Raw genomic sequence first — 98549 nt, 5'->3', positions numbered from 1 at the left:
CGAGCTCGCCTGGCTACTCGCTGCCCATCTGAGGCTCTTAACTCGCCGCTTGGCCAGACCTTGAAGACGTCTACGCTTTTTGAGTCAGGCTCTGAGGAGCCCGCGGAGCGGTGTCTCGAAGGATGGGCCGCAGGAACGCTATTCAACGCGACAGACCTGCCGCCTCAGGCGCGCGCCGTCACGAGATCGCGATAGAGTGCGGCATAGTCACCGGCGCGGTTGCGCCAGGACACGTCGGTCGCAAGGCCGCTCAGTTGTAGCCGGCGCCAGGTCAGCTTGTCGTGGAAGGCGATGTTGGCCTTGCGCAGCGTGCCGGCGAGCGCATCCGCGGTGACGGGTGCGAACTTGAAGCCGGTGGCATCGTGGCCGGACACGTCGGCCTCGCCGATATCGACGATGGTATCCTCGAGGCCGCCGACGCGCGAAACGATGGGCACGGCGCCGTAGCGGAGCGCGCAGAGCTGGGTCAGGCCGCACGGCTCGAATCGTGATGGCAGGATGAGCGCGTCCGAGCCGGCCTGGATCAGATGCGCCATGATCTCGTCATAGCCGATCACGACCCCGATCCGGCCGGGGTTCGCGCGCGCAACGGCCTGATAGCGATCCTGCAGATCGCGGTCGCCGCTGCCGAGCAGCGCGAGCTGCATGCCTTCGCGCAAGATGGTCGGAATGGCCTCGAGCAGGAGATCGAGCCCCTTCTGCCAGGACAGGCGGCTGATGACGCCGAGCAATGGCGCTTCGTCCGAGGAATCCAGATTGAACTGTTGCTGAAGCACCGCCTTGTTCGCGGCCCGGAAGGTGAGGTCCCCCGCGCCGAAGCGGTAGGCGATGTGCGGATCGGTTTCGGGATTCCAAACGGATACATCGATGCCATTGAGGATTCCGCTCAGCACGTTCGCGCGGGCGCGAAGCAAGCCGCCAAACCCCATGCCGCCCTCGTCGCTCTGGATCTCCTGCGCATAGGTCGGCGAGACCGTGGTGATGCGATCGGCGAATTGCAGGCCCGCCTTCAAAAAACTGACGCCGCCGAAATATTCGAGGTCGTTGACGCCGTAGGCGCGCCACGGCAGGCCAATCGAACCGATCAGCTCGGGCGCGAACTTGCCCTGATAGGCCATGTTGTGGATGGTCATCACGGTGGCCGGCCGCGGGCGGTTGTCGTAGTGCAGATAGGCTGGCGCGAGCCCGGCCTGCCAATCATGGGCATGCACCACGTCGGGCACGAAGGCAGGAACGAGGCCGTGGCCGATATCGGCCGCGATGCGCGACAGCGCGGCGAACCGCACGCCGTTGTCCGGCCAATCGACGCCTTCGGGCGTCACGTAGGGGTTGCCAGGCCGTGCGTAGAGATGCGGCACGTCGAGCACGAACAGATCGAGGCCGTCATGCGAGGCGGCGAGCAAACGCCCGGGTCCGCCGAAATAATCCGGCCAGCGCCGGATTTCGTCGGCTCCCGCCAGCACCCGCATCACGTCGGGATAGCCCGGCATCAGCGTGCGCATCTCGACGCCATGCGCCTTCAGCGCGATCGGCAGCGCGCCCGCGACATCGGCGAGGCCGCCGGTCTTGACGATGGGATAGACTTCGGAGGCGACCGCGAGGACGCGAACAGGCGTCATGTATTGAGCCTGTCGAGCATCGGCTGGGTAATGAGCGAGATGCCCTGCTCGGTGGTGCGGAAGCGCCTGGCGTCCAACTCGGGATCCTCGCCGACGACGAGCCCTTCCGGGATCTCGACGCCGCGATCGATCACGACGTTCTTCAGGCGCGCGCCGCGGCCGACATTGACGTAGGGCATGATCACGGCGTTCTCGACATTGGCGTAGGAGTTGACGCGGACGCCGGTGAACAGCAGCGAGCGCCGCAGCGAGGCGCCGGAAATAATGCAGCCGCCCGAGACCAGCGAGCTCACGGCCTGGCCGCGCCGGCTCTCCTCGTCGTGGACGAATTTTGCCGGTGGCGTGATCTCCGAATAGGACCAGATCGGCCAGGCGCTGTCGAACAAATCGAGCTCGGGGACCACGTCGGTGAGGTCGATATTGGCGGCCCAATAGGCGTCGACCGTGCCGACGTCGCGCCAATAGGCACGGGGGTCGCTGCCGGAGCGGACGCAGGAGGTCGAGTACTGGTGCGCCATGGCGCGGCCGTTCTTGACGAGGTAGGGGATGATGTCCTTGCCGAAATCGTGGTTGGAATTCGGATCCTCGGCGTCGCGCTTGAGCTCCTCGAACAGGAATTTCGCGTCGAACACGTAGATGCCCATGCTGGCGAGCGAGACGTCCGGCTTGCCCGGCATCGGCGGCGGATCTTTCGGCTTTTCGAGGAACTCCTTGATCCAGCCGTTCTCGTCGATATGCATGATGCCAAAGCCGGAGGATTCCAGGCGCGGCATCTCCAGGCAGCCGACGGTGACGTCGGCGCCGCTCTCGACATGCTGGCGCAGCATCACCTCGTAATCCATTTTATAGATATGGTCGCCGGCGAGAACCACGATGAAGCGGCAGGCGTGGGATTCGATGATGTCGATGTTCTGGTAGACCGCATCGGCCGTGCCGACATACCACATGTTTTCGGAGACGCGCTGGCTCGCCGGGAGGATGTCGAAGCTCTCGTTGCGCTCGGGACGGAAGAAATTCCAGCCCATCTGAAGGTGCCGGATCAGGCTGTGCGCCTTGTACTGGGTGGCGACCGCGATGCGACGGATGCCCGAGTTCACCGCGTTCGACAGCGCGAAATCGATGATGCGGGATTTTCCGCCGAAATAGACCGCGGGCTTGGCGCGCCGGTCGGTCAGCTCCAGGAGCCGGCTGCCGCGTCCGCCGGCCAGGACGAACGCCAGCGCCTGACGGGCAAGCGGCTCGGGTCTCGCGGCACTCATGTCATTCTCCCACAACTCTGGCGCTCGCGAGAAGCCTCCCGGCCGCGCACATTGGAACCGATAGTAACGGCACGAATAGTAAATCGGGAAGGCGGTTGTTGGTTGCGAATGCGCCGGAAGCTTAATGCTTTGCCGCGGCGATCGGGCCCCCAGCCGCCGTCTTGCCGGTGTCGCACGGCGCGAGGTTGTCGAGCCCGTCGGGGACCGGTTGATCATAATGGAGGCATGCGTCTTGTGCGGTGCACGCAAATTCGAGGCCGAATTTCTGGCTTTGACCTTGCGCCAGGATGCCCGATCATGGGCTGCGTCCATGTCCAAGGGAAACGTCAGACAGGGAGTAAGACGATGACGATCTGGAAAACGGCAATTGCCTGTTCGCTGGCCGGCGCGGTCATGGCCGGACAGGTCGAGCGGGCCGCCGCGGGCCCGATGCCGACCCATGTCGCGACCATGAAGGCCACGGCCGGCGATGATGTCACGCAGGTGTACTGGCGCGGCCGAGGTTTTGGATGGGGCATCGGGGGCCTCGCGGCCGGTGCGATCATCGGTAGCGCCATCGCAAGCAGCTCGCCTTATGGCTATGGCTACTATGGCGGCGGGCCCTATTATGGCGGCTACGGATACCCGGGGCCGGCGTACGGCTATGCGCCTGCCTATTATGGCGGCTATGGACCGGGTTACGGTTATGGCGGCTACTACGCGCGTCCGCGCTATTACGGCTATCGCGCCTATCGTCCATATTACGGTCCGCGCTACGGCTACTACCGGCCGTACCGGGCCTACCACCGCGGATATTGGTGATCGATCAAACGGGCGGAGCGCCTCGCCGCAGCGCCACGATGCTGAAGAGGTTTGAGGGCCGCTGTACGCAAGCGGCCCGATCGGCTTGCGCGCTCTGAACCCGGTGATGCGGCACGACGAGCCGGCCATGCCCGCCCGCGACAATCCCGATGCAGATCGCGACGATGATCGCGATCTCGATGCACCATTCGAGCGGTCCCGAGCTCATGGCAGCGCGATGGCGTTGGCGAGGTCGGGCGCGGACAGGCCCGGGCCGCCGCACGCAAGATAGATGGCGAGGAGGAAGATGCGGCTGAGGACAGTGACGCTCAATATGACCCTGACGTCGTAATGGCGAATGGCGAATGCGAGAGGCGAGATCGCCAAATGTTTTAAAATGCTCATGGCCAACTCCTTGCCAAAATTCAGGCATCGACTGCCTGTCGACTGAAATGACAGCGTGATGAAAAGGCCGTCCGACGCCTTGCCGGCGTCTCTGAAATGGACAGGCCAATGCTAGTGCCGGCGCAGGGCGCAGGTCTTTATCGTGTCCTTACATTTGGCTGAGCTTTCCCTTAAGATGGGGGAGCATCCGGGGGTCGAAGCCGTGCGTAGAGACGCGCTTGCCTTTGGTGAATTCCGCCTCGACCGTGCCAACGCGCTATTGTGGCGAGGCGGGGAGCGGATCGCGCTGGCGCCGAAGCCGTTCGAGGTTCTTTGCCATCTTGTCGGTCGGCCCGGTCAGCTCGTCACCAAGGAAGAGTTGCTCGACGCGGTCTGGTCCGATCTGCACGTCAGCGAGTCGAGCCTCGCCGTTGCCGTGAACACGCTACGCTCGGTGCTCGGCGACGACAGGCAGTCCCCCAACTACATCGAGACGGTCACGCGGCGCGGCTATCGCTTCATTGCGCCGGTCGCGACCGCCGAATTGCCTGCGATCGAGCCGGCGGCCGAAGAGGAGGCGGCTTCCGCCGCGGAGCAGGTCGTCGATCGACGCCGGCACTGGAGGGTCGGACGTACCGGGGCACTCGAAACGCTGGACAAGGCGTTGCAACTCGCACGTACCGGACAGCGTCAGGTCGTCTTCATCACCGGCGAGGCCGGGATCGGCAAGACCACCCTCTTGCAAATGACGCTCGACAGGATGAACCAGCAGGGACTGGGCGTGCTGCACTGTAGCTGCAACGAGTTGTTCGGCACCCATGAGGCCTTTCTCCCGCTGATCGGAGCGCTGAACGAGTGCTGCCGCCGCACCGATGGAGCATCGCTGCTGACGTCCATTCGCGAGCACGCCCCGACCTGGCTCGCGCAAATGCCCGGATTCCTCGGCGAAGCAGACCGGGCCGCATTCCAGCATGAGGTCTTTGGCGCAACCCGGGAGCGCATGCTGCGCGAATTTGCCGATCTCATGGAGCATCTCGCCGTGAGGCGACCATGGGTGATCATCCTGGAAGATCTGCATTGGAGCGACTTTGCCACCGTGGATGTGCTCTCCCGGCTTGCGCGCCGGGATCGGAGGGCGGCTATCCTCGTGCTGGCCACCTATCGGCCGATGGAAGTCGCCGTCGGCGGACATCCTATCCGTGCCGTTCACCAGGACTTGCGGATTCACGGACACGCCACCGAGCTCGCGCTCGATCGACTGACCGGCACCGACGTCGAGCGCTATCTGTCCCTGCGCTTCAGCTCGGCCGATTTTGCCAGAGAGCTGGTCGAGCGCATCTTCGCGCGAACCGGCGGGCATCCTCTGTTCGTGTCGTCTCTGCTCGATCATCTCGTGGCGCAAGGCGCGCTGGTCGAGCATGAATTGGGCTGGCGGTTGGTCAGCGAAGACGCGGCCTCGCATGACAGCATGCCGCGCGATCTGGAAGGAATGATCAAGCAGCAGATCGATCACCTCACCGTGGACGAGCGCTGCCTGCTCGAGGTCGCCAGTGCGGCTGGAGCGGAGTTTTCCGCGCTCCATGTCGCCGGTGTGCTGGACCGTCCCGTGCTGGATGTTGAGCAGATGTGCGAAGACCTGGCACGGACCGAACGCATTATCGTTGTTGCCGGCATGACCGAGTGGCCGAGCGGAGGTGTCTCCGGTCGCTATGCGTTCCAGCACGCGCTTTACCAGGAGATCCTCTACCAGCGGCTCGCGCCGGCGCGCCGCACGAAAACCCATGCGCTGCTTGGGGCGGGGCTCGAGCAGGGATATGGGCGGCAGGCCGCGGAGATCGCCGCCGTTGTCGCGCGCCACTTCGAACTGGGCCGCGATTTCCCGAAAGCGATACATTATCTGGGCGCGGCAGCCGAGGGCTCGGCGCGAAGGTTCAGCACACGCGAGGCGGCCAATTACCTGTCCCGCGCTTTGGAACTGGTGCCGCATCTGCCGCCGGAGTTTCGGGTCACGACACGTCTGAAGTTGCTGCTTCAGCGCGCCTGGGCCTGGCGGGCCAGTGGAGATTTCCTGAATTCCCTGAAGGATCTCAGCGCTGTCGTCGCGCATGCGGCGGAGAATGGGCACGTGCGCGAAGAGGTGAACGCACTGGTCGATCTCAGCAGATTCTGTCTTTACGTCGATCGACGCCAGAGCCTGCCTGTTGCCGAACAGGCCCTTGTCAAGAGCAGGGCGATCGACGACGCCGCGTTCAGCGCTCTGGTCCAGGGGAACGTTGCCAATCTGAAGCTGATGCTCTGCGGCTGGGATCGCGAGAATGCGGACCTTGCCGAGCATGCGTCAGCACTGATCACCGGAGAGCAGGATCTGAGCATGCGGCTGCGACGCTGCTCGATGGAGATGGTGCTGGAGTTCCTGCGCGCGAATTATCCGGCCTGCTGTGATGCGACGACCAGGGGAAAGGAGCTCGCCCGCCTGGTCGGTGACGTCTATCTGTTCGTCCTCTATGAGTCGGTCGAGGCGTTTGCCCAGATTTATCTCGGTGAGTGGGGGCGGGCGCAAAGAAACCTCGTCTCCGCGTTGGCCATCTCGGAGCGGAATGCAAATCCGCAGGCCGTCGCGCTGTGTCATCTCGCGATCGGATGGCTGTATTCGGAGGCGGAGGAATATGGCGGCGCGTCACGCCGTGCGGAGGATGCGCTCGGGCCGATGATCGAGGCCAATCCGTTCACCTTCTTCGTTGGCAGAAACCTCCTGGCGCGAGCTTATGTCAGGATGGGCGACCTCACTCGGGCACGGCAGCATCTCGATGCGATGGAACGGCGAATGGAGGTCGATCGGGTGCCGATGGAGTCGCTGGTCATCCCCCACTATTGGTTCACTTGCTGCGACTATTGGATTGCTATCGGCGATCTGAACCGTGCCCAGAGTTCGGCCAGCCAGTTTCATGAGGTGACGAGCGCGGCGCCCGACCGGCCGTTTCTCGCGCTCGCCTACGAGGCCATGGCGAGAATTGCGATCCTGAAGCAGGATGCGCAACTCGCCGGCGACCATTTGTCGACGGCCATATCGATCCTCCGCCATGCCCGGTTGCCGCATGCCACCTGGCGGGTTTATCGCACAACCGCGGCGCTCTATGGGAGCCTCGGACAAGCGCAAAGGGCTGCCAAGTGGCGGCACCGCTCCTGCCAGGTGATCGCATCGCTGGCAGAGACGCTTGATCCCGGCGATCCGCTGCGCTCGGCGTCCTTTTTCGACGCGGGCCGGCACGCAGGGGCCTGATATTGCGGGACGGTGATCGTCGTCTCAATCCGGCAGGTCCGCGATCTCTCGCGGTTCTCTGGGCGGTTGCTTGACCGTGCCTTGATTTTGCTGCTGCCTCAGCGTGCGGGAGGCACGGTAGGCATCCCTGCGCAATCGCATGATGGATCCGAGCGGCTGATGCGCGGCGAGACATCGCCATGGATCGAACGAAAGCACCTCGTCGGAATAGACGCGACGCGCGGGGCTGTCGGCGGTCTGGCGCGGAAGCGTGATCTTGCCGAGTGGTTGCGGCGGCGCGACGTCTTCGGGCCAGTCGATCGAGGCATCTTCGATCGGCGTTCGCTCCAGGTCGGTGCAGAGCTGGGCAAATAGTTCGTACTCGGCCGCATTGTCCTTGAAGAAGGCCACGACAGCGTTCAGCACGGCATGATCGGCATCGTGGCAGGGCTGGCCGGTCAGCCGGCGAACCGAGGCCGAGATCGGCACCAGGCGAAGCCTTGCGATATAATCGCCAAACCGCAGTGCTCCCTCCGTGTGAAAGGTTTCTCCGAGAATGTTGCTGCCGGCATCACCCAGCGCTTTCAAGACGATCGGGATCGGAATGCCTGTTCGGTCCGATGCGGCGACCAGGACGCGCGCGATAAAGCCTATGGGTCCGTACGCCAGATCCGGCAGGAACAGGCTATGCTCGACCTTGTGCTGTGCGCGCATATAGGCCTTCGCATCCGCGAAATAGCTGGGGTGATTGACGAGCAGGAGATCCTGGTTCGTCGAGTCGTCGTCGCTGAGCGCCTTAGGCCCAGTCGCGCCCAGGACCTTGATGGCAAACCCCCGCGGCGAACGTACGCGATCGCTCCTGTTGAATGCGGTAGAGAGGCGGACGATGATCGGGAAGTGGCCGGCCTGCTTGAACAGGCCCTGGCGCAAATGTTCCGGCAAATCGTCGTAGACGATCAGCTCGCCCCGGAGATAGCCGGCGCCCTTGGCGTGCTGCTGCCGGGTCCCATGCTTGTCGTTGTGAAAAGTGCGGGCGCTGGTCCGCGAGATCGAGGCAACGATCGCCGCGACGGCCGCCGCTTCCTCCGGCCGGATTTGTTCGACGGACGGATCGTAACGAAGATACTGAGCGGCTGACATGGCGCTGATCTCCAGCCCGAAGGTCGCCTTCCCATTGCAAGCATCGACGGTCGCAGGGTGGATGCCACTGTAAGCCCGTCCGCTCGGGATCGGCAATCCGAGAGCGGGCTGCACTCGCCGGACAAGCCGTGGGATGAGGCATCCTGTTACCGACGAGATCACGAGGTCGATGCTAGGCCGGCGGCGGCTCGTAAGTCCTTATGAGCTCCTTATGTTGTCCTGATCTTTTCCTTAAGGCCGGGTCGGCGAGCGGCGGCTCTGGCTGGCGTCTAAAGCGACAGCCAAACGATCAGGCTCATGCAGGCAAAATGCGCGAGCACGATCGCGGCGAGATGCAGCGGGCCAGCCTTGAGACGAAGCCCGCGCATCCCGCCGCCTGCTGGAGCTTCGGTTCTGATTGGAATCAGAACCGAAGCTCCAGATTTCTTTTGACGCGTTTTCTTCACGCGAACCGGTATCCACTTCGCTTGAAAACGCTCTAGTTCGATCCCGCGGCCGCGGCGGTGAAGCTGCGGTCGACGGCTTTGCTGACGTCGAGCTTCTTGGGCAGGATGCCGTAGCGCGTCGAGCGGTCGGAGGCTTCCTGCACCTCCTTCACGACGTTCTCGTCGATCACGATTGGGCTGGTGCGCTGCGCTGTGTAGGCCGAGAGCAGCACGTCTTCCGGTAGCTTGGTCAGCTCGGCGGTGCTCTTGGCATATTCGCCGAGGTGATCCAGCGACCACAGCCGCGCCTTGTTCAGCCGCTGCACGAGGTCCTGCACCGCTGCGCGCTTGGTGGCGATGGCGTTGTCGGAGGCGACGATGAAGGTGATGGTCGGCGTCAGGCCCTCGCCGTTGGCGATCACGCGGGCCTTGTCCTTCAGCGTCGCGAACGAGACGTAGGGCTCCCACACCGCCCAGGCGTCGATCGAGCCCGCGACCAGCGCGATCTTGGCGTCGACCGGGCCGAGCGGCGCGAAGGTCGCGTCCTCCAGCTTGATCTGCGCCTTCTCCAGCGTGGCGTCGATCAGGAACTGACCCCAGCCGCCGCGCGTGCCGGCAAGACGTTTTCCCTTGAGGTCGGCGGCCGATTTAATCGGCGAATCCTGGCGCACGAGAATGGCTTGCGTCTTCGCATCCGACTTGGTGCCGCCGATCGCCCTGATCGGCGCGCCGGCCGCGTAGACCGAAAGAAACGAGAGGTCGCCGGTGTATCCGACGTCCAGCGCGCCGGCGTTGAGCGCCTCCAGGATTGGAGCTGCCGCGGGGAATTCCGACCACTCGATCTTGTAAGACAGATCCTTCGCGTAGCCCGAGATCTCGAGCAGCGAACGGTTGCCGCCCTTCTGATCGCCAACGCGCAGCACGATTGCGTCGGCCGCGAACGATGCGGCGGTCGTCGACAGCGTGATGGCGGCGGCAAGCAGCGATGCCGCGAGCCGGCGGGTGATGGAATGATCGGGGGAGTTGATGCTCATGTGACCTGTCTTGTTGCTTTGCCCACGACGCGTGAGCGAACGATGCAGCGAGACGATCAAGTCTATGGTCGCGCGATGCGCGGTCAATGAAATGGCCAACCGTATTGCGCGCGCTATGGGCAAGGACGTTTCAGCGAGGCGATGATTTCGAGAACGCGCGGTATGCGTGACTGATGCTGCACAAGAATGAAGCAGGAGAGAGAGTAGCCTCGTACTCTGTCAACCGATGCATCGGCGGAAATCCTTTCATCGTCCTCGCACGCAGCGATGGAGAGAATGACTTCGCTTCGCGCCACATTCGAAATTCCATTTCATTGACGATACGGCGAACGCGCCGCATGATTTGCGCATCGCATCAAGGCGGCGCAGCAGGCGCCAGCGAAAAGATTTTCTCTCGACGCAGCTCCGCACGGAACGGGCGCAACGCAAGCCGTTGTGCCGATGGCGGAGCCGTGCCAACGCAGGAGTGGGGACGGATGAACGACGACGACAAGCAGGGCGGATCGAGGCTCGACCGGCGCCATTTGCTCCAGGCGGGGTTAGCTGCGGCATTCGCCGCGCCGCTCGGTGCCTTCGGTGCGGCGCAGGCCTTTGCGCCGCGGGCAATCGCGCCCGGTGTCGATCTCTCGGAGTTTCCGCTGTGCCGGACCGCGTCGGATACGCCCGCGCTCACCGGTGCGCCGCGCAAGCTCAAGCTGTCCTGGAACGCCGGCGCGGTCTGTCTCGCCCCGGTGCCGGTCGCCATCGAGCACGGCTTCTTCCAGAAGCATAATCTCGACGTCGAGCTCATCAATTATTCCGGTTCCACCGACCAGCTGCTCGAGGCCATCGCGACCGGCAAGAGCGATGCCGGGCTCGGCATGGCCCTGCGCTGGCTGAAGCCGCTGGAGCAGGGCTTTGACGTCAAGATTGCCGCCGGCACCCACGGCGGCTGCATGCGCGTGCTGACGCGCGCCGATTCCAGCGTGAGCAAGCTCGCCGATCTCAAGGGCAAGATCGTCGCGGTCGGCGATCTCGGCGGTCCCGACAAGAATTTCTTCTCCATTCAGCTCGCCAAGCTCGGTATCGATCCGAACAAGGATGTCGACTGGCGCGCCTATCCCGGCAACCTTCTCAACGTCGCGGTCGAGAAGGGCGAGGTGCAGGCCTTCCTGTCGTCCGACCCGCTGGGTTATCTCTGGCTCAAGGACAGCCAGTACAAGGAGGTCGCCTCCAATCTCGATGGCGAATATCGCGACAAGAGCTGCTGCATCCTCGGCCTGCGCGGCAGCCTGGTGCGCGAGGAGCCGCAGGTCGCGCGCGCCCTGACGCAGGCGCTGCTCGACGCCGCGATGTTCACCGCTCAGAATCCGTCCGTGACGGCGAAGTCATTCCAGCCTTACGCGCCGAAGACAGCATCGCTCGCGGATATCGAGGGCATGGTGCGCTACCACACCCATCATCATCATCCCGTCGGTGAAGTGTTGAAGCGCGAGCTCAAGGCCTATGCCGACGATCTCAAGAGCGTGCAGGTGTTCAAGCAGAGCACCGACACGGCCCGATTTGTGGAGCGCATCTATGTCGACGTATTCGCTGTCTGACGGCCTTGCTTCCGGCGCGCCGCATCTCTCGCGCGCGCCGTGGCGTGCGAGCTGGGTCCGGGATTCCGGTGCCGGCGTTCTCGCCAGCGTGGCGTGGATTGCCTTCGGCCTGTCCTGCCTGTGGTGGGAGGACGTCGGCGACTGGTCGCGCACCCATTCGCTCGGCATCACCGCGTTTGTCATCGCGGCCGTCGCGCTGTTCGGGACGGTCGGTGCCGATTACCTCGGTTCGACGGGCCGTGCCTTGCGCCAGCGCGCGCCGTGGCTCGTCGTGCTCGGCGTCTTTCTGACACTGTGGGAGGTCGCGACGGCGAAATTCGCCTGGCTGCCATTGCCGTTCTTCCCGCCGCCGCAGTCGATCATCGAGGTCTACACCGACGATCTGCCAAAATTGCTCGACAGCGTGTTCGCCTCGGTCAAGCTCCAGCTCGGCGGCTATCTGATCGGCGCGACGGTCGGCTTCCTGACCGGCGTCTCGATCGGCTGGTCGCGCGCGGTCGGCTATTGGGTGCATCCGGTGCTGCGCTTCATCGGCCCGCTGCCGGCGACCGCTTGGCTGCCGATCGCCTTCTTCACCTTTCCGTCGAGCTGGAGCGCCTCGACCTTTCTGATCGCGCTGGCAACCGGCTTCCCGGTCACCGTGCTGACCTGGTCGGGTGTCGCGAGTGTGAGCAACGCCTATTACGACGTCGCGCGGACGCTCGGGGCAAAGCCGTCCTTCCTGGTGCTGAAGGTGGCGATCCCCGCGGCATTGCCGCACGTGTTCGTCGGCCTCTTCATGGGACTCGGCTCGTCCTTTGCCGTGCTCGTTGTCGCCGAGATGATCGGCGTCAAGGCCGGCCTCGGCTGGTACCTGCAATGGGCGCAGGGCTGGGCCGCCTACGCCAACATGTATGCGGCGCTGATCGTGATGTCGTTGCTCTGCTCCGGCGCGATCACGCTGCTGTTTTCGATCCGCGATCGTCTGCTGGTCTGGCAGAAGGGGACCGTCAAATGGTAGCCGCGACTGCACTGGCTGAAATCGACGCTCACCCGGCCGCCGGTGCGGCGCTCGACATCGAGCAGGTCAGCCACGCCTTCGACATCGACGGCGCCGAGCTGCCGGTGCTCAGCGACGTCAGCATCTCCGTCGAGCCGGGCGAGTTCGTTGCGCTGCTCGGGCCCTCCGGTTGCGGCAAGTCGACCTTGCTGCGCCTCGTCGCAGGCCTCGACAAGCCCAGGTCCGGAACGCTGCGCGAGGACGAGGCGCGCATCACGCGACCGCACCCGTCGCGCGTCGTCGTGTTCCAGGATCCGACCTTGTTTCCCTGGCGGACGGTCTGGGACAATGTCGCGCTGGGGCTGGAGGCGCAGGGCATCTTGAAGAGCCAGCGTCACCGCGTCGATGCCGCGCTCGATCTTGTCGGCCTCGCGTCCTTCCGCAATGCCTATCCGCACCAGCTCTCGGGCGGCATGGCGCAGCGCGTCGCGCTGGCCCGCGCGCTGGTCAACGATCCCAAAATCCTCATTCTCGACGAGCCGCTGGGCAAGCTCGACTCGCTGACCCGCATCACCATGCAGGCCGAGCTGGTCTCGCTGTGGCAGCGCAAGGGTTTTACCACGCTGCTGGTGACGCATGACGCCGAGGAGGCGCTGGTGCTCGCCAATCGCGTCATCGTGTTCAGCGACCGCCCGGCGCGCGTGAAGGCCGACATCCGTGTCGACCGGCCCTATCCGCGCCATCGCGGCGATCCGTATCTGGCCGATTTGCGCCGCCAGATTCTTGGCCTGCTCGGACTGGACGCCACATGGTGAGCTCGATCGCCAAGGGGCGCGCGGCCCATCACGAGCCCGACTACATCGCACGGGCCGAGGCGCTGGCCGAGGTCTTCGCCGGGCGTGCGGCCGAGCACGACCGCACCGGCAGCTTCCCGTTCGAGAATTTTCGTGAGCTGTCCGAGGCAGGTCTGCTCTCGCTGACGGTGCCTGCCGCCCATGGCGGGGCCGGAGCGGGCGCACGATACGCCGCCGGCGTCCTTGGCATTATCGGCAAGGCCGATCCGTCGACCGCGCTGGTGCTGTCGATGCACTACATCAACCATCTGGTGATGGCACGGAGTCCGACGTGGCCGGCGCGGCTGTCGCGCAAGCTTGCGCGCGAGAGTGTTGACGGCCTTGCGCTCGTCAACGCGCTCCGCGTCGAGCCCGAACTGGGTTCGCCCGCGCGCGGCGGCCTGCCTGCGACCATTGCACGCCGGACCGAGACCGGCTGGCGGCTCTCGGGCCACAAGATCTATTCGACGGGATCGCCGATCCTGAAATGGTATCTGGTCTGGGCGCGGACGGACGAAGCCGAGCCGCGCGTCGGACAGTTCCTGGTGCCGGCGGGCCTGCCCGGCACGCGCATCGTCGAGACCTGGGATCATCACGGCCTGCGGGCCAGCGGCAGCCACGACGTCATCTTCGACGACGTCGTGGTTCCTCTCGATGCCGAGATCGATGTGCGCAAGCCGGTCGACTGGCGCGTACCCGATGTCGCGCAGGCGACCGTCCACACGATCTTCGTCGCCGCGATCTATGACGGCGTTGCGCGGGCTGCACGCGACTGGCTGGTCGCGTTCCTGAAGCAGCGCGTGCCGGCCAGCCTGGGCGCGCCGCTTGCGACCTTGCCGCGCGCGCAGGAGATCCTCGGGGCGATCGAGGCACGGCTCGCCGTCAATGCGCGGCTGATCGCATCCTTCGCCGGTGATTTCGATGACGGTGTCGCGCTTTCCGCGGCCGAGTCCAACGTCATCAAGCTGACCGTGACCAACAACGCCGTCGCCGCGGTCGAGGATGCCTTGTCGCTGACCGGAAATCACGGCCTGTCTCGCGCCAATCCGCTGGAGCGGCACTATCGCGACGTCCTGTGCGGTCGCGTGCACACGCCGCAGGACGATTCCACGCGCACCGGTCTCGGCCGTGCCGCATTGGGACTTTAGCCTTCCGCCAAACATTCAGGGAGAACATCATGTCGGTCGAGTTCATCGGCTTTATCGCCAACAGCAACGCTTCCGAGACCATCGTGCGCCAGGGTCCGGTGCTGGATCCGGCCTATATCGAGACGGTCGCGAAGGCGCATGAGCTCGCGGGTTTCGACCGCGCGCTGCTGGCGTTCCATTCGACTACCCCGGATGCGCTCCAGGTCGCGCAGCATGTGCTGACCATCACCAAATCGTTGAAAGTGATGATCGCGCAGCGACCGGGCTTCACCGCGCCGACGCTGCTCGCGCGGCAGCTGGCGACGCTTGACCAACTCTATGCTGGCCGCGTCTCGCTGCACGTCATTACCGGCGGCAATGGCGCCGAGCTCAGGCAAGACGGCAACACGCTCGACGACAAGGACGAGCGTTACGCCCGCACCAGCGAGTTTCTCGATGTGGTGAGGCTGGAATGGACCAGCGAGAAGCCGTTCAACTACAGCGGCAAGTATTATAACGTCGAGAACGGATTTTCGCAGGTGAAGCCGCTGCAGAAGGCCGGCATCTACACCTTCGTCGGTGGCGGCTCCGACGCCGCAATCGACGTCGCGGGCAGGCATGCCGACACCTTTGCGCTGTGGGGCGAATCCTATGCGCAGGTCCGCGACGTCACCTCGCGCGTTCACAACGCGGCCGTCAGGCACGGCCGTCCGACGCCCCGCTTCAGCCTCTCGGTGCGGCCGATCATCGCTCCGACCGAGAAGCAGGCCTGGGAAAAGGCGGATGAGATTCTTGCCCGTGCCGCCGCGCTTCAGGACAAGACCGGCTATCGCAAGCCCGCCGACGGCCATGCCACCGCCGGCGCGCGGCGTCTGCTCTCGCTCGCCGACCAGGGCAGCCGCATCGACAAGCGGCTGTGGACCGAGATCGCAAAGCTCACCGGCGCCAACAGCAACACCACCGCGCTGGTCGGCACGCCCGAGCAGGTCGCCGAGGTCTTCGGTGACTATTACGATCTCGGCATCAGCCATTTCCTGATCCGCGGCTTCGATCCGCTTCCCGATGCCATCGAGTATGGCCGCGAGCTGATCCCGCTGACGCGCGAGCTGATCGCCAAGCGCCAGTCCGTTCGCGGCGAGGCGGCGGAATGATCCGCCTCATGCTGGCCGGCGCGCTGCTGTTCGGCTCGATCGAGCTGGCGGCGTCGCAAACCACCTTGCGCGTCGGCGACCAGAAGGGCAATTCGCAGGCGGTGATGGAAGCCGCCGGCGTGCTGAAAGACGTTCCCTACAAGATTGAGTGGAAGGAGTTTCCGGCGGCTGCGCCGCTGCTGGAAGCGCTGAGCGCCGGGGCGATCGAGACCGGGCTCGTTGGTGACGCGCCCTTCACCTTCGCCGCCGCCTCCGGCGCGCCGGTCAAGGCGATTGCCGCGATCCGGCAGACCCGCGAGGGCCTCGCGATCCTTGTGCCCGAGAACTCGCCAATCAAGAGCTTTGCCGATCTGCGTGGCAAGAAGATCGCAACCGGCCGAGGCTCGATCGGGCATCAGCTGATCCTCGCTGCGCTGGAAAAGAACGGCTGGACTGCGGCTGACGTGCAGATCGCCTTCCTGGCGCCCTCCGATGCCAAGATCGCCTACACGCAAGGCTCCGTCGACGCGTGGTCGACGTGGGAGCCTTATGTCAGCCAGGAGGAGGTGCTGTTCAAGTCGCGCCGCGTGATCACCTCCGAGGGCCTGACGCCGGGGCTGAGTTTTCAGGTCGCGCGGCCCGATGCGATCCGCGACAAGCGCGCGGAGCTGACCGACTTCGTCCGGCGCCTCACCGCGGCGCGGACGTGGTCGCTGAACAATCTCGACAGCTATGCCGCGACCTGGGGCAGGCTGATGAACATCCCGACCGCCGTGCCGCAGAACTGGCTGTCGCGCGCGAAAATCCGGATCGCGCCGATCGATGACGGGGTGGTTGCGGATGAGCAAAGCACGATCGATCTTTATTTTCGCTGGGGCCTGATCAAGCAGAAGCTCGATGCGGCCGAGATCGTGGATCGGTCGTTTGCTGATGCGATCGCCAAGGCGGGGTTGTAACCGCCAAGCACACCGCTGTGTCCCGGACGCGCTGCAGCGTGCAACGCTGCTGCGCAGAGCCGGGACCCATGCCGCAGAGATGCTGCCGGTGAGATGGGCCCCGGCTCTGCGGCGCACCACTGCGTGATGCGCCGCGTCCGGAGCACGAGACCTCACAAGCACTCAAGCGTTCGTGAAGCGGAAAGACCGCGTTCCAATCCAAGCCGCTTCTTCGATGCGTTCCTTCTGCATTTTCCGCTCGCGACAATACCCTCATTGCTATTTGTACCTCCCCCTTGCACGACGCTCGATCCCGTCAAAAATCATTCAGACGACCACATCGGGAGACCGGCCATGGGCCTGCAAGAAACAAAAATCGAATCGCTTCCCTTCGTCACCGCTGAACTCAACTATCTGGCACCGGTTGCGGGCAAACCGCGCACCTACGCCTTCGATCCACCGCCGGGTGAGCCCAAGAGCACGTCGTTGCCGGAGCCGCATCAGGTTCCGATCTTCGATGCGCGCCTGATCGCGCAGAATTTCTCGCTCGACCGCGAAGGCTTTGCGCTGGTGCGGCATCCGACCCAGGTCAAGGACTTCAGCAACGACGAAGAGGTGAGGGCGGTCTACTATCCCGCCGTGGAGGCCTTCCTGCGCGCGACGCTGAAGGCCGATCGGGTATTCATCTTCGACCATACCGTGCGCAGGCGCGTCGAGGGCGCCGCGGACATCCGCGACGGCGGCCCGCGTCAGCCGGCAACGCGCGTCCATGTCGACCAGACCGCCGTCTCAGGCGCCAACCGCGTGCGCGAACATCTGCCCGATGAGGCCGAAGAGTTGCTGAAGGGGCGTGTGCAGGTGATCAATTTGTGGCGGCCGATCCGCGGTCCGTTACGAGATTCGCCGCTTGCGATGGCCGACGGCACGACCGTGGCACCCGATGATCTCGTCGCCTCCGATCTGATCTATCCCAACCGTCGCGGCGAGACCTATTCGGTGAAATACAATCCGAACCATCGCTGGTTCTATTTTCCCGAGATGACGACCGAGGAAGCGCTGCTGCTCAAGTGCTACGATTCCGCAACCGATGGGCGCACGCGCTTCGGGCCCCATACGGCGTTCGTCGATCCGTCCACGCCGGCGGATGCGGCGCCGCGCGAAAGCATCGAGGTCCGGACGCTCGTGTTCCACAAACAGTAACAATGTGTGATGGCACCGCCGGGCGTGGCCCGGCGGTGGCTCGGGAACCCACGGGAACAACAAACGTTGCTGCGCGGGGCAGGGCCAACCGGGAGCGGTGCCGTGCGAGCGCAGACCACTTTATTTTCTTGCCTTGCTACTTTTTCGCTTTCTGCAGTTTCCTTTGCCCAGGCCGAAAGCGGGCTTGCCTCCTATTACGGATACGGAAAAGCCGGAAAAGGCGAGCTGACCTGCGCGCACCGGACGCGCCCTTTCGGAAGCGTGCTGAGGGTGTCCTACGGCAGCCGCTCGATTCAATGCCGCGTCAACGATCGCGGCCCCTTCATCCGCGGCCGGATCGTCGATCTCTCGGTGCCGGCCGCCAAAGCGCTGGGCATGATGAGTGCCGGTGTGGTGCGGGTCTCGGTGGAATAGACCTGCCAGCGCGCTATAGTGCTGCCCAAAGCATGGGTCAGGGGGCGCTATGGCCAGGATCAGGGTGGGACTCGTCGGCTGCGGCTTCGTGTCGGAGCTGCATATGTATGCGTTCCGGCGCGTCTACGGCGTGGATGTCGAGGTCGCGGCCGTCGCCGCCCGCGGCGACCACGTCGTCGAATTCGCCGCCCGCCACCAGATCCCACGGGTCTATCGCAGCTTCGCGGAAGCGATCGCAGATCGCGAGCTCGATGTCATCGACATCTGCACGCCGCCCAATCTTCATGCGGGGATGATCGTCGCCGCCATGCAGGCCGGCAAGCACGTGATCTGCGAAAAGCCGTTCGCCGGGTATTTCGGCCGCGACGGTGACCGGCAGCCGATCGGCAAGCATGTGCCGAAGGCGCTGATGTATGAGCGCGTGCTGGAGGAGATGGACGCCACGCGTGCCGCGATCGAGCGCACCGGAAAGCTCTTCATGTATGCCGAGGACTGGATCTACGCGCCGGCGGTGACCAAGACCGCGGAGATTCTCAGAGCGACCAAGGACAAGATCCTGTTCATGAAGGGCGAGGAGAGCCATTCCGGCTCGCATGCGGCACATGCCGCACAATGGGCGATGACCGGCGGCGGCTCGCTGATCCGGATGGGCTGCCATCCGCTTTCCGCCGTGCTGTATCTCAAGCAGGTCGAGGCCAAGGCGCGCGGCGAGACCATCCGCGTCGCCAGCGTCAGCGGCGATGTCGGCAACGTCACGGCCGTCCTGAAGCCGGAGGAGCGCACCTACATCAAGGCCAATCCTGTCGACGTCGAGGACTGGGGCACGCTGACCGCCACCTTCTCGGACGGCACCAAGGCCACCGTGTTCTCCGGCGACATGATCATGGGCGGCGTGCGCAATCTGATCGAGACCTACACGTCAGGCGGCTCGCTGTTCGCCAACATCACGCCGAACAATCATCTGATGAGCTACCAGACTTCCGAGGAGAAGCTCGCCTCCGTCTACATCACCGAGAAGGTCGACCGCAAAACCGGCTGGCAATATGTTTGCCTCGAAGAGGAGTGGACGCGCGGCTATCTCCAGGAGATCCAGGACTTCATGGAATGCGCCGCGACGGGACGCCAGCCGCTGTCGGATCTCGCGCTGGCGTATGAGACGATCAAGGTGAACTACGCGGGCTATTGGGCGGCGGAGGAGGGGCGGCGGGTGGTGTTGTAGGGGGCGCGACAACGCCGATCTAGCTGAACCTGGTGCGTACGTTTTCAGCGCCTCTCCGAGTGTCGTCAATGAGAAGCGCTGTTATCCGACACTGATTGCGGGGCCTGATAGCCGCCGCCGATGTCGCTGAAGCCGCCGCGTTGTGCCAAGGACCCGCCCCAGCCCATCGTAGCGCTTGACGAGGGGGCATGACTGGCAAATCTTTGTCGCGTTATTGGCACGGTCTGTTTGGATATGGGATTAAATCATTGTGGAAAGTTCAGCTCAAGCTACGCTTGGAAATACACTCATCTCCCTTCTGATCTGGGCCTGCATGGCGAGCGCTGCGTTGGCTCAATCTGGCAGCGCAGGCGGGAGTATCGCGAATGATGAGAAATCCCTTTCCGGCTTGCGGCAGGCACCGCGCTCGGTGGAGCCTGAAAAGCCCGCACGACGCAGCAAGCCCGAACCCGCCCGGAAAAGCGGTGGTGGTAGTGGTAGCGTTAGCAAATTCGACGGCGTGTGGCTCGTTACTGCAGTGGGCTGCGGTACCACCACCACGTCGACAGTCGTCGTCTCCGGCGGAAGGGTCAGTGGCGGGGGTGCCACCGGAACGATCAACGCCAACGGGGTCGGCCACTCCGTCGGCATCTACGATGGGGTCACCGTCACCGGTACCAGCTTCACTTCGGGCAATCGAGGCACCGGAACGTTCAGAGCATCGAGTGGCTGTACAGGCACAGTCACCTCAATCAAACAGTAGAACGATTGCCTATTTGCGGGGTGCGACCTACCCTAGAGCGTTCGTTATGGTGCTGTGGACATCCCGTTGTGCCCGGCCCGAGAGGTTTTCTCGCGGAGACAAACCCCTCACCCGTCTCTCCGCTTCGCGGTGAGCCACCCTCTCCCGCAAGGGGAGAGGGTGCACCGTCTGCGCGGCTTGAATCCTACGTCCCGTAGGTCGATCCCTTCGGCAGCGGAAACACCGGGTCTTGCGTCCTGATGTTCGTCGGCCACACCACGGAGATGTGCTCGCCGGCATTCTGCATCACGACCGGGGTCGAGCGCTCGTTCTGGCCGGAGAGCGGCGTGCCCGGCGGGAAGAATTTCACGCCATAGCCCTGGATGGTGCCGCCGGCCGGAATGTCGACGTCGAGCGCGGCCTTGCGAATGGCCTCGGGTTCGAAGCTACCGTACTTCTCCTTGGCGACCGGCAGCACGTTGTTGAGCAGGATCCAGGTCTGGTTGAATCCCATCGAGCAATGCGGCGGCACGTCGGTGGCGCTGGTCTTGGCCTGGTAGCGCGAGACCATGGTCTTGGTCAGATCGCCGATTCCGGGCGCAAGCTTGGAGGCATCGAGCAGTTGCGCCGGCACCGGATCGATGTTGCAGAAATTGTCGATGTCAGGGCCGAAGGTCGCCCGCAGCTTGTCGAGCTGGCTGTAGCCGGCGCCCGCGCCGAACAGCATCTTGAAGCGCAGTCCGCTCTCGCGGGCCTGGCGCAGGAACAGGGTGATATCGGGGTTGTAGCCGGCATGCGAGATCACATCGACCTTGGCACGCTTGAGCTTGGTCACAAGCACCGAGAGATCGGGCGCGGAAGCCGAATAGCCTTCGCGCATCACCACCTGGATGCCCGCCTGCTTGGCATAGGCTTCGTCGGCCGCCGCGACGCCGACGCCATAAGGGCCGTCCTCGTGGATCAGCGCAACCTTGACGTCCTTCGGGTCCATGCCGAGCTTGCCTTGCGCGTGCTCGGCGACGAAGCCCGCGAAGGCCTGGCCGTACTGATCGGAATGGATCTGCGCGCGAAACACATATTGCAGGTTCTTGTCCTTGAACACGGCGGTCGAGACCGCGGTCGTGATCCAGAGAATCTTCTTCTGCTGCTCGACCTTCGCCGCCATCGGCACTGCATGCGCGCTGGAATAGACGCCGTTGATGATGTCGATCTTTTCCTGGCTGATCAGCCGCTCGGCCTCGTTGATCGCAACGTCCGCCTTGCTCTGCGAGTCCGCCGCGACCGGCACGATCTTGGTCTTGCCGCCGATGCCGCCCTTTTCGTTGACGAGGTCGATGGCGATCTGCGCGCCGACCGAGGAGGCGACCGAGCCGCCGGCGGCAAACGGACCGGTGAGGTCGTAGATCAGGCCGATGCGCAAATTCTCGGCTTGCGCCTGGGCCCGTGTCCAATCGAGGCTGAGTGCGGCGGCGGCAGCCGCCGAGCTCTTCAGCAGCTGCCTGCGTGAAGTCGGCATCCTATCCTCCCTCAAAAACCGTTTTTATGATTTGGTCTTGTTATCTTTTTTCGAAGTATGGGGAGCGGGACGGCGGAAAGTCAACATGGCGAAAGTCGGGGTCCGACCTCCGCGACGCAGAACGCAATTGCGAAATGAGTGACGAGACCCGAACTATTGCTTCAAGCGACGGGCAAGATAGCCCGCGGTTTTCCCGCCGGCCTTGGCGACCTCTCGCGGTGTCCCCGACGCCACGATACGGCCGCCTTCGTCGCCGGCGCCGGGACCGAGGTCGATGATCCAGTCGCTGTGAGAGACAACATCCATATCATGCTCGACTACGACCACGCTGTTGCCGGCGTCCACGATGCGCTCGAGCTGGGCGATCAGCCGCTCGACATCCCTGGGATGAAGACCGGTGGTCGGCTCGTCCAGGACATAGAGCGTGTGACCGCGTTGTGGACGCATGAGCTCGGTCGCGAGCTTGATGCGTTGGGCCTCGCCACCCGACAGTTCGGTGGCGGACTGACCGAGGCGGATATAGCCGAGGCCGACCTCGCGGACGACCGATAGCGAACGATTCAGTGTTGCATCTTCGCGGAAGAATTCGAAGGCCTCGTCGACGCGCATCGCCAGCACATCGGCGATGGATTTTCCGCGGATCTTCACCTCCAGCGTCTTGTCGTTGTAACGCGCGCCCTTGCAGGTCGGGCAGGGGGCGTAGACGCTGGGCAGGAACAGGAGCTCAACGCAGACAAATCCCTCACCATCGCAGGTGCTGCATCGGCCTTTCGCGACATTGAAGGAAAAGCGCCCGGCATCGTAGCGGCGGGATTTTGCCTGCGGCGTCGCGGCGAACAACCGCCGGACGTGGTCGAAGAGGCCGGTATAGGTCGCAAGGTTGGATCGTGGCGTGCGGCCGATCGGCTTCTGATCCACCACGACGAGGCGGTCGATCTGGTCGAGGCCGGCGGCAATCCTGCCGCCCAATGTCTCGACCGTGGGTGCTGCCAGGCTGTCCTCGTCCGCGTCCGCGGTCCGTGCATGGCCGAGATGCTCCGCCACGGCATCGACGAGGAACTGGCTGATCAGGCTCGATTTGCCGGAGCCCGACACGCCGGTCACGCTGGCGAGAACGCCGAGCGGGATATCGACGTCGAAGCCGTGAAGATTGTTCCGGGTCACACCCCGGATTTTCAGATGCCCCTTTGGCTCGCGATGGACCGTGGGCAGCGGCTTTCGTGGATGCGCGAGATAGTGGGCGGTTCGCGATTGCTCGATTTGGCCAAGCCCACCGGGTGGCCCACTATAGAGGATGTTCCCGCCGCTTTCGCCGGCGTCAGGACCGACATCCACCAGCCAGTCGGCATGCCTGATCACCTCGATCTCGTGTTCGACCACGAAGATCGAATTGCCCGCGTGTTTCAGCCGGTCCAGCGCCCGCAGCAGCGCCTCGGTGTCAGCGGGATGCAAGCCTGCGGAGGGTTCGTCGAGCACGTAGACGACGCCGAACAGGTTGGAGCGGACCTGTGTCGCAAGTCGCAGCCGCTGCAACTCGCCCGGCGACAGCGTCGGCGTGCTGCGTTCGCAGGCGAGATAGCCGAGCCCGAGGTCGAGCAGGACCGCCAGTCGCGCCGACAGATCCTCGCAGATGCGCCTGGCGACGATGGTCTTCTCCGATGCCCCATCCGTCGAAGCCTTCGCGAATGGCTTCATCACCTCCTGCAGCTTCTTGAGCGGCAGATGAGACATCTCGGCGATGTTGAGACCGGCGAATTTGACCTTGAGCGCCTCGGGCTTCAATCGCGTGCCATGGCAGGTCGGGCAGTCCTGGGTGATCATGAATTGCGCGACGCGGCGCTTCATCATCGCACTCTCGGACTTGGCATAGGTCTGCATCACGTAGCGCTTGGCGCCGGTGAACGTGCCCTGATAGCTCGGCTCCTCCTTGCGGCGCAGGGCCCGTTTGACTTCGGCCAAGTCGTAACCGGCATAGACCGGAACGGTCGGCTGCTCCTCCGTGAACAGGATCCATTCGCGGTCCTTCCTGGGCAGCTCACGCCAGGGCTTGTCCACGTCGTAGCCCAGCGTTGTCAGGATGTCCCGGAGGTTCTGTCCTTGCCAGGCACTTGGCCAGGCTGCGACGGCACGCTCGCGAATGGTGAGGGTGTCGTCGGGCACCATGGACTTTTCGGTGACGTCGAGCATCCTGCCGATACCGTGGCAGGTCGGGCAGGCGCCCTCCGGCGTGTTCGGCGAGAACGATTCCGCATAAAGCATCTTTTGTCCGCGCGGGTAATCGCCGGCACGGGAATAGAGCATCCTGAGCAGGTTCGAGATGGTGGTCACGCTGCCGACAGACGACCGCGTCGTCGGCGAGCCGCGCTGCTGCTGGAGCGCGACGGCGGGCGGCAGGCCTTCGATATCGTCAACCTCCGGGATCTGCATCTGGTGGAACAGCCGCCGCGCGTAAGGCGACACCGATTCCAGATATCGCCGTTGCGCCTCGGCGTAGATCGTCCCAAACGCGAGCGAGGATTTTCCGGAGCCCGACACGCCCGTGAACACGACGAGGGCGTTGCGCGGAATGCTGACATCGACGTTCTTGAGGTTGTGCTCACGCGCGCCCCGCACGCGAACGAAGCCGTCGTCCTGCATCAGGCCATCGGGTTGTCTTGATCGGTCGTCCATCTGGCTGCTCCGGCCCACGCCTGGGAGGTTAACGGCAGGATCGCAGGATGGGTCCACCGACGCCAGCGTATCCGTTGCGTTCCGCACAAAGCGAAGGCCCGTCGCGGTCGAAGCGACGGGCCTTGCAGGGGTGATGGGGTGCTCGGTAACCGAGCCGGTGTCCAGTCCGGCGTGTTACTGCGACAGCTTGACGAAGCTCGGAAACTTCAGCTTGCCCTCCGCGATCTTCTCGGGCCAGACCACGACCTGCTTGGAGTCCTGCCACTGGAACACCAGACCGGATACGGTCGTGGGACCGGACTTGATGCCGTGGGTAAACTCGTCGTCCTTGCCGTAGAACTGGATGCGGCCGATCGTGCCCTCGTAGTCGGTCTTTTCGAGTTCAGTGACCATCTTGTCGGGATCGGTCGAGCCCGCACGCTTGATCGCCTCCGTGATGAAGTAGACCTCGTCATAGGCGGTGTAGCCTGTATAGGCCGGCGGCGAGCCGAACTTGGCCTTGAAGGCGGCCGCGAACGGTTTCGTCTTGGAGGTCACGGCGACGTCGGGCGTTGCCACCGCCAGCGAGGGGACACCGTCGGCCGCGCCATTGGTGTCCTTCCAGAAGGTCGGGCTCAGCGCCTGCGCGCTGATGCCGAACATCGGGATCGGAACCTGCTGGTTCTTCCACTGCACGGTCGGCTGCACCCCGACATGAGAGATGCCGGTGACGATCACGTCCGGCTTCTTGCCCTCGATATTGTTGAAGATCGGCGTGAAGTCGGTGGTGTCAGGCGAGAAGCGGACGTGCTCCACGACCTTGAGACCCGCTTTCGGAAGACAGGCCTCGTAGCCGACGTCGAGCGGCTTGGTCCAGGCGGCGTCCTCGCTCATGATCGCGACCGTCTTGAACTTGAGCTTGTCGACCAGGAGATCCTTGGCGGCGTCGCAGACGAGCTGGGCTTGCGCCGCCGAGGTCAGATAGCCGTGGAAGGTGTACTTGTTCTTCTCGTAGTCGTTGTGGATTGCCTTGGTGATCTCGTTCGAGGCGGCACCGGGGGTGATCAGCGGCATCTTCAGCCGCGCCGCCCAGGGCTCGAGCGCCAGCACGACCTCGCTGATATAGCTCGCGATCACGGCGGAGACCTTGTCCTCGCTCACCGCGCGCTGGAACGCACGCACCGAGTCGGCCGATGAGCTCTTGTTGTCGTAGGTCACGATCTCGATCTTGCGGCCGAGAATGCCACCCTTGGCGTTGATCTCGTCGGCGGCGATCTGCGCGCCGCCGGGCGTCGCGGCCCCCGCGATCGACTGCACTTCGGCGATGACGCCGATTTTGATCGGGTCGTTCGACTGCGCGTAGGCGGGAGCAGCGAGGCACAGCGCCAGCGCGGAGGCGAGGAGGAAGCTGCCGCTCAAATTCGTCGATGGTCGCATGGTCGTTTCCCTTTGCTTGTTTTGTTATTGATATGCGCGAACTAGAGAAAATCGGCGCCGGCTTCCGCGGCGAAGCGACCGGGATCGCCCTCCCAGACGATCCTTGCGTGCTCGAGCACATAGACGCGGTCGGCATGTGGAAGGGCGAAGGTCACGTTCTGCTCGCCGAGCAGCACCGTGATCGACGTCGTCTGCCGCAGCCTCGTCAATGCCTTGGAGAGGAGTTCGAGGATGACGGGGGCGAGGCCCAGCGTTGGCTCGTCCAGGATCAGGATCTGCGGCTGCATCATCAGCGCGCGGCCGATCGCAAGCATCTGCTGCTCGCCGCCGGAGAGCGTTTGCGCCATCTGGCCCTGGCGCTCTTTCAGGATCGGGAACAGCTCGAACAGCCAGGCGAGCTGTGCGGCGCGCTTGTCGTCGGCCAGATGTTGCCCGCCGAGGTCGAGGTTCTCCCGCACGCTCATCTCGCCGAACAGCTCGCGCGATTCCGGGCATTGCACCAGACCGCTGCGGGCGATCTTCGCCGGCGTCGTGCCGCGCAGCTTCTCGCCGTTGCGCACGATTTCGCCGGTATAAGGCAGGAAGCCGGAGATGGTGTTGAACAGCGTGGTCTTGCCGGCGCCGTTGAGGCCGACGATCGAGACGAACTCGCCCTCGTGGACGTGGATCGAGACGTTCTCCAGCGCCTGCGCCTTGCCGTAGAACACGCTGACATTCTCGACCTGGAGCAGCGGCACCTTGTCCTTGAAGCTGGTCTCGGGCCGGGCGTGGGTCTCGATGGCGCCGCCGAGATAGACCCGCCGCACCGTCTCGTTCTTCATGACGTCCTCGGCCTTGCCGGTGACGATCTCCTCGCCGAGATACATCGCGAGCACGCGGTCGACCAGCGCCGCGACGCTCTTGACGTTGTGGTCGACCAGCATCACCGCACGGCCCTCGTCGCGAAAGCTGCGGATAAGGTCGGAGAAGATTTCGACCTCGGCCCGCGTCAGCCCGGCAAAGGGCTCGTCCACCAGCACGACCTTGGGGTCGCGCGCGATCGCCTTGGCGAGCTCGAGCCGGCGCAGGTCGGCGAAGGGCAGCGTCGGCGGGCGGCGGTTCATCACGGAGCCTAAGCCCACGCGGTCGGCGATCCATTTGGCGCGCTCGAGCAGCGCCTTGTCCGGAAACAGCATGAACAGGCTGTCCGGCAGCAGCGCGACCATGATGTTCTCCAGCACGGTCTGCCGGTTCAGCGGCCGCGAATGCTGGAACACCATGCCAAAGCCCTTGCGCGCGATCTTGTGCGCGGGAAGGCCGGCGACGTTCTCGCCTTCGAAGATCACCTCGCCGGCGGTCGGGCGCTCAATGCCCATCACGCTCTTCATCGCGGTCGACTTGCCCGATCCATTCGGCCCGATCAGGCCAAAAATCTCGCCGCTATTGACCTCGAAGCCGAGGTTCTTCACTGCCGTCAATCCGCCGAAGCGCTTGGTCAGGCCGCGGACTTCGAGAACGGCCCTGTTTGAAGTTCGCATATCCATCACGAACGCGCCTCGCGCGAGAGGGCCGCTCCGAGGAAGCCGCCGGGGAAGAACAGCACGACGAGCAGCGCGACGGCCGAAACGATGAAGGTCGCGAGCTCTCCGGTGGGCCTGAGGAACTCGCCGGCGACGATCAGGAAGATCGCGCCGAGCGCCGCGCCAAGCACGGTGCGCCGGCCGCCGAGCACGGCCGAGACGATCACGTTGACGCCGACCGCGACGTCGACGACGGTGCCGACCGAGGCAGTGCCGAAATAGAACACCAGCAGCGCGCCTGACAGCCCCGAGAAGAACGCGCTGACGATGAAGGCGGCGAGCTTGTGCTTGACGATGTTGAAGCCGAGCGCACCGGCCTGCACCGGATCCTGGCCGCTGGCTTGCAGCACCAGTCCGATCGGCGATTGCGACAGGCCATAAAGAATGGCCGCCGAGATCGTCATGAAGCCGAGCGCGATCCAGTAATTGGCGCCGGCGTTGATGGTGATGACGTCGGGGATGGTCAGGCCGATCTCGCCGCCGGTGAGGTCGGCAAACACCACGATGAAATTCTGCAGCATCAGCACTGCGACCAGCGTGGTCAGGCCGAAATACGGTCCGCGCACCCGGAGCGCGGGTAGCGCCAGCACGAGACCGGCGATGACGGAGGCGAGCGCGCCGAGCACGATGCAAGCGTAAACCGACCAGCCGAACTGGGCATTCAGGATGCCGGCGGTATAGGCGCCGACGCCGATCAGGAATGTCGGCCCGAAATTGACCTCGCCGGCGAAGCCGAACAGCAGGTCCCACGCCATCGCGAACACGCCGAAATAGAAGGCGACGGTGAGGAGCCCGAGCACGTAGCCGGAGACGTAGAGCGGCAGCGTCGCCGCGATGATGACGAGCGCGAGCGAGATGAAGAACAGGCGGGTCGTAAAGAAGCTGGCCATCTCAGCGCCTCCCCAGAAGGCCCTGGGGCCGGATGTACATCACGAACACGAGCAGCAGCAGCGCCGGAATGGTGCGGTAGGCCGGCGAGATCAGATAGGCCGTGAGCGTTTCGAGATAGCCGACAACGAAGGCCGCGATCAGCGAGCCGGAGACGCTGCCGAGGCCACCGAGCACGACGATCGAGAACGCGCTCGCGGTCAGCGGTCCGACGCTGTAGGAGCTGACGCCGAGGAACATTCCGAGCAGCACGCCGGCGATGCCTGCGAGAATGCCGTAGATCGCCCACACCACGACGTAGATGTTGGTCAGCTCGAGGCCGAGCAGGGTGACGCCGCGCGGGTTCATCGAGGCCGCCAGCACGGCCTTGCCGGTGCGGGTGCGGTTCACCAGCAGCCACAGCAGCGCGATGACGAAGCAGCACACGATCGCGGTAAAGATCTCGTTCCTGGGCGTGCGGACGCCGAGGATCTCGACCACGCCCTCGACGATCGGAAGCACGGTCTTGGCGTTGTTGGTGAAAAAATAGGCGATCACCTCCTGGATCATGATCCCCCACAGCAGTGTGCCGGTGAGGACGAATATCTCCTTCTCTTCATTCGGGATGCGCCGGGAGTCCTGGATCGGCTTCACCACCGCGAAATAGGTGGCGAAGGATGTGAGGAGGGCGACCCCGACGCCGAACAGTGCGCCGGCATAGGTGCCGACATTCAGGATGCTGGCGGCGGCCCAGGCCGCCACCGCTGCCGCCACCATGATGGCCCCGTGGGAGAGGTTGAGGACGCCGGAGACGCCGAAGATCAGCGTGAAGCCGGTGGCACCGAGAGCATAGAGAGCGCTGATGGCAAAGCCATCGATCAGAATCTGGAAAGCACGCATCTAGGGTTGGCAATCTGATTTATGAGAGACGATGTTGCTGGAGCAACGTGCTGCGGGAGCCGCATGGGGAAGCTCCCGGGCGCTGGTCCCGGGAGCGTGTCCTTCTAGTTCGAGAGCTTGATGAAGCTCGGGAACTTGATGTCGACCTTGGCCACGTCCTTGGGCCAGACCGCGCTCTGCTTGCCGCCCTGCCATTGCAGCATCAGCCCGGTGATCAAACCCTTGCCGTATTTGATCGAGTGCGTAAACGGATCGTCCTTGCCATAGAACTGGACGCGGCCGATCGTGCCTTCCCAGTCGGTCGTCTCGAGCGCGGCGACCAGCTTGTCGGCGTCGGTCGAGCCGGCGCGCTTCACCGCGTCGGCGATGTAGTAGACCTCGTCATAGGCGGTGTAGCCGGCATAGGAGGGATAGTTGCCGAACTTCTTCTTGAAGGCTTCGGCGAACGGCACCGATTTCGGCGTCACCGCGACGCCTGGGCCGGAGACGCCCTGGTAGAGCACGCCTTCCGCCGCCTGATTGGTGTCCTTGCCAAAGGTCTCGTTGGTGGCCTGCGAGGCGATGCCGAACATCGGGATCGGCACCTGCTGGTTCTTCCACTGCACTGTCGGCTGCACGCCGACATGGGAGATGCCGGTGATGATCACGTCGGGCTTGGAGCCCTCGATCTTGTTGAAGATCGGCGTGAAGTCGGTGGTATCGGGCGAGAAGCGGATGTGGTCGAGCACCTTCAGCCCGATCTTGGGCAGGCATTCCTCGTAGCCGATGTCGAGCGGCTTGGTCCAGGCGGCGTCCTCGCTCATGATGACGGCGGTCTTCATGTGCATCTTGTCGACGAGCAGGTCCTTGGCGCCGTCGCAGACTGAGAGCGCCAGCGCGGCGGAGGTCAGATAGCCGTGAAAGGTGTATTTGTTCTTCTCGTAATCGGCATGCACGCTCTTGCTGATCTCGTTGGAAGCGGCACCGGGCGTGACGAACGGCGTCTTCAGCCGCGAGGCCCATGGCTCCAGTGCGAGCACGACTTCGCTGATGTAGCTGGCGATGACCGCGTTGACCTTGTCCTCGTTCACCGCGCGCTGGAACGCGCGCACCGAATCTGCCGAGGACGAGTGATTATCGTAAGAGACGATCTCGATCTTGCGGCCGTCGACGCCGCCATTGGCGTTGATCTCGTCGGCGGCGAGCTGTGCCGCCTGGGGGATGGAGGCGCCGGCAATCGCCTGCGCTTCCGCAATTACGCCGATCCTGATCGGGTCAGCCGCAAGTGCCGCGCCTGACGTCATCAACACAGCGGCCGCGGCGGTACCGAGTGCTATTCGCAACGCAACAGAGAGCGGTTTCTTCATCTTGTTCTCTCCCTTCGACAGGCCTCTTATGAGCCATTATGTCGCGACTATACCGGCGGAGACATTCTCGGCAAGTGAAACCGCGTTCAGGATTGTGAGGCACGGACTAAAGTCTAGCGCTGCGCAAATAGCGGGCAGGAAAGCTGTCAGACCCGTTTCACGCGCAGGCATGCAGATTTCGCCGGTGGGCATGCGCCGCTGTCGCAGGCGCGCACAACGACGGTCGATAAGCAGCTATGGTTCAGCGCGCTTGCAGCAGCGAAGGATCAAGCGGCTGGAGCCGAGCGGGATCAAATGGTGAGATATCCACCTCGCGCGTCGCGCCCTCCGCGATCAGTTGCGCCATGGCCTCGCCGGTGGCGGGCGCATTCAGGATGCCCCACACATTGTGGCCTGTCGCAACATAAAGACCTTCACTTTTCGGCACCTTGCCGATCAGCGGCAGGCCGTCCTGTGTCACGGGACGAAAGCAGGCCTGCCGCGCGATGATCCTCTCGGCGCGGAACAGCGGCGACAGCCGCTCGGACATGGTTTGCAGGCGCGCGATGGCGTCGTGGTCCGGCGTCACGGCGGCCGGATCGAGCGGAAGCGGTGCGATGTCGGAGAGAGCGGTGATATGCGTGCTGCCGTCGGCGCGAGGAAAGACCTCGATCGACACGGCACCGCCATTCTCCTCATAATCCAGGAACAGCGCATCGGCCGGCGCATCCGTGCCGGTGTCGTAGACGATGCTCGGGCTGCGCTGGCCGTAGACGGCGGGCAGGCTCATCCATTGCGCGGCGAGCAGCGACCATGGTCCCATCGTGATCACGACGGCGTCCGCCTCGACGATGCGGCCGTCGACCTCGACACCCGTCGCGGTCGTGCCGTCCGCATCGCGCATGATGCCGGTCACGTGGCCGCTGCGAAGCTCGGCGCCTTGCGCGAGCGTCGCGTTCATCACGGCTGAGGTGAATTTTTTGGGGTGAACGATCGCAGTGGTCTCCACCGTGCCGATGCGCTGGGCGATGATGACGCCGTCGCTGAGCCAGCCGAGCGCGGACGGCGCATCGCGGCGCGGATGGCCGTCGGCAGCAACGAAGCCGCTGTAAGCGGTCATCGGGCGATAGCCCCAATCGCCTGCGATCTCTTCCGGCAGTTGCGCATGGATCGCAAAGCTCCGTCGCGCCAGCGCATCGAGCGGTGAGCCCTCGCACCAATCGCGCGCGAGGAAGCCGCCCGCCTTGCCTGACGCGGCGGCCGCCACCTCGGTTCGTTCCACGACGATGACATCGATGCCGTGACGTCGAAGAAACCAGGCGGTGCAGGCGCCGATCACGCCGCCGCCGCAGATCACAACGCGCATGATTCTCCCTTACACAATGAAATCCTTCGCATGGAGATCCGCGGTATGGACCCCCTCCAGCGTGATCGTGTCGGTCGCCGTCAGATGGATCATCGCGTTTCCTGTGCTGTCATCACTGATCAGGCCTTTCAGCGCCGCCCAGTCTGCGAAGCCGTAATCGTGCAAATTGATCAAATCATGCTCTCGCGCCGTGCTGCCGACAGCCTTGTTACCCTCGTCGAAATCGTTGATCACGTCGAGGCCCGAGCCCTGGTTGAAGACGAATCTGTCGTCGTTCGGTCCGCCCCAGAGCTGGTCATTTCCGCCACCGCCATTCAGCATGTCCTTGCCGCCCGTGATCGAGCCGGCTGTGAACGGGGCGTAGGTCTGTGCATCGCCATACAGCCAATCGTCGCGGTTGCTGCCGAGGAGGATATCATCTCCGCCATGCGCGTTGCCTGACATGTTCGAGGCATCTCCCACGAGCACGATGGACGTGGAGTCCGGGTTGCCGTTGACAGCCGCGATCAGGATATCGTTGCCGCCACGGGTATCGTCGCTCATGTAGCCTGCGTCTCCGACCAGGGACGCGCCGCCGGATTGGGCCGCGGCACCGACGGTGTAGATCAGGATGTCGTTGCCGCCGCGCGCATCGCCGCTCATGGACACGAGGGCCTCGCCCGATATCGAAGCGCCGCCGTAAATGCCGACCTGGGTCACGCTGAGGATATCATTGCCGCCTTGCGCATGATCGCTCATCGAACTGCCGGAGTCTCCGCTGAACGCGCCGGACGATCTGTTTCCCATCGATGCAATGACGACGTCATTGCCGCCTTTCGTGTCGGCTGACATGGCGGTTTCGGCATCGCCAAAAACACCGAGTGTCGCGTAGATCGATGTCGATGCATCGACGTAAAATACATCGTTGCCGCCACGGGCGTGGCCGGACATCGCCTGCGCATCGCCGTCGACGAACACGTAATCGCCGAAGCCCGTGACGGTCGCAGCGAGATGGTCGTTTCCTCCGTGAGAATGTCCTTGCAGGCCCTGGTCGTCGCCAACGAATGTCAGGACCGCGTTGCTCCCGTCGACGGTCGCGATCATCTTGTCGCTTCCGCCGCGGCCGTCGTTCGGCAGGCCCGGGTCTCCGAACTCAGTGACGAATTGCTGGGTCCCAACGCTGACGATGATGGTGTCGTTTGGCATACGGCGCATCGCGCAACTCCCGGTTCAAGTCGGGCGCGGGAACGAAGAGCATCATGTCTTCGCGCCGCGCTGCGGCCTTGCCGCGCGATTCAATCTTCGTTGGATTGATGGCGGAGATTTGCCCGGGGCATAGCTTGATTGCGATCAGGGAACCGCGGGCGCCGGCGGTCCACGCCGACGCCCGTGCTTGTGGTCTCTCGCGCGGGCTCAGCCCGGGCCTGCGCCCTGCGTGGCCGTGTACACCGCATAGAGCGACTGGCTCGCGGCCATGAACAGGCGGTTGCGCTTGGGGCCGCCGAAGCAGACGTTGCCGCACACTTCGGGCAGCCGGATGCGGCCGAGCAGCTTGCCGTCCGGCGACCAGGTCGTCACGCCGCTGTAGCCGACGGCACGGCCGGCGTTGCTAGACGCCCAGACGTTGCCGTTGACGTCGCAGCGCACGCCGTCCGGCCCGCACTTCACGCCGTCGATCACGCACTCGCTGAACCGCTTGTGGTTGGTGAGCTTGTTGTCGGCGCCGACGTCGAACACGAAGATCTCGCCCTTGCCGCCGGGCCCGGTGTCGCCGGGTCCCTTGCCGGTTGACACGACGTAGAGCTTCTTGAAGTCCGGCGAGAAACACAGCCCGTTCGGATCTGGCACCTGCTCCTCGGTGACGACGAGATCGACACGGCCGCTAGGGTCGATGCGATAGCAATTGGTCGGCAGCTCGCGCTTGCCCGGTGCGAAGCCGGCCGGCTGTCCAATCCGCGGATTGAGCTTGCCACTGGTGTTGCTCGGACCGCCCGCGGCGTCGGGCTCGCCTTCGTAGAGCTGGCCGCCATAGGGCGGATCGGTAAACCAGTAGCTGCCGTCAGGATGCGCGACGACGTCGTTCGGCGAGTTCAGCTTCTTGCCGTTGTAGTTGTCGCAAAGCACGGTCGCGGTGCCGTCATGTTCATAACGCGTGACCCGCCGGGTCAAATGTTCGCAAGAGAGCTGGCGGCCCTGAAAGTCGAACGAGTTGCCATTGGAGTTGTTGGACGGCGATCGGAACACGCTGACGCGACCGTCGTCTTCGCTCCAGCGCATCTGCCTGTTGTTGGGAATGTCGCTCCAGAGCAGATAGCGGCCCTGTGCACTCCATGCCGGGCCTTCAGCCCACAGCACGCCGGTATAGAGACGCTTGATCGCCGTGTTGGGCTGCGCGAGATCGTTGAAGGACGGATCGACCGCGATCACGTCGGGGTCCCAGAAATAGGTGGTCGGCGCGCCGTTGGGACCGAAATCGCGTGGCGGGGTGGTAATCGTCGTCGGCGGCGCGGCAGGTCCGGTCTGGGCCAGCGCGGAGCCGGCGCCGGCCAAAGTGGCGGCGCCGAGCGCAAGCCCCTGAACGAGCGTTCGTCGTGAAAGCGCAGCATCCTGGTCACGCTGCTTTTGGCGTGTCATCGCGTCCTCCCGATCATGTTCGGCTGGCCGGTTGATCCGGCCGAGCAGGGGGAAGGTAGTGCGGTCCGATGACGGTTGCGAGGGGGAGGGCTATCTCGGGCCACTCGAGCATGGCGAAAGCCGAATCTGCATGCTATATCCGCACAACCAGAGGGCGAAGGTCATCCATATATTGCGGTGCCCTCGAGATATTGATGGGGCAACGATACTCATGAAGAGCAAAATCCTTGCTGTCGCAGCACTGGCCGTCGTTTTCGCGGCGGCCGTCGATCCGGCCGCCGGCCAAACTGTTCTATGTGGGGGAATGAAGGCCGATCTCTCTCAGTTGCAGGACGGCGCTCTGTTCTATCGGCCGCATCTGGCGCCCAGGACTGTGGGGTGGACGCAGTTGGCCACTGATCCTTCCATCGACAGCAAGCGGCCCACGGAAGTGGACTTCATCTATGTCGCCCGCGAGAACTGGCTGCCGCAAGGCAGGCCTGGAATGCTCGTGATCAAGAGCGGTCGCATGCTGGGCGCCGACCCCGCCCCGCCAGGGCCGGAAATGGTCGGTCTCAGGCGCATCGAGCCGGCCCGACCCTATCCACGCCCGGAATGCCCAAGGAAATATGTCTTCAAATCCTCCTCGTTCGAGGGACAGGTTCGCGGCGAATCCTATGATAGGTATCATGATAGTGTGTCGCGTATCCCATGGGCCGAAAAATCCGTTATCGAGGGCGGGCTGCATTCCGCCTATGTGGGGCGGCGCGACCAGTGCAAGGAGTCTAATGACCTGACGAGCGACAGCTTTGGCGGCAGGAGCAATCGCGGGCAATTTTCCTTCACAACCGGCGTTGTCGTGGCCCAGTTCAAGAGTCGCTTAATTGCCGCATTGGGGGTATCTCCTTCTTTCGCAGGGGCCTTCAGCAATCGTAACGTAGAGGTACGTCGTTACCAGACTGACGAGAACCGTATCGCATGCGTGGCGTTTACCCTGACGGTTGCCCAGCCGAACTTCTTTGTCAGGATCAATGATCTGGAGCGGGTGACAGGATCTGAACAATTTCCGGTGCGGGGCGACGAATCGCAGTGGAACATGTCCCGGTGATAACTCGCGATTAACGCAATTCGTAGAAGCTGACGGAGTAGCCTTGTTGGATAGGTCGAATAGATGTCCCTTCTTCTGTTGAAAGACGAGACGGCGCAGCCTTCGTCGTCCTACGGACCGAGGGGGCGTAGCGCAGGAACGTTCGATGGCTGGCTGGCCGCCGAACTCTTGGCCGTTTGTCTGCTGTTCGTCGTCGCGAAGACGTTCGCGGCCGAGCACAACGTTTTCCTGATCGATCGCTTCGATATCTGGGCCATTGGCCTCGTTCCGGCCCTGGCGCTGGTCCTGCTCAGCGGGGTTGCGACGCAGCCCGCTTCGCGGATCGCAGCCGCCAGGGTCTACGTCCTGACCTGGCTGCTCACGCTTCTTGCGTTTATTGTTCCCCAAGATCTTCTGGTGGTGCAACCGGTCGAGGACTTTCTGGTCAATCTGCTCGCCGTGACAAGCCGCAACCCCGTCGATGCCCTGCTTGGCTTTGCCTATGCGTTGGTGGGCGTATTGCTGGGTTGCCTCCTGATCGGACGTTCGGCCCGCCGCCTTTACCTGCCGTCGCTGACGACAGTCGCCGCGCTCGTCCTGCTCAATTGGGCGATGCTGTTCGTCTTCGTGTTTTGGTCCCGCTTCGCGGTCTGAGCCGCGGTGGTTATGCTCACAGGCCGGCCACCTGAGCCGGCGGGTGGCTGTCCGAATTGATCCATTTGGCGATCCCTGTTCCCGCGATCATCCTCTCGGCGCATACGAAGCCCAGATTCCGGTAGGCCTCGAACTGGGCCTCGCTGAAGAACTGGTCCTCCGTCCCTTCATGTGGAAAATCCGTGCTGCCAGCGCGGTAGCCGTAGGTTGTGAAGTCGAGCTCCTTGATCAAGGTTGCCTTGATGTAGATGAGGACTCCCTTCTTTGACCCCGCATAGGAAATCTCGCCGATCATGAACGGGGATTGCGCGAATTTCGCGCCTTCCGGATAGCCGGTCAGCGACGCGCTGGGGAGAAGCTGATCCGGTCCTTGCAGATTGGACAGCCGAATCGTCGCGCCAAAATCCTCCTTGACCCGGTTGATGGCCGAAACGAGCGCGGGGAACGCCAGCGTCGGGTCGGCTTCACCGTCGACGACGAGGATCACGCCGACCTCTCGCCTGATCAATTCGTAAATGCCGAGATTCTCGAAGTTCCCGCCGTCGGAGACCTCGATGAACCGGCTGTCCTGCGTCGGCACGCTGAACAATCCCGACGTCAGCATCGGGAAGAGATAGGACGGCGTCTTTCGGCGCCTCAGCATCGTTGGAACATAGGACCGTCGAGGCCCCGGCCGCGCCTGCTTCGGATTTCCGATCCACGCGCCAAGGCGCATGTTCAGGATGGTCATGACGGCCGAGACCAGGCGGTCCCTGGTGAGGCCGGTCCCGATATATCCGGCGTTGGAGTTCACGGCCGCACCGGAGACCGCCATGGCCGTCGCAAGCGTGAGAGGGCCATGGATGTCGCAATAGTCGTTCGTCTTGCGCCAGCCCGTGACGCGCGATCCGACGTAAAGTGGGGAGATGAGGAAGTTGTCGCCGCCGCGCAGCTCAACGCGTCCATCGCTGCTGTCGGTAAGAAAGGCAAATGCATTCACGAGCGGGTAGGGCACGCGTCCCAGGTCCCGCGGCTGTCCAGCCATGCCCCCGGACGATTTGAGATCGCCGACGTTCAGGAGATCGGCCCCCGTCGAAGCGGAGACGCGATTTTGTCTCACGGCCGCCGGCCTCGGCATGAATACTTCCATCAGGCGATCGCGATAAAAGCGATGCAGGCCGACATGGTTGAGGTTGGCGAGCCAGCCGACCAGGATCGCCAGAATGAACACAGGCGGGAAGATCTGTTGAAGCAGGTGTCTCGTGTCAGCGAGCTCGTCGGCGAGGGCCTTCGCGTCGGTCGTCAGTGAGGCTATTGCAAATATCGAGAGCGTGTAGCTGATCGTCAACGTGCCGAGCAGAAAGACGGCGGCGCCGGCGGGTGCGAAGATCTGGCCGGCGAGTCCGGGCATCCAGTTCTTCAGCTTGAGATAGTATCCGTAGAGCGCGGAGATCGCGCCGCTCAGGATCGTGAGCACCGCCCCAACGACATGCCATGAAGAGCCAAGTTTGTCGGCGGAAGCCGAAATCGCATAGAGGGGCAACAGCGGAACAATGCCCAGCACTGCGATGACGACCCAGCGAAGAAACCATCGCCCGAACCACAGTTCGAGATTGCGCCGGAGGCTGTAGCTTCCACTGGGGTCGCTGTCGACGGCGGATCGGCCGACGATCGTGGCGCCGACCAGGCTGAATAGCACCACGAGAACCCAATCCATATCTACGAAATCCGCCAGTTCCTTCCTCGACAGAAGGAAACCTGCAATGACCAAGCAAATCACACCGAGCGCGAGCAGGAGCCAGAAGCCGATTCCTTTTGGCCTCGGCTTTTCTGAAGCTCCGCTGAGCAGGGCGAAAACAAGCGCCACGACGACGAACAGCGCGGCGCCCAGGAGCGCCAGCCAGTGCAGCACAGCGAACAACGTCCGCGGCGCGAGGGCCTCCGCTAAGGCTTGCCGCAGTCTTGCGTCCTTTCTCTTTCCGTCATTCGCCGCCGTGCCACTCCTGTTGACGATGTCGCTCTTGTGCTTGGCATCTTCGATTCCCTTTGTCGCGGGCGTGGCATCGGCGCTGGATGGTTCCGGGCTGGCTGCAGGCGCGGTAGCGGTCTTTCCGTTATCCACCGCCGTTTCATTCTCATTGACGATGTCGCTCTTCTGCTTCACCGCCTCGATCCCCGGTGCGGCAGGCGTCGAATCGGCGCCGGAAGGTCCCAGGTTCGCTGAAGGCGAAGTCTTGGCCGCCGGCTGTTCCGCCTTGGCGACCTCCGGCTTGTCGACGTCCAGCTTGGCGACCTCCCGCCCGGTGAAAAAGCTCGCAAACGGCGAGGAGATCGCGGGATGGGTCTCAGGTCGGCCCGACGTCGCGTTGATGGCTTTATCCACGACATGAAAATCGACGAGCAGGATTAGGAACGTCAGCAGTGTCAGAAGCGGGATCCAGACCACAACGCTGAGCAGGACCGTTCTGAGCACGACTGCCAGAGCCGACCATATGTTGATGCCCTGACCGGGTATCAGATATTTCCCGTGACTTCTGAGGAAGCTCAGCCTCGAGCGCTGCTGTTTGGTTGCAAATGGCGGCGTCTGGTCCGCTCCCACAGATCCAGGCCCATACGGAAAGTTCTCAGGCCCAACGCCGTTTTGTCCCTGGGTCCACCACCATTGCAGCGAAGCGCCGATATAGCCGCCGCCCGACACCGACGAGATGAAATCGAAATGCTTGAGGATATCGTTCCGTGCGAGCGCTTGCAGAACGCCGAGGCTGAAGGTCGCCGACCGGATGCCGCCGCCGGAAAGTGCGAGCCCGGTCCATGGAAATTCCGGCCCGACTCCGCGCCGCGCCATCCGGCCTTCGTTGAGCGCATTCCTTTCAGCTCTTATCAGTTGCGCTTGGGCATCCCGGGTGAAGTATTTCTTTGTCGACAAGTACGACCAATACGCAGCGACGTGCGCACCGTGGTCTTCTGAATTCATGATCGCAATCCGTGCTCGACGAAATAACGAACGTCATTCTCTCAATGATTGTAGCCTGATCAAAATGCAATCCATGTCAAGCTTGATAATGTCGTCCCCAACAAGAGATTGTTGCGTATTGGAACGGCGACGCCGACACGGGAGGCGTTCCGCCGGCCCGCGCGACAATTCATCTGCCCAAGGGACGAGCGCCGCTGGTTTCTCTCGCATGTCAAGCCTTGACCTCCCGCGCGAGGCTGGCAGAACGTCATTCGGGGCGTAAGTCGGAGTTTACTGTGGTCGCTGTCGTCGTACTGGTTTTGCTGCTCGGGATTGCATTTGCGGCCGGCTATTTCACCCGCGAACACGTCTCCCGCAAAAGGCGAGCCGAGGCGCGCCGCTGGCGTGAGTACAGCGAGCCGGATTGGCTCAGTGCAAACGCACCGGCCAACACCAACGAGATCGCGATCGCCGGCACGGCTACGCCGGTCGGCACCGGCGAGCTCGGTCAGATGCTGAACCGCTGGGAGAGCAGGGCTCGCGCTCGCCGCACCGCGTAGCTTGACCGCCTTGCCGGCGTTCGGTCGGCCAAACACCCGGCACCGGGTCCTTCCACGCATCCGGCGCTGCGATCATGTCAGCCCTTCTGTCCATCTTTTGGCGTTGCAGTTGTTGCCATTTCTCGTCTAGAAACGGCGCATCGAGCCTCCCCGGCAACCAACCGTCAACGGTTTTGACCGAGGATTGAGGGCTCAAAAGGGTCTGGCAATGCTGATTCGCGGCCAAATCGATGGGATTTCGGGGGAGGTGGCTCTGGCCGCCGCCACGATCCCGGCCGCGCTGCTGCCCACCCTCCTGATTGGCGGGCTTCTTCTTACTTGCCCCTGAGGGCCGGCTGGGCGCCATGCGCCTGGGCGCTCAGGGGTTGGTCGAGATCACCGGACACCTCAAGCGCCCAGAAGACTGTCGGCGCAAAAGCTCAAAAGGAAATTCAAATGGCCCCCGTGAACAAGTCCGACAAGGACCGCGTCATCATTTTCGACACCACCCTGCGCGACGGCGAGCAATGCCCCGGCGCCACCATGACCTTCGAGGAGAAGCTCGAGGTTGCCGAGATGCTGGATGATATGGGCGTCGATGTCATCGAGGCCGGCTTTCCCATCACCTCCGAGGGCGACTTCCAGGCGGTCAGCGAGATCGGCCGCCGCTCCAAGAACGCTATCATCGCAGGTCTGTCGCGCGCGCATCCCGCCGATATCGATCGCTGCGCCGAAGCGGTGAAATTCGCCAAGCGCGGCCGCGTCCACACCGTGATCGCGACTTCGCCGCTGCATATGCGGGTGAAGCTGAACAAGACCCCGGAGCAGGTGCTCGAGACTTCGGTTGCCATGGTCGCGCGCGCCCGCAACCAGATCGACGACGTCGAATGGTCGGCCGAAGACGGCACCCGCAGCGAGATGGACTATCTGTGCCGCATCGTCGAAGCCGTCATCAAGGCCGGGGCCACCACGGTGAACATTCCTGACACCGTCGGCTACACCACGCCCGACGAATACACCCACTTCATGAAGACGCTGATCGAGCGCGTGCCGAACTCGGACAAGGCGGTGTTCTCCGTGCACTGCCACAACGATCTCGGCATGGCGGTGGCGAACTCGCTGGCCGGCGTCGTCGGCGGTGCGCGTCAGGTCGAGTGCACCATCAACGGCATCGGCGAGCGTGCCGGCAATGCCGCGCTGGAAGAGATCGTGATGGCGATCAACGTGCGCAACGACAAATTCCCCTACTGGAACAAGATCGACACCACGCAGCTGACCCGCGCCTCGAAGGTGGTGTCGGCGGCGACCTCGTTCCCGGTGCAGTACAACAAGGCGATCGTCGGCCGCAACGCGTTCGCGCATGAGAGCGGCATCCATCAGGACGGTGTGCTGAAGGACGCCTCGACCTACGAGATCATGCGGCCCGAGATGGTCGGCCTCAAGCAGTCCTCGCTGGTGCTGGGCAAGCATTCCGGCCGCCACGCCTTCGTGCACAAGCTGGAGGAGATGGGCTACAAGCTCGGCCCGAACCAGCTGGAAGATGCGTTCACACGGATGAAGGCGCTGGCCGACCGCAAGAAGGACATCTACGACGAGGACATCGAGGCGCTGGTCGACGAGGAGATGGCGGCTTCGCACGACCGCATCAAGCTGACCTCGTTGACCGTGATCGCCGGCACCCATGGCCCGCAGCGCGCGACCATGAAGCTCGACGTCGACGGCCAGATCAAGATCGAGGAGGCCGAGGGCAACGGCCCGGTCGACGCGGTGTTCAACTGCATCAAGCGCCTGGTGCCGCACGAAGCCAAGCTCGAGCTGTACCAGGTCCACGCAGTGACTCAGGGCACCGACGCGCAGGCCGAAGTCTCGGTGCGGCTGTCGCACGAGGGACGTGCGATGACGGCGCGCGCGGCGGATCCGGACACGCTGGTGGCTTCGGCAAAGGCCTATCTCGGCGCGCTCAACAAGATCGTCATGAAGCGTCAGCGCGACGCGGTGACGACTGCGGCGGCGAGCTGACGAACAAAGTTCGTCATTCCGGGGCTCGCGAAGCGAGAACCCGGAATCTCGGGATTCCGGGTTAGGTCCTAACGGACTTCCCCGGAATGACTCTGCATGTGGCGGCGAATACCTGCCCTGCTAAGGGCCAATAGCGGCTCCGCCTCCCAGCCGCTATTGATGCAACCTGCATAAGGATCGGCCCCCCGCGCCGGGTGGCCCAAATAACAAAAGGGAGAGATTATGCGCACCTTCGCGATCGCTGCGTCCATGGCGGTCCTGGCACTTGGCTTGACCGGGCCGGCATCGGCCCAGTCGCCCATCATCATCAAGTTCAGCCACGTGGTGGCCACCGACACCCCGAAGGGCAAGGCGTCGGAGAAATTCAAGGAGCTCGCCGAGAAGTACACCGGCGGCAAGGTCAAGGTCGAAATCTACCCGAACTCGACGCTCTACAAGGACAAGGAAGAGCTCGAGGCGCTCCAGCTCGGCAGCGTGCAGATGCTGGCGCCGTCCAACTCCAAGTTTGGCCCGCTCGGCATCCGCGAATTCGAGGTGTTCGATCTGCCCTACATCCTTCCCGACCTGAAGACGCTGCGGAAGGTGACGGAAGGCCCGCTCGGCCTTCGGCTGCTCAAGCTGCTGGACTCCAAGGGCATCACCGGCCTTGCCTATTGGGACAACGGCTTCAAGCAGATGAGCGCCAACAAGAAGCTTGTAGCGCCGGCCGACTATCAGGGCGTCAAGTTCCGGATCCAGTCCTCGCGCGTGCTCCAGGCCCAGTTCAAGGCGCTCAGCTCGCTGCCGCAGGTGATGGCGTTCGGCGAAGTCTACCAGGCGCTGCAGACCGGGGTCGTCGACGGGCAGGAGAACACCTGGTCGAACATCTATACCCAGAAGATGCACGAGGTGCAGAAGTACATCACCGAGAGCAACCACGGCTACATCGGCTACGTCGTGATCGTGAACAAGAAGTTCTGGGACGATTTGCCGGCGGACATCCGCGACCAGCTGACGAAGGCGATGAAGGAAGCGACCGACTTCAACAATACGCAGTCGCAGAAGGAGAACGAGGACGCGCTCGCCGAGATCAGGAAGAGCGGCAAGAGCGAGATCATCAAGCTCACGCCGGAGCAGGACGAGGCGATGCGCAAGGCCATGGAGCCGGTCTACAAGGACGCCGCAGGCCGCGTCGGCCAGCCGCTGATCGACGAGTTCCAGAAGGAAGCAAAGAGCACGACGAACTGATTTGAACGGACGTTGAAAGGGGCTTCCGTGCCTGGCGCGGAAGCCCCTTTTGTTGCGAATGATTTCCGATTGCGACTGAACTAAAATTCAGGAGCGTTACATCTTGGAAAGGACGCGCTCCCTGTCCAAGTTGTAAGTTGCGCGTAAGCCGCGCTGCGCCCATCCTCACGACATCCTTCCAGAGGAGAGTTCGCATGAGGAAATTCACCATCGCCGCCATCGCCGTGCTCAGCATCGCCGGCTCGGGCGCGGTCTATGCCCACTATCATCGCCCGTGGATGCACGATCACATGCGCCACATCCGCATGAACCCGGAAGACCGCGCCGCCATGGTCGACGCGCGGATCGCCGCCGTCCATGCCGGGCTGAAGCTCAACGCCGACCAGGAAAAGCTGTGGCCGCCGGTCGAGGCCGCCGTGCGCGACTTCGCCAAGCTGCGCATCGACCGCGCCAATGCGCGGATGAATGCCGGTCCCGGTGATGCCGGCAAGGACGCCAATAAGGACGCCAACAAGGATGCCGACAGGCCGGAGGATCCGGTCGCCCGCCTGCGTCAGCGCGCCGAGGACATGGGGGCGACGTCGGCGGCCCTGAAGAAGATCGCCGATGCCGCCGATCCGCTCTACAAGACCCTGGACGAGGGCCAGAAGCGGCGCCTTGCCGTGCTGACCCGCCACCGCGGCCCGTTCGGCGGCGGCGAAGACGGCCCGCGCCGCCACTTCATGGAGCGTGGCATGGACCGCATGATGGAGCGCGGTATGGACCACTTCCACCGTGAGCGTTTCGATCGCGACGGTGGCCCGGACCGGGACCGCGAGGGCCGGCTCTGAGCCTTGAAGGGTTGCTCCGATCAACCCTGGCGAAGCCGCTGGAATCCAGCGGCTTTTCGCTTTTTTGGGGGATGTGGGCAGACCCTTGGCATACCCTTGGAAAACTTACGTGCCATCGCTTGCCAGACCCGGATCGCTTTGCTAAACGACCGGCCTCGCAAGGCTTTTAACCGCCTTTCGGGCGCATAGCTCAGTTGGTAGAGCAGCTGACTCTTAATCAGCGGGTCCCAGGTTCGAGCCCTGGTGCGCCCACCAAATAAATCAAACACTTAGCGGTTTGAACAAGCGGCGAAACGAACGCCGTTTACGGTTTTGTTCTCGCTTCGAGCTTCAGCACCGCGGCTTCTGCCAGCTGAATGTCGCGACCGAGATAGTGCGCATCCAGAATACCTTCGACGTCCTTCAACGAGTGACCAGTGACTGCTGCGATCTGCGGCACGCTGGCGCCTGCGATTGCCAAGCGTACCACCGCGGTGCCGCGCAGATCATGAAACGTCAGGCCGTCGATCCCGGCACGCTCGCAAGTCTTCCCCCACGACGTGCGAAAGCCATCGGACGTCCCGGGCCGGCCCAGCGTGTTCGTGAGGATAAGTGGCCCCCGACGGGTCGTCGCATCGAGCGGGGTCCTCAAGGGTGCGCCCGCGGGCATCGCGACCCGCCGGCCACCTTTCGATTGCCGAAGGCGAATGTAGGGGGTTTCGTAGGCTGACCAGGGTAGTCGCAGCAGGTCTCCCTGCCGTTGCTCCACAATGCCAAGACGATCGCGAGCTGGAGAATCGTTCGGCGCTCAATTGGAGCAGGCTATGTCCGTCCCCAAACATCATGGCCTCGTGCCCTGACGCGTGGATTACCGGCAAGCTATTGCTTAGCGGGGGAGGGGAAAATGAATGATTGATCGTCGATATCCTGGTCCGGGAGTCGATGGACGCCTGCCATAACATGCAGTTCTGCGAGGGATGGCATGGCCGCCGCAGATAACTCGACCGACTGAGGTTGCCCTCTAAAGACTACGGTCGAAGCGACAATCACCGCCAGAACTACGAAAGAAGCGACCAAGAAACGAGTCATCAAACGTCTCCTACTTCGCCTATGTGGACAACAAAAAGTTTCAATAAGCAACATTGCCGCTAAACGCGGGCACTCGGCTCGGCAAACGCTGTAGCAGCGGACTCTTGCACGAAAGTTTCAAGAACAGCGGCGGCACCGAGCGCCACGATGGCGGCGAAGAAACAAGCAATGGTGAAAACGCGCATGTTGTTGATCCCTGCATCAATGTAGCACCTGATCTGTGCATCTCATGTACAAAACGCCGTGTTCACCCCGGAAGCGCGAACGCCTCCGCCTCGATATCGATAAACGTCCGTCCGAGCGCGCCAACGGACGCATAGAAACCCGCCGAACTCGCTCGCTCGAGATCAGCGAAAAAACGTCTCATCCAGCGTGAAACATGCTGATCAAAGAAGATCCTCTCGGCGCCCGCTGGCGCTGGAATGCTTCCGCCCGCGAAGCCTGCCATGATCTCACAGAGAAATCCCGCGTGGTCTTCGGGCTCCGTACGCTCTGGAGCCTTTTCGAGGCCGAGATCCCCGAGAGTTTCCCGCAACCGCGCGAGCGGACGGCCATACAGCGTATCGGACAGGTAGTGCGACGCATAAGGCAGGAGTGCCCCCTTGCCCAATCCTGCAAAGAGGGCAAAGAACTCGCGCGACGCCGCCTGCTCATTTGTCCGGCGCGCCGCATCGGCCAGCGCAACGTGCGCGACGCCCATCGGGCTGGCATCGCCGCGCAGTGCGGAGATGCGGCTCAGCAGATCCCCGTCCGGGCTGCGCGTCAGCAGCGTCGCCAACAGCGCGTATTCCTGCGATCGGGCAAGGTCGAATTCATCGACAGTACGCACGGAAGCGCTCCTTGAGGCTGCTAGCGTGGCAATGCGCTGCCATGACGTCGTGCTCGCGGTGAGGGCAACACTGTTGTGGCAAGACCGTCAGCCTGCTTGGCAGCATCCCGATCGTCGGTCCTCGGTGTCGTGGCATCATCTGGTAACGATCGAACTGCCGAGGCCGTTGGTTCGAGGGCTGGCTGTTCGGAGTTGACGAGGCCTGCCCGTACCGGATCGATCGGCGGTGGAACGTCTGCAAGCACGTCCTGGACCTGTTCCAGGCCCTTCGAAACCTGCGCGACAAGATCGGCAATTTTGTCCGTTGGGTCGAGCGGACCGAATCCCGGAATAGCGTTGGGATCATTAAAATCCCACTGGTTCTCCGCGATCCCGATGAAGTCGCGAATCGTCGGATCGGTTGTCCAGGCTCGGCGCAATGCTGCGCGGGTCAATTCGACCGGGACGCGGGTGTTCAGGAACGCCGTAATGTCGGTGTGAGCGGTAATTGACTCGATTGACGGCAGGCTAGCGAGATCGAAGGGCCGGTCGGCCTTGCCATCCCCTAACTCGGTGGGTTGCTCGCTGCTGGCCGGATCAGATTCGGCGTCTCGGCTTTTCGACGCCTGCTTGAGACGCACCCAGCGAAGGAAAGCATTACGGTCTGGCACTGTTCTGTCTCGTGTCCTGCGCTGAGGTTGCTAACGATTGCGCTGCCGTTTGACAAAGGGGCGATCAACATGGTGCTGGGCAATGAAACCGTCGATGATTTCGGAGATGCCAATCGGCATCGGTACTGCGTCAACCAGATTGCTGCCTGCGTCGGTAAACGCCTCGCCCTCAGCCGGATCGGCAGTGACAGCGAGCAGTTCATAAGGCGGCTCGGAGCCGGTGGGGCGCAAATTGACCCATAGCGTGGGCGAGCCTGATGTCAGATTTTCGCGATAGTTGGTGGTTTCGGTACGATGCAGTTCGATCACGGCGTCACCTGCATAGAACAGTACGACCTCGCCTTCGCCACCGATCTGAGTCCACGGCTTTGCAGACGGGACACCCGCAAAGACCGACACGGGCCGCCACAGAAAATCGGCCCACGCGCTCTTCGCTTTGCGTCGTTCGATTGCGACGCCGACAGCAATGCGTGCAAGACTTGTCGATATCAATTTCCCGTCTCCAATCGAAGTGTGGTCTCCGATACAGGGTCGCCTTTTGCGACATGCGGAGTATATACTGTGAGGATGATCCGGCCAGTAGGTGGCCGCTCTATCCTGGGAGCCGGGAGATATCGTGAGCGTCGAACCTCAAACCGGCAGGCGCTTCCTGATCTGCTCATGCGAAGGGTCGATGCCGCTCGATGCAGACGCGATTCGTCGCGGCTGTCGCGGCGAAGTGACGGCAGCGACGCAACTTTGCGGTGCCGAGCTTGATCGATTTCAAGCGATTGCGGGCGAGGATGGTCCGCTTACGGTCGCCTGCACGCAGCAGGCCGCGCTGTTCTTGCGGGTTGCGGACGAAAATAATCGTGCGAATTCGATAAAGTTTGCCAATGTCCGCGAGACCGCCGGATGGTCCAGTGACGCCGACCGCGCTGGGCCGAAGATGGCAGCGCTGCTGGCCGCCGCGGCCGAAGTCACGGCACCTGCGCCAATGGTCCAGCTGGAAAGCGGCGGGGTCATCCTGATCTACGGCCGCGACGAGGCCGCCATTCAGGCTGGCGATTTGCTGAAGGAGCACCTCGACGTCACCGTGCTGATTGCGCCACCAGCCGTGATCGCGCCGCCACGTAGCGCCGACTGTCCGGTTGCAAAGGGTCGGATCGCCAGTATCAAGGGACATCTGGGGGCGTTCGACCTGGTGGTCGATGAGTTCGCCGAAGCAGCGCCGTCCTCGCGGCGGATGCTGACGTTCGGCCCATCGCGCAACAACGCCCGTTCGACCTGCGACATCGTCCTCGACTTGACCGGCGGGCCCGCGCTGCTTCCCGCCGACCTGCGTGACGGCTATTTGCGCGCGGATCCCGGTAGCCCCGCTGCTATTCTCCAGGCCGTGCTGAAAGCGCGCGACCTCGTCGGGACTTTCGAGAAACCACGTTACATCACCTTCGATGCCGGGCTTTGCGCGCATGCGCGTTCGAAGAAGATCGGCTGCACCCGCTGTCTCGATGCCTGTCCGGCCGGCGCGATCTCGCCGGCCGGCAACCATGTGGCGATCGATGCCGACATCTGCGCCGGCTGCGGCCAATGTGCGACGGCCTGTCCTACGGGCGCGGCGTCCTATGCCCTGCCGCCGGAAGATGCGCTGGTCAGAAAGCTGCGTGCCATGCTGCTTGCCTATCGTCAGGCAGGCGGCGAGCGGGCCGTCATGCTCGTGCACGACGAGATCCATGGTTCGCCGCTGATCGATGCGCTGGCGCGGTTCGGCGACGGCTTGCCCGCGAGCGTGCTGCCGTTTGCCGTCAACGAGGTCACGCAGGTCGGGTTGGAGAGTATCACCGCGGCTTTTGCCTATGGCGTGTCGGCAGTGCACTTCCTGCTCCGGGCTAAACCGCGCCATGACGTCTCCGGGTTGATGCGAACGATCGCGCTGGCCGATCCGATTTTAGCCGGCCTCGGCTTCGGCCCGGACCGGCTCTCCGTCATAGCGACCGACGATCCGGACCGTCTGATCGAGGCGCTCCGCACCGCGCCAGCCAACGCGCCCACGCCGCGCCCGGCGAACTTCCGCGCCGTGGGCGGCAAGCGCGACGTGCTCCGCTTCGCGCTTGCCGAGCTGCACCGTGCAGCACCTGCACCGGTCGATGTCATTCCGTTGCCGGAGGGCGCACCGTTCGGCGCCATCAAGGTCGATGCCGCAGGCTGCACACTGTGCCTGTCCTGCGTGTCAGCCTGTCCGACCAGCGCCCTGCGCGATGACCCCGAGCGCCCGGCGTTGCGCTTTGTCGAAGATTCCTGCGTTCAGTGCGGCCTGTGCCGGACGACGTGTCCGGAGCAGGTCATCACCCTGGTCCCGCAAATCGATTTCCGCGCGAGCCGGGCGCCAACCCGGGTTCTCAAGGAGGAGGAGCCGTTCTGCTGCATCCGTTGCAGCAAGCCGTTCGGCGTCAAGAGCAGCATCGAGCGCGTCGTGGCGAAGCTCGAAGGCCAGCACTGGATGTATTCGGGCTCGGCGCAAAGGCTCGACGCAATCAAGATGTGCGGCGACTGCCGCGTCAGCTTCGTCGCCGAGCAGGGTTTTGAATCTTACGGTGCACAGGGTCCAACCGTCCGCACTACGGACGATTATTTGCGAGACCGAGAGATCAAGCGAGACCCGGACGGCCACTTTAGCTGAATGGCCCGGTTCAGGGTAGCCCGAGCGCCATCGCTCTATTCAGCGGGCGTGGCCGAAGCTTGCCGGCCTTCCGCTTCGAGCTTTTCGGCGAGCCAGCGGTCGTGATGCTCTCTCGCCCAATTGAGATCGACCTCGCCCGTTCCCATGGCCTCGAATGCGCCTTCCATGCCGAGCGTGCCGATATAGATGTGTCCCAGGATCAGCGCGATGAAAAGGATTGCGATGACAGCGTGAGCGACCTGCGCGATCTGCATGTCCGCAATGTCAGTGCCGTAGAAGGGAAACAGCAGCACGAATCCCGATGCGGATACCGCAATGCCGGCTACGACCGACAGCCAATAGACCATCTTCTCACCGAGATTGAAGCGCCCCGCAGGTGCATGCTTCGACTTGATGAAGCCGCCGCCCTGCTTGACCCAGTCGATGTCAACCTTCTTGAGCAGATTGTCCCTGAAGAACAACACCGTGATCAGGGCAAGGCCGGTCACGAAGGCAAAGCTCGTGAAATTGTGCACGTACTTCGCGATCTCGGAGATGTCGGAGAACAGATCCGGGCCGACCAGCGGCCGCAGCAAAACTTTGCCGAAGGTGATGTTCAGGCCGGTCAATCCAAGCAGCACAAAGGACACGGCCGTCAGCCAGTGAGAGAACCGCTCGAAAGCCTTGAAGCGGACGATGGTCTGGCCGGAGCGTCCCGCCTCGATGCGGAGCCGGCCCATGATCAGATAGGCAAGCGCGAGCACCGCGACCATGCCGACGATCACCACCGCACCGCCCCAGTGCAGCAGCACCTCGTAGAAATAATCCCAGGTCCGTCCCATCGGCTGCATCAGCACGCTGGCCTTGACGTCGGGGATGTCGATCCGGCCCTGGATCCGCGGCGCCTGTTCGAGCAGCGTCTTCTGATTGGTCACGCTGGCGGTCGGATTGGGGGCCCCGTCGGGAGCGAGCTTCTGGGCGAGCGCCGGGGCTGCCGTGAGACCGAGCAGCATCAGCAAGAGCGTTGCGAAGCAAATTCGTGCGAAGGCCGTCATCGCGGATACCTGATCTTCGTCTGCGATCGTCGCGCCTTCATCGGCGGCGATCGCAGATCCCATTACGTCTTGACGTCCTCGTGATAGGCGGTCGTCCAGCCCCAGGCTCCGGAGCCGTAGCCGCGCTTCTCGACGCGTTCCTCGTAGAGTTGCGCGATGATGTCGCCGTCGCCGGCGAGCAGCGACTTGGTCGAGCACATCTCGGCGCACATCGGCAGCTTGCCTTCGCCGAAACGGTTGGAGCCGTATTTCGCATATTCTTCGGCGCTGCCGGGCGCCTCGGGCCCGCCGCCGCCGGCGCAATAGGTGCATTTGTCCATCTTGCCGCGCGAACCGAAATTCCCGACCTGGGGGTATTGCGGCGCTCCGAACGGACAGGCGTAGAAGCAATAGCCGCAGCCGATGCACTGATCCTTGTTGTGCAGGACGATGCCGTCCTCGGTCGGATAGATGCACTTGACCGGGCACACCGACGCGCAAGGCGCATCGGTACAGTGCATGCAGGCCATCGACACCGAACGCTCGCCGGGCTTGCCGTCATTGATGGTGACAACGCGACGTCGATTGATGCCCCAGGGCACCTCGTTCTCGTTCTTGCAGGCCGTCACGCAGGCATTGCAGTCGATGCAACGGTCCGCATCGCAGAGGAATTTCATTCGCGCCATGGTCTAACCTCTCATGCGGCCCTGATCTGACAAAGCGTAGCCTTCGGCTCCTGCATACCGGTCGCAGGATCATAGCCATAGGTCGTCAGCGTGTTGACGCTCTCACCGAGTACGATGGGATCGGCCCCCGCCGGATACTTCGACCGGAGATCGGCGCCTTCGTACCAGCCGGCGAAATGGAAGGGCATCCATGCGACTCCCTTGCCGACGCGTTCAGTCACCTGCGCCTTCATCCGGGCGCGTGAGCTGTTCTCTGCACCTGTGACCCAAACCCAGCCGCCGTCGACGATGCCGCGCTCGGCTGCGTCAGCCGGATTGATCTCGACGTACATGTGCTGCTTCAGTTCGGCGAGCCATTTGTTGGACCGCGTTTCCTCGCCGCCGCCTTCGTATTCAACCAAACGGCCCGAACTCAGAATCAGCGGGAACTGCTTTGCGATCGCGCGGTCGACGGCGGCCTTCTGCACGGAGAAGCCGATATTGGGCACGCGAAACTGCTTTGCGTCAGGCAAGGTCGGATAGTCGGCAACGAGGTCAGGACGGGGCGTGTAGATCGGCTCGCGATGCACCGGCACCGGGTCGGGCAGGTTCCACGCAATCATCCGCGCCTTGGCGTTCCCGTAAGGCGAGCACCCGTGTTCGATCGCGACCCGCTGGATGCCGCCGGACAGATCGGTCGACCACGACACCTTGTCGGGATCGGCCGGATTGATGCGCTCGATCACTTCGCGTTCTTGCGCGGTGAGGTCCTTGTCCCAGCCGAGCTTCTTCAGCACGCCAAGGGTGAACTCGGGATATCCGTCCTTGATCTCCGAACCGACGGAGTACGAGCCCTCGGCAAGAAGATTATCGTGGTCTTCCCGCTCCACCTCCTGGCCGTTCTCCATCACCTTGCGCTTCACGACGCGCTCAACTCCGAACCGCGCGCGAAAGGTGCCGCCACCTTCCTTCACCGGAAGGTTGGTGTTGTAGAGGATCGGCGTACCCGGATGCTTGAACTCCGGCGTCCCCCAGCACGGCCATGGCAGGCCGTAATATTCCCCACCAACCTCGGGATCGTCCTTCGGCGCCCGCAATGTCACCAGATCAAACTTGTGCTGGTTCCTCATGTGGGCCTTGAGCCGTTCCGGCGACTGCCCGCAATAGCCGGTCGACCATCCGCCGCGGTTGATTTCGCGCAGGATGTCCTCCGCCGAAACTGCGCCGTTCTCCACCTTGATGTTCTTGAACATCAGGTCGGCAAATCCAAACTTGCGGGCGAACATGTACATCATGTCGTAGTCGTTCTTCGCCTCGAAGACCGGATCGACGATTTTTTCACCCCATTGCAGCGAGCGATTGGAGTTGGTGCGCGACCCCTCCATCTCGAAGCTCGTGCAGGCCGGCAGGAGGTAGGTGCCGTTCTTGCGCTCCGACAGCACCGACCATGCGGTCGGATAGGGATCGCACACCACCAGCAGTTCGAGCTTCTCGATGCCCTTCACGGCTTCGGGCATTCGCGTGATGGTGTTGACGCCGTGTCCCATGATGAACATGGCCTGCACCGGGTTGGGCTGGCTGATCTGGTTCTTTGGCAACAAGGTCGCGTCAAACCAGCGCGTGCTCGGAATGCCCGGCGTTTCCATCAGCTTCTTGTCGGGGAAGCGCGACTTCATCCAGTCGTAATCGACCTCCCATACCCGGCACCAATGCCGCCAGGCCTCCTCGGCGAGACCGTAATACAGTGGCAGCGAGGTGACATCGAGACCGAGGTCGGTTGCGCCCTGCACATTGGTATGACCGCGGAAGATGTTCGCGCCTGCGCCGGGCTGCCCCATGTTGCCGGTGGCGAGCAGCAACAGGCAACTGGCACGGACATTGGCGGTGCCGGTGGTGAATTGAGTCTGCCCCATCGCCCAGATCAGGGTGGCCGGCTTCTGTGTCGCGAACAGTTGGGCAATATGCTTGACCTGTGCTTCGGGCAAGCCGGTCACACGCTCGACCTCCCTGGGAGGCCACTTCGCAATTTCCTTCCGGATCTCATCCAGGCCATAGACGCGCTGGCTGAGGAATTCCTTGTCTTCCCAGCTGTTCTCGAAGATGTGCCATAGCATGCCGTAGATCGTGGCGATGTGCGTGCCGGGGCGAACGCGGACGTACTCCGTCGCATGCGCAGCGGTCCGCGTCATCCGGGGGTCGACCACGATCATGTTGGCGCGGTTGAGCTCCTTGCCTTCGAGAATGTGTTGCAGGGAAACCGGATGGGCCTCGGCGGGATTGCCACCCATCAACAAAATGGTCTTGGCGTTGCGGATGTCGTTGTAGCTGTTGGTCATCGCGCCGTAGCCCCAGGTATTGGCTACGCCGGTGACCGTCGTCGAGTGACAGATGCGCGCTTGATGGTCGGAATTGTTGGTGCCCCAGAATGCCGCGAGCTTGCGATTGAGATAAGCGGCTTCGTTGGTGAACTTGGCGGAGCCGAGCCAATACACCGAGTCGGGGCCGGCCTTCTGACGAATGTCCAGCAGCTTGTCGCCGATCTCGTCGATGGCCTTTTCCCAGGAGATCTTCGTCCACTGTCCGTTGACGAGTTTGACGGGATAGCGCAGACGCCGCTCGTTCAGCACGTCGTCGCGAACTGCGGCCCCCTTGCAGCAATGCGAACCACGATTGATCGGGCTGTCGTAGTCGGGCTCCTGTCCGATCCATACGCCGTTGGCGACCTTGGCGATCACCGAGCAGCCGACCGAGCAGTGCGTACAGATGTTCTTCCGGGTCGTGACGGGTGCCCCGACAGGGGGTGGGGGACCAGCCTCGGCCTTCCGCACGCCGTGCAGCGCGAATTCGCCCACCGCGACCAATGCGCCTGCCGTGATGCCTGAGCGCTTCAGGAAAGTTCGCCGGTCCAAGCCCGATGAAGATGGGTCAGCGTCCGCATGTGAGGGCCTGGCACGCTCTGGGCGTCGCTCGGACTTCCTGATCAGCACGGAGGTCTCCTATCGAGCGGTTGGATAGCCGTTGACGCGGTAGAAGTTCCTGACTTCCTGTGAGTCAGGTCGATAGCGAGCCTTGCGTTTTTGATTCAATTCGACCGGCTTCGCAGCAACCGGGGAGGGCAACAGATCGCCGGCACTCACTACGCCGACGCCAACAATCGTCAGTTTGAGCAAGTCACGTCGAAAAAACTTTCGCGGAGGGTTACTCTTCAACGAAGCATACTCCCGTTTCAGGTTAGCCCGCCGATACGTTATCCGAGTTCGGCGTCAAACATCAATCGCAATCCTGTGTTGCCCTAATCGCAGGACCGATAAGCCATTTATCTATGCCTCAGGGAAATGCACTAAACCGTCCCCCCGCGGCGCTGGTGCCCCTCAAAAATTATCGTGCGAATTGGGAATGTGAAAATTCCCCTGAAAGATTGCTCAAGGGCATCTGTTGCTGAATTGCAGGCTGGCGAGATACTTCCTTGTGTAGCCGCGGCTGCCACCGATCTTGACGTCTGTGTCCCATACGAGCGTGCAAAGCTGGTTAGAGCAGAGCCGTTCTCGATCAAGCTGGAGCCGTCGATTGGTTGAGCGCTTTCGTGGTGCGCGTTTCGGCACAAATGCCGGAGTGGCGCCGCTGAAGTGTCTGTAGGGCCAATACGTCCATCTTCAGGTTCCGGCGACGTCAGCGTGGCGCTCCTATTCCATGGCTAGCGCACCAGGTGAAGACCGGACGCTGGAGGTCTTGGCTCACCTTTTGGATGACAGCGTAATGTCCCGCTATCTGACCGAACGGGCTGTACCGGGCGGTGTCATGCAATGCCCGAGGCGCTTGTACGTGCGATTGTAGGTCAGACTGGGTAGCGAAAGCAAAGGCGTTGCTTGCCGTGTTTCGACGAACGACTCTGGTGCTGCCAGAGGAATGTCCAGAGAAGCCCTATGTGAATTCTCGGGCCATGTTGCGAGCAAACGATGCCGACTTGCGCTTCTGAAGATTTCAGCCGGTCGCGCTGAGTTTCGGGACGATCCATCTGCTGGACGTCGTTCGTTATTGTTGATTTTCCTTTCCCGCACTTTGACGGCCAACTCCCCCGTTACTTGGAAAGCTAAACGGCCGGGAGTTGCAGCCTGGTGCCGTGGGTGGCCGCACTGCGCGTAACGCAGTCGCACGCTGACGTGGAGCACGGCTTGCGGTTCAGTCATCGCGGAACTCCGCCTCCCGCTTCTGTTTCGAGATGACGCTGCGCTAGAATGGGACTTTCATGTTCGATGCGGCCGCCACCGCGATTTTACACGCGGTCCTCGACGAAGTCTGCGAAAAGCGTGTCGCGTCGCGAATCGGGGCGCGCGCACGTCCCCTTCCAGATTCTGGAAGCTGCCCACGACAGGCGAGGTATCGTCCGACGATCTTTGGCCGGTTGGTCGTGACGCCCTATCGCGCGCGCCAACGATGTGCGCTGATCGAGCGGTGCTAGTGTGAGTTTTCAGGTCACGGTGCAGAGGTGTTTGGTGAGCCATCCGTATGGCCTAACCTGTGTGATGCTATGCTGTTTCCTTGCGCGCCACGTTCGCGTCGCAGACCGCGGGTGCGAGGTCGGCACAAAGCTCGGGCGAAGCCGGTCGCGAGAATGCGTCGTCGTGTCTGTTGTGTTGAACGCGCCTGGCCTAGGTCGTCGGCGTTCCGCTGTTGAGAAGATTGGCGAGCGCGGTGAGAAGTTGCGCCGGAGCAAATGGCTTGGACAGCATGACGCTATTGGGAACACCTTTGGAGGTCCAGTCCGCGGCTGCGGCCCCACTCATATAGACGATGGGAAATTCCGGATGGATCTCCCTGGCGTGTTGGGCGACCTCCCAGCCCTCCATTTTGCCTTTCAGGTCGATGTCGGTCACCAGCGCGCGATATTCGCTGTGATGGGCTTTCAGCAGGGTCACCGCCTCTTCTCCGGACGATGCGATGACCGCTTCGAAGCCGCCGTCGTGCAGCGCGTCTGCAACGAAGCTTTGGAGCAGCTCCTCGTCCTCGACGACGAGGATCACAGGCATTTCGATTTCCGGCACGGCGCCATTCCCCGCTGCAGCCCGAGACACAAGTTACAAAGTGAACATAAGTTCCCGGCGCGGCTCTCGTCGCGCTATCGCTTCTGGTTTCGTTCAGAGCACGGAAAGCCGCTGCACTGTTTTCCCGATCGTGCGCTAGTGGCCCAAGGCGGGCGTCAGCGCGCGGACATCATCATCGCCCGGCGGCATGGCTCCGATTTGCGCCCGCACGTGCAGCAGTGCGCGCCGCAGCCAGGTCTTGATGGTGTTGACCGGGACGCCATACTGCGCTGCCAGCCGATCGCGGCTTTGACCGTGGAGATAGGCCGCGATCACCAGGTGACGCCGTGCCGGATCGAGCGTTTGCAACGCGGACAGCATGCTCTGCTGCAGCCGGGCGGTGTCGCTTTCGTTTTCCCGGCTCTCCATGCTCTCCAGCGCCGTGGGCGCGTCGGCGGGAAACTCCAGCAGGGCCGACTGGTCGCGATAGATTTCCCGCGACGGCCTTCGCGCGGCATCGATCGCGAGATTCCTGGCGATCGTGATCATCCACAGCATGGGCGAGCCCAGCGCCGAACGGTACGCCGCCGCGTTCAGCCAGATGCGAACATAGGCCTCCTGCACGATCTCCTCTGCCAGATGCCGGCGCCTGACGACCAGCAGCACGGTCGAGAACAGCTTGCGCCGCGTGGCCGCGTGCAGCTTTGCGAAGGCCGGCTCATCGCCTCCCGCCATGCCCAGCAGGAGATGCTCGAGCTCGGCGGAATCGCTTTGGGCAATGCCCAGACCACTCGTTGTTGGCGCCATGTCATCCCCGGGGCTGCCGGCACATCCGTCTGCTTAAGCTCTCCGATGTCCGCGCGAGTGTCAATTAAAGTTTACATGTGAGTGTGACAGTCCAGCGCGAAGCTCGAGATTATTATTGGATAGTCAGCTAGTTGGCTCCTCCAGCAGGCCCCGTGTGCGCCCCCAGGAACCAAGTCCAGCCGCCTCAATTGTCATCCCAACCCTACAATGGAGGCTACCCATGCAAGGCGACAATCCGATCAGCTGGTTGATGTTCTTCACCCTCGCGGCAACGACATTCATCATTGCCGGTGCATTCATCTATTTTCTGCGATCCCGAACCAACCGCGAAATCGCGGCGACGGCGCTCGAAGGCGATGGAAACAGCCGCGGCGTCGCGCCGAGCGGAGCCGCACCCGAATTGGCCGGGTTCTTCGTGCTTGCGCTCGCGGTGATGGGCCTGCTCACGCTTGGCTATAACAACAAATCGCGCGTCGAAACCGCGCAAGCGCCGGCGCCGGTCGGTGGCGCAACCACGGGAATGTCGCAGCCGGCCGGCACGCCTGACCAGCCGAAGCTGTATCAGCCGGTCAATCCCGCGCCGGACACACGCGGTGCTCCGACCTCCTCGAATACCGGCGTCGGCCCCGAGAACGGTTCAACCGGACAGCCAAAGTAAGGATACCCGCAGGAGACTCGCGCCCTACCATCCGCGCGTCCCTGCGCCGCCCTTGAACGGTCCAACGATGCGCGAGGTGATCCAGCCGCCGTAGAAGTCGCCGTCCTGAGGCTGGGCGCGTTCGTCGTCCACCCAGCATTCATCGACGCGCGAGGCATAGAAGGCCAGATGCCTCGCGATATCTACAAATCCCGGCGATGGCGAAGGATAGCTCCAGGCCGCGCGCTCGGACGTCCGGCCATCGACATCGAGCGACCAGTATTTTGCGTGCCCCTTGAATTCGCACCACGAGCTGCCCGCCGCGTCCAGCAGATATTGTCGCGCGATATCGTCGGGCGGAATGTAGTAGATGGGCGGATGACTGGTTTCGAGGACGCGATAGCCCGCCGTGGTATCGGCAACAATCTGCGCGTTGAAGATGACGCGCAGCCGCGCGTCCATCTTCTCCAGCCGCGGCGGACGCGGATAATCCCAGACGGACTCTTGTCCGGGCAAGGGTTCAATGCGCTTGGGTGGCCACATGTCTCAATAACTCCAGCAGGTCGTGCGCAAACCTTATCGCACGATCATCGGAAACGTCACCGCGATCGCCCATGCGAACAGCGTTGCGTTGGCGAGTGCGCCCGGCAGCGGATGATGCGTCGCCGCGTAGCTCCAGCGGCTGATCAGCCCAAAGGCCAGGAACAGCAACAGGATCGCAGGCCCGATAATGACGAGGAAGAACAGCTTCATCGGATTGAGCGCCACGGCAATCGCAAGCGAGAGCAGGAAACAGAATTTGGTGAGCGCGTAAGCGCCTATTCGGGAATCGCGGCTACTTGTCAGCCACTCGTCGGCAATGAAGTAAGGCAGCGTCCCGCAGGCGATTGCGACGATCAGCGGCAGCCGCGCCGGGATTGGCAGGAACGAGAACACATAGGCGTCGATCGGAAGGCCGAAGGCCAGGACGTTGTAGGCGGATACTGCGGCTGCTGCGATCGCGACCCGTGTCCAGGCGACATTCGCGACGGCCGGCGAGTGACCCCTGCGCAAGTAGACAAGGATTGCGCTCGAGAGAGCACCATAGAGCAGAAAATGCAGCATCAAATAATCGCCGAGCAGGATCGGCAGAAAGTCAGTCGGCATCTTCCAGAGCAACAGCGGGGTCACGATCGCCGGCAGGAGCGCGCCCGTCATCAGCGCCTTCCAGCCCAGGCTTGCGCCGGCTGGGCTCGGGCTCACAGCCGGCAACAATGCCGACAGCGGCCACGCCAGTGCGACAATCCCGGCAAACACCAGCGCCAGCCAGCGCCCGCGGCTGGCGACCTCTTCATAAGGCCGGTCGCCGAAGGCCGCATTCATCCATTGCACAGCTTCGACCATGCTGTCATGACTGTAGAGCACGCCGATATGTTCGACATCGCGCGCCAGCACGAGCTTTCGCGCGGTGCCGTCGGAGAATTGCCCGTAAGTCTCGCCGGGGATTGCCGTCCCGCCGGCGGTGAGGCTGACGATGCGCAGGCCTTCGTTCCGGAGCATCGCAGGCTCCAGCGCGCCGACGATGACAAGCAGATTGCGCGGACTGGCCGGTGTCACGACGGGCGAAAACACCGAGACCGCGGCGGTCGCCTCGACGTCCGGGTGGGCTTGCGCGAACCGCACCACGATGTCGGACGCCATCGAATGTCCGAGTACCGCGAGCCGGCCATCGCTCCCGGGCAGCTTGCGTGCCGACGCGGCAATGTCAGTCAATTGCTCCAGCAATGCGGCGGTGATCGTCAAGCCCTCGTTGATATCGCCATGCATCGGGGCAGGGTTACGGCCATGGCCGAGAAAATCGAAGGTCACCGCGATGTAGCCGTTGCGCGCAAGCGTTTCGGCGAACGGCTGCATCAGCTGCTGCGAACCGGCAAAGCCGTGCGCGATCATGATGACTGGTGCAGGCGCGGCGGATTGTCGTCTGAAGACCGTGACCGGTGTTTCGCCGACGACGGTCCGCGTGACATTCAGGTCCCGGCTGTCTTCATGCAATTCAAACAGCCCGATCAGGATCGCCACGGTCGCGAGTAATCCGACAAGGAACCTCATCGATCCTCACGGGCGATGTGCTTCCTGCGGATACCACGCACCGTCCACCAGATCGCAAAGCCAGCAACTGGAACGAAGGCGGCCGTAGCGACGCTGGGCTCGACATGGAGAGTGCCGCTGTCATGTGCCGCCTTTGCGATATATCCAAACAGGCTCACCACGTAATAGGTGATCGCCGCGACCGACAGGCCTTCGACTGTGGCCTGCAGCCGCAGCTGCAGCCGCGTCCGCGCGTTCATCGACTTCAGAAGTTCCTGATTCTGCTGCTCGAGCTCGACATCGACGCGGGTCCGCAACAGGTTTGCGGCGCGTGCGAGCTTCAACGAAAGGCTTGATTGCCGCGCCTCGGTGGTGACGCATGTGCGCAACGCCGGCTTCATCCGGCGTGCCAGAAACGACGACCACGTAGGGAGCCCACCGACCTTGCGTTCACCGATGGTCTGCAAGCGTTGCTCGACGATCTCCTCATAGGCGCGACTGGCGCCAAATCGAAACACACTGGCGGCCGCCCCGGCTTCAACCTCGGCGGCCAGGGCAGTCAGCTCGTCGAGCAGCTTGTGATTGGCGGCGAGGTCACCGGCCTGGCGCATCTGGTCTGTGACTTCGACGAGGCGGCGCTCCGCGGCTGCGATAGACGGCGACAGCCGTTGTGTTTCCGGCAGGCCGAGCAGGGCCAGCGTACGATAGGTCTCGAGCTCGATCACCCGCTGGACCAACGCGCCGGCGCGTTCCGGCGACATCGTGCGGTTGGCAACGAGGATGCGGACAAAGCCCGAAGGGCCCGGCTGAAAGTCGGTTGCGTAGAGCGCGGCGCCGTCCGAGTTTTCGGCGACGGCCAGACTGGCATTGTCAAAGAGGCGCTCCGGCGCGGTTCGTTGCAGATCCTCGGTCAGAAGATGCAGGTCGACAGCCACCAGCAGCGGGCCGGGCTGAGGCACGAGCCGCATCGGCAGCGCCAGCGAGGCGGCGTCCGGATGGAATGGCGCGGCGGCCGGATCAGCCGGCATTTCCCAGGTGTAGGTGGTAAATTCGGAGTGCTGTTCCCATCGCAGCACGGTCGTGCCGAACGGGGCACGATGATGCTTTTCGGCAGGCGACGGCGGTTGCAGCCCGCGCGAGGTGCAGAATGTGATCAGGTTGGCGCGGTCGACCTGGGCGCGTGGGCCCGACGTATCGAAGGCAAAATGCACGACGCGCGATGGCACCGAAATCGGCGTGAACGGGCGGGCATGAACCTCGCCGAGCACTGCTGCGCGCAGTGGATGAGGTGTCAGCCGCACCGCCTCGCCGTCACCTATCAGGACATCCGCGCTCATCGCGATCTCGCGCGGCTGGTTGCATAGGTGGGCCGCTGCGCTACGAGTAACACTCCGTCGTGCCGGGCAGAAGCCGGAAGAAGTCCGGTTCGCTTCGGCAAAAAAAATACTGCGCGCCGTGAAACGCCGGATGATTGGCTCGTATATCTGCTGCGGTGCTCTGTCCGGATCGTCGGATGTGCACCGCACGCTGGCCTAGGTTTGCATTCCGGCAACGGCTGGCCTTTAATCTCTGCCCGCGCCGCGGAGCGTCGCGCAGCTGCGGATTGGAGCGTGATGGTGGCAGTCTCGATGCGGATAGGCACGCGCAAGAGCGTCATGGCGTTGGCCCAGACCGGGGATATTGCGCAGCGCCTATCCAATGCCGCGCCCGAATTGGGCGTCGAGATCGTCAGGTTCGAGACCACCGGCGACAGCGATCAGACCAGCAAGCTCCTGGTCCATGGCGGGAAGGGCGGCGCGTTCGTTGCTGAAATCCGCGCCGCGGTCACGTCAGGCCGGCTTCATGCCGCGATGCATTCGCTCAAGGACATGCCCGGCAACGAGGATACGCCCGGGCTCGTGATCGGTGCGACACTACCGCGCGATCCGCCAACCGACGCGTTGGTCTTGCGTCCGGGGATTTCCATCGAAGACATCAAGCGCTCGCGCGGCAAGGGCTACAGGATCGGCACCAACGCGGTGCGGCGCGCCGCCTATGCCCGACGGCTGTTTCCGGACATCGAGGTGATCCATTTTCGCGGAGCCGCCGATACGAGAGTTCGCAAGCTGGACACTCGGGACATGCAACGCCTGCCCGGTGGCGGCGAGGTGGGACCGGCGGACGCTTTGATCATGGCGCGCTCTGGGCTCGAACGTGTCGGGCTAGGCCATCGCATTGCTTGCGAGCTGTCGCCTTTGGAGATGTTGCCCGCGGTGGGGCAAGGTATCGTCGCGGTCGAGTGCGCGGTCAACGATTGGCAGGCGCGGAAATTTCTCGCGCTGATCGACGATCCCGCGGCGCATCTGAGTTGCGACGCGGAACGGGAGGTGTTGTGGGTCCTCAACGGTCACTGCAATTCGCCCATCGCGGGATATTCAACGATCGATGGTTCGCAGATGACGCTCACTGCTTCGGTACTGGACGACGCGAGTGGAGGGCGGTTTATCGAGGTGACCCGTTCCGGGCCCGCCAACCGTCCGCGTGAGCTCGGTCGCGCGGTCGGGTTGGAGCTGCTTCACAAGGGGGCGGCCGATATCATTGCGCGTACGCGGCCAGGGCCATGAAAGGTTAGCATGGCAACAGCGTTTCCATTCTCCGCGATTGTCGGCCAGGACGAGATGAAGCTCGCGCTGCTGATTGCCGCGGTCGATCCCAAGGTCGGCGGCGTGCTGGCCTTTGGCGATCGCGGCGCCGGCAAGTCCACGGCGGTCCGCGCACTTGCGGCGTTGCTGCCGAAGATGAAGGTCGTTGTCGGCTGCCGCTACAATTGCGATTCGGACCGGCCGGCGGATTTTTGCGAAGACTGCCGCGTTCGCGCAGCCAAGGGCGGGCTGAAGTCCGCACAGATCCCGGTGCCGGTGGTCGATTTGCCGCTTGGAGCGACAGAGGATCGCGTTGTCGGGGCACTCGATCTGGAACGCGCACTGGCGCGCGGAGAGAAGGCGTTCGAGCCGGGATTGCTGGCCCGGGCGCATCGCGGGTTCCTGTACATCGACGAAGCCAATCTGCTGGAGGATCACCTCGTCGACCTCCTGTTGGATGTCGCCGCGTCCGGCGAAAATGTCGTCGAGCGCGAAGGCCTGAGCATACGCCATCCGGCGCGGTTCGTGCTGGTCGGGACAGGAAACCCTGAGGAAGGCGAGTTGCGCCCGCAATTGCTGGATCGCTTCGGCATGTCGGTGGAGGTGAAGACCCCCGACAACCTTGCGGACCGGATCGAGGTGGTGCGGCGTCGCGACGCCTTTGAAAGCGATAGCGACGCCTTCGTCACCAAGTGGGCCAAGGACGAGGGCAAGCTTCGCAAGAAGATCATCGCGGCGCGGGAGAAACTCGCCGCGGTCTCGGTGCCGGATGTGACGCTGGAGCGGGCCGCAAAACTTTGCATGGCGCTCGGTACCGACGGCTTGCGCGGCGAATTGACGCTGATGCGTGCGGCCCGCGCGCTTGCGGCGCTCGAGTCCGCCAAGATCGTGACCGACGATCACTTGCGTCGGATCGCGCCTTCGGCCTTGCGTCATCGCTTGCGGCGCAATCCCCTCGATGATGCGGGCTCCTCGGTGCGGGTTGATCGTGCGATATCAGAGGTTCTGGGATGAGTGGCGCTGCCGTTTGGTCCGACGCGGTGACGGCGGCGCGATTGTTTGCCGTGGACCCGCTGGGAACTGGCGGCGTGATGTTGCGATCACGCGCGAGCCCGGTGCGGGATGCTTGGCTCGCTTTGCTTCGTACAGCACTCTCGCCATCCGGCCCTGTGAAGCGGGTGCCCTCGAATATCGCCGAAGGCCGGCTGCTCGGTGGGCTGGATCTCAATGCGACGTTGCTGGCCGGCCGCCCCATTGCCGAACGCGGACTTTTGGCGGAAGCCGATGGCGGCGTGATCATATTGGCGATGGCGGAGCGGCTGTCTTCAGCAACGACGGTCCATGTCACGGCGGCGATGGACGCCGGGGAGACCATCGTCGAGCGCGACGGCCTGTCGCTTCGCATGCCAGCACGTTTCGGCGTTGTCGCCCTTGATGAAGGCATCGAGGACGAATTCGCACCTGCATCATTATGCGATCGCCTCGCACTGCATCTCGATCTCAACGCGATTGGGATCCGTGACGCCGGGGAATTCTCGGCTAATGCCGAGGAGACAGCGGCGGCACGCGCGCAACTGCCGCTCATCGAGGCAGACGCAGACCAGATCGAGGCCCTCTGTAGCGCGGCCTCAGCGCTTGGGATCACCTCGTTGCGTGCGCCATTGTTGGCGCTGCGCATCGCTCGCGCCAGCGCCGCGCTCGCAGGCCATTCCAGAGTTGAACAAGATGACCTCGCTTTGGCCGCACGCTTGGTGCTTGCGCCCCGCGCGCTGTTGTTTCCGCAAAAGGAGGAGGCGGCCCAACCGGAGCAGCCACCGCCGCTCACCGAAGGTGAAGCCGATGGATCGGGTGGCGAAGATCTAAATGCCGACATTGACCGCGCGCTCGACGAGGTCATTCTGGCCGCGGTGCAGGCGGCAATCCCGCCCGACGTGCTGGCGACGCTTCGTGCTGGATCGGCCGGCAGATCGCACGGCCGCTCCTCCGGCAAGGCCGGCCCATTGCAGCGATCCAGCAAGCGGGGGCGTCCGGCCGGCGTGCTGCGCGGTGCGTTACGAGCAGGCGCGAGGCTCAACGTCATCGAAACCTTGCGCGCGGCGGCGCCGTGGCAAGCCGTGCGGCGCCGCGAGGCGGCCGGAACGGGTGAGGAATCCCGGCCCCGCGTTCTAATCCGCAGGGATGATTTCCGCATCTCGCGGTTCAAGCAGCGCATGGAAACTGTCACGATTTTCGTCGTAGACGCGTCCGGCTCCGCGGCACTGCATCGGCTTGCGGAGGCCAAAGGTGCAGTCGAATTGCTGCTGGCGGATTGCTACATCCGGCGGGACCAAGTGGCGCTGATTGCGTTTCGCGGCAGTGCCGCTGAAATGCTGCTGCCGCCGACGCGTTCGTTGGCGCGCGCCAAGCGAGGTCTTGCAGGATTGCCGGGCGGCGGCGGCACGCCCCTGGCCGCGGGGCTCGATGCGGCTTTCATGCTGTCGGATTCGGTCCGCCGCAAGGGACAGACGCCGACAGTGATCGTTCTGACCGACGGCCGCGCCAACATCGCGCGCGATGGTGGGCAGGGCCGTCCGCGTGCCGAGGACGACGCGATGAGCGCGGCGCGGCAGTTGCGCGGCGCCGGTATTGCAGTTGTCCTGGTCGATACGTCGCCGCGTCCCGGCATTTCAGGAGAAACGATCGCCAAAGAGATGGGCGCACGCTATCTGCCGCTACCGCACGCCGACGCCGCGACCCTGACCAAGGCCGTGCTCGCCAGCATCGGCTAAGACGGTCCCTTGTAGCTGCGAACCCGCTTCACCATGTGCTCGACATGTGCGATCGGAGTTTCTGGCTGAATGCCGTGGCCAAGGTTGAAGATCAGCCGGCCCCCCGCGAAGTTCGCCAGCACGTCGTCGATCGACCGATCCAGTGCGTCCCCGCCGGCGATCAGAGCCAGCGGATCCACATTGCCCTGCACGGCAACGCGGCTCTGGACTCTTTCTCGGATCATCGACGGCTCCGCCGTCCAGTCGATGCTGACCGCATCGACGCCGGTTGCTTCGACATATCCAGGCAGCAACGCGCCGGCGCCGCGTGGAAAGCCGATGATCTTCGCGTTCGGCACCCGCCTGCGGACACCATCGACGATGCGTCTGGTCGGTTCGACCGACCAGCGCTGGAACTCGCGGGGCGGAAGCACGCCGGCCCAAGTGTCGAAGATCTGCAGCACGTCGGCGCCAGCTGCGAGTTGCCCGAGGAGGTAGTGAATGGAATTCCCGACGATCGTGTCGATGATCTCCGCAAACGCATCGGGGTGGCGATAAGCCATCATCCGCGCCGGTGCTTGATCCGGGGTGCCCTGTCCCGCGACCATATAAGTGGCAACCGTCCAAGGTGCGCCGCAAAATCCGATCAGCGCGACTTTCGGATCGAGCTCGCGGCGCACGCGGCGAAGCGCTTCGAACACTGGCTCGAGCTTGGTGAAATCCGCGGTCGAGGTTAGCGTGCCGACCTTGTCCGGTGTGTCCAGTGGGTCGAGCCGTGGTCCTTCGCCGGCTTCGAATCTGACGTCGCGGCCCAACGCATAGGGAATGACGAGAATATCCGAGAAGATGATCGCGGCATCGAAGGCGAAGCGGCGGATCGGCTGCAGCGTTACTTCGGCGGCGAGCTCGGGCGTAAAGCAGAGATCGAGAAAGCCGCCGGCTTTGGCGCGTACGTCACGATATTCCGGCAGATAGCGGCCGGCCTGTCGCATCATCCACAGCGGTGGAACCGGCTGCCGCCGGCCGGAAAGTACTTCGAGGAAGGGTTTGGTGGGCGAGGCTTGTGTCAAGCGGCATTTCCGTTGCTGGCCGACAACTATGATTGTCAGCTCTGATACACTGCTGTTACGGTCTTGGCCACGGCGAGATGCGATCCGGTTCGAAAAGGAGATTTGCAATGAGCGCAGGCGCCCCGACCAACAGTCCTGGCGCTTTGCGTGGCACGAACGAACTGCCAGCGCCCGTTTCCGGTCAGCGCCACGAGATCGGCAGTCCGGTCGGGAGATTGACTTACTATTCGGCCGGTCCCGAAACCCCCGGCAAATTTCCACCGCTATTGCTCGTGCACAGTGTCAACGCGGCGGCTTCGGCTTATGAGGTTAAGCCGCTCTACGAGCATTACCGCCGAAGCCGGACGGTCTACGCGCTGGAGCTTCCGGGCTTTGGTCATTCGGACCGCGGAAAGCGCGAATATACCGTTCGCATGATGACGGACGCGATACTGATCGCGGTCCGCGAGATCCAGAGCGATTTCGGGCGCATCCCGATTGACGCACTGGCGGTGTCGCTGTCGTCGGAATTCCTTGCTCGCGCGGTCTCCGAATCGCCTTTGGCGTTCCGCTCTCTTGCCCTCGTCAGCCCGACGGGTTTCACCACGCTGGACAAGAACACCAATAAGCGTGACGGCACCCGCGGCAAGCCGTGGCTGCACGGCCTTTTCGAATTTCCGTTGTGGAGTGAGGGCTTCTTCCGGCTGCTGACCAGCCGGCGCATGATCCGCTACTTCCTGAACAAAACCTGGGGCTCGACCAATATCGACGAGGGCCTGCTGAACTACGACTATGTGACCGCCCGTCAGCCTGGAGCGCAGCATGCGCCCTATTACTTCGTTTCGGGCCTCCTGTTCAGCAAGGACATTCCGAAGATCTACAATTCGCTGACACTCCCGGTCTGGATGAGTCACGGCGTGCGCGGCGATTTCGTCGACTACAGCAACAAGACGCAAGTCGAGGGCCGCGCCAACTGGACCATCAATGTGTTCTCGACCGGTGCGATGCCGCACTTCGAGGCCGAAGCCGAATTCATTGCGGCGTACGATGCGTTTCTTGCCGGCTTGCCGTCGGCATTGCCGTCATAAGGCGTTGCTGTGTCCGGTCTCGTCTGGAGTCGAGATGGTGCAGACTGGCCCAACCGGAATGCCAGCGAGTTCGTCGAAGCGGCCGGTATTCGCTGGCATTTGCAGCGAATGGGCGAGGGGCCGTCGCTGCTCTTGATCCACGGCACCGGGGCCGCCACACATTCCTGGCGTGAATTGTTGCCGCTGCTGGCCCAGCATTTCTCTGTGGTCGCGCCGGATTTGCCAGGACACGGATTTACGCAATCCCCGCCGTCCCATCGGCTGTCGCTGCCGGGCATGGCGGCGGATATCGGCGCGCTGCTGCGCAAACTGGAGGTCAGGCCGGATACGGTGGTCGGTCATTCGGCAGGGGCGGCGATATCGGCCGGCATGTGTCTCGCTGGCTTTATGGCGCCGCGCCTGCTTATCGCCCTGAATGGCGCCTTCATGCCGTTTGGCGGCATCGCCAACCAATTGTTCTCGCCTTTGGCAAATCTCTTGGTGATGAATCCTTTGGTGCCGCGCGTGTTCGCCTGGCAGGCATCTCATGCCGGCACGGTCGAGCGGCTGATCGCCAACACTGGGTCGGCGATCGATCAGGAGGGCATTGCGCTCTACCGCAAGCTGGTGCGGAATCCCGAGCACGTTGCGGCCGCGCTGCGGATGATGGCGAATTGGAAACTCGAACCGCTCCTGCATGATCTGCCACGGCTGACGACGGCGCTGATCCTGGTGGTCGCCACGAATGATCGCTCGATCTCGCCGGAGGTCGCACGGCAGGTTCGCGAGATTCTTCCAAACGCTGTGATCGAGCGACTGCCCGGCCTCGGCCATCTCGCGCACGAAGAGCGGCCGCAACTGATTGCGCAGCTCATCTTGAAGTACGCGCACGCTAACGCGGCCGGGAAAGCGGCGCAAGAAATGTAAATGAAAATATACACTTTTAGACTAGGAAATTGTCAAGAAATAGTTACAGTGGCCTCATGCTGGATTCAACCTCAGTCCGAGCAACGCCATTAGCCCCATCGCATCGCCAGCCGCATGCGGTGGTGATCGGCAGCGGCTTTGGCGGATTGGCAGCCGCGATCCGGCTCGGCGCAAAGGGCTACTGCGTCACTGTTCTCGAGAAGCTCGATGCTCCAGGCGGCCGGGCCTATGTCTACCGGCAGGATGGCTTCACCTTCGATGCGGGGCCGACCATCGTCACCGCACCGTTCCTGTTCGAGGAATTGTGGAAGCTGTGCGGACGAAAGATGTCCGACGATGTGACGCTGGTGCCTGTGTCGCCGTTTTATCGGATCCGCTTTCAGGACGGTTCTCATTTTGACTATTCCGGCGATCCTGGCGCGATGCGCCGCGAGACCGCGCGGTTCTCTCCGTCAGATGTCGACGGTTACGACGCGTACATGAAGGCCAGCGAAGAAATATTCAAGGTTGGTTTCGAGCGGCTCGGCGACGTTGCGTTCAGCAAGTGGACGGATATGGCGAAGATCGCGCCCGAGATGCTGCGGCTGTCGAGCTATCGCAGTGTCTACTCGCTGGTTTCAAAATTCTTCCGCGACACGCGATTACGGGTCGTGTTCAGCTTTCATCCACTATTGATTGGCGGCAACCCGCTCACGGCGAGTTCGATTTACTGCCTGATCGCGTTTCTGGAGCGGCGTTGGGGCGTGCATTTTTCGCTTGGCGGCACTGGGCGGTTGGTTGACGGCCTGGTCAGGCTGATCGAGGGGCAGGGTGGTAGTCTCCGCTGCAACCAGGAGGTCCGCGAGATCGTCGTGACCAACGGTGTCGCTCGAGGGGTAAGGCTAGATTCGGGCGAGACCATTGAAGCCGATGTCGTCGTCTCCAATGCGGATTCCGCATGGACCTATCGCCATCTCGTGCCTGCGTCAGCGCGAGCGCGCTGGACCGACCGGCGCATCGAACGCGCGCGCTATTCCATGAGCCTGTTCGTCTGGTACTTCGGCACACGTCGCAGATACGAGGGCGTGCCGCACCACACGATCCTGCTGGGGCCGCGCTACAAGCGACTGCTGACCGACATCTTCGATCGCAAGGTTCTGGCCGACGATTTCAGCCTGTATCTGCATCGCCCGACTGCGACGGATGCCTCCCTTGCACCCGATGGCTGCGATGCGTTCTACGTGCTCTCACCCGTGCCGCATCTGCAAAGCGGAACCGACTGGAGCGTGGTGGCCGATGATTATCGCCAGGCAATTGCAGGCGAACTCTCCAGGACCGTACTGCCCGGTCTGGAGAACGAGATCGTCAGTTCGCGCATGCTGACGCCGCAGGATTTTCAGGACCGGCTCTCCTCGTTCCGCGGCGCGGCTTTTGGTCTGGAGCCGATCCTCACGCAAAGCGCGTGGTTTCGCCCGCACAACAAGAGCGAAGATATCGAAAATTTGTATCTGGTGGGCGCCGGTACGCATCCCGGAGCGGGCCTGCCCGGCGTGCTGTCCTCGGCGCGCGTTCTGGAGTCTCTGGTGCCTGATGCCTCACACCTTGCAAGCCTGGTGACCGCATGACGATACGGCTCGATCCTACCGACATGGCTGCCTGCCGCTCGCTGCTCAAAGGCGGTTCGCGGACCTTCAATGCAGCCTCCAAGGTGCTGCCGCGCCGGGTCGCCGATCCCGCCATCGCGCTCTACGCGTTCTGTCGTTTGGCGGATGATGCCGTCGATCTCGGCAGCGACCGCGCCGCCGCAGTGGCGCGGCTGCGGGACCGGCTCGATCGCGCCTATCGACACCAGCCGATGGACCTCGCTGCTGATCGCCTGTTCGCCGATGTCGTCACGAAATTCTGCATTCCTCGCGAGCTGCCCGAAGCCCTGCTGGAAGGGCTGGCATGGGATGCGGAGGCCCGGCGCTATGAGGCATTGCAGGATCTCACTGCCTACGCCGCCCGGGTTGCGGGCGCCGTCGGTGCGATGATGACACTGGTCATGGGACAGCGCGCCCCCGAGATCGTTGCACGCGCCTGCGATCTCGGCATCGCGATGCAGTTTACCAACATCGCTCGCGATGTCGGCGAGGATGCCCGCGCCGGCCGGCTCTACCTGCCGCAGTTGTGGCTACGTGAGGCGGGCATCGATCCGGACGCCTGGCTACTGACTCCGTCCTTCACACCCGAGATTTCGGCCATCGTACAGCGCCTGCTGGATGCCGCCGATGCCTTCTATTCCCGGGCAACCCTCGGGATTGCCAGTTTGCCGATCGGCTGCCGCCCCGGCATCTACGCGGCCCGCGCGCTTTATGCCGAGATCGGCCGCGAGTTGGAGCGGAGCGGGCTGGATTCTGTTTCGAGGCGTGCGGTCGTCTCGACCAATCGCAAACTCGCCGTCCTGGCGCGAACGCTGCTCTTGCCGCAAACGAAATGGGCGCCTGCGCAAAATCTCGTCGTCCATACCGCAGCTGTCGAAGAGACCCGTTTCCTGGTCGAGGCCGTGGCGGCAACGCCGCTGCGCGAGAACGCCAAGCCGCGGAGGCCGATCGAGGATCGCGTGGTCTGGGTAATCGACCTGTTCGAGCGGCTCGAACGCCGCGATCAACTGCAACGAACGGCCTCCTACCGGTAGAGCGAGATGCACGGGACCGAGCCCTTCCGGGAAGGCGACAACGCTCTCGCCGAACGGCGGCGGGCCGAAGCGAAAGTCTGGTTCGAATCGCTGCGCGACAGGATCTGTGCCGAAGTCGAGCTCCTGGAGCGCGAGGCGCCGGCCGAGCTGTTTCCGGGGGAGCCTGCGACCTTCATCTACAAGTCATGGCAGAGGTCGACCGGTAGCGGCGGCGGCACCGGCGGCTTTCTCAGCGGCGGGAGACTCTTCGAGAAGATCGGTATTCATACGTCGTCGGCCAACGGGACGCTCACGCCGGACATGGCCAAAACGCTGCCGGGCGACGGCATTCAGCTCGACTACGTCTCCGCCAGCATCAGCCTGATCATGCATCCGCGCAGCCCGCGTGTGCCGACCGTACACATGAATACGCGGTTTCTGTCCACCGCAAAGGGCTGGTTCGGCGGAGGCGCGGACCTCACGCCGATGCTGCCGGACCAGAGAAACCAGGACGCGTCAGACGCCGTCGCGTTTCATGCTGCGATGAAGCGGGCCTGCGACACGCACGATCCTGCTTATTACGGCAAGTTCAAACCGTGGGCCGACACCTACTTCTTCCTTCCCCACCGCGGCCAGGCCCGCGGCGTCGGCGGCATCTTCTACGATCATCTCGACACCGGTGATTTCGAGAAGGACTTCGCCTTCACGCGCGACGTCGGGCTTGCCATGCTGGATGTCTATCCCCGGATCGTCCGCCGGCGGATGATGGAGCCGTGGACCGAAGCCGAGCGCGCGCAGCAGCTTGCCTGCCGGGGCCTCTATGTCGAGTTCAATCTGCTCTACGACCGCGGCACGATGTTCGGACTTCAGACCGGCGGCAACATCGAGACCATCCTGAGCTCGATGCCGCCGCTGGTGAGCTGGGCGTAGCTTTCGGCCGAAATCAATTCTGCACTGAAGCGGTAGCTGCGAAGAGCTGCGCGAGACGATATCATGGACAGCTATCTTGGTTTCATCGAGTTCTCCGTGGTGTTCATGTTCGCGGCGGCCTGGGGCATCCTCGAGCTGGTTTGCCGGCGGCTCGACAGAAAGAAGGAAGCTGAACGCGCGAAGCAGCAAAAGCCGACCGCGTCACCCTGATCCCACCAGCTCTAACGCCGCGCCCGCGGCATGCGGAACGGCAACATGGCCTGTACGATCGGCATCTTGAAGCGATCGAGCGAGAGGCTTTCGTGCATCAAGGTCACGGGCTCGCCGAGCAGCTTCGCCGAGACGACCGAGCGGGCATAGAACGGCGCATCTTCGAGGGTCTTGACGATCTTGGCGGCACTATCGCTGCGAACGCTGCGGGCGACGCGCCAGCCGGTTCGGCTCAGGTCCACCATCGGCGGCGGGTCGAAAGCCTGCATCTGTCCGTTCGGATCGAAGGTCATCGCAAGGTCGACCCGGGTGCCGTCGCGGCGCTCCGCTTCGTAAAGGATCGCCGTGCCGTCCTGCATCGCGCCGCGTGACCATTGCCAATCTGAAAAACCCTGTTCCAGCGGTGCGTCACCGCAGTTCATGTCGAAATAGCCGTCACCCTGCCAGCTCAGGCGCGGATGATCGAGCCGCACCTGGACGCGCGCGCATGGCGCTATCGGCCACCATTGATGATGGCCTTCCTCATTCAACAAGAAAGACTGCTGCGTGATCGCCTTAGGAAGCAGTCGGATGGTTCCGCGCAGACGGCCGGGAATCGGAACCGAGATTTCATCGACGTTGATGGTCAGCGACTTGCCGTCCCAGGACAGATGGCTTGGGCCCACTGCAAACGTGTCCATCGCGCGGCTGACCGCCCCGCGCGGCCGCTCCGTCATAGCCCAGTGATCGCCGCCCTTCCGATAGACGGCGACATTGATGGCGCAATGATTGAGCGGATCGGCCGGCTGCTTGCGCCGTGCGAATGCGTAATAGGGTGAGAACACGCTGCCGATGAAAGCAATGATCGCAATGCCGTTCTGCCCGTCGTCGCTCAGCGCATCGACGTACCACCACGCATAGCCGTTCGCCGGAACGACCCGCGAGAAGTCAGGTCCGCGAGCAGGCTGGCTGCCGCCGATCGGCCGGACAATGCCGCCATCGGCACGCCCGGACCCGGATGCGTGCTGCCTCCCGCCAGGTACAGGCCCGGAATTCTGGTTCGCACTCCCGGACGCTGGAAAGACGCCGTCCATCCGTGCGAACTGCGGCCGTATAGCGCGCCGCCGGTGGCCGGAAACATCCGGTTGAAATCCGCTGGCGTCGTCACTTGCATCGCATCCGCCTGCGGTTGGATTCGCAGGCCGCATCGCTCCAGCATGCCGAATGTCCGCTGCGCACATCGTTCCACCTCCGCTGCTTCGTAGACGCGACGGTCGCCATTTGCGGGCGCGTTGACGAGGACCAGAAACCGCTCGGGACCGCCCGGCGCGATATCCTGGTTGTCGCGATCCTGGGCGCAGACATAGACCGTCGGCCGGCGAGGGAGCCGGTCGTGCGCGAAAATGTCGTCGAACTCGGCTGCATAGTCGCTCGAGAAAAAGACGTTGTGCCGATGGAGCGGGAAGCCATCCGCCTTTGCGACGACGCTCCATGTCATGGCTGACAGCGAGCGGGCTCGAAGCGGGATCGCCGTTGCGGCGCGACGGGCGGAGACGCCGAACATTCCGTCTGCGATGGCGCCGACATCTGCGTTCATGATGACGGCGTCGGCGGCAATGTGCTCGCCGCTTGCGAGCCTGACGCCACTGGCGCGGCCGCCGGAGATCAGCACTTCGCTGACGTCTTCACCGTAGCGGATCGTACCGCCAAAGGAAGTTACGCAATCCGCCAGCGCTTTGGCGAGCGCGTGCATGCCGCCGTCGATGCTCCAGACGCCTTCACGTTCGACATGCGCGACCAGCATCAAGGTCGCCGGCGCCAGATACGGCGACGATCCGCAATAGGTTGCATAGCGCGCGAACAACTGCCGCAGTCTTGGATCGACGAAATATCGTCCCAGCGCCGACCACATCGACGAGAACGGCTTGATCTGCGGCAATCGCATCAGTCCGCGCAGGCCATCGGCGCCGATCAGTCCGCCCATGCTCGGCTGTGAAACGCGCAGGAAAGGCTTTTCGAGAATCTCGTAGATGCGCCTCGTGTCCCGGCAGAAAGCGCGATAGCCGTCCGCTTCCTCCGCGCCCGCAAAGTTCCCGATGGCCTCGACAGTGCGCTCCTGATCGGCGAACAGATCGAGACGGGCGTGCTCGTCCCAGGCGTGTCTCGCCAGAATCTCCAGCGGGCGCAGGCGAACGTGGTCTGTGAAATTCCGGCCGGCTGCCGCGAACAGTTCGTCGAACACCCAGCGCATCGTGAAGACGGTCGGACCGCTGTCGATCCGTGACGAACCGATCGCGATCTCCCGCATCTTGCCGCCCGGCGCGGCGGCACGTTCGAGAACAGTCACATCGAGGCCGCGTGCTGCGAGCGCGAAGGCGGAGACCAGCCCCGCGACGCCGCTGCCGACAACGACAACACGATCTCTGGGCATATGCGCAACGACTCCGGGTTGTCGATTGACATGTGTCTATATTTATTTACACTCTTGGCGACAAGTCAAATTGACATTTCTTGTGTTAAACACGGGAGCCTGCCATGGACGTCACCAGCCGGATCGAACGGGCACTGAACGACGCGATTGATCAGGCCGAGCTTCCCGGCTGTCCGCCCCGCCTGGCGGCGGCCATGCGTTATGCGGTGTTTCCCCGCGGTGCGCGGGTGCGGCCAAGGCTCTGCCACAGCGTCGCCGCGGCCTGCGGCGAGGATCATCCCGCTGCCACCGAGGCTGCCGGCGCGGCGCTCGAACTCCTGCATTGTGCCTCGCTCGTGCACGACGACCTGCCGTGCTTCGACGCGGCGGAGACGCGGCGCGGCCGTCCTTCCGTGCACAAGGCGTTTGGCGAGCCGCTCGCGGTTCTCACTGGAGACGCGTTGATCGTGCTCGCATTCCAGAGGCTGGCGCGTCTTCAATGCACGCCGGAGCGGCTGGCGACGCTGACCCTGACGGTGGCTCGATCCGTCGGCGTGCCCTTGGGCATCGTCGCGGGTCAAGCCTGGGAATGCGAAGACAAGATCGATCTCGTGCATTACCATCGCGCCAAGACGGGCGCTCTGTTTGCTGCGGCGACCGTTGCAGGAGCTGCGTCGGCCGGCGCCGATTGCGAGCCGTGGCGAATCGTCGGGGAGAAACTCGGCGAGGCCTATCAGGTCGCCGATGATATTCGGGATGCCGCCTCGGACGAGGAAGAGATCGGCAAGCCCGTCGGCCGCGACCTCGCGCTCGGGCGTCCCAGCGCGGTGATCGAGCTGGGTCTCGATGGCGCGCTCTACCGTCTGCATGATCTGGTGCGCGGCGCGATCGATGCGATCCCGCCATGCCCCAATGGCGCCGAGCTGCGTTCGCTCATGCTCTCGGAAGCCAGGCGCCTGGTGCCTGCCAAGCTTGCCCAGTTCGCTGCGTAGTCATCATGGCTGCGATCGCGCATCGTGAGGGCGGGGGAGAATCCAACGCGCCGCGCGGTGTGGATGTCGCCCCTTCAGGCCACTGCTTGTCGCGGTTGTCTCTGCATGATCGCCTGCTGGACTGGCGCGATTCGATCTTGGCCAATCCCAGATTTCAGCGATTTGCAGGCAATTTTGTGCTAACGCGGCCGATTGCGCGGCGGCGTGCGAGCGAGCTGTTCGATCTCTGTGCCGGCTTCGTCTATTCGCAGGTCCTGTTCGCGTGCGTCCGTTTGAAGCTGTTCGATCAACTGGCAAATGGCCCGCTCAGTTCGGCAGAGCTGGCATCGCTTATGCCGTTGCCGGCCGATGCGACTTTGATGCTGCTTGATGCGGCGGTCTCGCTGCAACTGCTGCAGCGTCGCAGCGACGGCCGTTACGGTCTCGGTTCGCTCGGCGCAGCCCTGAGGGGCAATCCCGGCGTCGTCGCCATGATCGAGCATCATGCGATGCTGTACGATGATTTGCGGGATCCGATCGCGCTGCTGCGCGGTGACGTCGGGGCGGGGCGGCTCGCTGCGTATTGGCCCTATGCAGGCAGTCGCAAGGCCGCCAATCTGTCGCGCGACGAGATCGCGCCTTACACCGCATTGATGGCGGCGTCGCAACCGATGATCTCGCGGCAGGTGCTGTCGGCCCATTCTTTTCGCGGACATCGCCGCCTGCTCGACGTCGGCGGCGGCGACGGCTCCTTCATCGCCGACGTCGCGGCACAGGCACCAAAATTGCGCTGCGTGCTGTTCGACTTGCCCGCGGTCGCCGACCAGGCCAGCGAGCGATTTCGTGCGGAGGGTCTGTCATCACGTGCGGTTGCAATCGGAGGCAGCTTCCTTGTGAACCGTCTCCCCGAGGGAGCCGATATCGTCTCGCTGGTGCGGGTGATCCACGATCACGACGACGCTGACGTCATGGCGTTGCTGCGCGCCGTTCACTCTTCCTTGCCGATCGGCGGCACGCTTCTGATTGCCGAGCCTATCTCGGGCGTCCGCGGCGCCGAGCCGATCGGGGACGCCTATTTCGCCTTTTATCTATTGGCGATGGGCAGCGGCCGTCCTCGGACCTTCGCGCGGCTGCGCGAGATGCTCACCGAGGCCGGCTTTACCGATATTGCGCTGCGGCCCGTCGCGATGCCGATGCTGGCCTCAGTGATCATCGCGCGAAAAAGCGAGATTGACGTTAATCAAACTTGACAGTCTAAAATGTAAGTTTAGCATGACAGTCGCGGAATTCCTCCGCATCCGCCGAAGATCGGAGTGAGCGATGGAGACCATCGCGGTAGTTCTCAAGCAGCCTGAGCAGATCGAGCTCAATCGGCTTGCTTTGACTCCTCCGACCGCCGACGACATCGTCGTCGATGTCGAGTGGAGCGGCGTCAGCACCGGCACAGAGAGATTGCTCTGGTCGGGCCGGATGCCTCCGTTTCCGGGCATGGGATATCCGCTGGTGCCCGGCTACGAGTCGGTCGGGCATATCGTCGAAGCGGGATCTGCCACCGATCTGCATCCTGGCCGGCGGGTCTTCGTTCCCGGCGCGAAGTGTTTTGGCGAGGTTCGCGGCCTGTTCGGGGCCTCCGCCTCGCGCCTGGTGGTGCCGGCCAAACGCGTGGTGCCGCTCGATCAGAACCTCGGCGAACGTGGAATCCTGCTGGCGCTGGCGGCGACCGCCTATCACGCCATCGCGGCGCGGGATGCCTCGGCGCCGGACTGCATCGTCGGTCATGGCGTGCTGGGACGACTGCTGGCGCGCATCTCGCTCGCGCTTCGCAACAAGCCGCCGACCGTGTGGGAGAAGAATCCGGCACGCGTCGGGGGTGCCGTCGATTACGGTGTGATCGATCCCGAACATGATACGCGGCGCGACTACAAGAGCATTTACGATGTCAGCGGCGATGCGGGCCTGCTCGATTCCCTGATCGGCCGCATCGCGCCCGGCGGTGAGATCGTGCTGGCCGGTTTCTACAGCGAGCGACTGTCCTTTGCGTTCCCGCCCGCGTTCATGCGCGAGGCGCGGCTTCGCATTGCGGCCGAATGGCAACCGTCCGATCTCGTCGCAATCAAGACGCTTATCGAATCCGGGCGCCTGTCGCTCGACGGTCTGATCACCCACCACCACGACGCGCAGGATTCCCCAAACGCTTATCGCATCGCGTTCGAGGATCCGGCGTGCCTGAAAATGGTCCTGAACTGGAGTTCGCTCTCATGAATGTCGTGCCAACCATCAACATGAAGGACGCTCTGCGGGCGGAGGCGTCGATCGAGCCGGACGCGCCGGTAACGACGCCGGCGACCAAGGAAACCCAGATCATCGCCATCTATGGCAAGGGCGGCATCGGCAAGAGTTTTACGCTGGCCAATTTGTCCTACATGATGGCACAGCAGGGCAAAAAAGTGCTGTTGATCGGCTGCGACCCGAAGAGCGACACCACGTCGCTGCTGTTCGGCGGTCGCGCCTGTCCGACCATCATCGAGACGTCGTCGAAGAAGAAGCTTGCCGGCGAGGAAGTGAAGATCGGCGACGTCTGCTTCAAGCGCGACGGCGTGTTCGCGATGGAGCTCGGTGGCCCCGAAGTCGGCCGCGGCTGTGGCGGCCGCGGCATCATCCACGGCTTCGAGCTGCTGGAGAAGCTCGGCTTCCACGAGTGGGGGTTCGACTACGTGCTGCTCGACTTCCTCGGCGACGTGGTCTGCGGCGGCTTCGGCCTGCCGATCGCGCGTGACATGTGCCAGAAGGTCATCGTCGTCGGCTCCAACGATTTACAGTCGCTGTATGTCGCCAACAACGTCTGCTCTGCGGTTGAATATTTCCGCAAGCTCGGCGGCAATGTCGGCGTTGCCGGCATGGTCATCAACAAGGACGACGGCACCGGTGAGGCGGCGGCATTCGCCAAGACCGTCGGCATTCCCGTCCTTGCGGCAATCCCGGCCGACGACGACATCCGCAAGAAGAGCGCGAATTACGAGATCATCGGCCTGCCTGGCGGGCAGTGGAGCTCCTTGTTCGAGGAACTCGCTACCAATGTCGGCCTGGCGCCGCCGGTTCGTCCCGCGCCGCTGACGCAGGACGGTCTGCTCGGCCTGTTCAAGGGCGAAGTGGTCGGCCGCGGCGTCGTGCTCGAGCCTGCGACCATGGAAGACATGTGCGGCAAGTCCGTCGTCGACAAGCCGTCCCTCGAAGTCGTCTACGACGCGGCGTGAGCAGCATGATGCGGAGCGCAACATGAACGTAATCCTGCCGCGATATGCCGGTGCCATAGCCGAGTCTGTCGTGAACGAGCCCCTCGACGTCGATTTGACTACGACGGATGCTGCCAGTGCACCGCCCGCCGCTAACGCAGCAGCGACGAAGGGCGACGGGCTGGGCTGTCATGGCGGTGCTGATGAGCTTAAGGCCGCCGCCAGCGTTGCGGGAAAGAGCGACATTCTCGATCGCTATGCCGCCGACTATCCCAAGGGTCCGCATGACCAGCCGCAAAGCATGTGCCCGGCGTTTGGCTCGCTCCGGGTCGGCCTGCGAATGCGGCGCACCGCGACGATCCTGTCGGGCTCGGCCTGCTGCGTCTACGGGCTGACCTTCACTTCACATTTCTACGGCGCGCGACGCACGGTTGGCTACGTTCCCTTTAATTCGGAGACATTGGTCACCGGCAAGCTGTTCGAAGACATTCGCGAAGCCGTCTTCAAGCTCGCTGACCCCGCGCTGTACGACACCATCATCATCACCAATCTCTGCGTGCCGACGGCGTCCGGCGTTCCCCTCGATCTGCTGCCGGATGAAATCAACGGCGTGCGCATCATCGGCATCGACGTGCCGGGGTTCGGTGTGCCGACCCATGCCGAGGCCAAGGACGTACTGGCGGCGGCGATGCTCGAATATGCCCGCAAGGAAGTGGAGCAGGGGCCGGTGCAGGCGCCGCGCGGCGGCAAGAGCGAACGGCCGACAGTCACTCTGGTCGGTGAGATGTTTCCCGCCGACCCTGTCGGCATTGGCATGATGCTGGAGCCGCTCGGTCTGGCGGCTGGTCCGGTGGTTCCTACGCGAGAGTGGCGCGAGCTCTATGCCGCGCTGGATGGCTCCGTGATCGCCGCGATCCATCCGTTCTACACGGCGAGCTTCCGCCAGTTCGAACTGGCCGGACGCCAGATCATGGGCTCCGCGCCCGTTGGGCATGACGGTACCGAAGCCTGGCTCGAATCCATCGGCACGGCCTGCAACGTCGCGCGCGACAAGATCGACGCTGCCAAAAACCGTTTCCTGCCGATGATCAAGGCCGCGCTGGCGGCGAGGCCGATCGACGCGCGTATTACAGTCTCTGGTTACGAAGGCTCCGAACTGTTGGTCGCGCGGCTCCTGATCGAGAGCGGCGCGCGCGTGCCCTATGTCGGAACGGCCTGCCCAAGGACACAATGGTCGGACGCCGATCGTGAGTGGCTGGAAGCCAGGGGCACGCGGGTTCAGTACCGCGCATCGCTGGAGATGGATCTGGCCGCCGTCGGCGAATTCAAGCCCGATCTGGCCATCGGCACCACGCCGGTCGTCCAGAAGGCAAAGCAGCTCGCGATCCCGGCGCTGTATTTCACCAATCTGATTTCGGCGCGTCCGCTCTTCGGCGTCGCCGGTGCCGGATCGCTGGCGCAGGTCGTCAACGCTGCGCTCGCCAACCAGAGCCGCTTCAACGAGATGAAGGAGTTCTTCGGCGATGTCGGCGAAGGTCCCGCCGCCGGCATCTGGGAAGATACGCCGAACGAGAACGTGGCTTTCCGGGAGAAGTACAAGAAGCAGATCGAAGCCCAGGCCAAAAAGCGCAAAGCCGAGGAGATGATCTGATGCTCGTCCTCGATCACGATCGCGCAGGTGGCTATTGGGGCGCGGTTTATGCCTTCACTGCGGTGAAGGGCATGCAGGTCATCATCGATGGTCCGGTCGGCTGCGAGAATCTGCCGGTTACATCGGTGCTACACTACACCGACGCGCTGCCGCCGCACGAGCTGCCGATCGTGGTGACGGGTCTCGGCGAGGAAGAGCTCGGCCAGACCGGCACCGAAGGGGCGATGAAACGCGCACACCGCGTGCTCGATCCCTATCTGCCGGCGGTGGTGGTCACGGGCTCGATCGCCGAAATGATCGGTGGCGGCGTGACGCCGGAGGGAACCAACATCAAGCGCTTCCTGCCGCGCACGATCGACGAGGATCAGTGGCAAAGCGCCGACCGAGCCATCGTCTGGCTCTGGAAGGAATATGGCGTCAAGAAGATTCCAGAGCGCAAGCCCCGCGCCGAGGGCGTCAAGCCCCGCGTCAATATCATCGGGCCGATCTATGGCACCTTCAACATGCCGTCCGACCTCGCCGAAATTCGACGGGTGGTCGAGGGCATCGGCGCCGAAGTCAACATGGTGTTTCCGCTTGGAAGCCACCTTGCCGACATTCCGAAGCTGGTGAATGCGGACGTCAACGTCTGCATGTACCGCGAGTTCGGCCGGATGCTGTGCGAAGCGCTGGAGCGCCCATATTTGCAGGCGCCGATCGGACTGCACTCCACCACCCGATTCCTGCGCAAACTCGGCGAACTGCTGGGGCTCGACCCCGAGCCGTTCATTGCGCGCGAGAAGCACACCACCATCAAGCCGCTGTGGGATCTGTGGCGGTCGGTGACGCAGGATTTCTTCGGCACGGCCAGCTTTGCCATCGTCGCCAACGAGACCTATGCGCGCGGCGTGAGAAACTTCTTGGAAAAGGAAATGGGCCTGCCATGCACCTTCTCCTTTGCGCGCAAAGCCGGCGTCAAGCCGGACAACGATGCCGTACGATCTGCTGTGCGCGAGAAGCCGCCGCTGATCCTGTTCGGCAGCTACAACGAACGCATGTATTTGGCCGAGGCCGGGGGCCGGGCGATCTATGTGCCGGCGTCCTTCCCGGGCGCGGTGATCCGCCGCCACACCGGCACGCCATTCATGGGCTATTCGGGCGCGACCTATCTCGTCCAGGAAGTCTGCAACGCGCTGTTCGACGCGTTGTTCAACATTTTGCCGCTCGCGGCCGAACTCGATCGCCTCGACCCGACGCCGACCCGGCTGCACGAGGGAATTCTCTGGAGCGACGAAGCCAAGGCACTGCTCGACGAGGTGCTTGAGGCTCACCCGGTGCTGGTGCGGATCTCTGCGGCCAAGCGCCTGCGCGATGCCGCAGAGAGCGGCGCGCGCCAGGCAGGCGAGGCGTGCGTCACTACGGATTCCGTGACCAGAGCGCGCGCTGCGCTGATGAGTGGAGCGCCAGCATGAGAATGGTCGAAGCCGGCTTGTTTCCGGCGATTCCACATCCGCACGTGCAAGGCCGCAATCGGGAGGTGATGTCGATGTCCGACTATGCTTATGGCGATCGACCGAAGACACAAGGCGGGGACAAGTCCGTCGAAACGCGGGTGATGTTCGGCGCCTGCTACATGGCGTGTCTATTACGGGCAGTGGTCGCACGGCTAACACCCTGGCGCAAAAAGGTGGGATTCGATCAATCGAGGAATTGCGAGTCGATCTTCACGGAAGCCCGCACTGCTGCGGGCACGATCGTGACGTCGTCGTTCATGGGCTTGTGACCGGGATTCCGTCCGGCGGTCGCCGGGTGGATAAGCGCCGTATCGAAAGGTCCGGCATTCGCTGTCGCCCACGCTCGGGCGGCGAACGGCCGCAAGGCCATCACTAGGAGGATACCAAATGAAGGACGGTTCCTTATCGGGGCTATCCGAAGCCGAAGCCAAGGAATTCCATTCGATATTCATGACGAGCTTCCTGCTCTTCACGGCTGTCGCGGTGGTTGCCCATATCCTCGCCTGGATGTGGCGTCCGTGGTTGCCCGGCCCGGGCGGCTACAAGACGACAGCGCTGGATAGCATCCAGCACGTCGCCAGCGTCGCCCTTTCGTACCTGACATAGAGGGAGGCAATCATGTGGCGAATTTGGCTTCTGTTCGATCCGCGCCGTGCCTTGGTCGCGCTCTTCACGTTCCTGTTCGGACTGGCGATCGTGATCCACTTCATCCTGCTCTCGACCGACCGGTTCAACTGGCTGGACGGGCCTCGCAAGGCGAAAACGTCAGAGATCACTCTGCCGTACACACCACCAAGCATGCCGTCCTGATGGCATGACGAAATGCGTACCGGAACGGACGAGGCAGGATCGAGCGGCCCGTCTCGTCCGCTTCCGGTAGCGACCCGGAGATGATGGTCACGCTGGCTTTCGCAGGCGGAGGAACGAACGATGGCAATGCTCAGCTTTGAAAGAAAATATCGCGTTCGCGGCGGAACGCTCATCGGCGGCGACCTGTTCGACTTCTGGGTCGGCCCGTTCTACGTCGGGTTCTTCGGAGTGACGACGGTGTTCTTCTCATTCGTCGGCATTGCGATGATTCTCTGGAACACTGCGCTTGGCCCCACCTGGAATCTCTGGCAAATCAGTGTCAATCCGCCTGACGTGAAATACGGCCTGTCCTTTGCGCCGCTGCAGGAAGGCGGCATTTGGCAGATCGTCACGATCTGCGCGCTCGGGGCCTTCGTTTCCTGGGCGCTGCGAGAGGTCGAAATCTGTCGCAAGCTCGGGATCGGCTACCATGTGCCGTTCGCCTTCGGCTTCGCCATCCTCGCCTATTTCACCCTGGTGGTGATCCGGCCCGTGCTGATGGGGTCGTGGAGCTACGGCTTCCCCTACGGCATCATCACCCATCTCGATTGGGTGTCGAACACCGGCTACCAGTACGGAAACTTCCACTACAATCCCGCGCACATGATCGCCATCACGTTCTTCTTCACGACGTGCCTGGCGCTGGCGCTGCATGGCGGCCTCATCCTGTCCTCGACAAATCCCGACAAGGGCGAGTCGGTGAAAACGCCTGAGCACGAGAACACGATGTTTCGGGATCTGATCGGCTATTCGGTCGGCACCATCGGCATCCATCGCCTCGGACTGTTCATCGCGCTATCCGCGGTGTTCTTCAGCGCGGTCTGCATCGTAATCAGCGGGCCGCTATGGGCGGAGGGCGACGCCTGGTCCGAGTGGTGGAACTGGTGGCGCAATCTTCCGATCTGGTCTTCCAATTAACTTAGGTCATCAGAGAGAGTCCTGAGCCATGGCCCAATATCAGAACTTCTTCACGCAGGTGCAGGTACGCAGCACCATCTACCCCGGAATTCCGATCCAGCCGGGAATATGGGTTCGTTCCGGCGAGGGCCGGTTCAACTACTGGCTCGGAAAGATCGGCGATGCCCAGGTCGGTCCGGTCTATCTCGGATTTTTCGGACTCGCCTCCATCGCCTGCGGCATCGTTGCGATCGAGATTATCGGCCTCAACATGATGGCCTCCGTGAACTGGAGCCCGATCGAATTCGTCAGGCAGTTGCCTTGGCTTTCGCTGGAGCCGCCAAAGCCCGAATACGGCATCAGCTTTCCGCCCTTGCAGGAAGGCGGCTGGTGGTTGATGGCCGGCTTCTTCCTGACCACCTCGATCCTGTTGTGGTGGGGACGCACTTACCGGCGAGCCCGGGCGCTCGGCATGGGCACGCACGTGTCGTGGGCCTTCGCGGCGGCGATCTGGCTCTATCTGGTGCTTGGCTTCATCCGGCCCCTGCTGATGGGACACTTCAGCGAAGCCGTTCCCTTCGGGATATTCCCGCATCTCGACTGGACCAACAATTTCTCGATCACCCACGGCAATCTCTTCTACAATCCATTCCACATGCTCTCGATCGCGTTCCTGTATGGCTCGGCGCTGCTGTTCGCTATGCACGGTGCGACGATCCTGGCGGTTAGCCGCTACGGCGGCGAGCGCGAGATCGAGCAGATCGTTGATAGGGGCACGGCGCTCGAGCGGGCCGCCCTGTTCTGGCGCTGGACCATGGGCTTCAACGCGACGGCGGAATCGATCCATCGGTGGGCCTGGTGGTTTGCCGTGCTCTGTCCGCTGACCGGCGGCATCGGGATCCTGCTCTCCGGCACCGTCGTCGACAATTGGTTCGACTGGGGCGTCAAGCATGGTCTGGCGCTGCCAAGATAATTCATATGGATTTCTGGACGCGGGCCGGACTGCAACATGCTGCCGCGGCGCGCGTACGCATTCATCGTCTTCCCGGCTCGGCTGTCCGAGACGACGCGGCGGCGTACGGCCTGATCCGGGCTTCGTGCGTTGATCGTCCGCCAACAAAAAACGGGTTCGAGGAACGCTAGGTGAGAGATAACGGGTTGTTGGAGGATATTTGCCCTGGTTCAGGTGTTCAAATCTCCGAAGGAGTCGCTGGGGAATCTCGGCGCATTGCAGGCCGCGAACCTGATCGCGGCAGCCAGCGACGTCGCTGTGATCATCGACGGCGAGGGGGTCATTCGCGATGTCGCTTTCAACAAAGAGGATCTGTCGCTCGAGCTCGACGCCCACGGCCGCTGGCTCGGTTCGAAGCTTGCCGAAATCGTGACCTCCGAGACCAGTGCGAAGGCCAAGGAACTGCTCCTGGATGCGGCGACCCGAAAATCGTCGATCTGGCGTCAGGTGAACCATCCGTCGCCCGGCGGCGCAGATATTCCGGTGCTGTATTCGGCCGTCAACATCGGACGCGACGATCGTTTCGTCGTGGTCGGTCGGGACCTCCGGCCGCTTGCAGCGATGCAACAGCGGCTCGTCAACGCCCAGCAATCGATGGAGCGCGACTATGTCCGGCTGCGTCACGCCGAAACGCGCTATCGCCTGTTGTTCCAGGTATCATCGGAAGCGGTCATGATCGTTGACGCCTCCAACTACGCGATCCTTGAGATCAATCCGGCGGCGCTGGCGCTGCTCGACGAGAGCGCGCCGCAGGTTCTGAAATCAAACTTTTCCTCACATTTCGATCCGGCAGATGCCGAACCGGTTCAAACCCTGCTGTCCAATGTTCGTGCCACCGGTCGCGACGGCAACGTCCGCGCCCGGCTTGCGAAGGGAGATCGGGACTGCTTTGTTGCTGCATCCCAGTTCCGGCAGGAGAACGCGACCTTGTTTCTGGTTCGCCTGTTGTCGCAGCAGGCGCCGCCGCAAGTCGGCGCGTTGAAGGCGACATCGAGCTTGCTGGAGTATTTCGACGCCGCGCCCGACGCATTGGTCATCACCGGCCATGACGGCCGTATCGTCAAGGTGAACCCGGCCTTTACAGAGATGGCCCAGCTCAGCAGCGCTGAGCAGTCACGTGGGGAATCGCTGGATCGCTGGCTCGGCCGTGCCGGTGTCGACTTTGCGGTGGCGTTCGCCAATCTTCGCCAGACCGGCTCGATCAAGCTGTTCTCGACCTCGTTGCGCGGCGAACATGGCGCCACCACGGATGTCGAGGTCTCAGCGGCCTCTCTGGTCCACGAGGACCGCAAGCAGGGTTTCGGCTTCGCAATCCGCAATGTCGAGAAGCGTCTTTCGGCATCGCCGTCCTCGGCTCGCGAACTCCCGCGCTCCGTCGCCCAACTCACCGAACGGATCGGTCGTGTTCCGCTGCGCGATCTCGTGCGCGAGGCGACCGATGTCATCGAAAAATTGTCGATCGAGGCCGCTCTAGAATTGACCGGCGACAACCGTGCATCGGCTGCTGAAATGCTTGGACTCAGCCGTCAGAGTCTATACGTCAAGCTCCGGCGCTTCGGCCTTGCCGAGCACGCAGGTGATGGGGAGGCTGAAGATGACTAGTGCCGTTGTCAGTCATCCTGCGCCGTCGGTCGTTCTCGAACTGCTGAAGCCGATCACCTGGTTTCCGCCGATGTGGGCCCTGGGATGCGGGATCGTCTCCTCGGGCGTTTCGCCTGGCGAGTGTTGGCCGATGATCATCGCCGGCGTGCTGCTGGCGGGACCGATGGTCTGCGGCACCAGCCAGGCTGTCAACGACTGGTATGACCGGCATGTCGATGCCATCAACGAGCCCGACCGTCCGATTCCGTCCGGACGCATTCCGGGCCGCTGGGGTTTCTACATCGCGATCGTGTGGACGGCGTTGTCGTTATTACTTGCGACGATGCTCGGCACCTGGGGCTTTGTCGCAGCGATCGTCGGCCTCGTGCTGGCCTGGGCCTATAGCGCGCCGCCGATCCGCCTCAAGCAGAACGGCTGGTGGGGCAATGCGGCATGTGGGCTCTGCTATGAGGGTCTGCCCTGGTTTACGGGCGCCGCGGTGATGAGCGCATCCGTGCCCGACTGGCGCATCGTTCTGATTGCACTGCTTTACAGTGTCGGCGCTCACGGCATCATGACCCTCAATGACTTCAAGTCGGTTGAAGGCGACAAGCGGATGGGCATCAACTCGCTTCCGGTGCTGCTTGGCGTCGGCAATGCTGCACGGTTTGCCTGTCTCGTGATGGCGGTTCCGCAGATTGCGGTCGTGGCACTCCTGATGTCATGGCAGCGTCCGTTTTATGCGGCGGTGGTCGCCGTGTTGCTGCTCGCGCAATTGTTTCTGATGGTGCATTTTCTGAAGAGCCCGCGCCAGCGCGCGCCCTGGTATAACGGCACCGGGATCAGCTGTTATGTCGTCGGCATGCTCATCAGCGCCTTTGCGCTGGCGGCGATGAAAGCGGGCTGATCATGAACAATCCGGTGCTCTCGTGGTTTGGCATCATCAGGCTCGGCCTGGTTCAGACCGGCCTCGGTGCGATCGTGGTCTTGACGACGTCGACGCTGAACAGGGTGATGGTGGTCGAGCTGGCAACGCCGGCGATGCTGCCCGGCGCTCTCGTCGCCATTCACTATGCTCTTCAGGTCTTCCGGCCGGCATGGGGTCATGGCTCGGATCTCGGGGCTCGGCGGACGCCATGGATTCTCGGCGGCATGGCGGTGCTCGCAACCGGCGGACTAATGGCCGCGGTAGCGACGGCCTGGATGACGACGCATCCGTTGTTCGGCATTGCGCTTGCGGTGGTCGCCTTCTGCCTGATCGGCGTCGGGGTCGGCGCCGCCGGTACGTCGCTGCTGGTTCTGCTTGCGAAGCGCACCGACGACAACCGCCGCGCGGCGGCCGCGACCATCGTCTGGGTGATGATGATTGCAGGCTTTATCGTGACCACCGGCGTCGCAGGCCATTTGCTCGATCCGTTTTCGCCGGCTCGGCTGGTCATTGTGTCGGGAGCGGTATCGGCAGCGGCAATGGTTCTGACCTGCATCGGCGTGTGGGGCGTCGAAGGAGAGTCGGTTGCCGAGGTCAAATCGGTCTCCAAGCAGCCGCCGGGCCGGGCGTCTTTCCGCGAGGCCTACCTGGAAGTCTGGTCCGAACCAAGATCACGGCGATTCGCGATCTTCGTCTTTGTCTCGATGCTCGCCTATAGCGCACAAGATCTTATTCTCGAGCCGTTCGCCGGCGCGGTGTTCGGCTTCACGCCCGGCGAGACGACGAAGCTTTCGGGTGTCCAGCATGCTGGCACGTTGATCGGCATGGCATTGGTGCCGCTGATCGGCGCCATCTTTCCACGATCTCGTGGAAATCTGCAGATTTGGACCATCGGTGGGTGCCTGGCTTCGGCGATCGCGCTGTTATGTTTGGCGGCAGCGGCGGTCGTTGGACCGTCCTGGCCGTTGCGTGAGACCGTGTTCATGCTCGGCGTCACCAACGGCGCCTATGCTGTGGCGGCGATCGGCTCGATGATGGCGCTGGTCGGAGCGGGCGATGAGAAGCGCGAAGGTGTGCGCATGGGCCTGTGGGGCGCGGCGCAGGCGTTCGCGTTCGGGATCGGTGGATTCCTGGGAACGCTGGCCAGCGACGTCGCGCGCTATGTCCTGACGTCGGTGGCATTGTCCTATTCTGCGGTGTTCGCATCGGAAGCGGCATTGTTCGTCGTTGCCGCCGTGATGGCCGTTTGGGTTCATCGTGCTCCGGCAAAGGTTGCGATGCAGCAGCGCCTTTTTGATTCGCCGGTAGCTGCTATCGCAGAAGGAGCGCGGTCATGACCAGTTCGGAGATTTTCGATGTCGTGGTGATCGGCGGCGGGCCGTCCGGCGCGACGGCTGCGCACGATCTTGCAAAGCTCGGGCGGAGCGTGTTGTTGCTCGACCGTGCCGGGCGCATCAAGCCTTGCGGTGGCGCGATCCCGCCGCGGCTGATCCGCGACTTCGACATCCCCGATCACCTGTTGGTCGCGCGCGTCAACTCCGCCCGAATGGTGTCGCCCTCGAACCAGCAGGTCGAAATGCCGATCGACGGCGGCTTCGTCGGCATGGTCGACCGCGATGTCTTTGACGAATGGCTACGGACACGTGCCGCCGAGGCTGGCGCGAAGCGGAGGACTGGCCTGTTCAAGCGCTTCGAACGAGATGAAACCGACACGACCGTTGTTTATTATGAGGAACGCTACGTCGACGGGACCATGGCGGAAAAGACCGTTCGGACCCGCGCGCTGATCGGCGCCGATGGCGCCTTGTCGGCCGTGGCACGGCAGTGTCTGCCCGGTGCGGACCGGCCGCCTTACGTGTTTGCCTATCATGAGATCGTCCGCGCTCCGCCGGCGGCGTCCAGCTTCGACGGTGCACGTTGCGACGTCTATTACCGCGGCAGCGTGTCTCCCGACTTCTACGGCTGGGTCTTCCCGCATGGCGACACCGTCAGCGTCGGCACGGGTTCCGCCCGCAAGGGATTTTCATTACGGGAGTCCGTGGGAGGGCTGCGAGATGCCGCGGGGCTTGGAGCGTCCGAGACGATCCGCCGCGAAGGCGCGCCGATTCCGCTGCACCCGCTGCCGCGATGGGATGATGGGCAAAGCGTGCTGCTCGCCGGCGATGCAGCGGGTGTCGTTGCTCCCGCGTCGGGTGAGGGCATTTACTACGCGATGATTGGCGGACGCTTGTCGGCGGAAGCCGTCGACGAGTTCCTGGAGACCGGGGACGCCAAGGCTCTGCGCAATGCGCGGAAGCGCTTCATGCGGCTGCATGGCGTCGTGTTCTGGATTCTCGGTGTGATGCAGTGGTACTGGTACTCCAACGATCGCCGCCGTGAACGCTTCGTCAGCATCTGCCGGGACCGCGACGTCCAGAAGCTGACGTGGGATGCTTATATGAACAAGGAACTGGTTCGCGCCAAGCCGGTCGCCCATGTGCGCATCTTCTTCAAGAACCTTGCCCACATGGCAGGGCTGGCATCGGCGTAATGGCCAGTCGCGGCAATTTCTGGAAGCCCGTCCTGATCGCGGCTTCGGTTGCGATCTTCATTGCGGTGCTCGGCGGGACGTTGACCGATACCGGGGCCTGGTATCAAGGCCTGCAAAAGCCCTCATGGCAGCCACCGGACTGGCTGTTCGGTCCCGCCTGGACCTTGATCTTTGCGCTGGCGACGGCCTCGGCGGTCGATGCCTGGCGCAACGCCGGGAGCCGCGCGCAACGGGAATGGGTTATCGCGCTGTTTGCCCTGAACGGATTTTTCAATGTGTTGTGGAGCACGTTGTTCTTTGCGCTGAAACGTCCGGATTGGGCGCTGATCGAGGTGGTGTTCCTGTGGCTCTCGATCCTGTTGCCGATGATCGTGTTCTGGCGCTTCGCAAAGCTCGCGAGTCTTTATCTGGTGCCTTATCTGTTGTGGGTGTCGTTCGCCGCATTTCTCAACCTGACGGTCGTCCGCCTCAATGCACCTTTCGCATGACCAACGGTTGCCAGGATCGGATGTCTATGTGATCGTCCGATATGGCTGATCTGTTTGCGAGTGGACGCCTCGTCGATTTCATTCTCGTCGTGGTCTTTCTCGAGGCTACGGCCTTGTTGGTATATTGGTCGCGTGTCCGGCGAGGCATCTCGCCACGCGATCTCCTACCTAATCTGTGTGCCGGCTTGTTTCTTCTGCTCTCTCTGCGCGCAACCCTCGCCGGCAGCGGCTGGATGTTGGCAAGCTTCTTCCTCGCGGCGGCCGGACTCGCGCATTTGACCGACGTCACCCAGCGGTGGCGCAACTAGCCACGCGCTGGCCCTGCGCCGGTTGGCTATTTCTTCTCGGAGAATTTGTTGATGTAGGCGATGACGTCCTTGCGCTGCTGCTCGTCGGTGAGCTTGAACGCCATTTTGGTAGAGCCGGTCGCGAGATCCGCCTTGCCCTTGTCGGTGAGGAATTTCTTCAGGAATGCATTCGGATCAGGCAGGTACTGCATGATCAGCTCGTCGGACCAGACCAGTCCGTTCTCGCCGGCGGCCTTGTTGAGCGCCGAATAGGCGAAGCCAGGCGCCGTTCCCGATTGCCGGCCGATGACGCCGGTCAAGACCGGTCCGACCAGGTTCTTGGCATCCGGCCCGATGCGGTGGCAGGTCATGCACTGCTTGAAAATCTGCTCACCCTTGGCCGCGTCCTGCGCCAGAGCCGCACTGCTCGAAAAGACAATGGCTGCTGCGACACAAGCAAAAACTGCAGATTTCACCGGCACGTTGCTCTCCCTGACTTCTGTTTGGGCTCGATTTGGGTGTTAGGATATATTGACGGTTATAAATATCAATCAATGTTGTCGGTTCCTGACGTTCTTTTGAGCGGCGTCAAACGAGTTCCTGAGGGATTCTGCTAGCTATGTTTTTATCAGCAAGCTTCTCACTAGGACGGCCACAGCCGGTGTCAGGTAAATGTGACAACTAAAACATTCAAAACACAGGTGTTTCTTGACTTTGCGCCGGATTCTGCGCATTCCTATCGGATAGGGCCTCAGTTTCGGGTGCCGAGTGTCAGGCAACGTTGGCACGTCGCGTGCATTGGTACAAAGCCGGTGTTTCGACAGCTTCACGCTTCCGCAGAGAATGATCGGCAGATAACAGAATGGCCGCATTACCGACCGTACAGCCCGACATCACCCTCTTGCTGGACATGGAGGGTGTGATCCGCGAGGCGACGCTGTCTCCGTCGATGAGCGCTGAGAGCGTCGACGGATGGCTCGGCCGCCCGTGGGTCGAAGTCGCCGGCGAGATGGGTGGCGAGAAGGTCAAGCGCATGGTCGATGACGCGCGCGTCACCGGCATCTCGGCGTTCCGCCAGATCAACCAGCGCTTTCCGAGCGGTCTCGAAATCCCGATGGAATACACCACGGTGCTATTGGGCGGCCGTGCCGGGATGCTCGCGATCGGAAAGAATCTGCAAGCGGTCGCAGAGTTGCAGTCACGCCTGATCGCGGCCCAGCAGACGATGGAGCGCGACTATTGGAAGCTGCGCGAAATCGAGACCCGCTACCGTCTGGTCTTCGACGCATCCAACGAAGCCGTCTTGATCGTGTCGGCCGCCAATTTGCGGATCCTGGAAGCCAACCGTACTGCGATCGAGGCGCTGAATTCGCCGCGTCGCCGCAATGAGGACATCGCGGGACGCGAGCTGCTGCATGACATCGCCGCTGAGGACCGCGACGCGGTTCGCGAAGTGCTGGCGCGCATCCGCGAGCGCGGCAAGGCGCTGAGCATCCTTGTGCATCTTGGCCCTGAAGCGAGGCCCTGGATGCTGCGGGGCTCGCTGATGACGGCGGAGCCCGGCCACGTATTTCTGCTGCAATTCACCGCGGCAACCGAGCTGTCGGCTTCGACGGAGAAGGGCGAGCCTTCGACCATCGAGGAGTTGGTCGAGCATCTGCCGGACGGATTCGTGGCGCTCGACGAGACCGGTATCATTCGCCACGCCAATCAGGCCTTCCTCGATCTGGTGCAGCTCGGTTCGAAGGGGTCCGCAATCGGGGAATCGCTTGGTCGGTGGCTCTGGCAGCCGGGCGCCGATCTGAATGCACTCCTTTCGAACATCCAGCGGCACAAGACCGTGCGGCTGTTCACGACGTCGGTTCGCGGCGAGCTCGGTACCGAGACCGAGGTCGAGATATCGGCCGGGACCGGAGAGGGCGAGCCGGATCAGATCGGCGTGCTGATTCGCAATGTAGCCCGTCGCCTGCCGTCGGGCAGCGAGAGTGATTTTCTGCGCACCGCGCTGGGCTCGATGAGCGAGCAAATCGGGAAATCGTCGCTGCGCCAGCTCGTCAAGAATACGGTTGGCGTGGTCGAACAGCACTATGTGAAGCAGGCGCTCGAGCTTGCGGGCGGCAACCGGACGGCGACGGCTGAACTTCTGGGATTGAGCCGCCAGAGCCTTTATGCAAAGCTCAATCGTTACGGCCTGGACGACAAAGAGCCGGACGCCGAGGAAACCCCAGAGGACTGAGTTGGCGCTGCACTCGCTCGCTACACCAGCATTCGGAAAAGCCGACCTTTCGAACTGCGAACGGGAAGAGATCCATCTCGCGGGCTCGATTCAGCCCCACGGCGCCCTGTTGGTCGTCAGCGAGCCAGATCACCGTGTCGTGCAGGCCAGCGCCAATGCCGCGGCATTTCTCAATCTGAAGCAAGTCGACGGCATGGCGCTCGCGGATCTCGACGGCGACCTGCTCGTCCGAATTCTCCCGCACCTCGACCCGACCGCCCAGGGAATGCCGATCGCGGTGCGCTGCAGGATCGGAAGCCCCGGCGCCGAATATGACGGGCTTTTGCATCGTCCGCCCGAAGGAGGACTGGTCATCGAGCTGGAGCGGGCCGGACCGTCGGTCGATTTGACCAGGTACATCGCCAAGGCGCTCGAGAAGATACGCACCGCCTCCTCGATTCGCGCACTATGCGAAGAGGCCGCGACCTTGTTTCAGGATCGTACCGGCTACGACCGGGTGATGGTCTACCGTTTCGATGACGAGGGCCACGGCGAAGTATTTTCGGAGCGCCGCAAGCCGGAGCTCGAGGCGTATCTGGGCAATCGCTATCCTGCGACCGATATCCCGCAGATGGCGCGGCGGCTCTATGAGCGTACGCGAGTCCGCGTGCTCGTGGATGTAAACTATCAGCCCGTCCCGCTGCAGCCCCGGCTGTCGCCGATCACCGGACGGGATCTGGACATGTCGGTCTGCTTCCTGCGCAGCATGTCGCCGATTCACCTTCAGTACCTGAAGAATATGGGTGTGGGCGCGACCCTGGTGATCTCGCTGGTGGTCGGCGGAAAGCTGTGGGGCCTCGTCGCCTGTCATCATTACGAGCCGCGCTTCATCCATTTTGAATTGCGGGCCGTTTGCGAACTGCTTGCCGAGGCGATCGCGACACGCATCGCGGCGCTCGAGAGCTTTGCGCAAAGCCAGTCAGAGATCTTCGTGCAACGGCTCGAGCAGCGAATGATCGAAGCGATGTCGCGCGAAGGCGACTGGCGAGGCGCGATCTTCGATAGCTCGCAATCGATCCTGCAGCCGCTCGGGGCGAGCGGAAGCGCTCTGATTTATGAAGGCCAGATCATTTCGACCGGTGAGGTTCCGGGGACACAGGAAATCAGGGAGATCGGCGCGTGGCTGGACACGCATCGCGATCGGTCTGTGGTGGCGACGGCATCGCTCGGGCTGGACCTTCCGCAATTCGCGGGGATCACGAAGGTCGCGAGCGGCATCGCGGTGACGCCGATCTCCAGCAATCCCGGCGAGTACCTGATCTGGTTCCGGCCGGAGCGCATCCGCACGGTGACCTGGGGTGGCGATCCGTTGAAGCCGTTCGTGATCGGCAACAGCCCCTCGGATTTGTCGCCACGCCGGTCGTTCGCGCAGTGGCATCAGCAGGTAGAGGGAACGTCCGACCCTTGGACGCCCGCCGATCTTGCCGCCGCGCGCCTGATCGGTCAGTCGGTAGCGGACATTGTCCTGCAATTCCGCGCGGTGCGCACGCTCATCGTCCAGGACCAGCTCGAACAGTTCAGTCGCCAGGTGCGCGTGTCCGAGCAGCCGGTGATCATCGCCGATATCGACGGCAAGATTCTGCTGATGAACGAGGCGTTCAAGACGTTGCTGCCGAAGGATCATTCCGCGTTCGGCCGGCTGGATGAACTGGCCGGAGCTTTTCAACAATCGGACCGTTTCCTCCGCGATGTTGCGGAGCTCATCCGTCACCATCGCCCGTGGCGCGGCGAGTTGCTGTTGCGCAGCGAAGGCAACCGGGAAAAGCCGTTGATGATCAGGGCTGATCCGGTGCATCCGTCGCGGGACCGGGTGCTCGGCTTCGTGCTGATCTTCTCCGATATCACCGACCGAAAGGCCGCCGAGAGCGCGCGCAGCCGTTTCCAGGAAGGCATCGTTCAGAGCAATCGGATCAGCAGCGTCCGTCTCGATTCCAAGACCGATCTCGTCTACCAGAACCTGCTGTCGTCGGTGATCGAGAACGCCCAGCTCGCCGCGCTCGAAATCACCTATGGTGTGGAAACCGGCCGGATCGCCGAGATGCTCGAGAGCGTCCGCAATTCGACGCTGCGCACTGCTGAAGTGCTGGAGCATCTGATCTGGCATGCGTCGCGGACGTCGGGCGGCGGCAAGCCGAAGGCCTGAATCTGCACGCGTGGCCAACCTACTCCACGGCGGCGACCGTGGCCGACCCATGCGGCACCGCAGCCTCGACGGCGCAGGAGAGGTCGATATTCATGGAAAAGGCGATTGCACCTTCCTCCACCACGGCCTGCGGATCGGACGAAAGTGCAGCGGCCTCGTCGAGCGCTTTGCGATAGTCGGCCTTCAACATGTCCAGATCGGAAAAGCGCGGAAAATCGTAGAAGGCCAGCTCTGAAGGGCGAAGCTCCAGCGTGCGCGCCAGCAATCGCTGCAGGATCTGCCCCCCGCTGAGGTCCCCGAGATAGCGGGTATAGGCATGGGCTATCAGCCGCATGCCGTCGCCCCCGGCCACATGCGTAATCCGATTGGCGTAGATCTCTCCGGCGGCAAGCAGCGGAATGTCCTCAATTCGTCGCTCGCCACACAGCGCAGCAAGGTCGGATTCGATCGCGAGCGTGCGCTCAAGCCGGTAGCGGGAGAGCAATGCGATGCCGGGTGAATCGCGATGGCGTTCGAGCCCATGCTCCATGGCCCGGTAGGCGGGGAGCAGATTGCGCAACAACACGATGTAGCCTGCCCGGCTTGCTTCACCCCGCAGCAGACTGCGAATGATGCCGGTCCGTTCGGCCTCTGCATGCAGGGCCTTGGTACGGAGATAAAGCGCGGTCACGACGCTGGGCGGGGAGGAGACATCCGCCGTCGCAACCGTCATTCCCGTCACGTCCGCAAGGGGGTTGGAGGGTAAGCTTCGTCGGGTCAATCTGCGCCGTCCTTGTGCGCCGAGGCCGGTCACTTCCGCCCCTTCATTTGCTCGATCAGGCCGTGCGCCTGTTGCGGCGCGGTGATCGCATCTGCCGACATCATATCGGCTCCCATCGACGCCACAAGGCCGGGCTGCGCGGTTATCATAGGGCCGCCGAGAATGATGCCGACCTGCCGGTTGCGCGAGTCGCGCCGGATGTCGTGGATGTCTTTCTTCAACTCGTCGAGCCGACGGTCGCTGCTGACGGAGAAGCCGACAATGTCGAACCAGTGATTATGCACCAGTGATGTCAGCTCCTGGTGCGACGAGAACGGCCCGGTACAGAGATTCCAGCCGGCGCGGCGGAAGAACTCGGCCACCATGGATAGTCCGAAGCTGTGCTGGTCGCCGGGAATGATCGTCAGCAGGGCCGATTCGCCGCCGTGGTCGTCGCTGGCTTCCTGCACGAAGCTGTCGCCCAGGCGGTGGATGATGAGCTGCAATCGCCCGACGGCGAGTGTTACGCTGGCAAAATCCGTCGTGTCCGATTCCCACTGCGCGCCGAGCTGCCGCGCTGCGGGCGCCAGCAGATCGAGAAAGATCGATTCGACCGAGGCGCCTTTCGCCTGGAGATCCACGACATAGGCGAACGCCGCGCCGTCGTCTGCGCCAAGCGCCAGTGCGGCAAACACCTCCACCTCGGTCGGCGCGGTAGGTTCGGCGGTCTCCGCCGGTTTTGCAATCGGTGTGCTGCGTAACGCCAGCACGATCTTGGGAATGATCTGCGTCTTGATGGTTCGGACGACGGCGACCGGTTGCAGTGTCGGCCGAAAGCGCCAGATCGGCGTCGGGATTCGCTGTCGCAGCGATTTGGGACGAGGCGCCGACGCGGTGTCGGTGGCGCTACCGGCTGAGAAGGATTGCTCGTTCACATCGGTCATATCTCACTCCCCCCAACATTAAGTCCGCGAGTTCAAAAACCGTCAAGTTGAATTTACGTATGGTTTAGTTGACAGTTCTTGAAGCGAGGTTTAGCCTTCTTTCCATCAAGCCCGCACGTAGGGAGTGGCGCGGTGCAGCTTCGAGCAGCTAAAAGCGGCGACTTTCCCGAGCACGGCGACCCTTCGCCGGCAGATGCTCGCTTTCCCCGGCCAATATCGCATCACCGTGACGCAGAGCTGTCAAACAATCTTTACAGTTCCGTAGGTGAATACGTCGCTGCGCCTGCGAATGGAATTTCGCAGATTGGTAATGTCGCATCGCGAGCCCGTTCGGCAGCACAATCACTTAGGCCGCTGTACACGCCCGAACAGCGCCTTCGCCGCGATGCAACAAAGTGGACGCTGGTGCAGGGCATCCTCGCGCCGGTCCAGTTTGCGGTGTTCCTGATCAGCCTGGCGCTGGTGCTTCGTTATCTCTTCAACGGCGAAGGCTTTGCCGTCGCGACGGTGTCGATCGTCGTCAAGACGCTTGTGTTGTACGCGATCATGATCACCGGCTCGATCTGGGAACGTGAAGTCTTCGGCTGCTATCTGTTTGCACCGGCGTTCTTCTGGGAAGACGTCTTCAGCTTCCTCGTGCTGGCGCTGCACACCGGCTACCTCATTGCATTGTTCGCCGGGATCGGCGGCCCGCGCGAGCAGATGCTGCTCGCGCTCGCGGCGTACGCGTCATACTTCGTCAATGCCGCGCAGTTCTTGTTGAAGCTGCGTGCAGCGCGGCGTGACGAGCGCGTTGCATCATCGGCAGCTCTCTCCATTCCCGGGAGCCACGCATGAACGTGCATGTGCAGGGATGTCAGGTCGCAGCCGATGGCGCGCCAAAGCCAGTCCGCCGCGAGAATGGCCAGCGCGAGGTGTTCTGTGGGCTGACCGGTATCGTTTGGCTGCATCGCAAGATCCAGGACGCCTTCTTCCTGGTGGTGGGATCGCGCACCTGCGCGCATCTGATTCAGTCCGCCGCCGGCGTCATGATCTTCGCCGAGCCGCGATTTGCCACTGCGATCATGGAGGAGAAGGATCTCGCCGGGCTCACCGATGCCAACGACGAGCTGGACCGCATCGTGGCTCAGCTGATTGCCCGGCGGCCGGAGATCCGGCTGCTGTTCCTGGTCGGCTCCTGTCCGTCCGAAGTCATCAAGCTCGATCTGTCGCGCGCCGCATTGCGGCTGTCCCAGAAGTTTTCGCCTGCGGTCCGCATTCTCAATTACTCGGGCAGTGGAATCGAGACAACATTCACGCAAGGCGAGGATGCCTGTCTCGCCTCGCTCGTCCCCGCAGCCCCCCCGCCCCGGACGAGCGAGGACCAACTGCTCATCGTCGGCTCGCTGGCGGACGTGGTCGAGGATCAGTTCATCCGGCTGTTCGACGCGTTGGGGATCGGCCGTGTGCAGTTTCTGCCGCCGCGCAAGGCGGCAGCGCTTCCAGCGATTGGGCCAAACACCAGATTTCTCCTGGCTCAGCCGTTCCTCGCTGACACGGCGCGTGCTTTGGAAGATCGCGGCGCCAAGCGATTGGCCGCGCCGTTCCCCTTGGGCGTGGAGGGCACGACGGCATGGCTGCGTGCAGCTGCCGATACGTTCGGTGTCGCGCCCGCGCTGTTCGAAGCGGTGACGCAACCCCATCGAATCAGGGCCGAGCGGGCTCTGCTTCGCTACCGCGTTCAATTGTCGGGCCGCAGCATTTTCCTGTTTCCGGATTCCCAGCTCGAAATTCCTCTGGCGAGGTTCCTCTCGCGTGAATTGTCGATGCAACTGGTCGAGGTCGGGACACCCTATCTGCACCGCGAGCATCTCGCTGAAGAGCTCAGGCTGCTGCCGGATGATGTCGTGCTGTCCGAAGGGCAGGACGTCGATTTGCAGCTTGACCGCTGCCGCGCCGCGCGCCCGGACCTGGTGGTGTGTGGGCTTGGGCTTGCCAATCCCCTGGAGGCCGAGGGCATGACCACGAAATGGTCGATCGAGCTCGTGTTCACACCGATCCAGGGCTACGAGCAGGCCGCAGATCTCGCTGAACTGTTTGCGCGCCCTCTGGTGCGCCGCGCGAAGTTGGTGGCCTGATCATGCAGCTCACGGTGTGGACATATGAAGGACCTCCCCACGTCGGCGCGATGCGCGTCGCGACGGGAATGGAGGGCCTGCATTATGTGCTGCACGCGCCGCAGGGCGATACCTATGCGGATCTGCTGTTCACGATGATCGAACGCCGCGACCGACGCCCACCCGTGACCTACACGACGTTTTCCGCGCGGGATCTCGGCGGCGACACCGCCGAGCTGTTCAAGACCGCGGCCCAGCATGCCTATGATCGCTTCCAGCCGCAGGCGATGCTCGTCGGCGCGTCCTGCACCGGGTCGCTGATCCAGGACGACCCCGGCGGTCTGGCGCGTGCGCTCGATCTCCCGATCCCCGTTGTGGCCGTCGATCTGCCGGCCTATCAGCGCAAGGAAAATTGGGGCGCGGCCGAAACGTTCTATCAATTGGTGCGCGCGCTCGCCGGGCCGTCAGCGCCCGCACCCGGAACATCGCGTCCGCAGCGTGCCGCGGGAGTCCGCGCCCGCTGCAATCTGCTCGGCCCGACTGCTCTCGGCTTCCGCCATCGCGACGACAACGTCGAGATCACATCGCTGCTGGCAAAGCTTGGCATCGACGTGAACGTCACTGCGCCGATGGGGGCGACCCCGGCCGATATCGCACGACTTGGCGAGGCTGACTTCAACGTCGTGCTGTATCCCGAAATCGCGGGGCAGGCCGCGTCATGGCTGCAACGGACGTTCGGCCAACCCTTCACCAAAACCATTCCAATCGGCGTCTCGGCCACGCGCGAGTTCGTCGAAGAGGTCGCGAAGCTCTCCGGTGTCGATGCGTCGGCGACGCTGGCCTCGGGCTCGACCCGGCTGCCGTGGTACTCGCGTTCGGTCGACTCAACCTATCTCACCGGCAA

86 protein-coding genes, 1 tRNA gene and 1 pseudogene (1 of these 88 only partly in view) are annotated in these 98549 nt (G+C 63.2%); 52 read left to right on the top strand and 36 right to left on the bottom strand.

From position 1 onward, the window contains the following. Positions 1-164 precede the first annotated feature (164 nt). Positions 165-1619, bottom strand: coding sequence for a glycogen synthase GlgA (gene glgA / locus C7G41_RS27815; protein WP_106945519.1), 1455 nt, complete (start codon positions 1617-1619; stop codon positions 165-167). Further along, on the bottom strand, positions 1616-2878 hold the full coding sequence (gene glgC / locus C7G41_RS27810; protein WP_106945518.1) for a glucose-1-phosphate adenylyltransferase: 1263 nt from the start codon (positions 2876-2878) through the stop codon (positions 1616-1618). Before glgC ends, glgA begins: the two co-directional genes overlap by 4 nt. A gap of 345 nt (positions 2879-3223) precedes the next feature. Here glgC and C7G41_RS27805 point away from each other — a divergent pair, with 345 nt between their 5' ends. Next, on the top strand, positions 3224-3679 hold the full coding sequence (locus C7G41_RS27805; RefSeq protein ID WP_106945517.1) for a hypothetical protein: 456 nt from the start codon (positions 3224-3226) through the stop codon (positions 3677-3679). A 204-nt stretch (positions 3680-3883) separates the two neighbouring features. On the opposite strand, the gene C7G41_RS27795 is transcribed toward C7G41_RS27805, so the two are convergent. Further along, complete coding sequence (locus tag C7G41_RS27795; protein WP_106945515.1) at positions 3884-4063, bottom strand: hypothetical protein; 180 nt, start codon at positions 4061-4063, stop codon at positions 3884-3886. Between the two features lie 154 nt (positions 4064-4217). Between C7G41_RS27795 and C7G41_RS27790 the strand changes: the two genes are divergently transcribed. Further along, positions 4218-7322, top strand: a complete 3105-nt coding sequence (locus C7G41_RS27790) for an AAA family ATPase (RefSeq protein ID WP_245446713.1) — start codon at positions 4218-4220, stop codon at positions 7320-7322. A gap of 24 nt (positions 7323-7346) precedes the next feature. Here C7G41_RS27790 and C7G41_RS27785 read toward each other — a convergent pair whose 3' ends face one another. The 3 genes from C7G41_RS27785 to C7G41_RS27780 form a co-directional block, all read right to left on the bottom strand. Beyond that, entirely contained in the window at positions 7347-8441 is a 1095-nt protein-coding gene (locus C7G41_RS27785; RefSeq protein ID WP_106945513.1) for a catalase family protein, read from the bottom strand. Positions 8442-8710: 269 nt separating this feature from the next. After that, positions 8711-8887: a hypothetical protein gene (locus C7G41_RS37430; RefSeq protein WP_158268033.1), complete on the bottom strand. Its 177-nt coding sequence runs from the start codon at positions 8885-8887 to the stop codon at positions 8711-8713. A gap of 32 nt (positions 8888-8919) precedes the next feature. Further along, positions 8920-9900, bottom strand: coding sequence for an ABC transporter substrate-binding protein (locus C7G41_RS27780; RefSeq protein ID WP_106945530.1), 981 nt, complete (start codon positions 9898-9900; stop codon positions 8920-8922). A gap of 476 nt (positions 9901-10376) precedes the next feature. Between C7G41_RS27780 and C7G41_RS27775 the strand changes: the two genes are divergently transcribed. From C7G41_RS27775 to C7G41_RS27735, 9 genes are all read left to right on the top strand, one after another. Further along, positions 10377-11480, top strand: coding sequence for an ABC transporter substrate-binding protein (locus C7G41_RS27775; protein ID WP_106945512.1), 1104 nt, complete (start codon positions 10377-10379; stop codon positions 11478-11480). Then, positions 11458-12480: an ABC transporter permease gene (locus C7G41_RS27770; protein ID WP_106945511.1), complete on the top strand. Its 1023-nt coding sequence runs from the start codon at positions 11458-11460 to the stop codon at positions 12478-12480. The genes C7G41_RS27775 and C7G41_RS27770 overlap by 23 nt, the downstream gene beginning before the upstream one ends. Further along, positions 12474-13274, top strand: a complete 801-nt coding sequence (locus C7G41_RS27765; RefSeq protein WP_106945510.1) for an ABC transporter ATP-binding protein — start codon at positions 12474-12476, stop codon at positions 13272-13274. The genes C7G41_RS27770 and C7G41_RS27765 overlap by 7 nt, the downstream gene beginning before the upstream one ends. After that, the gene (locus C7G41_RS27760; RefSeq protein ID WP_106945509.1) at positions 13268-14440 is read left to right on the top strand and encodes an acyl-CoA dehydrogenase family protein; all 1173 of its coding nucleotides are present in this window, start codon (positions 13268-13270) and stop codon (positions 14438-14440) included. The genes C7G41_RS27765 and C7G41_RS27760 overlap by 7 nt, the downstream gene beginning before the upstream one ends. A gap of 29 nt (positions 14441-14469) precedes the next feature. Further along, complete coding sequence (locus C7G41_RS27755) at positions 14470-15570, top strand: LLM class flavin-dependent oxidoreductase (RefSeq protein ID WP_106945508.1); 1101 nt, start codon at positions 14470-14472, stop codon at positions 15568-15570. Next, positions 15567-16505: an ABC transporter substrate-binding protein gene (locus C7G41_RS27750; protein WP_106945507.1), complete on the top strand. Its 939-nt coding sequence runs from the start codon at positions 15567-15569 to the stop codon at positions 16503-16505. The genes C7G41_RS27755 and C7G41_RS27750 overlap by 4 nt, the downstream gene beginning before the upstream one ends. Positions 16506-16838: 333 nt before the next feature. After that, positions 16839-17684, top strand: a complete 846-nt coding sequence (locus C7G41_RS27745; RefSeq protein WP_106945506.1) for a CmcJ/NvfI family oxidoreductase — start codon at positions 16839-16841, stop codon at positions 17682-17684. Positions 17685-17786: 102 nt separating this feature from the next. Next, on the top strand, positions 17787-18098 hold the full coding sequence (locus C7G41_RS27740) for a septal ring lytic transglycosylase RlpA family protein (RefSeq protein WP_007601095.1): 312 nt from the start codon (positions 17787-17789) through the stop codon (positions 18096-18098). 49 nt (positions 18099-18147) lie between these two features. Beyond that, positions 18148-19317 (top strand): Gfo/Idh/MocA family protein, encoded by a 1170-nt coding sequence (locus C7G41_RS27735; protein ID WP_106945505.1) that lies wholly within the window; start codon positions 18148-18150, stop codon positions 19315-19317. Positions 19318-20243: 926 nt separating this feature from the next. Here C7G41_RS27735 and C7G41_RS27725 read toward each other — a convergent pair. From C7G41_RS27725 to C7G41_RS27680, 10 genes are all read right to left on the bottom strand, one after another. Further along, positions 20244-21554, bottom strand: a complete 1311-nt coding sequence (locus C7G41_RS27725; protein ID WP_106945503.1) for an ABC transporter substrate-binding protein — start codon at positions 21552-21554, stop codon at positions 20244-20246. A 153-nt stretch (positions 21555-21707) separates the two neighbouring features. After that, on the bottom strand, positions 21708-24224 hold the full coding sequence (gene uvrA / locus C7G41_RS27720) for an excinuclease ABC subunit UvrA (RefSeq protein ID WP_106945529.1): 2517 nt from the start codon (positions 24222-24224) through the stop codon (positions 21708-21710). A gap of 174 nt (positions 24225-24398) precedes the next feature. Next, entirely contained in the window at positions 24399-25640 is a 1242-nt protein-coding gene (locus C7G41_RS27715) for an ABC transporter substrate-binding protein (protein ID WP_106945502.1), read from the bottom strand. 41 nt (positions 25641-25681) lie between these two features. Next, positions 25682-27163, bottom strand: coding sequence for an ATP-binding cassette domain-containing protein (locus C7G41_RS27710; protein WP_199198646.1), 1482 nt, complete (start codon positions 27161-27163; stop codon positions 25682-25684). After that, complete coding sequence (locus tag C7G41_RS27705) at positions 27163-28089, bottom strand: branched-chain amino acid ABC transporter permease (RefSeq protein ID WP_106945500.1); 927 nt, start codon at positions 28087-28089, stop codon at positions 27163-27165. The genes C7G41_RS27710 and C7G41_RS27705 overlap by 1 nt, the downstream gene beginning before the upstream one ends. Position 28090: 1 nt before the next feature. After that, a complete protein-coding gene (locus C7G41_RS27700; protein WP_106945499.1) occupies positions 28091-28966 on the bottom strand; it encodes a branched-chain amino acid ABC transporter permease in 876 nt (291 codons plus the stop codon). 104 nt (positions 28967-29070) lie between these two features. Beyond that, positions 29071-30312 carry an ABC transporter substrate-binding protein gene (locus C7G41_RS27695; protein ID WP_106945498.1) on the bottom strand — a complete coding sequence of 414 codons (1242 nt, stop codon included), beginning with the start codon at positions 30310-30312 and terminating at the stop codon, positions 29071-29073. A 241-nt stretch (positions 30313-30553) separates the two neighbouring features. Further along, positions 30554-31657, bottom strand: coding sequence for an FAD-binding oxidoreductase (locus tag C7G41_RS27690; protein WP_106945497.1), 1104 nt, complete (start codon positions 31655-31657; stop codon positions 30554-30556). A 9-nt stretch (positions 31658-31666) separates the two neighbouring features. Then, the gene (locus C7G41_RS27685) at positions 31667-32851 is read right to left on the bottom strand and encodes a calcium-binding protein (protein WP_106945496.1); all 1185 of its coding nucleotides are present in this window, start codon (positions 32849-32851) and stop codon (positions 31667-31669) included. A gap of 198 nt (positions 32852-33049) precedes the next feature. Further along, complete coding sequence (locus tag C7G41_RS27680) at positions 33050-34270, bottom strand: SMP-30/gluconolactonase/LRE family protein (protein WP_106945495.1); 1221 nt, start codon at positions 34268-34270, stop codon at positions 33050-33052. A 211-nt stretch (positions 34271-34481) separates the two neighbouring features. Here C7G41_RS27680 and C7G41_RS27675 point away from each other — a divergent pair, with 211 nt between their 5' ends. Beyond that, positions 34482-35357, top strand: a complete 876-nt coding sequence (locus C7G41_RS27675; protein WP_146159804.1) for a hypothetical protein — start codon at positions 34482-34484, stop codon at positions 35355-35357. A gap of 78 nt (positions 35358-35435) precedes the next feature. Next, positions 35436-35990, top strand: coding sequence for a hypothetical protein (locus tag C7G41_RS27670; protein ID WP_146159803.1), 555 nt, complete (start codon positions 35436-35438; stop codon positions 35988-35990). Positions 35991-36006: 16 nt separating this feature from the next. On the opposite strand, the gene C7G41_RS27665 is transcribed toward C7G41_RS27670, so the two are convergent. Beyond that, a complete protein-coding gene (locus C7G41_RS27665) occupies positions 36007-38943 on the bottom strand; it encodes a patatin-like phospholipase family protein (protein ID WP_106945492.1) in 2937 nt (978 codons plus the stop codon). 275 nt (positions 38944-39218) lie between these two features. Here C7G41_RS27665 and C7G41_RS27660 point away from each other — a divergent pair, with 275 nt between their 5' ends. The 5 genes from C7G41_RS27660 (at position 39219) to C7G41_RS27640 (ending at position 43792) form a co-directional block, all read left to right on the top strand. Continuing rightward, positions 39219-39482, top strand: a complete 264-nt coding sequence (locus tag C7G41_RS27660) for a hypothetical protein (protein WP_106945491.1) — start codon at positions 39219-39221, stop codon at positions 39480-39482. A gap of 435 nt (positions 39483-39917) precedes the next feature. Continuing rightward, positions 39918-41480 (top strand): 2-isopropylmalate synthase, encoded by a 1563-nt coding sequence (locus C7G41_RS27655; RefSeq protein ID WP_106945490.1) that lies wholly within the window; start codon positions 39918-39920, stop codon positions 41478-41480. Positions 41481-41702: 222 nt separating this feature from the next. Then, positions 41703-42707: a TRAP transporter substrate-binding protein gene (locus C7G41_RS27650; protein ID WP_106945489.1), complete on the top strand. Its 1005-nt coding sequence runs from the start codon at positions 41703-41705 to the stop codon at positions 42705-42707. Positions 42708-42901: 194 nt separating this feature from the next. Then, positions 42902-43537, top strand: coding sequence for a Spy/CpxP family protein refolding chaperone (locus tag C7G41_RS27645; RefSeq protein ID WP_106945488.1), 636 nt, complete (start codon positions 42902-42904; stop codon positions 43535-43537). Positions 43538-43716: 179 nt separating this feature from the next. Then, a tRNA-Lys gene (locus C7G41_RS27640) sits at positions 43717-43792 on the top strand. Positions 43793-43841: 49 nt separating this feature from the next. On the opposite strand, the gene C7G41_RS27635 is transcribed toward C7G41_RS27640, so the two are convergent. The 5 genes from C7G41_RS27635 to C7G41_RS27620 form a co-directional block, all read right to left on the bottom strand. Continuing rightward, positions 43842-44285 (bottom strand): tyrosine-type recombinase/integrase, encoded by a 444-nt coding sequence (locus tag C7G41_RS27635; protein ID WP_245446711.1) that lies wholly within the window; start codon positions 44283-44285, stop codon positions 43842-43844. A gap of 379 nt (positions 44286-44664) precedes the next feature. Beyond that, positions 44665-44790 carry a hypothetical protein gene (locus C7G41_RS38810; protein WP_283809875.1) on the bottom strand — a complete coding sequence of 42 codons (126 nt, stop codon included), beginning with the start codon at positions 44788-44790 and terminating at the stop codon, positions 44665-44667. Positions 44791-44852: 62 nt separating this feature from the next. Next, positions 44853-45434 carry a molecular chaperone gene (locus C7G41_RS27630; protein ID WP_106945487.1) on the bottom strand — a complete coding sequence of 194 codons (582 nt, stop codon included), beginning with the start codon at positions 45432-45434 and terminating at the stop codon, positions 44853-44855. Between the two features lie 20 nt (positions 45435-45454). Next, a complete protein-coding gene (locus tag C7G41_RS27625; RefSeq protein WP_106945486.1) occupies positions 45455-46084 on the bottom strand; it encodes a DUF3306 domain-containing protein in 630 nt (209 codons plus the stop codon). 30 nt (positions 46085-46114) lie between these two features. After that, positions 46115-46576, bottom strand: a complete 462-nt coding sequence (locus C7G41_RS27620; RefSeq protein WP_106945485.1) for a DUF3305 domain-containing protein — start codon at positions 46574-46576, stop codon at positions 46115-46117. Between the two features lie 181 nt (positions 46577-46757). Between C7G41_RS27620 and C7G41_RS27615 the strand changes: the two genes are divergently transcribed. Further along, entirely contained in the window at positions 46758-48743 is a 1986-nt protein-coding gene (locus C7G41_RS27615; protein WP_106945484.1) for a 4Fe-4S binding protein, read from the top strand. 35 nt (positions 48744-48778) lie between these two features. Here C7G41_RS27615 and C7G41_RS27610 read toward each other — a convergent pair whose 3' ends face one another. The 3 genes from C7G41_RS27610 to C7G41_RS27600 form a co-directional block, all read right to left on the bottom strand. Then, entirely contained in the window at positions 48779-49777 is a 999-nt protein-coding gene (locus C7G41_RS27610; protein ID WP_106945528.1) for a formate dehydrogenase subunit gamma, read from the bottom strand. A gap of 62 nt (positions 49778-49839) precedes the next feature. Then, the gene (gene fdh3B, locus C7G41_RS27605) at positions 49840-50442 is read right to left on the bottom strand and encodes a formate dehydrogenase FDH3 subunit beta (protein ID WP_106945483.1); all 603 of its coding nucleotides are present in this window, start codon (positions 50440-50442) and stop codon (positions 49840-49842) included. Between the two features lie 11 nt (positions 50443-50453). Then, on the bottom strand, positions 50454-53408 hold the full coding sequence (locus C7G41_RS27600) for a formate dehydrogenase subunit alpha (protein ID WP_106945482.1): 2955 nt from the start codon (positions 53406-53408) through the stop codon (positions 50454-50456). 661 nt (positions 53409-54069) lie between these two features. Between C7G41_RS27600 and C7G41_RS39040 the strand changes: the two are divergent. Continuing rightward, positions 54070-54255 (top strand): annotated as a pseudogene (locus C7G41_RS39040) (hypothetical protein); the annotation flags it as partial. Between the two features lie 815 nt (positions 54256-55070). On the opposite strand, the gene C7G41_RS27580 reads toward C7G41_RS39040, so the two are convergent. Both C7G41_RS27580 and C7G41_RS27575 read right to left on the bottom strand, forming a co-directional pair. Beyond that, complete coding sequence (locus C7G41_RS27580; RefSeq protein ID WP_106945479.1) at positions 55071-55448, bottom strand: response regulator; 378 nt, start codon at positions 55446-55448, stop codon at positions 55071-55073. Between the two features lie 150 nt (positions 55449-55598). Continuing rightward, entirely contained in the window at positions 55599-56249 is a 651-nt protein-coding gene (locus C7G41_RS27575; RefSeq protein WP_106945478.1) for an RNA polymerase sigma factor, read from the bottom strand. Positions 56250-56469: 220 nt separating this feature from the next. Here C7G41_RS27575 and C7G41_RS27570 point away from each other — a divergent pair, with 220 nt between their 5' ends. Then, positions 56470-56907, top strand: a complete 438-nt coding sequence (locus tag C7G41_RS27570; RefSeq protein WP_106945477.1) for a hypothetical protein — start codon at positions 56470-56472, stop codon at positions 56905-56907. Between the two features lie 24 nt (positions 56908-56931). Here C7G41_RS27570 and C7G41_RS27565 read toward each other — a convergent pair whose 3' ends face one another. Genes C7G41_RS27565 through C7G41_RS27555 form a run of 3 tightly spaced genes read right to left on the bottom strand, consistent with a single transcriptional unit; the run spans position 56932 to position 60290 of the window. Next, entirely contained in the window at positions 56932-57429 is a 498-nt protein-coding gene (locus C7G41_RS27565) for a DUF427 domain-containing protein (RefSeq protein WP_106945476.1), read from the bottom strand. A 33-nt stretch (positions 57430-57462) separates the two neighbouring features. Beyond that, the gene (locus tag C7G41_RS27560; RefSeq protein WP_106945475.1) at positions 57463-58974 is read right to left on the bottom strand and encodes an alpha/beta hydrolase; all 1512 of its coding nucleotides are present in this window, start codon (positions 58972-58974) and stop codon (positions 57463-57465) included. Continuing rightward, on the bottom strand, positions 58971-60290 hold the full coding sequence (locus C7G41_RS27555; protein WP_106945474.1) for a DUF3422 family protein: 1320 nt from the start codon (positions 60288-60290) through the stop codon (positions 58971-58973). Before C7G41_RS27555 ends, C7G41_RS27560 begins: the two co-directional genes overlap by 4 nt. 276 nt (positions 60291-60566) lie before the next feature. Here C7G41_RS27555 and hemC point away from each other — a divergent pair, with 276 nt between their 5' ends. From hemC to C7G41_RS27540, 3 genes are read left to right on the top strand one after another with little or no spacing between them, the layout of a single operon-like run. Further along, a complete protein-coding gene (gene hemC, locus C7G41_RS27550) occupies positions 60567-61556 on the top strand; it encodes a hydroxymethylbilane synthase (protein WP_106945473.1) in 990 nt (329 codons plus the stop codon). A gap of 9 nt (positions 61557-61565) precedes the next feature. Beyond that, positions 61566-62588 carry a magnesium chelatase ATPase subunit I gene (gene bchI / locus C7G41_RS27545; RefSeq protein ID WP_106945472.1) on the top strand — a complete coding sequence of 341 codons (1023 nt, stop codon included), beginning with the start codon at positions 61566-61568 and terminating at the stop codon, positions 62586-62588. Next, complete coding sequence (locus tag C7G41_RS27540; protein ID WP_106945471.1) at positions 62585-64342, top strand: magnesium chelatase subunit D; 1758 nt, start codon at positions 62585-62587, stop codon at positions 64340-64342. Before bchI ends, C7G41_RS27540 begins: the two co-directional genes overlap by 4 nt. On the opposite strand, the gene hemE is transcribed toward C7G41_RS27540, so the two are convergent. Next, a complete protein-coding gene (gene hemE / locus C7G41_RS27535) occupies positions 64339-65391 on the bottom strand; it encodes a uroporphyrinogen decarboxylase (protein WP_106945470.1) in 1053 nt (350 codons plus the stop codon). The genes C7G41_RS27540 and hemE overlap by 4 nt on opposite strands. A 107-nt stretch (positions 65392-65498) precedes the next feature. Between hemE and C7G41_RS27530 the strand changes: the two genes are divergently transcribed. The 6 genes from C7G41_RS27530 to C7G41_RS37955 all read left to right on the top strand — a co-directional run bounded on the left by C7G41_RS27530 (position 65499) and on the right by C7G41_RS37955 (position 71139). After that, entirely contained in the window at positions 65499-66458 is a 960-nt protein-coding gene (locus C7G41_RS27530) for an alpha/beta fold hydrolase (protein ID WP_106945469.1), read from the top strand. A 9-nt stretch (positions 66459-66467) separates the two neighbouring features. Next, on the top strand, positions 66468-67364 hold the full coding sequence (bchO, locus tag C7G41_RS27525) for an alpha/beta fold hydrolase BchO (protein ID WP_106945468.1): 897 nt from the start codon (positions 66468-66470) through the stop codon (positions 67362-67364). Positions 67365-67420: 56 nt separating this feature from the next. After that, complete coding sequence (locus tag C7G41_RS27520; protein WP_106945467.1) at positions 67421-68968, top strand: phytoene desaturase; 1548 nt, start codon at positions 67421-67423, stop codon at positions 68966-68968. Further along, positions 68965-70020 (top strand): phytoene/squalene synthase family protein, encoded by a 1056-nt coding sequence (locus tag C7G41_RS27515; RefSeq protein ID WP_106945466.1) that lies wholly within the window; start codon positions 68965-68967, stop codon positions 70018-70020. The genes C7G41_RS27520 and C7G41_RS27515 overlap by 4 nt, the downstream gene beginning before the upstream one ends. Before the next feature lie 6 nt (positions 70021-70026). Further along, entirely contained in the window at positions 70027-70929 is a 903-nt protein-coding gene (gene hemF, locus C7G41_RS27510) for an oxygen-dependent coproporphyrinogen oxidase (RefSeq protein WP_106945465.1), read from the top strand. Between the two features lie 63 nt (positions 70930-70992). Then, positions 70993-71139: a hypothetical protein gene (locus C7G41_RS37955; protein WP_199198645.1), complete on the top strand. Its 147-nt coding sequence runs from the start codon at positions 70993-70995 to the stop codon at positions 71137-71139. Between the two features lie 11 nt (positions 71140-71150). Here the strand turns inward: C7G41_RS37955 and C7G41_RS27505 are convergent, their stop codons facing one another. Beyond that, entirely contained in the window at positions 71151-72098 is a 948-nt protein-coding gene (locus tag C7G41_RS27505) for a hypothetical protein (RefSeq protein WP_106945527.1), read from the bottom strand. Continuing rightward, on the bottom strand, positions 72011-73549 hold the full coding sequence (crtD, locus tag C7G41_RS27500) for a 1-hydroxycarotenoid 3,4-desaturase CrtD (protein WP_106945464.1): 1539 nt from the start codon (positions 73547-73549) through the stop codon (positions 72011-72013). Before crtD ends, C7G41_RS27505 begins: the two co-directional genes overlap by 88 nt. A gap of 104 nt (positions 73550-73653) precedes the next feature. On the opposite strand from crtD, the gene C7G41_RS27495 reads away from it, so the two are divergent. The 17 genes from C7G41_RS27495 to C7G41_RS27415 all read left to right on the top strand — a co-directional run bounded on the left by C7G41_RS27495 (position 73654) and on the right by C7G41_RS27415 (position 89469). Then, positions 73654-74520 carry a polyprenyl synthetase family protein gene (locus C7G41_RS27495; RefSeq protein ID WP_106945463.1) on the top strand — a complete coding sequence of 289 codons (867 nt, stop codon included), beginning with the start codon at positions 73654-73656 and terminating at the stop codon, positions 74518-74520. Between the two features lie 86 nt (positions 74521-74606). Continuing rightward, positions 74607-75749 carry a methyltransferase gene (locus tag C7G41_RS27490; protein WP_106945462.1) on the top strand — a complete coding sequence of 381 codons (1143 nt, stop codon included), beginning with the start codon at positions 74607-74609 and terminating at the stop codon, positions 75747-75749. A 70-nt stretch (positions 75750-75819) separates the two neighbouring features. Continuing rightward, complete coding sequence (gene bchC / locus C7G41_RS27485; RefSeq protein ID WP_106945461.1) at positions 75820-76761, top strand: chlorophyll synthesis pathway protein BchC; 942 nt, start codon at positions 75820-75822, stop codon at positions 76759-76761. After that, positions 76758-77753 (top strand): chlorophyllide a reductase iron protein subunit X, encoded by a 996-nt coding sequence (locus C7G41_RS27480; RefSeq protein ID WP_106945460.1) that lies wholly within the window; start codon positions 76758-76760, stop codon positions 77751-77753. Before bchC ends, C7G41_RS27480 begins: the two co-directional genes overlap by 4 nt. Positions 77754-77775: 22 nt before the next feature. Further along, positions 77776-79383, top strand: a complete 1608-nt coding sequence (bchY, locus tag C7G41_RS27475) for a chlorophyllide a reductase subunit Y (RefSeq protein WP_106945459.1) — start codon at positions 77776-77778, stop codon at positions 79381-79383. Beyond that, positions 79383-80834 carry a chlorophyllide a reductase subunit Z gene (bchZ, locus tag C7G41_RS27470; RefSeq protein ID WP_106945458.1) on the top strand — a complete coding sequence of 484 codons (1452 nt, stop codon included), beginning with the start codon at positions 79383-79385 and terminating at the stop codon, positions 80832-80834. The genes bchY and bchZ overlap by 1 nt, the downstream gene beginning before the upstream one ends. Then, on the top strand, positions 80831-81145 hold the full coding sequence (locus C7G41_RS27465; RefSeq protein ID WP_245446709.1) for a hypothetical protein: 315 nt from the start codon (positions 80831-80833) through the stop codon (positions 81143-81145). The genes bchZ and C7G41_RS27465 overlap by 4 nt, the downstream gene beginning before the upstream one ends. 118 nt (positions 81146-81263) lie before the next feature. Beyond that, a complete protein-coding gene (gene pufB / locus C7G41_RS27460) occupies positions 81264-81482 on the top strand; it encodes a light-harvesting antenna LH1, beta subunit (protein ID WP_021076708.1) in 219 nt (72 codons plus the stop codon). A gap of 12 nt (positions 81483-81494) precedes the next feature. Continuing rightward, on the top strand, positions 81495-81686 hold the full coding sequence (gene pufA, locus C7G41_RS27455) for a light-harvesting antenna LH1, alpha subunit (protein ID WP_015684467.1): 192 nt from the start codon (positions 81495-81497) through the stop codon (positions 81684-81686). A gap of 120 nt (positions 81687-81806) precedes the next feature. After that, positions 81807-82643 carry a photosynthetic reaction center subunit L gene (gene pufL, locus C7G41_RS27450; protein ID WP_106945457.1) on the top strand — a complete coding sequence of 279 codons (837 nt, stop codon included), beginning with the start codon at positions 81807-81809 and terminating at the stop codon, positions 82641-82643. Positions 82644-82671: 28 nt separating this feature from the next. Then, positions 82672-83595, top strand: coding sequence for a photosynthetic reaction center subunit M (gene pufM / locus C7G41_RS27445; RefSeq protein ID WP_106945456.1), 924 nt, complete (start codon positions 82672-82674; stop codon positions 83593-83595). A gap of 255 nt (positions 83596-83850) precedes the next feature. Continuing rightward, on the top strand, positions 83851-85236 hold the full coding sequence (gene ppsR, locus C7G41_RS27440; RefSeq protein WP_373681163.1) for a transcriptional regulator PpsR: 1386 nt from the start codon (positions 83851-83853) through the stop codon (positions 85234-85236). Beyond that, on the top strand, positions 85229-86122 hold the full coding sequence (gene chlG / locus C7G41_RS27435) for a chlorophyll synthase ChlG (protein WP_106945454.1): 894 nt from the start codon (positions 85229-85231) through the stop codon (positions 86120-86122). Before ppsR (C7G41_RS27440) ends, chlG begins: the two co-directional genes overlap by 8 nt. Before the next feature lie 2 nt (positions 86123-86124). Continuing rightward, a complete protein-coding gene (locus tag C7G41_RS27430) occupies positions 86125-87480 on the top strand; it encodes a BCD family MFS transporter (protein ID WP_106945453.1) in 1356 nt (451 codons plus the stop codon). Further along, on the top strand, positions 87477-88673 hold the full coding sequence (locus C7G41_RS27425) for a geranylgeranyl diphosphate reductase (protein WP_106945452.1): 1197 nt from the start codon (positions 87477-87479) through the stop codon (positions 88671-88673). Before C7G41_RS27430 ends, C7G41_RS27425 begins: the two co-directional genes overlap by 4 nt. Beyond that, positions 88673-89161: a TspO/MBR family protein gene (locus tag C7G41_RS27420; protein WP_106945451.1), complete on the top strand. Its 489-nt coding sequence runs from the start codon at positions 88673-88675 to the stop codon at positions 89159-89161. Before C7G41_RS27425 ends, C7G41_RS27420 begins: the two co-directional genes overlap by 1 nt. 41 nt (positions 89162-89202) lie before the next feature. Next, positions 89203-89469, top strand: coding sequence for a hypothetical protein (locus C7G41_RS27415; protein WP_106945450.1), 267 nt, complete (start codon positions 89203-89205; stop codon positions 89467-89469). 26 nt (positions 89470-89495) lie between these two features. Here the strand turns inward: C7G41_RS27415 and C7G41_RS27410 are convergent, their stop codons facing one another. After that, positions 89496-89930, bottom strand: a complete 435-nt coding sequence (locus tag C7G41_RS27410) for a cytochrome c family protein (RefSeq protein WP_106945449.1) — start codon at positions 89928-89930, stop codon at positions 89496-89498. A gap of 380 nt (positions 89931-90310) precedes the next feature. Here C7G41_RS27410 and ppsR (C7G41_RS27405) point away from each other — a divergent pair, with 380 nt between their 5' ends. Together ppsR (C7G41_RS27405) and C7G41_RS27400 are read left to right on the top strand one after the other, a co-directional pair. Next, on the top strand, positions 90311-91684 hold the full coding sequence (ppsR, locus tag C7G41_RS27405; RefSeq protein ID WP_106945448.1) for a transcriptional regulator PpsR: 1374 nt from the start codon (positions 90311-90313) through the stop codon (positions 91682-91684). A gap of 1 nt (position 91685) precedes the next feature. Continuing rightward, the gene (locus C7G41_RS27400; RefSeq protein WP_106945447.1) at positions 91686-93866 is read left to right on the top strand and encodes a GAF domain-containing protein; all 2181 of its coding nucleotides are present in this window, start codon (positions 91686-91688) and stop codon (positions 93864-93866) included. A 19-nt stretch (positions 93867-93885) separates the two neighbouring features. Here the strand turns inward: C7G41_RS27400 and C7G41_RS27395 are convergent, their stop codons facing one another. Together C7G41_RS27395 and C7G41_RS27390 are read right to left on the bottom strand one after the other, a co-directional pair. After that, the gene (locus tag C7G41_RS27395) at positions 93886-94578 is read right to left on the bottom strand and encodes a heme oxygenase (biliverdin-producing) (RefSeq protein ID WP_199198642.1); all 693 of its coding nucleotides are present in this window, start codon (positions 94576-94578) and stop codon (positions 93886-93888) included. Positions 94579-94655: 77 nt separating this feature from the next. Beyond that, positions 94656-95549 (bottom strand): B12-binding domain-containing protein, encoded by an 894-nt coding sequence (locus C7G41_RS27390; RefSeq protein ID WP_106945445.1) that lies wholly within the window; start codon positions 95547-95549, stop codon positions 94656-94658. A gap of 294 nt (positions 95550-95843) precedes the next feature. On the opposite strand from C7G41_RS27390, the gene bchF reads away from it, so the two are divergent. The 3 genes in view from bchF to bchB are tightly spaced (at most 2 nt apart) and all read left to right on the top strand, a layout consistent with a single transcriptional unit that may run on beyond the window. Then, positions 95844-96386 carry a 2-vinyl bacteriochlorophyllide hydratase gene (gene bchF / locus C7G41_RS27385; RefSeq protein WP_245446715.1) on the top strand — a complete coding sequence of 181 codons (543 nt, stop codon included), beginning with the start codon at positions 95844-95846 and terminating at the stop codon, positions 96384-96386. Further along, positions 96383-97666, top strand: coding sequence for a ferredoxin:protochlorophyllide reductase (ATP-dependent) subunit N (locus tag C7G41_RS27380; RefSeq protein WP_106945444.1), 1284 nt, complete (start codon positions 96383-96385; stop codon positions 97664-97666). The genes bchF and C7G41_RS27380 overlap by 4 nt, the downstream gene beginning before the upstream one ends. 2 nt (positions 97667-97668) lie before the next feature. Next, positions 97669-98549, top strand: partial view of a ferredoxin:protochlorophyllide reductase (ATP-dependent) subunit B gene (gene bchB, locus C7G41_RS27375; RefSeq protein ID WP_106945443.1) — the 5' portion only. 685 nt of this gene lie beyond the right edge of the window; the window shows 881 of its 1566 coding nt (coding positions 1-881); the start codon lies at positions 97669-97671; its stop codon lies beyond the right edge, outside the window.

It is taken from the genome of Bradyrhizobium sp. MOS002, assembly GCF_003020115.1.
In the GTDB taxonomy this organism is placed as follows: Bacteria; Pseudomonadota; Alphaproteobacteria; order Rhizobiales; family Xanthobacteraceae; genus Bradyrhizobium.
This window is presented reverse-complemented; position numbering and strand designations above follow the sequence as displayed.

Coding starts and splice junctions, on each gene's coding strand:
- glgA (WP_106945519.1), bottom strand. CDS start 1,619: ATGACGCCTGTTCGCGTCCTCGCGGTCGCCTCCGAAGTCTATCCCATC.
- glgC (WP_106945518.1), bottom strand. CDS start 2,878: ATGAGTGCCGCGAGACCCGAGCCGCTTGCCCGTCAGGCGCTGGCGTTC.
- C7G41_RS27805 (WP_106945517.1), top strand. CDS start 3,224: ATGACGATCTGGAAAACGGCAATTGCCTGTTCGCTGGCCGGCGCGGTC.
- C7G41_RS27795 (WP_106945515.1), bottom strand. CDS start 4,063: ATGAGCATTTTAAAACATTTGGCGATCTCGCCTCTCGCATTCGCCATT.
- C7G41_RS27785 (WP_106945513.1), bottom strand. CDS start 8,441: ATGTCAGCCGCTCAGTATCTTCGTTACGATCCGTCCGTCGAACAAATC.
- C7G41_RS27780 (WP_106945530.1), bottom strand. CDS start 9,900: ATGAGCATCAACTCCCCCGATCATTCCATCACCCGCCGGCTCGCGGCA.
- C7G41_RS27775 (WP_106945512.1), top strand. CDS start 10,377: ATGAACGACGACGACAAGCAGGGCGGATCGAGGCTCGACCGGCGCCAT.
- C7G41_RS27770 (WP_106945511.1), top strand. CDS start 11,458: ATGTCGACGTATTCGCTGTCTGACGGCCTTGCTTCCGGCGCGCCGCAT.
- C7G41_RS27765 (WP_106945510.1), top strand. CDS start 12,474: ATGGTAGCCGCGACTGCACTGGCTGAAATCGACGCTCACCCGGCCGCC.
- C7G41_RS27760 (WP_106945509.1), top strand. CDS start 13,268: ATGGTGAGCTCGATCGCCAAGGGGCGCGCGGCCCATCACGAGCCCGAC.
- C7G41_RS27755 (WP_106945508.1), top strand. CDS start 14,470: ATGTCGGTCGAGTTCATCGGCTTTATCGCCAACAGCAACGCTTCCGAG.
- C7G41_RS27750 (WP_106945507.1), top strand. CDS start 15,567: ATGATCCGCCTCATGCTGGCCGGCGCGCTGCTGTTCGGCTCGATCGAG.
- C7G41_RS27745 (WP_106945506.1), top strand. CDS start 16,839: ATGGGCCTGCAAGAAACAAAAATCGAATCGCTTCCCTTCGTCACCGCT.
- C7G41_RS27735 (WP_106945505.1), top strand. CDS start 18,148: ATGGCCAGGATCAGGGTGGGACTCGTCGGCTGCGGCTTCGTGTCGGAG.
- C7G41_RS27725 (WP_106945503.1), bottom strand. CDS start 21,554: ATGCCGACTTCACGCAGGCAGCTGCTGAAGAGCTCGGCGGCTGCCGCC.
- uvrA (WP_106945529.1), bottom strand. CDS start 24,224: ATGGACGACCGATCAAGACAACCCGATGGCCTGATGCAGGACGACGGC.
- C7G41_RS27715 (WP_106945502.1), bottom strand. CDS start 25,640: ATGCGACCATCGACGAATTTGAGCGGCAGCTTCCTCCTCGCCTCCGCG.
- C7G41_RS27710 (WP_199198646.1), bottom strand. CDS start 27,163: ATGGATATGCGAACTTCAAACAGGGCCGTTCTCGAAGTCCGCGGCCTG.
- C7G41_RS27705 (WP_106945500.1), bottom strand. CDS start 28,089: ATGGCCAGCTTCTTTACGACCCGCCTGTTCTTCATCTCGCTCGCGCTC.
- C7G41_RS27700 (WP_106945499.1), bottom strand. CDS start 28,966: ATGCGTGCTTTCCAGATTCTGATCGATGGCTTTGCCATCAGCGCTCTC.
- C7G41_RS27695 (WP_106945498.1), bottom strand. CDS start 30,312: ATGAAGAAACCGCTCTCTGTTGCGTTGCGAATAGCACTCGGTACCGCC.
- C7G41_RS27690 (WP_106945497.1), bottom strand. CDS start 31,657: ATGCGCGTTGTGATCTGCGGCGGCGGCGTGATCGGCGCCTGCACCGCC.
- C7G41_RS27685 (WP_106945496.1), bottom strand. CDS start 32,851: ATGCGCCGTATGCCAAACGACACCATCATCGTCAGCGTTGGGACCCAG.
- C7G41_RS27680 (WP_106945495.1), bottom strand. CDS start 34,270: ATGACACGCCAAAAGCAGCGTGACCAGGATGCTGCGCTTTCACGACGA.
- C7G41_RS27675 (WP_146159804.1), top strand. CDS start 34,482: ATGAAGAGCAAAATCCTTGCTGTCGCAGCACTGGCCGTCGTTTTCGCG.
- C7G41_RS27665 (WP_106945492.1), bottom strand. CDS start 38,943: ATGAATTCAGAAGACCACGGTGCGCACGTCGCTGCGTATTGGTCGTAC.
- C7G41_RS27655 (WP_106945490.1), top strand. CDS start 39,918: ATGGCCCCCGTGAACAAGTCCGACAAGGACCGCGTCATCATTTTCGAC.
- C7G41_RS27650 (WP_106945489.1), top strand. CDS start 41,703: ATGCGCACCTTCGCGATCGCTGCGTCCATGGCGGTCCTGGCACTTGGC.
- C7G41_RS27645 (WP_106945488.1), top strand. CDS start 42,902: ATGAGGAAATTCACCATCGCCGCCATCGCCGTGCTCAGCATCGCCGGC.
- C7G41_RS38810 (WP_283809875.1), bottom strand. CDS start 44,790: ATGCGCGTTTTCACCATTGCTTGTTTCTTCGCCGCCATCGTGGCGCTC.
- C7G41_RS27615 (WP_106945484.1), top strand. CDS start 46,758: ATGCCGCTCGATGCAGACGCGATTCGTCGCGGCTGTCGCGGCGAAGTG.
- C7G41_RS27610 (WP_106945528.1), bottom strand. CDS start 49,777: ATGACGGCCTTCGCACGAATTTGCTTCGCAACGCTCTTGCTGATGCTG.
- fdh3B (WP_106945483.1), bottom strand. CDS start 50,442: ATGGCGCGAATGAAATTCCTCTGCGATGCGGACCGTTGCATCGACTGC.
- C7G41_RS27580 (WP_106945479.1), bottom strand. CDS start 55,448: ATGCCTGTGATCCTCGTCGTCGAGGACGAGGAGCTGCTCCAAAGCTTC.
- C7G41_RS27575 (WP_106945478.1), bottom strand. CDS start 56,249: ATGGCGCCAACAACGAGTGGTCTGGGCATTGCCCAAAGCGATTCCGCC.
- C7G41_RS27570 (WP_106945477.1), top strand. CDS start 56,470: ATGCAAGGCGACAATCCGATCAGCTGGTTGATGTTCTTCACCCTCGCG.
- C7G41_RS27565 (WP_106945476.1), bottom strand. CDS start 57,429: ATGTGGCCACCCAAGCGCATTGAACCCTTGCCCGGACAAGAGTCCGTC.
- C7G41_RS27560 (WP_106945475.1), bottom strand. CDS start 58,974: ATGAGGTTCCTTGTCGGATTACTCGCGACCGTGGCGATCCTGATCGGG.
- C7G41_RS27555 (WP_106945474.1), bottom strand. CDS start 60,290: ATGAGCGCGGATGTCCTGATAGGTGACGGCGAGGCGGTGCGGCTGACA.
- hemC (WP_106945473.1), top strand. CDS start 60,567: ATGGTGGCAGTCTCGATGCGGATAGGCACGCGCAAGAGCGTCATGGCG.
- bchI (WP_106945472.1), top strand. CDS start 61,566: ATGGCAACAGCGTTTCCATTCTCCGCGATTGTCGGCCAGGACGAGATG.
- C7G41_RS27540 (WP_106945471.1), top strand. CDS start 62,585: ATGAGTGGCGCTGCCGTTTGGTCCGACGCGGTGACGGCGGCGCGATTG.
- C7G41_RS27530 (WP_106945469.1), top strand. CDS start 65,499: ATGAGCGCAGGCGCCCCGACCAACAGTCCTGGCGCTTTGCGTGGCACG.
- C7G41_RS27520 (WP_106945467.1), top strand. CDS start 67,421: ATGCTGGATTCAACCTCAGTCCGAGCAACGCCATTAGCCCCATCGCAT.
- C7G41_RS27515 (WP_106945466.1), top strand. CDS start 68,965: ATGACGATACGGCTCGATCCTACCGACATGGCTGCCTGCCGCTCGCTG.
- hemF (WP_106945465.1), top strand. CDS start 70,027: ATGCACGGGACCGAGCCCTTCCGGGAAGGCGACAACGCTCTCGCCGAA.
- C7G41_RS37955 (WP_199198645.1), top strand. CDS start 70,993: ATGGACAGCTATCTTGGTTTCATCGAGTTCTCCGTGGTGTTCATGTTC.
- crtD (WP_106945464.1), bottom strand. CDS start 73,549: ATGCCCAGAGATCGTGTTGTCGTTGTCGGCAGCGGCGTCGCGGGGCTG.
- C7G41_RS27495 (WP_106945463.1), top strand. CDS start 73,654: ATGGACGTCACCAGCCGGATCGAACGGGCACTGAACGACGCGATTGAT.
- bchC (WP_106945461.1), top strand. CDS start 75,820: ATGGAGACCATCGCGGTAGTTCTCAAGCAGCCTGAGCAGATCGAGCTC.
- C7G41_RS27480 (WP_106945460.1), top strand. CDS start 76,758: ATGAATGTCGTGCCAACCATCAACATGAAGGACGCTCTGCGGGCGGAG.
- bchY (WP_106945459.1), top strand. CDS start 77,776: ATGAACGTAATCCTGCCGCGATATGCCGGTGCCATAGCCGAGTCTGTC.
- bchZ (WP_106945458.1), top strand. CDS start 79,383: ATGCTCGTCCTCGATCACGATCGCGCAGGTGGCTATTGGGGCGCGGTT.
- C7G41_RS27465 (WP_245446709.1), top strand. CDS start 80,831: ATGAGAATGGTCGAAGCCGGCTTGTTTCCGGCGATTCCACATCCGCAC.
- pufB (WP_021076708.1), top strand. CDS start 81,264: ATGAAGGACGGTTCCTTATCGGGGCTATCCGAAGCCGAAGCCAAGGAA.
- pufA (WP_015684467.1), top strand. CDS start 81,495: ATGTGGCGAATTTGGCTTCTGTTCGATCCGCGCCGTGCCTTGGTCGCG.
- pufL (WP_106945457.1), top strand. CDS start 81,807: ATGGCAATGCTCAGCTTTGAAAGAAAATATCGCGTTCGCGGCGGAACG.
- pufM (WP_106945456.1), top strand. CDS start 82,672: ATGGCCCAATATCAGAACTTCTTCACGCAGGTGCAGGTACGCAGCACC.
- chlG (WP_106945454.1), top strand. CDS start 85,229: ATGACTAGTGCCGTTGTCAGTCATCCTGCGCCGTCGGTCGTTCTCGAA.
- C7G41_RS27430 (WP_106945453.1), top strand. CDS start 86,125: ATGAACAATCCGGTGCTCTCGTGGTTTGGCATCATCAGGCTCGGCCTG.
- C7G41_RS27425 (WP_106945452.1), top strand. CDS start 87,477: ATGACCAGTTCGGAGATTTTCGATGTCGTGGTGATCGGCGGCGGGCCG.
- C7G41_RS27420 (WP_106945451.1), top strand. CDS start 88,673: ATGGCCAGTCGCGGCAATTTCTGGAAGCCCGTCCTGATCGCGGCTTCG.
- C7G41_RS27415 (WP_106945450.1), top strand. CDS start 89,203: ATGGCTGATCTGTTTGCGAGTGGACGCCTCGTCGATTTCATTCTCGTC.
- ppsR (WP_106945448.1), top strand. CDS start 90,311: ATGGCCGCATTACCGACCGTACAGCCCGACATCACCCTCTTGCTGGAC.
- C7G41_RS27395 (WP_199198642.1), bottom strand. CDS start 94,578: ATGACGGTTGCGACGGCGGATGTCTCCTCCCCGCCCAGCGTCGTGACC.
- C7G41_RS27390 (WP_106945445.1), bottom strand. CDS start 95,549: ATGACCGATGTGAACGAGCAATCCTTCTCAGCCGGTAGCGCCACCGAC.
- C7G41_RS27380 (WP_106945444.1), top strand. CDS start 96,383: ATGAACGTGCATGTGCAGGGATGTCAGGTCGCAGCCGATGGCGCGCCA.